The organism is Kitasatospora sp. NPDC093679, assembly GCF_040683455.1.
GTDB lineage: Bacteria > Actinomycetota > Actinomycetes > Streptomycetales > Streptomycetaceae > Kitasatospora > Kitasatospora arboriphila.
The window spans coordinates 91,999-193,184 of record NZ_JBFBDW010000010.1; the positions used below are offsets into that span (position 1 = coordinate 91,999).

At 74.2% G+C, this 101,186-nt stretch carries 88 protein-coding genes, 3 tRNA genes and 1 riboswitch; of the genes, 30 read left to right on the forward strand and 61 right to left on the reverse strand.

From position 1 onward, the window contains the following. Window positions 1-359: 359 nt before the first annotated feature. Complete coding sequence (locus AB0O09_RS11385) at window positions 360-1,274, forward strand: hypothetical protein (RefSeq protein ID WP_363541349.1); 915 nt, start codon at window positions 360-362, stop codon at window positions 1,272-1,274. An 80-nt stretch (window positions 1,275-1,354) separates the two neighbouring features. On the opposite strand, the gene AB0O09_RS11390 is transcribed toward AB0O09_RS11385, so the two are convergent. The 3 genes from AB0O09_RS11390 to AB0O09_RS11400 all read right to left on the reverse strand — a co-directional run bounded on the left by AB0O09_RS11390 (window position 1,355) and on the right by AB0O09_RS11400 (window position 2,932). Next, the gene (locus AB0O09_RS11390; RefSeq protein WP_363541351.1) at window positions 1,355-1,693 is read right to left on the reverse strand and encodes a hypothetical protein; all 339 of its coding nucleotides are present in this window, start codon (window positions 1,691-1,693) and stop codon (window positions 1,355-1,357) included. Window positions 1,694-1,803: 110 nt separating this feature from the next. After that, on the reverse strand, window positions 1,804-2,676 hold the full coding sequence (locus AB0O09_RS11395; RefSeq protein WP_363541352.1) for a Bax inhibitor-1/YccA family protein: 873 nt from the start codon (window positions 2,674-2,676) through the stop codon (window positions 1,804-1,806). Window positions 2,677-2,847: 171 nt separating this feature from the next. Continuing rightward, window positions 2,848-2,932 (reverse strand) — tRNA-Leu (locus AB0O09_RS11400). Window positions 2,933-3,240: 308 nt separating this feature from the next. On the opposite strand from AB0O09_RS11400, the gene AB0O09_RS11405 reads away from it, so the two are divergent. Beyond that, window positions 3,241-4,014 (forward strand): ABC transporter ATP-binding protein, encoded by a 774-nt coding sequence (locus AB0O09_RS11405; RefSeq protein ID WP_363541353.1) that lies wholly within the window; start codon window positions 3,241-3,243, stop codon window positions 4,012-4,014. A 50-nt stretch (window positions 4,015-4,064) separates the two neighbouring features. Next, the gene (locus AB0O09_RS11410) at window positions 4,065-6,623 is read left to right on the forward strand and encodes an FtsX-like permease family protein (RefSeq protein WP_363541355.1); all 2,559 of its coding nucleotides are present in this window, start codon (window positions 4,065-4,067) and stop codon (window positions 6,621-6,623) included. A 274-nt stretch (window positions 6,624-6,897) separates the two neighbouring features. Here AB0O09_RS11410 and AB0O09_RS11415 read toward each other — a convergent pair whose 3' ends face one another. The 7 genes from AB0O09_RS11415 to AB0O09_RS11445 form a co-directional block, all read right to left on the reverse strand. Further along, on the reverse strand, window positions 6,898-8,271 hold the full coding sequence (locus AB0O09_RS11415; protein ID WP_363541356.1) for an FAD-dependent oxidoreductase: 1,374 nt from the start codon (window positions 8,269-8,271) through the stop codon (window positions 6,898-6,900). 439 nt (window positions 8,272-8,710) lie between these two features. Continuing rightward, window positions 8,711-9,652 (reverse strand): Ppx/GppA phosphatase family protein, encoded by a 942-nt coding sequence (locus tag AB0O09_RS11420; protein ID WP_363541357.1) that lies wholly within the window; start codon window positions 9,650-9,652, stop codon window positions 8,711-8,713. Continuing rightward, entirely contained in the window at window positions 9,649-10,299 is a 651-nt protein-coding gene (locus AB0O09_RS11425; protein WP_363541358.1) for a DUF501 domain-containing protein, read from the reverse strand. Before AB0O09_RS11425 ends, AB0O09_RS11420 begins: the two co-directional genes overlap by 4 nt. Then, a complete protein-coding gene (locus tag AB0O09_RS11430) occupies window positions 10,296-10,730 on the reverse strand; it encodes a septum formation initiator family protein (RefSeq protein ID WP_363541359.1) in 435 nt (144 codons plus the stop codon). The genes AB0O09_RS11425 and AB0O09_RS11430 overlap by 4 nt, the downstream gene beginning before the upstream one ends. A 124-nt stretch (window positions 10,731-10,854) precedes the next feature. Continuing rightward, entirely contained in the window at window positions 10,855-12,144 is a 1,290-nt protein-coding gene (gene eno, locus AB0O09_RS11435) for a phosphopyruvate hydratase (protein WP_363541360.1), read from the reverse strand. A 204-nt stretch (window positions 12,145-12,348) separates the two neighbouring features. After that, a complete protein-coding gene (locus AB0O09_RS11440; RefSeq protein WP_363541361.1) occupies window positions 12,349-13,155 on the reverse strand; it encodes a transglycosylase family protein in 807 nt (268 codons plus the stop codon). 4 nt (window positions 13,156-13,159) lie between these two features. Further along, window positions 13,160-13,325: riboswitch (cyclic di-AMP (ydaO/yuaA leader) on the reverse strand. Window positions 13,326-13,537: 212 nt separating this feature from the next. Further along, on the reverse strand, window positions 13,538-14,827 hold the full coding sequence (locus AB0O09_RS11445) for a cytochrome P450 (RefSeq protein WP_363541362.1): 1,290 nt from the start codon (window positions 14,825-14,827) through the stop codon (window positions 13,538-13,540). 271 nt (window positions 14,828-15,098) lie between these two features. Here AB0O09_RS11445 and AB0O09_RS11450 point away from each other — a divergent pair, with 271 nt between their 5' ends. Next, a complete protein-coding gene (locus AB0O09_RS11450) occupies window positions 15,099-15,527 on the forward strand; it encodes an SDR family NAD(P)-dependent oxidoreductase (RefSeq protein ID WP_263103896.1) in 429 nt (142 codons plus the stop codon). On the opposite strand, the gene AB0O09_RS11455 is transcribed toward AB0O09_RS11450, so the two are convergent. The 5 genes from AB0O09_RS11455 to AB0O09_RS11475 form a co-directional block, all read right to left on the reverse strand. Continuing rightward, the gene (locus tag AB0O09_RS11455; RefSeq protein WP_363541364.1) at window positions 15,485-16,477 is read right to left on the reverse strand and encodes a MazG family protein; all 993 of its coding nucleotides are present in this window, start codon (window positions 16,475-16,477) and stop codon (window positions 15,485-15,487) included. The two genes, AB0O09_RS11450 and AB0O09_RS11455, sit on opposite strands and share 43 nt — an antisense overlap. A gap of 66 nt (window positions 16,478-16,543) precedes the next feature. Beyond that, window positions 16,544-17,188 carry a SurA N-terminal domain-containing protein gene (locus tag AB0O09_RS11460; RefSeq protein ID WP_363541365.1) on the reverse strand — a complete coding sequence of 215 codons (645 nt, stop codon included), beginning with the start codon at window positions 17,186-17,188 and terminating at the stop codon, window positions 16,544-16,546. 153 nt (window positions 17,189-17,341) lie between these two features. Continuing rightward, the gene (locus tag AB0O09_RS11465; protein ID WP_363541366.1) at window positions 17,342-19,093 is read right to left on the reverse strand and encodes a protein kinase; all 1,752 of its coding nucleotides are present in this window, start codon (window positions 19,091-19,093) and stop codon (window positions 17,342-17,344) included. After that, window positions 19,090-19,710: a hypothetical protein gene (locus AB0O09_RS11470; RefSeq protein ID WP_363541367.1), complete on the reverse strand. Its 621-nt coding sequence runs from the start codon at window positions 19,708-19,710 to the stop codon at window positions 19,090-19,092. The genes AB0O09_RS11465 and AB0O09_RS11470 overlap by 4 nt, the downstream gene beginning before the upstream one ends. Window positions 19,711-19,839: 129 nt before the next feature. Further along, window positions 19,840-21,963: an N-6 DNA methylase gene (locus AB0O09_RS11475; RefSeq protein ID WP_363541368.1), complete on the reverse strand. Its 2,124-nt coding sequence runs from the start codon at window positions 21,961-21,963 to the stop codon at window positions 19,840-19,842. Between the two features lie 231 nt (window positions 21,964-22,194). Here AB0O09_RS11475 and AB0O09_RS11480 point away from each other — a divergent pair, with 231 nt between their 5' ends. From AB0O09_RS11480 to AB0O09_RS11500, 5 genes are all read left to right on the forward strand, one after another. Next, on the forward strand, window positions 22,195-22,779 hold the full coding sequence (locus tag AB0O09_RS11480; RefSeq protein WP_363541369.1) for a DUF4352 domain-containing protein: 585 nt from the start codon (window positions 22,195-22,197) through the stop codon (window positions 22,777-22,779). 131 nt (window positions 22,780-22,910) lie between these two features. Further along, window positions 22,911-23,234 carry a type VII secretion target gene (locus AB0O09_RS11485; RefSeq protein WP_363541370.1) on the forward strand — a complete coding sequence of 108 codons (324 nt, stop codon included), beginning with the start codon at window positions 22,911-22,913 and terminating at the stop codon, window positions 23,232-23,234. A gap of 2 nt (window positions 23,235-23,236) precedes the next feature. Beyond that, on the forward strand, window positions 23,237-24,475 hold the full coding sequence (locus AB0O09_RS11490; RefSeq protein ID WP_363541371.1) for an amidase domain-containing protein: 1,239 nt from the start codon (window positions 23,237-23,239) through the stop codon (window positions 24,473-24,475). Window positions 24,476-24,477: 2 nt separating this feature from the next. After that, a complete protein-coding gene (locus tag AB0O09_RS11495; protein WP_363541372.1) occupies window positions 24,478-24,876 on the forward strand; it encodes a hypothetical protein in 399 nt (132 codons plus the stop codon). Beyond that, on the forward strand, window positions 24,873-25,289 hold the full coding sequence (locus tag AB0O09_RS11500) for a hypothetical protein (RefSeq protein WP_363541373.1): 417 nt from the start codon (window positions 24,873-24,875) through the stop codon (window positions 25,287-25,289). Before AB0O09_RS11495 ends, AB0O09_RS11500 begins: the two co-directional genes overlap by 4 nt. 55 nt (window positions 25,290-25,344) lie before the next feature. Here AB0O09_RS11500 and mfd read toward each other — a convergent pair whose 3' ends face one another. Continuing rightward, window positions 25,345-28,959, reverse strand: a complete 3,615-nt coding sequence (gene mfd / locus AB0O09_RS11505; RefSeq protein ID WP_363541374.1) for a transcription-repair coupling factor — start codon at window positions 28,957-28,959, stop codon at window positions 25,345-25,347. Between the two features lie 671 nt (window positions 28,960-29,630). Here mfd and AB0O09_RS11510 point away from each other — a divergent pair. Then, window positions 29,631-31,607 carry a hypothetical protein gene (locus tag AB0O09_RS11510; protein ID WP_363541375.1) on the forward strand — a complete coding sequence of 659 codons (1,977 nt, stop codon included), beginning with the start codon at window positions 29,631-29,633 and terminating at the stop codon, window positions 31,605-31,607. Window positions 31,608-31,736: 129 nt separating this feature from the next. On the opposite strand, the gene AB0O09_RS11515 is transcribed toward AB0O09_RS11510, so the two are convergent. Next, window positions 31,737-32,081: a hypothetical protein gene (locus AB0O09_RS11515; protein ID WP_363541376.1), complete on the reverse strand. Its 345-nt coding sequence runs from the start codon at window positions 32,079-32,081 to the stop codon at window positions 31,737-31,739. A 188-nt stretch (window positions 32,082-32,269) separates the two neighbouring features. Here AB0O09_RS11515 and AB0O09_RS11520 point away from each other — a divergent pair, with 188 nt between their 5' ends. Continuing rightward, window positions 32,270-33,583, forward strand: a complete 1,314-nt coding sequence (locus AB0O09_RS11520) for a nucleotide sugar dehydrogenase (protein ID WP_363541377.1) — start codon at window positions 32,270-32,272, stop codon at window positions 33,581-33,583. A 13-nt stretch (window positions 33,584-33,596) separates the two neighbouring features. Here AB0O09_RS11520 and AB0O09_RS11525 read toward each other — a convergent pair whose 3' ends face one another. The 8 genes from AB0O09_RS11525 to AB0O09_RS11560 all read right to left on the reverse strand — a co-directional run bounded on the left by AB0O09_RS11525 (window position 33,597) and on the right by AB0O09_RS11560 (window position 44,585). Continuing rightward, entirely contained in the window at window positions 33,597-34,787 is a 1,191-nt protein-coding gene (locus tag AB0O09_RS11525; RefSeq protein ID WP_363541378.1) for a hypothetical protein, read from the reverse strand. Between the two features lie 142 nt (window positions 34,788-34,929). Continuing rightward, entirely contained in the window at window positions 34,930-37,422 is a 2,493-nt protein-coding gene (locus tag AB0O09_RS11530) for an SUKH-4 family immunity protein (protein WP_363541379.1), read from the reverse strand. 22 nt (window positions 37,423-37,444) lie between these two features. Next, on the reverse strand, window positions 37,445-38,446 hold the full coding sequence (locus tag AB0O09_RS11535) for an SMI1/KNR4 family protein (protein ID WP_344628083.1): 1,002 nt from the start codon (window positions 38,444-38,446) through the stop codon (window positions 37,445-37,447). Between the two features lie 101 nt (window positions 38,447-38,547). After that, window positions 38,548-39,651: a DegT/DnrJ/EryC1/StrS family aminotransferase gene (locus AB0O09_RS11540; RefSeq protein WP_363541380.1), complete on the reverse strand. Its 1,104-nt coding sequence runs from the start codon at window positions 39,649-39,651 to the stop codon at window positions 38,548-38,550. Beyond that, window positions 39,648-41,207: a Rieske 2Fe-2S domain-containing protein gene (locus tag AB0O09_RS11545; protein ID WP_363541381.1), complete on the reverse strand. Its 1,560-nt coding sequence runs from the start codon at window positions 41,205-41,207 to the stop codon at window positions 39,648-39,650. The genes AB0O09_RS11540 and AB0O09_RS11545 overlap by 4 nt, the downstream gene beginning before the upstream one ends. Next, window positions 41,204-42,349, reverse strand: coding sequence for a DegT/DnrJ/EryC1/StrS family aminotransferase (locus tag AB0O09_RS11550; RefSeq protein WP_363541382.1), 1,146 nt, complete (start codon window positions 42,347-42,349; stop codon window positions 41,204-41,206). Before AB0O09_RS11550 ends, AB0O09_RS11545 begins: the two co-directional genes overlap by 4 nt. Before the next feature lie 35 nt (window positions 42,350-42,384). Then, window positions 42,385-43,365 carry an NAD-dependent epimerase/dehydratase family protein gene (locus tag AB0O09_RS11555; RefSeq protein ID WP_363541383.1) on the reverse strand — a complete coding sequence of 327 codons (981 nt, stop codon included), beginning with the start codon at window positions 43,363-43,365 and terminating at the stop codon, window positions 42,385-42,387. Continuing rightward, window positions 43,362-44,585: a Gfo/Idh/MocA family oxidoreductase gene (locus AB0O09_RS11560; RefSeq protein ID WP_363541384.1), complete on the reverse strand. Its 1,224-nt coding sequence runs from the start codon at window positions 44,583-44,585 to the stop codon at window positions 43,362-43,364. The genes AB0O09_RS11555 and AB0O09_RS11560 overlap by 4 nt, the downstream gene beginning before the upstream one ends. A 367-nt stretch (window positions 44,586-44,952) precedes the next feature. On the opposite strand from AB0O09_RS11560, the gene AB0O09_RS11565 reads away from it, so the two are divergent. The 3 genes from AB0O09_RS11565 to AB0O09_RS11575 all read left to right on the forward strand — a co-directional run bounded on the left by AB0O09_RS11565 (window position 44,953) and on the right by AB0O09_RS11575 (window position 47,364). Further along, the gene (locus AB0O09_RS11565) at window positions 44,953-45,453 is read left to right on the forward strand and encodes a YwqJ-related putative deaminase (RefSeq protein WP_344628077.1); all 501 of its coding nucleotides are present in this window, start codon (window positions 44,953-44,955) and stop codon (window positions 45,451-45,453) included. Between the two features lie 82 nt (window positions 45,454-45,535). Beyond that, on the forward strand, window positions 45,536-45,985 hold the full coding sequence (locus AB0O09_RS11570; protein WP_363541385.1) for an SUKH-3 domain-containing protein: 450 nt from the start codon (window positions 45,536-45,538) through the stop codon (window positions 45,983-45,985). Window positions 45,986-46,158: 173 nt separating this feature from the next. After that, window positions 46,159-47,364 carry a hypothetical protein gene (locus tag AB0O09_RS11575; protein ID WP_363541386.1) on the forward strand — a complete coding sequence of 402 codons (1,206 nt, stop codon included), beginning with the start codon at window positions 46,159-46,161 and terminating at the stop codon, window positions 47,362-47,364. A 13-nt stretch (window positions 47,365-47,377) separates the two neighbouring features. Here AB0O09_RS11575 and AB0O09_RS11580 read toward each other — a convergent pair whose 3' ends face one another. Beyond that, entirely contained in the window at window positions 47,378-48,655 is a 1,278-nt protein-coding gene (locus tag AB0O09_RS11580; RefSeq protein WP_363541387.1) for a histidine kinase, read from the reverse strand. Window positions 48,656-48,939: 284 nt separating this feature from the next. Between AB0O09_RS11580 and ppc the strand changes: the two genes are divergently transcribed. Then, window positions 48,940-51,675, forward strand: coding sequence for a phosphoenolpyruvate carboxylase (gene ppc / locus AB0O09_RS11585; protein WP_363541441.1), 2,736 nt, complete (start codon window positions 48,940-48,942; stop codon window positions 51,673-51,675). Between the two features lie 60 nt (window positions 51,676-51,735). Here ppc and AB0O09_RS11590 read toward each other — a convergent pair whose 3' ends face one another. The 3 genes from AB0O09_RS11590 to AB0O09_RS11600 all read right to left on the reverse strand — a co-directional run bounded on the left by AB0O09_RS11590 (window position 51,736) and on the right by AB0O09_RS11600 (window position 53,340). Then, window positions 51,736-52,473 (reverse strand): hypothetical protein, encoded by a 738-nt coding sequence (locus AB0O09_RS11590; protein ID WP_363541389.1) that lies wholly within the window; start codon window positions 52,471-52,473, stop codon window positions 51,736-51,738. Continuing rightward, window positions 52,466-52,960: a SigE family RNA polymerase sigma factor gene (locus AB0O09_RS11595; protein WP_363541390.1), complete on the reverse strand. Its 495-nt coding sequence runs from the start codon at window positions 52,958-52,960 to the stop codon at window positions 52,466-52,468. The genes AB0O09_RS11590 and AB0O09_RS11595 overlap by 8 nt, the downstream gene beginning before the upstream one ends. Window positions 52,961-53,070: 110 nt before the next feature. Further along, the gene (locus AB0O09_RS11600) at window positions 53,071-53,340 is read right to left on the reverse strand and encodes a hypothetical protein (protein ID WP_363541391.1); all 270 of its coding nucleotides are present in this window, start codon (window positions 53,338-53,340) and stop codon (window positions 53,071-53,073) included. Between the two features lie 362 nt (window positions 53,341-53,702). Between AB0O09_RS11600 and AB0O09_RS11605 the strand changes: the two genes are divergently transcribed. After that, on the forward strand, window positions 53,703-55,301 hold the full coding sequence (locus AB0O09_RS11605) for a PKD domain-containing protein (RefSeq protein ID WP_363541392.1): 1,599 nt from the start codon (window positions 53,703-53,705) through the stop codon (window positions 55,299-55,301). A 69-nt stretch (window positions 55,302-55,370) separates the two neighbouring features. Here AB0O09_RS11605 and pth read toward each other — a convergent pair whose 3' ends face one another. Continuing rightward, entirely contained in the window at window positions 55,371-55,958 is a 588-nt protein-coding gene (gene pth, locus AB0O09_RS11610) for an aminoacyl-tRNA hydrolase (RefSeq protein ID WP_363541393.1), read from the reverse strand. A 141-nt stretch (window positions 55,959-56,099) separates the two neighbouring features. On the opposite strand from pth, the gene AB0O09_RS11615 reads away from it, so the two are divergent. Continuing rightward, window positions 56,100-56,834, forward strand: a complete 735-nt coding sequence (locus AB0O09_RS11615; RefSeq protein WP_363541394.1) for a DNA alkylation repair protein — start codon at window positions 56,100-56,102, stop codon at window positions 56,832-56,834. An 84-nt stretch (window positions 56,835-56,918) separates the two neighbouring features. Here AB0O09_RS11615 and AB0O09_RS11620 read toward each other — a convergent pair whose 3' ends face one another. From AB0O09_RS11620 to AB0O09_RS11635, 4 genes are all read right to left on the reverse strand, one after another. After that, on the reverse strand, window positions 56,919-57,509 hold the full coding sequence (locus AB0O09_RS11620) for a 50S ribosomal protein L25/general stress protein Ctc (RefSeq protein ID WP_363541395.1): 591 nt from the start codon (window positions 57,507-57,509) through the stop codon (window positions 56,919-56,921). A 256-nt stretch (window positions 57,510-57,765) separates the two neighbouring features. Further along, window positions 57,766-58,743, reverse strand: coding sequence for a ribose-phosphate diphosphokinase (locus tag AB0O09_RS11625; RefSeq protein WP_363541396.1), 978 nt, complete (start codon window positions 58,741-58,743; stop codon window positions 57,766-57,768). Window positions 58,744-58,948: 205 nt separating this feature from the next. Then, window positions 58,949-60,406: a bifunctional UDP-N-acetylglucosamine diphosphorylase/glucosamine-1-phosphate N-acetyltransferase GlmU gene (glmU, locus tag AB0O09_RS11630; RefSeq protein WP_363541398.1), complete on the reverse strand. Its 1,458-nt coding sequence runs from the start codon at window positions 60,404-60,406 to the stop codon at window positions 58,949-58,951. A gap of 71 nt (window positions 60,407-60,477) precedes the next feature. Next, a tRNA-Gln gene (locus AB0O09_RS11635) sits at window positions 60,478-60,548 on the reverse strand. A 201-nt stretch (window positions 60,549-60,749) separates the two neighbouring features. Here AB0O09_RS11635 and AB0O09_RS11640 point away from each other — a divergent pair. From AB0O09_RS11640 to AB0O09_RS11650, 3 genes are all read left to right on the forward strand, one after another. Continuing rightward, window positions 60,750-61,706, forward strand: a complete 957-nt coding sequence (locus AB0O09_RS11640) for a fatty acid desaturase (RefSeq protein ID WP_363541442.1) — start codon at window positions 60,750-60,752, stop codon at window positions 61,704-61,706. Window positions 61,707-61,798: 92 nt separating this feature from the next. Beyond that, a complete protein-coding gene (locus AB0O09_RS11645) occupies window positions 61,799-62,461 on the forward strand; it encodes a TetR/AcrR family transcriptional regulator (protein ID WP_344628222.1) in 663 nt (220 codons plus the stop codon). A gap of 18 nt (window positions 62,462-62,479) precedes the next feature. Continuing rightward, window positions 62,480-63,343: a DMT family transporter gene (locus tag AB0O09_RS11650; RefSeq protein ID WP_344628217.1), complete on the forward strand. Its 864-nt coding sequence runs from the start codon at window positions 62,480-62,482 to the stop codon at window positions 63,341-63,343. A gap of 30 nt (window positions 63,344-63,373) precedes the next feature. On the opposite strand, the gene AB0O09_RS11655 is transcribed toward AB0O09_RS11650, so the two are convergent. Next, entirely contained in the window at window positions 63,374-64,180 is an 807-nt protein-coding gene (locus tag AB0O09_RS11655) for a methyltransferase domain-containing protein (RefSeq protein WP_363541399.1), read from the reverse strand. A 111-nt stretch (window positions 64,181-64,291) separates the two neighbouring features. On the opposite strand from AB0O09_RS11655, the gene AB0O09_RS11660 reads away from it, so the two are divergent. Further along, complete coding sequence (locus AB0O09_RS11660) at window positions 64,292-64,786, forward strand: MarR family transcriptional regulator (protein ID WP_363541401.1); 495 nt, start codon at window positions 64,292-64,294, stop codon at window positions 64,784-64,786. Window positions 64,787-64,825: 39 nt separating this feature from the next. Here AB0O09_RS11660 and AB0O09_RS11665 read toward each other — a convergent pair whose 3' ends face one another. From AB0O09_RS11665 to AB0O09_RS11700, 8 genes are all read right to left on the reverse strand, one after another. Continuing rightward, window positions 64,826-66,367: a nucleoside-diphosphate sugar epimerase/dehydratase gene (locus AB0O09_RS11665; protein ID WP_363541402.1), complete on the reverse strand. Its 1,542-nt coding sequence runs from the start codon at window positions 66,365-66,367 to the stop codon at window positions 64,826-64,828. Between the two features lie 91 nt (window positions 66,368-66,458). Then, window positions 66,459-67,295 carry a response regulator transcription factor gene (locus AB0O09_RS11670; RefSeq protein WP_363541403.1) on the reverse strand — a complete coding sequence of 279 codons (837 nt, stop codon included), beginning with the start codon at window positions 67,293-67,295 and terminating at the stop codon, window positions 66,459-66,461. A 197-nt stretch (window positions 67,296-67,492) separates the two neighbouring features. After that, window positions 67,493-68,626, reverse strand: coding sequence for a galactokinase (galK, locus tag AB0O09_RS11675; RefSeq protein WP_363541404.1), 1,134 nt, complete (start codon window positions 68,624-68,626; stop codon window positions 67,493-67,495). Then, window positions 68,623-69,585 (reverse strand): UDP-glucose 4-epimerase GalE, encoded by a 963-nt coding sequence (gene galE / locus AB0O09_RS11680; RefSeq protein WP_363541405.1) that lies wholly within the window; start codon window positions 69,583-69,585, stop codon window positions 68,623-68,625. The genes galK and galE overlap by 4 nt, the downstream gene beginning before the upstream one ends. Then, entirely contained in the window at window positions 69,582-70,685 is a 1,104-nt protein-coding gene (galT, locus tag AB0O09_RS11685; RefSeq protein WP_363541406.1) for a galactose-1-phosphate uridylyltransferase, read from the reverse strand. The genes galE and galT overlap by 4 nt, the downstream gene beginning before the upstream one ends. Before the next feature lie 84 nt (window positions 70,686-70,769). Further along, on the reverse strand, window positions 70,770-71,444 hold the full coding sequence (locus AB0O09_RS11690) for a LuxR C-terminal-related transcriptional regulator (protein ID WP_363541407.1): 675 nt from the start codon (window positions 71,442-71,444) through the stop codon (window positions 70,770-70,772). A 228-nt stretch (window positions 71,445-71,672) separates the two neighbouring features. Continuing rightward, window positions 71,673-71,748 (reverse strand) — tRNA-Thr (locus AB0O09_RS11695). 104 nt (window positions 71,749-71,852) lie between these two features. Further along, window positions 71,853-72,302 carry a helix-turn-helix domain-containing protein gene (locus AB0O09_RS11700; RefSeq protein WP_363541408.1) on the reverse strand — a complete coding sequence of 150 codons (450 nt, stop codon included), beginning with the start codon at window positions 72,300-72,302 and terminating at the stop codon, window positions 71,853-71,855. 143 nt (window positions 72,303-72,445) lie between these two features. Between AB0O09_RS11700 and AB0O09_RS11705 the strand changes: the two genes are divergently transcribed. Continuing rightward, window positions 72,446-73,045: a flavodoxin family protein gene (locus AB0O09_RS11705; protein WP_363541409.1), complete on the forward strand. Its 600-nt coding sequence runs from the start codon at window positions 72,446-72,448 to the stop codon at window positions 73,043-73,045. 23 nt (window positions 73,046-73,068) lie between these two features. On the opposite strand, the gene AB0O09_RS11710 is transcribed toward AB0O09_RS11705, so the two are convergent. Next, window positions 73,069-74,406 (reverse strand): MFS transporter, encoded by a 1,338-nt coding sequence (locus tag AB0O09_RS11710; RefSeq protein ID WP_363541410.1) that lies wholly within the window; start codon window positions 74,404-74,406, stop codon window positions 73,069-73,071. A 111-nt stretch (window positions 74,407-74,517) separates the two neighbouring features. On the opposite strand from AB0O09_RS11710, the gene AB0O09_RS11715 reads away from it, so the two are divergent. Then, the gene (locus tag AB0O09_RS11715; RefSeq protein WP_359978701.1) at window positions 74,518-74,748 is read left to right on the forward strand and encodes a hypothetical protein; all 231 of its coding nucleotides are present in this window, start codon (window positions 74,518-74,520) and stop codon (window positions 74,746-74,748) included. Between the two features lie 52 nt (window positions 74,749-74,800). Here the strand turns inward: AB0O09_RS11715 and AB0O09_RS11720 are convergent, their stop codons facing one another. The 7 genes from AB0O09_RS11720 to rsmI all read right to left on the reverse strand — a co-directional run bounded on the left by AB0O09_RS11720 (window position 74,801) and on the right by rsmI (window position 82,673). Beyond that, on the reverse strand, window positions 74,801-76,600 hold the full coding sequence (locus AB0O09_RS11720) for an ABC-F family ATP-binding cassette domain-containing protein (protein ID WP_363541411.1): 1,800 nt from the start codon (window positions 76,598-76,600) through the stop codon (window positions 74,801-74,803). Between the two features lie 113 nt (window positions 76,601-76,713). Then, window positions 76,714-77,649: a 4-(cytidine 5'-diphospho)-2-C-methyl-D-erythritol kinase gene (locus AB0O09_RS11725; RefSeq protein ID WP_363541412.1), complete on the reverse strand. Its 936-nt coding sequence runs from the start codon at window positions 77,647-77,649 to the stop codon at window positions 76,714-76,716. After that, a complete protein-coding gene (gene rsmA, locus AB0O09_RS11730) occupies window positions 77,646-78,530 on the reverse strand; it encodes a 16S rRNA (adenine(1518)-N(6)/adenine(1519)-N(6))-dimethyltransferase RsmA (protein WP_344622021.1) in 885 nt (294 codons plus the stop codon). Before rsmA ends, AB0O09_RS11725 begins: the two co-directional genes overlap by 4 nt. Before the next feature lie 57 nt (window positions 78,531-78,587). Then, entirely contained in the window at window positions 78,588-79,466 is an 879-nt protein-coding gene (locus AB0O09_RS11735) for a TatD family hydrolase (RefSeq protein ID WP_363541413.1), read from the reverse strand. Further along, window positions 79,466-81,085, reverse strand: coding sequence for a methionine--tRNA ligase (metG, locus tag AB0O09_RS11740; protein WP_363541414.1), 1,620 nt, complete (start codon window positions 81,083-81,085; stop codon window positions 79,466-79,468). The genes AB0O09_RS11735 and metG overlap by 1 nt, the downstream gene beginning before the upstream one ends. 98 nt (window positions 81,086-81,183) lie before the next feature. Then, window positions 81,184-81,627: a hypothetical protein gene (locus tag AB0O09_RS11745; protein ID WP_344622025.1), complete on the reverse strand. Its 444-nt coding sequence runs from the start codon at window positions 81,625-81,627 to the stop codon at window positions 81,184-81,186. Window positions 81,628-81,827: 200 nt separating this feature from the next. Beyond that, window positions 81,828-82,673 (reverse strand): 16S rRNA (cytidine(1402)-2'-O)-methyltransferase, encoded by an 846-nt coding sequence (gene rsmI / locus AB0O09_RS11750; protein WP_363541415.1) that lies wholly within the window; start codon window positions 82,671-82,673, stop codon window positions 81,828-81,830. A 132-nt stretch (window positions 82,674-82,805) separates the two neighbouring features. Here rsmI and AB0O09_RS11755 point away from each other — a divergent pair, with 132 nt between their 5' ends. Together AB0O09_RS11755 and AB0O09_RS11760 are read left to right on the forward strand one after the other, a co-directional pair. Further along, a complete protein-coding gene (locus tag AB0O09_RS11755) occupies window positions 82,806-84,683 on the forward strand; it encodes a phospholipid carrier-dependent glycosyltransferase (protein WP_363541416.1) in 1,878 nt (625 codons plus the stop codon). Window positions 84,684-84,801: 118 nt separating this feature from the next. Continuing rightward, window positions 84,802-86,463, forward strand: coding sequence for a penicillin-binding transpeptidase domain-containing protein (locus tag AB0O09_RS11760; protein WP_363541417.1), 1,662 nt, complete (start codon window positions 84,802-84,804; stop codon window positions 86,461-86,463). Between the two features lie 100 nt (window positions 86,464-86,563). On the opposite strand, the gene AB0O09_RS11765 is transcribed toward AB0O09_RS11760, so the two are convergent. The 7 genes from AB0O09_RS11765 to AB0O09_RS11795 all read right to left on the reverse strand — a co-directional run bounded on the left by AB0O09_RS11765 (window position 86,564) and on the right by AB0O09_RS11795 (window position 94,887). Further along, entirely contained in the window at window positions 86,564-88,132 is a 1,569-nt protein-coding gene (locus tag AB0O09_RS11765) for a N,N-dimethylformamidase beta subunit family domain-containing protein (protein ID WP_363541418.1), read from the reverse strand. 113 nt (window positions 88,133-88,245) lie between these two features. Continuing rightward, on the reverse strand, window positions 88,246-89,583 hold the full coding sequence (locus tag AB0O09_RS11770; RefSeq protein ID WP_363541419.1) for a hypothetical protein: 1,338 nt from the start codon (window positions 89,581-89,583) through the stop codon (window positions 88,246-88,248). Between the two features lie 180 nt (window positions 89,584-89,763). After that, complete coding sequence (locus tag AB0O09_RS11775; protein ID WP_363541420.1) at window positions 89,764-91,260, reverse strand: penicillin-binding transpeptidase domain-containing protein; 1,497 nt, start codon at window positions 91,258-91,260, stop codon at window positions 89,764-89,766. Next, window positions 91,260-92,612 (reverse strand): FtsW/RodA/SpoVE family cell cycle protein, encoded by a 1,353-nt coding sequence (locus tag AB0O09_RS11780; RefSeq protein ID WP_363541421.1) that lies wholly within the window; start codon window positions 92,610-92,612, stop codon window positions 91,260-91,262. Before AB0O09_RS11780 ends, AB0O09_RS11775 begins: the two co-directional genes overlap by 1 nt. Window positions 92,613-92,667: 55 nt before the next feature. After that, a complete protein-coding gene (locus tag AB0O09_RS11785; RefSeq protein WP_363541422.1) occupies window positions 92,668-93,171 on the reverse strand; it encodes a DUF1269 domain-containing protein in 504 nt (167 codons plus the stop codon). Between the two features lie 142 nt (window positions 93,172-93,313). Further along, entirely contained in the window at window positions 93,314-93,976 is a 663-nt protein-coding gene (locus AB0O09_RS11790; protein WP_363541423.1) for an ABC transporter, read from the reverse strand. Beyond that, window positions 93,973-94,887, reverse strand: coding sequence for an ATP-binding cassette domain-containing protein (locus AB0O09_RS11795; RefSeq protein ID WP_363541424.1), 915 nt, complete (start codon window positions 94,885-94,887; stop codon window positions 93,973-93,975). Before AB0O09_RS11795 ends, AB0O09_RS11790 begins: the two co-directional genes overlap by 4 nt. A 136-nt stretch (window positions 94,888-95,023) precedes the next feature. Between AB0O09_RS11795 and AB0O09_RS11800 the strand changes: the two genes are divergently transcribed. Then, window positions 95,024-96,343, forward strand: coding sequence for a VWA domain-containing protein (locus AB0O09_RS11800; RefSeq protein WP_363541425.1), 1,320 nt, complete (start codon window positions 95,024-95,026; stop codon window positions 96,341-96,343). A gap of 14 nt (window positions 96,344-96,357) precedes the next feature. Beyond that, a complete protein-coding gene (locus AB0O09_RS11805) occupies window positions 96,358-97,311 on the forward strand; it encodes a peptidase (RefSeq protein WP_363541426.1) in 954 nt (317 codons plus the stop codon). Window positions 97,312-97,404: 93 nt separating this feature from the next. Here the strand turns inward: AB0O09_RS11805 and AB0O09_RS11810 are convergent, their stop codons facing one another. Beyond that, window positions 97,405-97,932 (reverse strand): MarR family transcriptional regulator, encoded by a 528-nt coding sequence (locus AB0O09_RS11810; RefSeq protein WP_363541427.1) that lies wholly within the window; start codon window positions 97,930-97,932, stop codon window positions 97,405-97,407. Between the two features lie 139 nt (window positions 97,933-98,071). Between AB0O09_RS11810 and AB0O09_RS11815 the strand changes: the two genes are divergently transcribed. After that, window positions 98,072-99,301 carry an MFS transporter gene (locus AB0O09_RS11815; protein ID WP_363541428.1) on the forward strand — a complete coding sequence of 410 codons (1,230 nt, stop codon included), beginning with the start codon at window positions 98,072-98,074 and terminating at the stop codon, window positions 99,299-99,301. Between the two features lie 74 nt (window positions 99,302-99,375). After that, on the forward strand, window positions 99,376-99,786 hold the full coding sequence (locus AB0O09_RS11820; protein ID WP_363541429.1) for a heme-binding protein: 411 nt from the start codon (window positions 99,376-99,378) through the stop codon (window positions 99,784-99,786). 358 nt (window positions 99,787-100,144) lie between these two features. Here the strand turns inward: AB0O09_RS11820 and AB0O09_RS11825 are convergent, their stop codons facing one another. Together AB0O09_RS11825 and AB0O09_RS11830 are read right to left on the reverse strand one after the other, a co-directional pair. Continuing rightward, complete coding sequence (locus tag AB0O09_RS11825; RefSeq protein WP_363541430.1) at window positions 100,145-100,651, reverse strand: SUKH-3 domain-containing protein; 507 nt, start codon at window positions 100,649-100,651, stop codon at window positions 100,145-100,147. Further along, window positions 100,648-100,791 (reverse strand): hypothetical protein, encoded by a 144-nt coding sequence (locus AB0O09_RS11830; protein ID WP_363541431.1) that lies wholly within the window; start codon window positions 100,789-100,791, stop codon window positions 100,648-100,650. Before AB0O09_RS11830 ends, AB0O09_RS11825 begins: the two co-directional genes overlap by 4 nt. A gap of 135 nt (window positions 100,792-100,926) precedes the next feature. On the opposite strand from AB0O09_RS11830, the gene AB0O09_RS11835 reads away from it, so the two are divergent. Then, complete coding sequence (locus AB0O09_RS11835) at window positions 100,927-101,106, forward strand: hypothetical protein (RefSeq protein ID WP_363541432.1); 180 nt, start codon at window positions 100,927-100,929, stop codon at window positions 101,104-101,106. Window positions 101,107-101,186: the final 80 nt, after the last annotated feature.

Here is a 101,186-nt window from a genome sequence, read left to right on the forward strand (position 1 = left end):
CGACCACAAGCACGAGCGGCTGAGCTGAGCCGCAGCGCGGCTGCGGACACCAGCGGCTGAGCCGATCACGGGCGACACGCCGCACGAGGGGTGGGGAACCACCCGTTCGGAGTGACACTCCGTAATTGAGGGCCGGATCACACGCGAAACGTGGTCCGGCCCTCGATTTTGCATTTCCGGGGCGTTTCGTCGACGGAGCGGAATGGCTCGACTCCGCTCCGTCGATAGGTAGTACCTAACAATTTGGGGACAAGAGCGGAAGTTCCTCATTAATGGGACATCCACCACTGCAGTAACCGCCCCTCATACGGCAGTGTGGACGTGCAACCCCGTTCCGCTCCTCGCAAGGAGTACATTCCGTGAGCGTCGTCTACATCTCTCTGCTGCTGATCCTGATCGTCGTCGCCACTGTCGTGCTGCTCCAGGTCCGGGCGCTCTCACGGCGGTTGGAGGAGCGGCAGGCCGCACCGGCCGGCACCGCCCTCGACGAGGCGTCGATACGCCGCGCGGTCACCGAGGCACTCGCGGCGGACCGGGAGCGGGAGATCACCGAGGCCCGGGCGTTCTGGGCCGAGCAGGAGGCGCGCGCCGCGGAGGACGCCCCGATGTTCGAGGGCCCGTTCCTGAGCGTCGGCGAGGAATGGCCGCTGTTCTTCCCCCGGCCGACCGGCCCGGAGACCGCGGCGGACAACGGGACGATGGACCCGGGGTTCGGCGAGGCGCTGCGCAGCGCGCTCGAGGACATCATCAACGAGGGCGGCCCCGAGGGCGGCGTGCACCCCGGCCACCCCTCGCAGGGCGGCTCCCCGGTGCCGGCCGAGGCCGGCGCCGACGCCCGCGCCCGCCGCGAGGCCGACCTGATCGCGACCGGTCTGGAGGCCGGCCTGCTGGACGCCGAGGCGGAGGCCGAGCCGGCCGTCGCGCCGGACCCGCGCCGCCACCCCTCGCACCCCGACTTCGTGCCGAGCCAGACCCCGTCCCGCGAGTGGACGGACACCCGGCTTGCCGTGCTGGCCGACGAGAAGATCGCCCTCACCGACGTCCGCCCCGGCCCGCTGGGCACGCTGGACGTGTACGCCTTCGCCGACGGCACCACCCTCTGCGTGGCGCCCGGCGACCGCGAGGCGGCCTACCGGCTGATCGACGCCGTCCAGGCCGGCGAGGACGTCCGGCTGCTCGGCGGCTCCCGGTTCTCCGGCTCGTACTCGCTGACCTTCTCCACCGACGACGACGCGGTGTACGTGCTGGCCGACCGGGTGGTCGCGAGCATCTGAACCACCGACGACGGACACCGGCCGAGGGCCGGTCGGGCAGCACCCGGGCTGCCCGACCGGCCCTCGCCGTTCCCCGTGCCTCAGGCGGTGAGCCGCTCGGTCTCCCGGACGGCGGTCAGCGCGGCGGCGACGGCCTCCGGCCGGGCCTGCGCGGCGATCACCAGGTCGTGCCCGGCCACGGCGAGCTGGTCGCCGACCGCGAACGGGCCCGCGTCCGGGACCTCGCGCGGCGGCTCGCCCTCCAGTTCCAGGGCGGCCGCGGCCAGGCCGCGGGCCAGCTCCAGGCCGGCCGCCGCACGGGACGGGTGGCCGGGCACCGCGGCGAGCAGCCGGCTCTGCGGCATCGAACGGAACCGGTCCGCGAGGCGGTCGACGGCCTCGACCAGGGCGGCGGCGGACAGCGGGGGTGCGTCGGACATGCAGCGAGGGTATCGGGCACGCCCGCCGGTGCGTCCGGCCCGGCCCGGACGTGCCGCAGCCCCCGGGGGCGGTGCTCCCGGGGGCTGCGGCGGCGTGCAGGGGCGAGGGGTCAGTCGTCGCCGCGGAGGATGGCGATCAGGCGCAGCATCTCCAGGTAGATCCAGACCAGCGAGAGGGTGAGGCCGAAGGCGGCGCGCCAGGCCTCGCGCTCGGGGGCGCCGTTCTGGATCGCGTGCTCGATCTCGGCGAAGTCCAGCGAGAGGAAGAACGCGCCGAGGGCGATGCCGATCAGGCCGACCACGATGCCGAGCGGGCCGGAGCGCAGACCGAGGTCGGCGCCGAACATCGAGGCGATCATGTTGACCAGCAGCAGGCCGACGAAGCCCATCGCGATGGCGAGGCCGATCCGGGTGTACCGGGGGGTGACCCGGATCCGGCCGCTCTTGTAGGCGATCAGCATCGCGCCGAAGACCACCGCGGTGCCGAGCACGGCCTGGACGGCGATGCCGGGCCAGATCGTGTTGAAGACCTTGGTGATCGCGCCGAGGAAGAAGCCCTCCAGGGCGGCGTAGGCGAGGATCAGCGGCGGGCTGACGCTGCGCTTGAAGGTGATGACCAGGCCGACCACGAAGGCGGCGAAGGCGGCGCCGGCGGCGAAGGCGTAGCCCTCGTCCGGCAGCGCGAACCAGGCGACGGCGCCGGCGCCGACCAGGGCGAGCAGGGTGAGCGTCGTCCGGGCGACCACGTCGTCCATGGTCATCCGGCCGGTCTGCATCGGGCCCGCGGAGGGGGCCCGGTACATCTCGGCCAGCTGGTCGTCCGTCAGCTGGGCGCCCTCGGGACGCGCGTACGGGTTGGCGCCGTAGGGGTTGGCCGCGTAGGGGTTGTTGGCGTGGGGCTGCCGGGTGGCGTCGAACCCCGCGTATCCGGTGTCGCGGGTGAAGGACCCCTCCCGCGAGAAGACCGGGTTGCTGCTTCTCATCTCATTCCCTCCGGGGCGGCACGGCGCTGCCCACCGGACCAGGGTAATGGTTTGGCAAAGGCATGCGCGTACGCCGCGAGGAGGATCTCCGGCGGAGGACCGGGCGGGCCGCGCGGGGGGCGGCGGCGCCGCGTGCCCGGTCAGGGGTGGTGCGGGATGTGGTGCGGGATGTGGTGCCCGGGGCCGGACTCGAACCGGCACGGCCTCGCGGCCAAGCAGTTTTAAGCTGCCCGTGTCTGCGTTCCACCACCCGGGCGTGAACCGCGCGCCCGTGTGCGGGCTGCCCCCGAGCCTAGTCGCCAAGGTCCCCGTTTCGCATGTTCCGGCCACCGGAAGTTGTCATGTTTCCTTGCCATCTGACGAACAGTCCGTGATTCGGCCACCGACCGGGCGATATCCGGCCATCCCGCCCTCAGGGTCGGTGTCATACCGCAGGAGGAGAAGGGCGGCCTCCGGATACGCCTGGCGGTGGTCGGCGCAACCGTTCGGCGGATCGACGGATTCCATGATCACGTACGGGAGGATCAGAAGGACGATCCCGCACCCTCCCGACAGGAGTCCCCCGTGACCACGACGACCGCACCCGCCGCCCGCACCGGCCAGGCGGCCGCCCGCGCCACCGGTCTGAGCAAGGTCTACGGGGAGGGCGAGACCCGCGTGGTCGCCCTCGACGACGTGAGCGTGGCCTTCGGGCAGGGCGAGTTCACCGCGATCATGGGCCCGTCCGGCTCCGGCAAGTCGACCCTGATGCACTGCATGGCCGGCCTGGACACGGTCTCCTCGGGCTCCGCCACGATCGGCGGGACGGAGCTCGTCGGGCTGCGCGACAAGCAGCTGACCAAGCTCCGCCGGGACAAGATCGGCTTCATCTTCCAGGCGTTCAACCTGCTGCCCACGCTGACCGCGCTGGAGAACATCACCCTGCCGATGGACATCGCCGGCACCAAGGCGGACCGGCAGTGGCTGGACCGCGTGGTCGACACCGTCGGCCTCTCCGGCCGGCTCTCGCACCGCCCCTCCCAGCTCTCCGGCGGCCAGCAGCAGCGCGTGGCCTGCGCCCGCGCCCTGGCCTCCAAGCCGGAGATCATCTTCGCCGACGAGCCGACCGGCAACCTCGACTCCCGCTCCGGCGCGGAGATCCTCTCCTTCCTGCGCAACTCGGTGCGCGAGCTCGGCCAGACGGTCGTGATGGTGACGCACGACCCGGTCGCGGCCTCGTACGCCGACCGCGTGGTGTTCCTCGCCGACGGCCGGATCGTCGACGAGCTCACCGCCCCGACCGCCGACTCCGTCCTGGACCGCATGCGCCGCTTCGACGCCAAGGGCCGCACCAGCTGACACGGCGCCCGCCGCCCGCCCGCACCCACACCTCCAGGACACACACAGCCATGTACCGCACCGCACTGCGCAACGTGCTGGCCCACAAGGGCCGACTGCTGATGACGGCGCTCGCCGTCCTGCTGGGCACGGCCTTCGTGGCCGGCACCATGGTCTTCTCCGACACGCTCGGCGAGGCCATGAAGAACAGCCTCTCCAAGAGCTACTCGGACATCTCCGTCCTGGTCACCGACCCGGTGGCGGACTCGCCCTTCCGCGCCAAGGACCGGAGCGGCCCGAACCGGGGCAAGCTGACCGACGACACCGTCGCGAAGATCGCCGCGCTGCCCGGCACCGAGCGCGCCCGCGGCAACGTCAGCGGCTTCGTCGGCGTGGCCGACCGCAAGGGCGACCTGATAGGCCAGGGCTGGAGCTCCCGCGGCAGCAACTACGCCCCGGACGCCTCCGGCAAGGACACCCGCTACCCGATGGCCGAGGGCCGCGGCCCGCAGGCCGAGCGGGAGATCGCGCTCGACCGCCGCACCGCCGAGAAGGGCGGCTACCACGTCGGCGACACCGTCCGGATCGCCTCCGACGGCCCGGCCACCGAGCGCACCCTGGTCGGCGTCTTCACCACCGACGACCCGGAGGTGGAGTCAGGCGGCACGCTGACCCTCTTCGACCGGGCCACCGCGCAGAAGCTGCTGCTCGCCCCCGGCCAGTACAGCACCGTCGCGGTCACCGCGAAGCCCGGCACCTCGCAGGACGAGCTGCTGCGGAGCATCACCGCCGTGCTGCCCGGCGAGGGCCAGATGCAGGCCGAGACCGGTCAGGAGCTGACCGACCGCCAGACCCGGATGATCGCCGACGGCACCACCGGCATGAAGACGGCGCTGCTCGCCTTCGCCGGCATCTCGCTCTTCGTCGGCATCTTCATCATCGCCAACACCTTCACCATGCTGGTCGCCCAGCGCACCCGTGAGCTGGCGCTGCTGCGCGCGGTCGGCGCCGGCCGCGGCCAGGTTACCCGCTCGGTGCTGATCGAGGCGCTGCTGATCGGCGTCATCGCCTCGGCGGCCGGCCTCGCCACCGGCATCGGGATCGGCGCCGGCATGCGGGCGCTGCTCGACGCGCTGGACGCGGGCCTGCCGGCCGGCCCCCTGGTGGTCGCGCCCGCGACGGTGGCGGTCTCGCTGGTGGTCGGCGTCGTCGTGACGACGCTCTCCGCGCTGCTGCCCGCCGTCCGCGCCTCGCGGATCGCCCCGGTCGCCGCGATGAGCAGCGGCGACCAGCCCGCCCCTCAGAAGAGCCTGATCGTCCGGAACGTCATCGGCGGTCTGATCGCGGCCGGCGGCCTCGGCCTGGTGGCGCTCGGCGCCGCGTCCGGCGACTCCTCCGGCCGGGTGCCGGTGGCGGCCGGCGCGGGCCTCGCCCTGATCGGCATCTTCATCCTGCTGCCGCTGCTGTCCCGCCCGGTGATCGCGCTGGTCGGCCCGCTGCTGCGGGCCTCCGCGGGCACCGCCGGCCGGCTGGCCCAGCAGAACGCGGTGCGCAACCCGCGCCGCACCGCGGCCACCGCGGCCGCGCTCACCATCGGCCTCGCCCTGGTCAGCTCGCTGACGGTGCTGGGTGCCTCGGTCGGCGACGCCGTCGACCGGTCGGTCACCAGCAGCATGACGGCGGACTACAGCATCAAGACCGCCAACGGCATCTCGCCGGACCCGAAGCTGGCCGCCGCGGTCGCCGAGGTCCCCGGGGTGGCCGCGGTCAGCCCGATGTCGGACGTCTACTGGAAGCTGGGCGGTTCGGAGCGGGCGATCAGCGGCGTCGACGCCGGCGCGGTCGACAAGGTCGTCGCGCTCACCCTGGACAGCGGCTCCGCGGCCTCGTTGAAGGAGGGGCAGGTCCTCGTCCAGGCCGAGACGGCGAAGGGCAACGGCTGGGCGGTCGGCACGGTCCTGCCGGTCGAGTACCCGGACGGCAGCACCGCCCGGGTCACCGTCGGCGGCGTCTTCCGGAAGAACGAGCTGCTCTCCCCGGTCGTGATGGCCAACACCGAGGTCTTCAAGCACAGCGAGGACCCGTACGTCACCCAGATTCTGGTGAAGGCCGCCGACGGCCCGAGCGACGGCCTGCGCAAGGCCATCAAGGACGCCACCGGCAGCAACCCGGTGATCGACGTGAAGACCAAGCAGGACATCCGGGACGAGTTCAGCAAGATCATCACCTTCATGCTGAACCTGATGTACGGCCTGCTGGCGATGTCGGTGCTGGTGGCGGTGCTCGGCGTGGTGAACACGCTGGCGATGTCGGTCTTCGAGCGCAAGCGGGAGATCGGCATGCTGCGGGCGATCGGCCTGGACCGCCGGGGCGTCAAGCGGATGGTCCGCCTGGAGTCCGTGGTGATCTCGATGTTCGGCGCGGTGATCGGCGTCCTGCTCGGCTGCTTCCTGGCCTGGGCGGTCAACGGCACCCTGGAGTCGAGCCTGCCGGGCCTCGCCACCGTCCTCCCCTACGGCAAGCTGTTGCTCTTCCTGGCGCTGGCCGGGCTGGTCGGCATGGTGGCGGCCATCTGGCCGGCCCGCCGGGCCGCCCGCCTGGACATCCTGGGCGCCATCAAGACGGACTGACGCACCGTCCGCAGGGCCCCGGCACCGAGGAGGTGCCGGGGCCCTGCGGCGTTCCCGGGCCTGCCGCGGCCCCGCGCCCCGGTGCGGTCGCCCCGCGGAGGGACCCGGGCACACCGAAGGCCCCCGCCCGGTTACGGCGGGGGCCTTCGGTCACTTCTGTACTCCGCCCGGCTCGCACGGCCGGCTGAGCACCACGGAGGTCGTGGTCCGGCCACGTTGCCGGGCGGAGGGCCTCCGACTCATCCCCGGCCTTGCTCGGCCGGGGCCACAGTCGCTACTTGCTGGCGGCCAGCTCCTTCTCGGCGGCGGGCTTCGCCTGGGCCGGGATCGCCTTGGCGGGCCCCGCGGCCTCCTGGAACGCCTCGAACGGCTTCTCCATCTCGGCGAGGCCGACGGTCTCGCGCTTGAGGAACATCGCCAGCGTCCAGTCGGTGAAGACCCGGATCTTGCGGTTCATGGTCGGCACCCGGCTGCCGTGGTACAGGCGGTGGAACCACCAGGCCGGACGGCCCTTCAGCTTGTACTTGCCGAAGAGGATCGCCACGCCCTTGTGCAGGCCGAGACCGGCGACCGCACCGAGGTTCTTGTGCTTGTACTCCTTCTGCGGGAAGCCCCGCATGCCGGAGACCACGTTGTCGGCCAGGACGAGCGCCTGACGGACCGCGTGCTGGGCGTTCGGCGGGCACCAGGCGCCCTCGCCGACGGCGAGGTCCGGCACCTGGGCGTTGTCGCCGGCGGCCCAGACGTAGTCGAAGCCCTGGACCTGCAGGGTCGGCGCGGTGTCCACGTGGCCGCGGGGGCCGAGCGGGAGGCCGAAGTTCGACAGCACCGGGTTCGGCTTGACGCCGGCCGTCCAGACGATGGTGGAGGCGTCGGCCTCGACACCGTTCTTCAGGACGACGTGCTGGTCGACGCAGGAGTCCATCGAGGTCTCGATGTAGATCTCGATGTTGCGCTCTTCGAGCTTCTCCTTGGTCCACAGACCGAGGTCCGGGCCCATCTCCGGGAGGATGCGGTTGGCCGCCTCCACCAGGATGAAGCGCATGTCGTCGCGGCTGACGGTCTTGTAGATCTTCGCCGCGTCGCGGGCCATGTCCTCGATCTCGGCGATCGTCTCGACACCCGCGAAACCGCCGCCGACGACCACGAAGGTCAGGGCCTTGCGGCGGACGTCCGCGTCCGCGGTGGACTCGGCCTTGTCGAGCTGCGCCATGACGTGGTTGCGGAGGCTGATCGCCTCCTCGACCGTCTTCATGCCGATGCCGTGCTCGGCGAGGCCGGGGATCGGGAAGGTGCGGGAGACCGAGCCGGTGGCCACGACCAGGTAGTCGAAGGGCAGCTCGTACGAGTCGCCGGCCGCGGGCTGGATGGTGGCGACCTTTCGGGCGTGGTCCACACCGGTGACAGCACCGGTGAGCACCTCCGCCTTCTTGAGGGCGCTGCGCAGCGGCGCGACGAGGTTGCGGGGCGCGACGTTGCCGCCGGCCGCCTCGGGAAGGAAGGGCAGGTACGTCATGTAGGACCGCGGGTCGACGACCGTGACGGTCGCCTCCCCGTAGCGCATCTTCTTGAGGATGCGCATCGCGGCATACAGGCCGACGTAACCACCGCCGACAATGAGGATGCGAGGACGCTCCGTGGTGCTCATATCGGAAAGTATCCACCCCCATCTGACGGGCACTTCGTGAGGCCCGTCACAAGCCCCTGGACACCCCCTGCTACACTGCGCGCCCGCATTTCGGGGGTGTGGCGGCCCGCTCACGGCGGCGGCGGGCGCGGAGTGATGCCGCGGGGGGTCGCGGCCCTGCTGAGCAGCAACGATCCCGGTGGCGCCCGAGTTCCCGGGCGGAATTTCGAATCCATCGGCCATCGGCGAGCCCTGCCTGCGATCCGCTGGCCGAACACGGAGGGCGACCTTCGGTCCCACATAACGGACGGAGCGGACACCGGAGTGCGTCGAAAGGCTGGTCGGCCATGTGAAGAAATTCACGAAGGTTCTGGCGACACACCGCGCAGCAGGCGGCCCCGGGCGCCTGCCGGGTGGCATCTCGGCGCTCCGGGGCCGTTCGGGTAAGCCCCCGCAGTGGTCAGCGGGCGATGCTCCAGGCGATGCCGTCGAGGATGTCGTGCTCGCTGACGACCACCTCGGCGGCGCCGGTGCGCTCCATGATCTCCAGCAGCACGAGGGCGCCGGCGGCGATCACGTCGGCCCGGCCCGGGTGCATCACCGGGATGGCCGTCCGCTCGGCGTGGGTGGAGTGCAGCAGCCGGGTCGCCGTCGCGCGGACCTGCTCGACGTCCAGCCTGGCGTGGTGGATCTTCGCGGAGTCGTACTCCGGGAGGCCCAGGACGATGCCGGCCACGGTGGTGACGGTGCCGGCCAGGCCGACCAGGGTGGCCGCCTCGGTGAGCGGCACCGTCTCGGCGGCGGTGTCCAGCGCGGCGAGGATGTCGGCCTTGGCCCGGGCGATCTGATCCTCCGTCGGCAGCTCGGCGCCGCCGAAGTGCCGCTCGGTCATCCGGACGCAGCCGATGTCGACCGAGCGGGCGGCCTGCACCTCGTCGCCGCCGAGCACGAACTCGGTGGAGCCGCCGCCGAGGTCGAAGACCAGGTACGGGGGCTTGAGGGAGCCGCCGGTGAGCTCCTTGGTGGCACCGGTGAAGGAGAGCCGGGCCTCCTCGTCGCCGCTGACCACCTCGGGGACGACTCCGAGGATGCCGCGCACGCCCTCGGTGAACTCCGCGGCGTTCTCGGCGTCGCGGGAGGCGCTGGTGGCGACGAAGCGGATCCGCTCCGGGCCCACCCCGTGCGCCGCGATGATCTCCGCGTACTCGCGGCAGGCGGCGAAGGTGCGCTCCAGGGCGTCCGGGTGGAGCCGGCCGGTGGAGTCGACGCCCTGGCCGAGCCGGTTGATGATCATCCGACGGTCGAGGTCGGCGATCTCCCCGGTCGCCGGGTCGAGGTCGGCGATCAGCAGCCGGATCGAGTTGGTGCCGCAGTCGATCGCGGCGACCCGGGTGGCGGTCACTGGTCCTCCTCCTCGGCGCGGGCGCGCTTGGCCGCGCGCTCGGCGGTCTTCTGCTCCTTGGCCGCGATGACCGCGGCGTGGTCCTGCTCCTTGGCCCGGTTGCGCAGGACCCGCTCGCCGGCCGCCTCGACCTCGGCCGGGGAGACGCAGGGGCCCTTGGCCCACCAGTCCTCCAGCATGCCGATGGCCTCGTCGCCGAGCGGGTTGACGCCCTCGCCGGCCGCCAGCGAGTGGCCGACCAGCACGTGCAGGCACTTGACCCGGTCGGGCATGCCGCCGGCGCTGGGGAAGCCCTCCAGCACCTCGATGGCGTCGCGGCGGGCGATGTAGTCCTCGTGGGCCGCGCGGTAGGCGGCGGCGAGCTCCGGGTCCTCGGCGAGGCGGGCGCTCTGGTCCTTCATCACGCCGTCGGCCTCCAGGGTGCCGATCAGCGAGGCCGCCTTGGGGCAGGTCAGGTAGTAGAGCGTCGGGAACGGCGTGCCGTCGGGCAGCCGGGGTGCCGTCTCGACCACGTCGGGGTTGCCGCAGGGGCAGCGGTGGGCCACCCCGCGCAGCCCGCGCGGGACCCGGCCGAGCTGGGCGGCGATGGCGGCGACGTCGGCGTCCGACACGGTGCCGTCGGTGGCGGGGTGCTGTTCAGAGGTCATGGCGTGCTGTCTTCGTGAGGAGCGGGCGTCGAGTCGGCCAGGTCGACCGACTCGAGGACGGTGGTGTACCAGGGCTTGGCCGCCCTGACCGGACCGGTGGGCAGTGCGTCGGCGGAGGCCGGGCCGGGGGGCGCGGAGGGGTCGACCGAGACGAACGGGGTCTCGCCGGGCATCGCGAAGTGCAGCCGCTCGCGGGCCTGCGCCTTCACGTACTCCGGGTCCTGCCAGCGGGCCTTCGCCCGCCGGAGCTCGTCGACCTGCTGCCGGGCGTGCTCCGCCCTGGCCCGCTGGTCGGCGATCTCCGAGCGCTGCGTCAGGAACTGCCGGGCGGGGTAGGCGAGTATCGCCACCAGCGAGCACAGGACGAGCACGAGCACGGTCGCGCGGCTGGTGAAGCGCGGACGCCCCGCCAGTCCCGGGATCTTCCACATCGCTCGTACCCCTCCTGCTCACGCCGGTGCCCCGGCCCCCACCCTACGGGGTGGTTGCCGGGGCACCGGTCCAGCGGCCGCGTCAGCGCGCGGGTGTCAGCCTCAGCCCTCGTACTTGCCGCGCTTACTTGTCCGCGGAGCGGAACCGGGGGAACGCGCCCCGGCCGGCGTACTCGGCGGCGTCGTCGAGGATCTCCTCGATGCGCAGCAGCTGGTTGTACTTGGCGACGCGCTCGGAGCGGGCCGGGGCGCCGGTCTTGATCTGGCCGCAGTTGGTGGCGACGGCGAGGTCGGCGATGGTGACGTCCTCGGTCTCGCCGGAGCGGTGCGACATCATGCAGCGGTAGCCGTTGCGCTGGGCCAGCTCGACGGCGTCCAGGGTCTCGGTGAGCGAGCCGATCTGGTTGACCTTCACCAGCAGCGCGTTGGCGGTGCCGGTCTCGATGCCGCGGCGCAGGCGCTCCGGGTTGGTGACGAACAGGTCGTCGCCGACCAGCTGGACCTTGTCGCCCAGCTTGTCGGTCATGGCCTTCCAGCCGTCCCAGTCCGACTCGTCCAGCGGGTCCTCGATGGAGACCAGCGGGTACGCGGCGACCAGCTCGGCGTAGTAGTCGATGAGCTCGGCGGAGGAGATCGCCTTGCCCTCGAAGGTGTAGGCGCCGTCGTTGTGGAACTCGGAGGAGGCGACGTCCAGGGCGAGCGCGACGTCCTTGCCCGGGGTGTAGCCGGCCTTCTTGATGGCCTCGACGATCAGGTCGAGCGCCTCGCGGTTGGAGTCCAGGTTCGGCGCGAAGCCGCCCTCGTCGCCGAGGCCGGTGGACAGGCCGCGCTCCTTCAGCACGCCCTTGAGGGTGTGGTAGACCTCGACGCCCCAGCGGACGGCCTCGGAGAAGGACTCCGCGCCGATCGGGGCGATCATGAACTCCTGGATGTCGACGTTGGAGTCCGCGTGCGAGCCGCCGTTGAGGATGTTCATCATCGGGACGGGCAGCACGTGGGCGTTGGGGCCGCCCAGGTAGCGGAACAGCGGCAGGTCGCTGGCCTCGGAGGCGGCGTGCGCCACGGCGAGGGAGACGCCGAGGATCGCGTTGGCGCCGAGCGAGGACTTGTCGGGGGTGGCGTCCAGGTCGAGCATGGCCTGGTCGATCAGGCGCTGCTCGGTGGCGTCGTAGCCGACCAGCTCCGGGCCGATCTGCTCGATGACGGCGAGGACGGCCTTCTCCACGCCCTTGCCGAAGTAGCGGTTCTTGTCGCCGTCGCGAAGCTCCAGGGCCTCGAAGGCACCGGTGGAGGCACCGGACGGGACAGCGGCACGACCGGTGCTGCCGTCGTCGAGGCCGACCTCGACCTCGACCGTGGGGTTACCGCGGGAGTCGAGGATTTCGCGGGCTACGACGACATCAATGGACGGCACGAGGCATCTCCTAGCGGAAGCGGATGAGGGTCGTTACGACCAGAGCCTAACCGCACGGGCCCACCGGGCCGTGCCGCGCATGGCCCTGTCTCACCGTGTGGCCGGTCTACTCGCCGGTAGTTCACCTGAAGGACCACAAAACCGGCCGTCCGCCCGCGGGTGCCGCCCCGCGGGCGGACGGACCGTTCGTACCGTGCCGGACCGTCAGGCCAGGCGCAGCTGCTGGCCGGGCAGGATCAGGTCCGGATCGGCGCCGACGGCCTCGCGGTTGTTCGCGTACAGCTGCTCCCAGCCGCCGGGCAGCCCGTGCGCGGCGGCGATGCCGGACAGCGTGTCGCCCTCCTGCACGGTGTACTGCTCGCGGCCGAGGGAGGGCACCGGAACGGCCTGCAGGGTGCGGGCGCCCTCGTCGGCGCCGCCGTCGGCCGGGTCGGCCGGCCCGGTGGGCGCCGGCGGCAGGTGGCGCTCGTAGACCTCCTGGTGCGCCGTCCAGTACCACTGGTCGTCCTTCTGGTACCAGTACACGCCGGAGTCGGCGTCGAAGCCGCCGCGGCCGGGGAACTGCGGCGACGCCGGGGCCGCCGGGGCCTGCGTCTGTCCGGTGCCGCTGCGCGTCCCGCCGCTCCCGGCGGACGCGCGGGTCAGGCCGGCGCGTTTGGAACACACCGGCCACGCGCCGGGCCCCTGGGAGGCCAGCACCTTCTCGGCGACGGCGATCTGTTCGCTCTTGCTCGCCTGGTGGGCGAGCGGGGCGTACCGGGCGCCGCCGAACCCCTTCCAGGTCCGGGCGGTGAACTGCAGCCCGCCGTAGAAGCCGTTGCCGGTGTTGATCCTCCAGTTGCCGCCGCTCTCGCACTGGGCGACCTTGTCCCAGATCGAGACGGGGGCGGCATGGGCTCCGCCCGCGGTGAGCAGCGGCAGGGCGAGGCCGACACCCGTGACACCCGCGACGGCGACCGCCTTCTCGGCGGACGTCCTGCGGCGGTGGCGGCCAGGTCCGGTGAAGAGCATGGGTTGTCCCTCTCCGAACGCCTGCGAGGTGAGCTGTCGGGTTCGGACCGGGAGGCTGGCCCGGCCGCGGCCGCAGGAGGGGCCCTGCTGACGCGGCTTCACCCCTAGCCGTGGGGACGGCGACGAACGTGGTTCCCCCGCCCCTGTCCTGGGTCTCGGTCGTGAGGCCCGGGCACGGCGGACAGGATTCGGCGTTGCCGTGCCGGGGTCCGCGGCTGCGGACTGTTCGGGAGAGTAAGCAGATCGAACGACCGATCACAAGCCCATATCGCGGGTATCACGGAGCAATTACGGAGACCTGATTATCGCCCACGAACGATGCAGGTGTTTCCTGATTGACGAGTGTTCAGTTCCGACCGGATCCGACCGGTGCGACACACCGTCAGACCGGGTCGCGCCGCCCGGACGGCCCCACCGGGGTGAAGGCGACCGGCAGCTCGCGCAGGCCCCGCATGATGAGGCCGCCGCGCCAGCGCAGGTCCGCCGGGTCGGCGTCCAGGGCGAGGTCCGGCAGTCGGGTCAGCAGCGTCGCCAGGGCGGCCCGGCCCTCCAGGCGGGCCAGCGGGGCGCCGATGCAGTAGTGGATGCCGTGGCCGAAGCCCAGGTGCGGGTTGTCGGCGCGGGCGAGGTCCAGGGTGTTCTCGCCGGAGAACCGGGCCGGGTCGCGGTCGGCCGCCGCCAGCACCACCAGCACCGGGTCGCCGACCGGGATCTCCACCCCGCCGATCGTCAGCGGCCGGGTCGCGAACCGCCAGGTGGCCAGCTCCACCGGCCCGTCGTAGCGCAGCAGCTCCTCGATCCCGGTCTCCAGCAGGCCGCTCTCGCCGCGTGCCACCGACTCCTGCAGCAGCGCCCGCTGCCCGGGGTTGCGCAGCAGGGCGTGCAGGCCGTTGCCGATCAGGTTGACGGTGGTCTCGAAGCCGGCGAACAGCAGGATGAAGGCCATCGCCGCGGCCTCGTTCTCGGTCAGGTGCTCGCCGTGGTCGCTGGCCCGGATCAGGCCGGAGATCAGGTCGTCGCCGAGGTCGGCCCGCTTGCGGTGGATCAGCTCCGCCAGGTACGTGCGGATCCGCTTCACGGCCCGGCCGACGCCGCCGCGCTGCCCGCCGGGCTGGCCCGGCTTCGTGTGTCGCAGCATCATGCCGGCCCAGTCCCGGAAGTCGTCCTGGTCCTCCGGCGGCACGCCGAGCAGGTCGCAGATCGCGTAGATCGGCAGCGGGAAGGCGAACTCGTGGATCAGGTCGGCCGTGCCACGCCCGGCGAAGGAGTCGATCAGCCGGTCGGTGAGCTGCTGCACCCGCGGCTCGAACTCCGCCACCCGGCGCGGCGTGAACGCCTTGGAGACCAACCGGCGCAGCCGGGTGTGGTCCGGCGGGTCGATGTTCAGCAGGTGGGTCATCAGATCGGCCTGCCGCTCGCCCGGGATGCCGACCCGGCCGGAGCGGTGCGCCTGCCCGCTGTGGTGCACCGGGTTCTTGGAGAGCCGGGCGTCCGCGAGCGCCTGCCGGGCGTCCGCGTACCGGGTCACCAGCCAGGCGTCCACCCCGCTGGGCAGCGTGGTGCGGTGCACCGGCGCGTGCTCGCGCAGCCAGGCGTACGCGGGGTAGGGGTCGGCGGCGAACTCCCAGGTGAAGAGTTCGGGTCGGTCGTCGGGTCGGGGGGTCTCCGGCATGCCCCGACCGTATCCGCTGCCGGGCGCCCCTCCCGACGGCGCCCGCCCGGCCCGCCCGGTCCGGCCGGCCCGCGCGGGCGGCGTCGGGAGGGGCTGCCCGGGGGCCCGTGCGGGACGGCCGGATCCGATCGGCCCGGACGGGCGTGAGCCTGGTCACCTGGGGGGTAATCCCTGTTGCGGAGGGTCGCGAGGTGCCTACGATCCTCCGATAACCGTGAGGGCGGACGTGCGGAGCCGCCCGCGGGGTGTCGTGCTCAGAGAGGAGCAGGCCGTGCGAGTAGCCGGGGCAGTGGTCGTCATCGCCGTACTGAGCGGGGGCGAGGGGGCCGACCTGGCCCGCCGCTTCGCCGCCGCGGGCGCCGCGGGCATGCTCGTCGCCGATCTGCGCCCGGGCGTCGCGGAGGACCTCGCCACCGAGCTCGACCGCCCCGGCTGCCCGGTCGTCGGCGTCAGCGGCGACGTCCACCAGCCCAGCGACGTCGCCGCCCTGGTCGACACCGCGAGCAAGCACCTCGGCCGGATCGACCTCTTCGCCGTCGCCGGCCCGCACGGCGAGCGGATCGTCTCCTTCGCCGACCTGGACGACAACCTCGCCCCGCTGGCCGAGCTGCTCGCCCTGGTCGGCGAGGCGATCAGCGAGGTCGTCCCGCCGCAGCGTCAGTCCGACAGCCCCTCGGCCGTCCGCACCGCCGTCCGGTAGCGCCGCGCGGCACCGCGCAGCGCCGCGTCGACGTCCACGCCGGCGTCGTAGGCGCGCTGCGCCACGGCCAGCAGCAGCTCGCCGGCGCTCTCCGCGGTCAGCTCCCGCGGCAGCTCGTACGGGGCGTCCGGCACGGCGGTGAAGCCGGCCCGGCGCACCCGGGACACCAGCTTGGCCGCGTACGCCAGCGCGGGCAGGCCCGACGGGACGCCGTCCAGCACCGACTCCCGCTGCTTCTCGGCGGCCTTCAGCTGCTCCCAGTTGGCCTCGACCTGGGCGGAGCCGGTGGCCTCCACGTCGCCGAAGACGTGCGGGTGGCGGTACATCAGCTTCTCGACGATGTCGCCGGCCACGTCGTCGACGGAGAACGGGTCCTCCGGGTGCTCCTCGGCGATCCGCGCGTGGAAGAAGACCTGCAGCAGGACGTCGCCGAGCTCCTCGCGCAGCGTCTCCCGGTCGCCCTCCTCGATCGCCTCGACGAGCTCGTACGCCTCCTCGACCAGGTACTTCACCAGCGACTCGTGGGTCTGCTCGGCGTCCCAGGGGCAGCCGCCGGGTGAGCGCAGCCGGTCCATCACCGAGGCGAGGTCGAGCAGCCGCGCGCCCGGCAGGTCGTAGGAGCCGGGCAGCAGCTCGATCTCGGGGACGCCGCCCGCCTCCTCCACCGCGAGCCGGGCCAGGGCGTCGGTGAGGCCCGGGTCGCCGTCCGGGCTGCCCAGCCAGACCACCGGGGCGGCCTCGGCCAGCATCCGGGCGAGCGCCGGAGCGGACGTCCGCTCGACGGTCTCCACCTCGACGCCGGCCTGCCGCAGCGCGGGCAGCTGCGGGTGCTCCGGGTCGGCGGCCAGCACCCGGCCGGCCGACCGCAGGGCCTCCCAGGCGGGCCAGGACAGCAGGCCGGGGGCGACCCGGTGGGTGGTGGTCAGCAGGATCAGCTTCGGAGTCTCCACACCCCCGAACCTACCGTCCCCCGGCGGCGTCCCGACGCGTCCCGCCGGGCGCCGCGGGCGGACCGGTCAGGCGGACGGCGCGCGCTGCGGCAGCCAGTCGGTGGTGCTGTCGACCAGGGCGATCTGCTGCGGGTCCCAGCGGCCGTAGCGGGGGTTGACCTCGACCCGGAGCTCCCGGCCGGCGTCGGCGAGGGCCTTGCGGACCACGGCGTCGCCCTGTTCGGTCCGGGCGTCCTGGCCGGCCGCCGAGGCGATCTTCTTGATGCCGATCTGCTGCCGGTAGAAGCCGGGGACGTCGGCGGGGGCGACGCCCTGGCGGAGCAGCAGCTGGCGCTGCAGGGCCGCGTCGCCGCCGAGCAGCTGGGCGTCGGTCTGCCGGGCCTGCGCGATCTCGCCCTCGGAGACGGTGAGGCCGCGGTCGGCGAGGGCGCGGGCGATCACCCGGTCGAGGACGAGTTCGGCGACCGTCCGCCGGACCAGGCCGGCCTGCTCGGTGCCGGTGCCGCTGCCGCCCGGGGAGGCCGCGGCCGCCGCGTCCCGCAGTTCGGTGACCTTGGCCTGCACGGCCGCGATCGGGATCCGCTCGTCGCCGACCACCGCCGCCGCGCCCTGGTGGGCCGGCGAGCCTCCGCACGCGGTCAGCACGGCTGCCGCGAGCAGGATCCCGGCGGCCGTCCGGGCCGGGCGGGGGACGGAGCGGGTGCGGATCACGTGGGGCCTCCCGTGCGGTGGGTGGGGCTGTGTGGGTCCGTGCGCGGGGCGCGACGGGCGCCCGGTGGTTCTCCTGACTGGAGTGAACAATAGGCAGCCGTCCGCGTGTTGCCCAGACCCCCGCCGCGGGGGCGGAGGGCGGGCCGTCCGGGGTCAGCCGCCCGAGGCGTACGGGTTGCCGGGCACCGGGGTCGGCGGCGGCGTGGCCGGGCCGAACAGCCGCGGGTCGGGCCGTCCGGCGCCCGGCGGCCCGGCGGGCAAGGAGGGGGCGGGCGGCGCGGGGGCCGCCCGCGGGGTCGCGCCGGGCAGCGGGGTGGCGGTGCGCAGGGCGCCGATCCGGTCGAGCAGCGCCCGCAGCCGGCGGACGTCGGCGTGGTGCGGGCCGCGGCGGCGCTCGGTGTCCAGCAGGAGTTCGAGCAGGGTGTGCCAGGCCCCGTCGTGGTCCCCGGCGGCGGTGAGCAGCCGGCCGGCGCGCTCGCGGACCTCCAGCGCCCGGTCGGAGTCGGGCTGCAGGGCCGCGGTGAGCGCCCGGTACTCGGCGAGCGCCTCGCCGGCACGGCCGAGGCGTTCCAGGCAGTCGGCGGCGCGCTGCCGGTGGTCGAGCGCCGCCGGGTCGTAGGGGCCGCGCTCGGCGGCGGTGGCGGCGGCGAGCAGCCGGTACTCGGCGAGCGCCTCCTCGGCGCGCCCCTCCTCCAGCAGGGTGCGGGCGCGGATGGTCCGGACGGTGTGCAGCAGCGGGGCGCCGTCGCCCTGGGCGGCGGCGATCCGGGGCAGCAGTCCGGCGGCGAGGTCGACGACCTCGGTGTGGCGCCGGGCGGCGACCAGGTCGGAGAGCCTGGCGCAGTCGGCGGCGAGGTCCTCGTCCGGCTCGGCGGCCTGCGGCGGGACGGCCGCCATCAGCACGGGGACCGGGTCGGCCGGGGTCGCCGGGGCCGGCAGTGTCAGCCGTGCGGGGGCGGGGGCGGCGGTGCGGGCGGGGGCCGGGTGGTGCGGGTGGCGGAAGGGGCGGGCCGGGTCGGGCAGCGGGCCGTAGGGCGGCTGCGGTCCGGCGGACGGCCCGGGGAGCAGCGGCAGCAGCACCGCGTGGACCTGCTGGGCGTCGGCGGGACGGTCGGCGGGCTGCTTGGCGAGCAGCGCGAGGACGAGGTGCTCCAGGGCGGCCGGGACGTCGGGGCGCAGCTCGCGCAGCGGGGGCGGCGGCTCGTCCACGTGCCGGCGCAGCACGCCGAGGGCGGTGGGGGCGGTGAACGGGGCGTCGCCGGTGAGCATCTCGTGCAGCAGGCAGCCGAGCGCGTAGAGGTCGCTGCGGGGGTCGACGCCGGCGGCGAGTGCCTGCTCGGGGGCCATGTAGGCGGGGCTGCCGATCGGGGTGCCGGTGAGGGTGAGCCGGGTGGCGTCCGGGTCGAGGGCGGTGGCGATGCCCAGGTCCAGCAGGACGGTCCGGCCCTCCGGACGGACCATCACGTTGCTGGGCTTCAGGTCGCGGTGGACGACCGGGACGGCGTGCACGGCGGCGAGCGCGGAGCAGAGCTGGGCGGCGGTGGCGACGGCGCGGTCGACGGTCAGCGGGCCGTCCTCGGCGAGCAGGTCGGCGAGGCTGACGCCGGGCACCTGCTGCATGACGAGGTAGAGCTCGCCGCCGTCGGTGCCGGCGTCGAAGACGGTGACCAGCCCGGGGTGGTCGAGGGCCGCGCTGATCCGGCTCTCCCGCAGGAAGCGGCGGCGCAGTTCGTCGCCGCGGCTGCGGGTGGCGTCCTCGGGGCCGAGCAGGTCGGTGCGGAGCAGCTTGACGGCGACCCTGCGGTCGAGCCGCTGGTCGTGGCCGGCCCAGACCTGGCCCATGCCGCCGTGGCCGATCTTCTCGGTGAGCCGGTAGCGGCCGTCGACGACCCGCGCTCCGGTCACGGCCGGCCGTCCCCGGCCTGCCGGCGCAGCAGTTCACCGAGCTGCTGCAGGTCGTCGCTGCCGGGGGCGGCCCGGACGGTGGGCGGGTGCGGGGCGGGCGCGGTCTGCTGCGGCTGGTAGGGCGGCTGGTGCTGTTGCGGCTGGTGCTGCTGCGGCTGCGGCTGGTAGTACGCCGGGGCCTGCTGGACCGGCCCCGTCCGGGTGGGCGCGCCGGGCGGGTACGGGCTCGGCAGCAGGAGTCCCTGCGGCGGCCACGGAGCGGGGACGGCGTCCTTCCCACGGCCCCAGATCGCCGCGCTGTCCATGATCAGGAAGTGGGCGGGAGCGCCGATCCAGAGCACGATCGCGGTCAGCCCGGTCACGTCGGCGTACCAGGTGCCGGTGGTCTCCTTCGGCGAGAGGCCGAGGACGACGTACATGGTCAGCTGGACGAGCCCGAAGAACACCGCGCCGAGCACGTCCACGGTCCGGCGGCGGCGCGCGGCGAGCAGGACCGACGGCGTCATGCCGAGCAGACCGAAGGTCAGCAGCGGCACCAGGCAGACGAGGATCCTGTGGAGCAGGCTGAACGGGCCGCCGGCGCTGGGCGCCGGCTGCCCGTACAGGGGACCGGACATGGGCGCTCCTGTGCGGGGTCGAGGGTGTGTCGCACACCGTACCGTCACACCGCCCGACCCAGCAGGGCCTTTCCGCCCCGTGGCGCGCCCGCCCCGCCCGACGTGCGGTCAGGTCCGCCCGGCCGGGTGCTACCGCTCCGTCAGACCGCCCGCGGTCAGACCGTCGGTGAGCCCCTGGGCGAGGCTGCGGCCGAGGGCGGCGGCCCGGTCGAGGGCGGCCTCGAAGTCGGCGATCCGGCGGAAGGCCGCGCCGAGTGCGCGCTGGCGCTCGGGCGGGACCCTCGGCAGCTCCACCCGGCGGACGTCCAGCCGGGTGGTGGTGGAGGCGTAGCTGCTGGCCCGGCGGGCGCTGCCGGTGGCCCGTAGCACGCCCGCCAGGAAGTCCGGGTCGAGCTGGGCCGGATCGGGGCGCAGCAGGTGCAGGCGGGGCCCGAGGGCGACGCCGTCCAGCGGGTCGCCGGCCCGCACCACCCGGGCGGTGCCGCCGCCGAGGGCGGGGACGAGGACGTCGCCGGGGCGGGTGGTGAGCGGGGTGCCGCCGGCCGGGGCGGTGGCGGTGGGGGCGGCGCCGGTGAGCAGGTCCTGGTCGGTGAGGACGGGGATGCCGGGCGGGCCGTCGCCGGACGCGGCCGGCAGCACGCCCTGGCCGCTGGAGTGCACCTCCAGGGCGCCGGCACGGGCGAGTTCGCCGACGGTCACCAGCGGCGCGGCGGCGGGTGACGGGGTGTCGGAGACGGCGGGCAGGGCGGCCGCCGGGTCGGCCGGGCCGGCCAGCAGCTCCGCGAGCCTGGCCTGCAGGTGGTGCAGGGCGGCCGCGCCGCCGTCCGGGGCCGCGGCGGGCAGGTGGCGGGCCGGCGAGAGGTCGGTCTCGTCGTCGAGCAGGTCGAGGGCGGGCGCCGCGCGGTGGACACCGGGCCGGTCGGCGGGCAGCGGTGCGCCGGTGCGGGCGGCGGCGTCGAAGGCCCGCCAGGTGTCGAGGACGGTGCGGTGCAGGGCGGGCCAGTCGACCCGGTCGCGGCCGCCCTCGGCCGCGGGGTGGGCCGCGGCGGCGTCGAGCAGCAGGACGCGGCGGAAGTCGTCGCCCGGGCGGGGGCCGCGCAGCAGCCACAGGTGCAGCGGGACGCCGTACGGCGGGGCGGTGCCGGCGGGCAGGGCGACGACGGCGCGCAGCGCGCCGGAACGGACGAGTTCGGCGCGGATCCGGCGGCCGGCCCGGCGGGAGGCGACGGTGGGCGGCAGCAGCAGGGCGGCGAGTCCGCCGGGGCGGGTGTGCGCGAGGCAGTGCAGCACCCAGGCGAGTTCGGACTCGCCGCGCGGCGGGACGAGCCCGCCGGGCCAGCGGGAGTCGTACTGGAGCTCGTCGTGGCCCCAGTCGCGCTCGTTGTAGGGCGGCTGGCAGAGCACGGCGTCGGCGGCGAGGCCGGGGTGGGCGTCGGCCCGGAGCGAGTCGCCGGGGCGGAGGTCGAGGGCGAGCGGGCCCGGCGTGCCGGGCGGGGTGTGGAGGGCGAGCCGCAGCAGGGCGAGGGCGGTGTGCACCGGGTCGAGGTCCTGGCCGCGGCGGTCGGCGCCGGGGCCGGCGGCGAGCAGCAGGGCGCCGAGTCCGCAGGCCGGGTCGAGGACGGTGTGCGGGGCGCCGCCCGCGTCGGCCGGGGCGGCCAGCTCGGCCAGCAGCGCGGCGGCCTCGGGCGGGGTGGCGGCGCTCGGCCGGGCGGCGGCCTCGACGTGCCGGGCGAGCAGGTGCTCGTACGCGCCGGTGGGGCCGTGCTCGGCGGCGAGCCGTTCGAGCATCCGGACGAGGTCGAGGTAGGTGGCGCCGGCCAGCCGGGGCAGGGCGAGCAGGGCGGCGCCGTCCGGGCCGAGCGCGGTCTGCGCGGTGTGCTGCAGCAGGCGGGGCAGGGCGGTGGCGAGCCGGGTGTCGGGCTCCTCGCGCAGGGCCTGCCAGCCGGCGGGGTCGCGGTGCAGTTGCAGCAGCAGGGCGCCGGCGGCGATCAGGGGCGCGGCCGGGTGGCCGTCCGGGTCGCGGAGGGTCTCCAGCTGCTGCCGGACGCGTTCCAGCAGGGGCAGTTCGGCGATCTTGCCCTGGCTGCGGAGCCAGTGCTCCACCTCGTCGAGGCGGAAGGTCGGGCTGGTGTCGGTGCCGCCGGCGGGCTGCGGGAAGTCGGGGTGGCGGCGGCGCCAGTTGCTCACGGCGGCCCGCCCGACCCCGGCCAGGCGGGCGATCTCGACGGCGGTCACCTCGGGACGGTCCGGCATCGGGGCTCCTCGGTCGGGCGGCGGCGGGGCCGGAGGAGGCGGTGCTGCCGTCCACGGCGCGTGTGTGACCGCCCAGCATAGCCATGCGTGAACCCGCCACCGTTCACACGTGAACAGAGGCGTTTCGTTAATCGTCGTTGACAGCGTTCACAGTCCATGGTGTGATCTGGTCATCGCCGAAACGGCTCGCAGCCGCGGCGAATCAACCCGCCACCGTTGGGAGTTCACGCCATGAACCGCAGCACCGCCCGCCGCTCCGCCGCCGCCCTGCTCGCCGCCTCGCTGGTCGCGCTGGGCGCCACCGCCTGCAACACCGGCGACTCCTCGGTCTCCACCGAGGCCAAGAAGCCCGCCGCCGGCGCACCGGCCTCCGCCGGCGGCGTCAAGCCCGCCGCCGCGGCGCCCGCCAAGGTCGGCGACACCATCGCGCTCAAGGGCTTCGAGAAGACCACCACCGCCGACGTCACCGTGGTCAAGGTGGTCGACAACGCCGAGGGCGAGGACGAGTTCAGCAAGCCCGCCGACGGCAAGCGCTTCGTCTCCGTCCAGTTCCGGATCAAGCCCACCGGCAAGGCCTACAGCGACGCCCCCGCCAACAGCGCCAAGCTGCTGGACGCCCAGGGCCAGTCCTTCACCACCAGCCTCTACGACACCAAGGCCGGCCAGGGCTTCTCCGGCTCGGTGAACATCGCCCCCGGCGAGAGCGGCCTCGGCTTCCTGACCTTCGAGGTGCCCAAGGACGCCGTCCTCGACAAGGTCCAGTTCACCCTGGACAGCGGCATGGCCGACCAGACCGGCCAGTGGAAGCTCGCCTGACCGGGTAACGGTCCCGTCCTGATCGCGCGACAGTTCGACGACGGGGCGATGCCCCGACCCCGGAATGTCACCGCCCCCCGTCAGGATCGGGACCGCACGTGCCGTCGTCGGCACAGCGGCAAGGGGGAACTGTGAACGACATCCACGTCCGCACGGAGACGCTGCGGACATCGGCGGCCGGCCTGCAGAACACGGCAGAACGGATCGGCCCGGCCGCCGGCCACTGGCTGGACGACAGCTTCACCGCCGCCGCCACCCTGTCCGGCTGGAAGTCCGGCCCGGCCCTGCGGGCCTGCGCCGAGGCCTGGCAGACCCACATGACGGCCGTGGTCGGTCAGTTGCACACCTACGCCGACCAACTCCGGGACTCGGCGCACTCCTACGACACGGCCGAACAGGAGTCCGTCCGCCGGCTCGGCGCGGCCCTCGCCGACCTGCACTCTGCGGAGCGGTGACCGTGGACATCGCAACGCTCAGGGCTGCCCGCAGCATCGACGTGGAAGCCGCCGCCAAGGGATGGACCGAACTGTTCCGGGAGTCCTGGCAGGCCGTCAACGACATCCACGCCAACGGGGCCGACCCGCTCAAGGCGGACTGGAAGGATCGGGTCGGCGAGGCGGCCGGTCAGAAACTCGAGGAACAGGCCCGGATCCTGGAGGCCGGCGCGGACACCATGCGCAGTGTCACCATGGTCCTCGACGGCCTCGGGACGGCCATCACCCGGGCGAAGCTCACCCTGGCCGCGGCGTTCGACCTCGCCGGCACCCACGGTCTGGTGGTGGACGAGGCCACCGGCCGGATCGTGCCGGGCAACGGGGACGCATCGGTCGTCCAGGAGGTCGACGCACTCATCGGCGAGGCACTCCGGGAGGCCGACCAGGCAGATCGCCGGGCCGCCGAAGAACTCCGTCGGCTCGGCGGCGCCACCTGCGTCACCGACCCCGACTCCGCGCTCGCCGAGCAGTACCGCGCCTCCCGCGTCGAACTCGCGATGTACACGGGTGGCATACCCGACGGGCGCGACCCCCGGCTCGTCGCCGACTGGTGGGCCGCACTGCCCGAGAACCAGCAGCGGCAACTGATGCTGTCCGACCCGGTGACGATCGCCGGCCTTCCGGGCATCCCGGAGGACGTGAAGCTCCGCCTGCGCGGCGGGCCCGGCGCCAAGTACGACCCGGTCAAGGCCGTCCAGTGGGCCACCGAGCACTGGAGCGACGGGAGCGGCGACGATGCGGACGACGCGGACAACTGCACCAACTTCGTCTCCGAGGCGCTACACGTCGCGGGCGTGCAGTACTACGGGAGCAGCACGTACGACCACGACAACTGGGTGCGCGGAGGCGACGGTTCATGGCTCGACCTCGTGTCGCCCAACCACTCCTACGCCTGGGGTGGGGCCCAGAACCAGCACGACTTCATGCTGCAGCACGGCGGTCGGGAGGTCGGACCCGACGAGGTGCGGCCGGGTGACATCGTCTACTACGAGGAGGACTCCGACCAGGACCCGTCGGAGCCGAAGGGCCGGATCTTCCACACCGCCCTCGTCACGGCGGTGACGCCCGAAGGGGACGTCCGCTACACCTCGCACAACAGCAACAAGCTCAACGCCGACGTGGCGGGCCGTCTGCCGTCCTTCGAGGAGAGCCACGGCAACCTCAAGGTGCACTACGTGCGCGTCGCCCCGGATTGGTACTGATCATGGAGAACACCGCAACCGCCGAGCGCTCCCGAAGGTGGAACCGCCTGGCGGTCCTGCTCACCGTCGCCGTCCTGCTGGGGCTCGCCTGCTCGCTCTGCGCCGAGGCCGCGGACGGCCGGTTCGTGACTGCGCCACTGGCGGCGTGCCTCGACAGCCCCGGGCTGCCCGCTGCCGCACTGGCGGCGGCCTGGGCCGGGGTGGCGCTCGGCGGCGGGGCCGTCGCAGTCATCCCGGTCCTGCTGTGGACGGGCACCCGGGGGCTGCCGGGCGAACATCCCCTGTTGGTACCGCTGTTGAAGACGATGGTCACCGTCGGGGTGCTGTGCCTCGTTGTCGAGGCGATGACGCTGCACGCCCTCCTCCCCCACACCGGCCCGCACCAGGCGAGGTGCCTGTGACCGCGACCGACCTCACCACGAGCCTGCCCGACGGCCGGAACGGACAGCGCCGGACACTGCGGGCGGCCCTCGCCCTGGGGGCGGCCGGGCTCGTCTGCTCCCTGTACCTCGCCGCTCAGCGTGTCGGCCACCGCGCGGTGGCGGCGTGCGCCCCCGACCCCGGAATCCCCGTCACGGCCCGGGTCGTGGGCCTGGCCAGCCTGTTGGCGGGCGCCGCCGCCCTCGCACTGTGCCACCGCCTAGTGGCGGCCGGGAAGCTGCCGGAGGCAGCGCGGAGCCGACGCGCGGCGATCGGGCTGCGGGTCCTGCTCGGCCTCGCCGTGGTGTGCGTCGCGGTCGAGGTGGTGCAGCTCCACCTGGCCGCTCCGCACTTCCTCTCGCGACCGCCGCTCGGCCCGTGCGACCTGCCGTGACCGTGGGCGGCCCGGCCCGCCGAGCGGCCGGCCGGGTCCCGCCCTCGGCGGGGCGTCAGCGCTTCGCGCCCGCCAGGTCGTCGAACATGGTGGTGAGGAACTCCGTGCTCCAGGCGAGGAGTTCACGGCCGAGCAGCGGCTTGCCGCCGATCCGGCCGCCGCTCACCGGCCGCGGCACCAGCAGCTGCGAGGTGGCCGCCTTGATCTGGGTGCGCGGGTAGAGCCGGTTCAGCCGCAGCTGCTGCGATTCGCGCAGTTCCACCGGTCCGAAGCGGACGAAGTTGCCCTGCAGGGTGATGTCGGCGATGCCGCACCGCCGGGCGTACAACCTGAGGCCCGCCACCATCAGCAGGTTCTCCACCGGCTCCGGCAGCTTGCCGTAGCGGTCGGTGAGCTCCTCCCGGACGTGGACGATGTCCTCCTCCGAGTTGACCGCCGCGATCGAGCGGTACGCCTGCAGCCGCAGGCGCTCGCCGGGGGCGTAGTCGTGCGGCACGTGGGCGTCGACCGGCAGCTCGATCTTCACCTCCAGCGGTTCCTCCTCCGGCTCGCCGCCGCTCTCCAGCGACTCCCGGAACTCCGCCACCGCCTCGCCGACCATCCGCATGTAGAGGTCGAAGCCGACGCCGGCGATGTGGCCGGACTGCTCGCCGCCGAGCAGGTTGCCGGCGCCGCGGATCTCCAGGTCCTTCATGGCGACGTACATGCCGGCGCCCATCTCGGTGTGCTGGGCGATGGTGGCGAGCCGCTCGTGGGCGGTCTCGGTGAGCGGCTTCTCCGGCGGGTACAGCATGTAGGCGTAGCCGCGCTCCCGGCCGCGGCCGACGCGGCCGCGCAGCTGGTGCAGCTGGGAGAGGCCGAAGGTGTCGCCGCGCTCCACGATCAGGGTGTTGGCGTTGGAGATGTCGATGCCGGACTCGACGATCGTCGTCGACACCAGGACGTCGAACTCCTTCTCCCAGAAGTCGACGACGACCTTCTCCAGCTGGGTCTCGCCCATCTGTCCGTGCGCGGTGGCGACCCGCGCCTCGGGGACGAGGTCCTTCAGCCGGGCGGCCGCCTTGTCGATCGACTCGACCCGGTTGTGGATGTAGAACACCTGGCCCTCGCGCAGTAGTTCACGGCGGACGGCGGCGGCGATCTGCTTCTCGTCGTACGGGCCGACGAAGGTCAGCACCGGGTGCCGCTCCTCCGGCGGGGTGGTGATGGTGGACATCTCGCGGATGCCGGTGACGGCCATCTCCAGGGTGCGCGGGATCGGCGTCGCCGACATGGTCAGCACGTCGACGTTGGCCCGGAGCTTCTTCAGCTGCTCCTTGTGCTCGACGCCGAAGCGCTGCTCCTCGTCGACGATGACCAGGCCGAGGTCCTTGAAGCGGGTCTCCGAGGAGAACAGCCGGTGGGTGCCGATGACCACGTCCACCGAGCCCTCGAAGAGGCCCTCCAGGACGGCCTTCGCCTCGCTGTCGGTCTGGAACCGGGAGAGCGCCTTCACGTTCACCGGGAAGTTGGCGTACCGCTCCGCGAAGGTCGAGAAGTGCTGCTGGACGAGCAGGGTGGTCGGCACCAGCACCGCGACCTGCTTGCCGTCCTGCACCGCCTTGAAGGCCGCGCGCACCGCGATCTCGGTCTTGCCGTAGCCGACGTCGCCGCAGATCAGCCGGTCCATCGGGACGGACTTCTCCATGTCGGCCTTGACCTCGCCGATGGTGGTCAGCTGGTCCGGGGTCTCCGCGTACGGGAAGGCGTCCTCCAGTTCGCGCTGCCACGGGGTGTCCGGGCCGAAGGCGTGGCCGGGAGCCGCCATCCGGGCCGAGTACAGCTTGATCAGGTCGGCGGCGATCTCCTTGACCGCCTTCTTGGCGCGCTGCTTGGTCTTCGCCCAGTCCGCGCCGCCGAGCCGGTGCAGGGTCGGCGCCTCGCCGCCGACGTACTTGGTGACCTGGTCGAGCTGGTCGGACGGCACGAACAGCCGGTCGCCGGGGTGGCCGCGCTTGGCGGGCGCGTACTCCAGCACCAGGTACTCGCGGGTGGCGCCCTGCACGGTGCGCTGCACCATCTCCACGTACTTGCCGACGCCGTGCTGCTCGTGCACCACGAAGTCGCCGGCGGTCAGCGCGAGCGGGTCGATGGCGTTGCGGCGCCGGGACGGCATCCGGCGCATGTCCTTGGTGGAGGAGCGCTGCCCGGACAGGTCGGTCTCGGTGACGACGGTGAGCTTCAGCGCCTCGTCGACGAAGCCGTGCTCGATCGAGCCGCAGGAGACGTACACGACGTCGCGGGTCGGCACCTCGGCGAGGTCGGCGACCAGCCGGGCCGGGATGCCCTCGCCGGAGAGCACCTCGGCGAGCCGGGAGGCCGGACCGTGCCCCTCCGTCACCATGACGACCCGCCAGTCGGCGTTCAGCCGCTCCTTGGCGTCGGCGATGGCCCGGGCGGTGTCGCCGCGGTACGCCTCGACGGCGTGCATGCCCAGCGTCAGGGTGTCCGCGTCGAATTCCAGGATTTCACTGACCGTGGAGTCGCTGGTGGCGAACGGGCTGACCGACCACCACGGCAGCCCGATCTCCGCGGCGTGCTCGCGGACGTCCGCCAGCGACCACAGCGAGGCCGCCGAGACGTCGATCTCCTCGACGTCGATCGGCCGGTCGCCGCCGGCCGCCGCGGCCACCCAGGACGCCTGCAGGAACTCGTGGCTGGTCGCGACCAGGTCGGCCGCCCGGGTGCGGACCCGCTCCGGGTCGCAGACCACCGCGATCGAGCCCTTGGGCAGCACGTCCAGCAGCAGTTCCATGTCGTCCACCAGGACGGGCGCGAGCGACTCCATGCCCTCGACCGCGATGCCCTCGGCGATCTTGTCCAGGATCTCCGCCAGCCCCGGTTGCCGGACGGCCAGCTCGGCGGCCCGCGCCCGCACCTCGTCGGTCAGCAGCAGCTCGCGGCAGGGCGGGGCCCACAGCCCGTGCTCGGCGATCTCCAGCGAGCGCTGGTCGGCCACCTTGAAGTAGCGGATCTCCTCGACGTCGTCGCCCCAGAACTCCACCCGCAGCGGGTGTTCCTCGGTCGGCGGGAAGACGTCCAGGATGCCGCCGCGCACCGCGAACTCGCCGCGCTTCTCGACCAGTTCCACCCGGGCGTAGGCGGCCGCGGCCAGCCGGTGCGCGACGGCGTCCAGGTCGTGCTGCTCGCCGCGCTGCAGCGCCACCGGCTCCAGCTCGGCCAGCCCCTTCACCTGCGGCTGCAGCACCGAGCGGACGGGCGCCACGATCACCTGCACCGGCCCGGCCGCCGCGTCGTCGGCCCGCGGGTGGACGATCCGGCGCAGCACCGCGAGGCGGCGGCCGACGGTGTCCGAGCGCGGGGAGAGCCGCTCGTGCGGCAGGGTCTCCCAGGCCGGGAACTCGGCGACGGCGTCGGCGGACAGCAGCGAGCGCAGGCTGGCCGCGAGGTCCTCGGCCTCCCGGCCGGTGGCGGTGACGGCGAGCACCGGACGGCCGCTCTCGCCGGCCTTCGCGGCCAGCGAGCGGGCCAGCGCGGCGACGGCGAACGGCCGCGCGGCCGGCGGGCCGACGAGGTCGAGGTGCTGCCTGTGGCCCGTGGCCGCCGCTTCGATCGCCTCGGCGAGGGCGGCGTCCCGTACGACGACATCGAGCAGTCCGGACAGGCTCATGCTTGTTGGCTCCACGGCTGGAGGGCCCGGCGCCGAGCGGTCGGCCGGGCAACGCGAACGGCCCGGCACGCGGAACGCCCCGGGGGTGTCCAGCCTACGCCGCGCCGCCCCCGGACACCCCGTGCGCCGGGCGGGGCGGACGGCACACAGCAGGGCAGAACGTCAAGAACTCGACATACTCCTGTCACTGCCCGTCCATGGACGGCGCGCAGGATGGTTCACGTGCCCGCCGCACCCAACCGTGGGGGATGGCTGCAGCGGCGCCGTCGCAGCCCGATGGGGGTCGGGAGTGCGAAGGCCGGACGGCCCTGGGTGGGGGCGGCCGGCAGATGTGGAGGCCCGGGCGGCCCCTTCGCGGGGGCGCCCGGGCCTCGCCCTTTCCCGTGGTTGCGCGCCCTGCCCGTCCGGGCCCGGTCCGCGCCCCTTCCTGCCCACCCCTTCCTGCCCGCCCCTTCCTGCCCGGCCCGCCCGGAGAGGCGCACGGCAATGTTCCGAATGCTCCCTTTGCGCCCCTTTTTTCACGATATGAGCATGACAGCGGCGGGAACCCTCCCGGCGTCGGCAGGGCGCCCGTACTCCCGGAGCGAGCCCCCAGTTCTCCGGTGACGGCACGGCGTCCGGCCGGCCTCTCTGCACGAAACCCACCCGAACATGCGAACAGGAGCCACGCCATGGCCGGCGACCTGAACATCCACGAACTCGCCGTGATGGACGCCCGTGAGGCGCCCCCGGCACCCCCCGACCCGCAGAGCGCCCTCCCCGGGGCGACCCCGGTGCTGCACCGCTACGGCCGCGTCAACGTCGTCCAGCCCACGGGCGGGAGCAACGGCGCCACCGAGGTCCCGGACGACGAGCTGCCGCTGATGACCCAGGTGGAGGCGCTGGGCGTCAAGGCGCTGAGACTGCGCGAGACCCCGACCTACCGCGCGGTGAAGCGGGCCCGCCCGCGCGACGGCGAGCTCTGGACCTCCCTCGGATCCTGCACCACCGTCGTCCCCACCCCCGAGGTCGACCTCGGCGCCCCGGGCTTCGCCGGCGCCCCGGCACCCGCCCCCACCAGCTCCTACCTGGAGGGCAGCGTCGCCGTCGGCATCGTGATCGTCGAGGGGCCGACGGCCGACCTGCAGTTCACCGAGGCCGAGCGCACCAAGGTGGTGGCCGAGGTCCAGAACGGCCTCAGCTGGTACTCGACCACCAACCCGGCCGCCGGGATCACCTTCACCTACGACATCCAGATCGTGCGGATCGACACCGCCGCCGACCCGGGCGCCGCCGACCTGGAGGCGCTGTGGCGCGACCCCGCCATGGGGGCGCTCGGCTACAGCGCCGACTGGAACGGCGTGGTGTCCTACGTCAACGACATCCGCAACCGCTTCGGCACGCGGTGGACCTACTGCGGCTTCTTCACCAAGTACCCGCTGGTGCACTTCGCGTACGCGTCCATCGGCGGTCCGCGGATCGTCATGGACTACGCCAACGACGGCTGGGGCCCGGACAACATCGACCGGGTGTTCGCCCACGAGACCGGGCACATCTTCGGCTGCCCCGACGAGTACGCCGCCAGCGGGTGCGACTGCGGCGGCAGCTGGGGCCGGTTCGGCACCCCCAACAGCAACTGCGAGAACTGCGCGGCGGACGGCGTCGACTGCCTCATGCGGGCCAACACCTTCGCGCTCTGCTCGCGGACGCCGAGCCACCTCGGCTGGGCCACCAACGTGGCGGGCAACCCCGCGCTGCTCCAGGGCCGGTTCGGCCTCAACGGCAACTTCGAGCTCACCGTGCCCTCGGCCTACGACGGCATCGACTTCCTGTGGCGCAACAACGACGACCCGAACCTGCCCTGGGGCGAGCCGACCCAGTTCGGCCAGGAGCTGGGCCGGGTCGACGCCCTCACCATGATCCAGAGCAACTACGGGTCCCCGGGCAACCTCGAACTCATCGCCCGCGCCCGCGACACCCTGCAGTTCTTCTGGCGCGACTCCGGACCCGACTTCCACTGGAACGGCCCGTACCAGATCGCCACCGGCGCCGCCGGCAACCCCGCCCTCATCCAGAGCCGCTTCGGCCAGCAGGGCAACTTCGAACTCGTCTTCCCCGCGGCCGGCGGCGGCATCACCTTCATGTGGCGCAACAACGACGACCCCGCCATGCCCTGGAGCGCCCCCTTCACCTTCGCCCAGGACCTCGGCCAGGTCGACGCCCTCACCATGATCCAGAGCAACTACGGGTCCCCGGGCAACCTCGAACTCATCGCCCGCGCCCGCGACACCCTGCAGTTCTTCTGGCGCGACTCCGGACTCGACTTCCACTGGAACGGCCCGTACCAGATCGCCACCGGCGCCGCCGGCAACCCCGCCCTCATCCAGAGCCGCTTCGGCCAGCAGGGCAACTTCGAACTCGTCTTCCCCGCGGCCGGCGGCGGCATCACCTTCATGTGGCGCAACAACGACGACCCCGCCATGCCCTGGAGCGCCCCCTTCACCTTCGCCCAGGACCTCGGCCAGGTCGACGCCCTCACCATGATCCAGAGCAACTTCGGATCCCCGGGCAACCTCGAACTCATCGCCCGCGCCCGCGACACCCTGCAGTTCTTCTGGCGCGACTCCGGACCCGACTTCCACTGGAACGGCCCGTGGCGGCTCCTGTGACCCGGCACCCCGGGTGACCGGCGGCTGCCGGTGACCGTGCCCGCGGGCGGCCCGTCCCAGGACGGGCCGCCCGTCGTCCGGGCCGCGCGGTGTCAGCAGCAGCCGGAGGTAGTCAGCAGCCGGAGGTCGTCAGGTCGGCCCGCCCGTCGGCCGGTCCGGCGGCCGGAAGCCGGGGTCGTCCCAGGCCAGCCCGTCGCCGGGCCGCTCCTTGGGCCGGGCCCGCGCCTCCCAGGCCGAGACGAACAGCTGTTCCCCCGGCGAGAAGACCCGGCGGGCGGTGTCCGGCACGGCGTCGGTGTAGACCCCGAGGACTCCGGGCAGTGCGAGGACCTTCTCCCGCTGCCCCTCCCCGACCACGGCCAGGACCACCCGCTGCGAGCCCAGCTGGGTCACCGCCACCAGCTCCCGCAGGCGGTCGAGCACCCCCTCGACGGGGGCGAGCAGGACCAGTGCCTCGTGCGGCGGCTCGTTCATACGTCCATCCCATGACCGTCGGCACGCCCTGTCAACCGCTGGGCCGGAAGGCCCGGTTGTGCCGGACGCACGCGTTTGCCCGAAGCCGCCCGCGCACCGGCACGCCCTCCGTACCCTCGTGTGAAGAAGGTGTGGGGCCCGCCCCGCAGAGGGTGTGCGCACCGTCGCGATGGAGGGGGTACTTCGTCATGCGCGTGGTCATCGCAGGGCAGGGCTACGTCGGGCTGCCGCTGGCCGTCCGGGCCGCCGAGGTCGGGCACACCGTGGTCGGGTACGACGTCGACGAGCGGCGCATCAAGCGGCTCGCGGTCGGCGAGTCCTACGTCGAGGACATCCCCGGCAGCCGGCTGCAGCCGCTCCTCGACAGCGGCGCCTACCTGCCCTCGGCCGACCCCTCGGACGTGGCCGGCTTCGACATCGCGGTGATCACCGTGCCCACCCCGCTGCGCGACGGCGCCCCCGACCTGTCGTACATCGAGGCCTCCGCGCACCTGCTCGCCCGCCACCTGCGGCCCGGCGCGACCGTCGTCCTGGAGTCCACCACCTACCCGGGCACCACCGAGGAGCTGCTCGCCCCGCTGCTGGAGGAGGGCTCCGGGCTGCGGGCAGGCGACGACTTCCACCTCGGCTACTCCCCCGAGCGGATCGACCCGGGCAACCCGCGGTGGCGGCTGGAGAACACCCCGAAGGTCGTCTCCGGCACGACGGCGGAGGGGCTGGCCGCGGTCGAGGGCTTCTACGGGCAGCTGGTGGAACGGACCGTGCCGGTCTCCTCCTGCAAGGAGGCCGAGCTGACCAAGCTGCTGGAGAACACCTTCCGGCACGTGAACATCGCCCTGGTCAACGAGCTGGCGATGTTCGCCCACGACCTCGGCATCGACGTGTGGGAGGCCATCGACGCGGCCTCCACCAAGCCCTTCGGCTACCTCCGCTTCACCCCCGGGCCGGGCGTCGGCGGGCACTGCCTGCCGATCGACCCGTCCTACCTGTCCTGGCGGGTGGAGCGGACCCTCGGCCGGTCCTTCCGCTTCGTGGAACTGGCCAACGACGTCAACAGCCACATGCCGGACTACGTGGTGCAGCGGCTCACCGAGGCGCTCAACGAGCGGCGCCGCTCGGTCAACGGCTCCCGGGTCCTCGTCCTGGGCCTCGCCTACAAGAAGAACACCGGCGACGCCCGGGAGACCCCGGCCGCCCGGGTGGTCGAGCTGCTGACCAGGATGGGCGCCGAGGTCCGCGCCGCCGACCCGCACGTGGTGTCCGGCGTCCACGTCGCCGAACCCACCGTCCCCGGCCGGCGCCCCGCCTCCCCCGACCACGAGGGCGACCCCCTGGCCACCGTCCACCGCGTCGAGGCCACCCCGGAGGAGCTGGCCGCCGCCGACGCGGTGGTGCTGCTCGCCGACCACGACGAGTTCGACTACCCGGGCATCACCGAGCACGCGCAGTACGTGCTGGACTGTCGGCGAAGGTTGGCGGGGGCTTCGGTCGAGGTGCTGTGAGCCGGGCGGCCGCTCAGCCGCGGCGGGTGACCCGGTTGGGGCGGGTGTCGTGGTCGATGCCGTCGTCCACGATGACGATCTTGGGGACGATCTTCGGCTCGGCCCCGGGCTCCTCGGCGGCGCTCTCCACCGGGGCGGGCCGCTCGGCGGCCCCGGTGCGCTCCTCGGCCGCAGGCTCCTCGGGGACGGCCGTCGGCTCGGCCTCGACGGCCGGCGCCTCCGCGGCCGGCAGCGGCTTCTTCAGCAGCAGGTCGAGGGTCAGCTCGGGCTCGTTCGCCTCCTTGGCCGCGGCCTCCAGGGCGGCCGGGCGGCTGCCGGGCTCGATGCTGCCGAGGGCGGCGCCGGTCAGCTCCGCGAGGGTCTGCTTGACGGTGTCGAGGCGCTCCTGCATCTCGGCGTGCCGCGCGGCGAAGTCGGACTGGTCCGACTCGCTGTTGGAGCGGATGTTCTCGGCCTTGCGGCGGGCGGCGGCGAGCAGGTCCTCGGCGCGCTTCTGGGCGGCGCCCTCGATGGCGCGGATCTCCGCGAGGATGTCCTCGCGGTGCTGCTCGGCCTCCCTCAGGCGGCGCTCCGCACCGGCGGTGATCTTGGCCTCCTCGGCGTCGGCCTGGGCCTCCGCCTCGGCGAACATCTCGTCGGAGCGGCGCCGCAGCTCGGCCAGCTTGTCCTCGGCGCGCTCCTCGGCCTCGGCGGCGGCGACCCGGGTGCGGGCGGCGTCGGCGGTGGCGGTGTCGTGGGTGGTCCGGGCGTCCTGCTCGGCCTGGTCGAGGATCGACTCGGCCTCGGCGCGGCTGCGGTCCTCGGTGGCCCGGGCGGCCTGCTCGGCCTCGCCGCGGACGGTCGCGGAGTACGTCTCGGCCGCGCGGGCGGCGGACCGGCCGGCCTGCTCGGCGTCGGCCCGGGCCTGCTCGGCGTCGCGGGCCGCGTTGTCGCGGACGGCCGCGGCCTCGTTCTCGGCGATCAGCATGAGCGCGCCGGCCTGGGCGCTGAGCCGTCCGTAGTCGGGCTCGGGCGCGTCCTCCTTGGCCCGGAGGATCTCGCCGAGGCGCTTCTCCATCTCCCGCAGGCCGGCCCCGAGCACGCTGAGCCGCTCCCAGGCCTCGTCGCGGTCGGCGGTCAGCGCCCGGAGGGTCGCGTCGACCTGCTCCATGGCGTAGCCGCGGCGGGCCACCGTGAAGCCGTGCTGGGAGACGGCGTCGCTCATCGGCTCTTCCCCTTGTGCTGTGGGTGTGCATCTGTTCGCGGGCGTCCCAGGGGGCGCCCACTTGACCTATTTTGCGCAGATACGGTCGAAAGCCCAACAAGGCGAGGCCGGGGGCGGGACCGTACGGCCCGCCCCCGGGCTGCTACATCAGACCGTCCCAGAGCTGCTCCAGGAGCACCGCCCACCAGCCCTCGGGCGTGTGCAGCGCCGCCGGGTCGACCGCCAGCAGCTGGGCCTGCAGGTCGGTCGTCCAGCGACCGGCCTGCTCCGGCGTCAGGCCGTACCGGAGCCGCCACATCCGGCCGAGGACGGCGAGGCTGCGGACGAACTCCGGCACGCCGGTGTTGACGAAGCGGGGCGGCTCACCGGTTCCCTCCAGGTCGACGGCGACCACCGCGGCGGTGCCGTACTGGACGCACAGCTGCCGTCCGTAGTCGTTGCCGAGCACCAGGTAGCCGCCGAAGTCCGGGCCGGCCGGGCGGCCGCGCTCGGCGGCCAGCTCGGCCAGCGTCGGGATCGGCCGGCCCTCCTGGGCCTGCGCCCAGAAGAACGGCGGGAACTCGCGCGGCAGACCGGCCCACATCAGCGTCTGGGCGACCGCCTCGGGCACGCCCTGCCGGGAGACGGCACGCTGCTCGAAGCGGAACACCGCACCGCCGAACGCCTGCCCGAGCTCCGCCCCGAGCTGCTGCGGGGGGATCGGCGGCAGCTGCGGGACGGCACCGGGCGGCGGCAGCGGCGCCTGCACCGGCCGGGGCCGCTGCGGGGCGGCGGCCAGCTGGTGCAGCTGGTCCAGGTGGTCCAGCAGCATCGCCATGCCGGCCTGCCGGGCCTGCCGGTCGCGGCCGTACGGGACGGTGTGGGTGATCCGCACGTTCGGCCAGGAGGACTTCACCATCCGGGCGCAGTAGCCGCCGGGCAGGTCGCACAGCTCCAGCTCGGTGTGGAACTCCAGCACCTGGTCCGGCGGCACGCCGAGGCGGCGCATCTCCTGCAGCGCCTTCCACTCCGGGTGCGGGGTGCCGGGCTCGCTGGCCATCACCAGCGACTGCTCGGAGCCGTCCGGACGGCGGTAGCTGATCACGGCCTGGGTGCCGGGGCCGATGGTCGGCACCCCGGCGGCGGGCGGCGGCACCGGGGCGGCCTGCGGCGCGGGGGCGGGCGGCGCGGGCACGGCCGGCGGGGCGCCCACCGGACCGGCGCCGGGGTAGCCGTAGCCGGGCGGCGGCGGTCCCGGGACGGGGGCCATGCCGGCCGGCGGCGGGGGCATCGCGGGGCCTGGCGCGGGCGCACCGGGTCCGGCCGTACCGGGGCCGCCGGGCAGGTCGATGGCGTGCGCCAGCTGGGTGGCGGCGTGCGCCACCCCGGCGGCGTCCGGCGCGGGCCGGGCGGGGGTGGCCTGGCCGCCCTGGGCGAGCGAGGCCGGGGCGGGCGGCGGCGGGGCGGACGGCGCCGAGCGGCCCGCCCCCGCACCGGCCGGACCGGCACCGCCGCGCAGCTCCGCGGGCGGGGGCGGCGGCGGGGCGGACGGCGCGGAACGGCCCGCCCCCGCACCGGCCGGACCGGCACCGCCGCGCAGCTCGCCCGGCGGGGGCGGCGGCGGGGTGGACGGGCCGGAGCGGCCGAGCTGGACGCCGGCCGGCGGGGTGCCGGGGGCGCCGGGCAGGCCCATCAGTCCGGGCGGGCCGTCGGTGGCGAGCACGGTCGGTGCGTACGCCACGCCCGGGCCTGCGGCACCGGGGCCGGGCGGGACCGGCGGCAGCTGGTCCGGCGTGGCGAGCACGGTCGGCGCGTGCTCGACCGCGACCGGGGGCACCGGGGTGCCGGCCGAGGGCGTGCCCGGCCCGGGGAACGGCGGCGGGGCGGTCGGCGGTACGGCGGGCGGCGCCGGCGGCGCGGCGGGCGGCACGTCGAACCCGAAGCCCTCGGGCATCGCGACGGTGGCGGCCGGCGGGGCGGCGGCGGGCATCGCGGTGGCCGGCATGGGCACGGTGAGCCCCTCCGAGCCGGGCGGCGGCGGGACGGGCATCGGCACGGTCAGGCCCTCCGAGCCGGGCGGCGGCGCCTCGGCGGACCGCTCCCGCAGCCCGTCCAGCTGCGAGGGCGGGGCCAGCATGGTCGGCGCGTCGCCGGCCGGCCGGTCGGAGGCGGGCGGCATGGTCTGCACGGCCGGGGCCGCCGGGACGGGCTCCGGCACGGCCGCCGCGGCGGGTGCCGCGGGCGGCTCGGCGGCGGGCGTGCCCAGCCGCTCGTTCTCGGCGGCGATCGCGGCCGCCCCGGCCTCCTGCAGCCACTGCGGCGGGCTGAGCAGGAACGAGGTCGCCTCGACCGCGCCCGGCACCGGCCGGGCGGCGCCGGCCGGGTTGGGCTCCGTCCGGCCGCCGTACGTCTCCTCGAACTGGCGGACCACCTCGTTGACCGGCAGCGGCGGCCAGAGGGTGCTCGCCCCGCTGTCCCGGGCGATCACCAGCCGCACCTCGCCGCCCTCCGGGGGCTCGCCCTCGGCCCCCTCCACCGCCCAGCAGACGAAGCCCAGGTCGAACTCCCGCACCCGTACCTCGCGCTGCCGGGAGCGCGGCACGCCGGCGTTGATCCAGTCCTCGGCGATCTCCTGCGCCTGCGCGTACGTCACCACGCCCGGCTCACCCCTCCGTTGCTCAGTTCACCGGGACGGCCCGGGCGAACCCGCCGTCCACCATCAGCTCCGCGACCGTCTCCAGCTCCGGCGGACTGCCCGCCAGCCGGAGCAGGAACGCGTCGAAGCTCTCCCCGCAGGGCAGCAGCAGCCGCGCCACCCTCTCCTCCGGCGGTTCCGTGCCGCCGCCGTCGCGCGCGTCGTCGTACGGGCAGAACCAGACCGAACCGGTCCGTTCGCCCCGCACCTTGAGCGCGAGCAGACCGCCTTGGACGTAGGCGATGCCCAGGTAGTCCTTGGTGAGGTGGTCGCGCAGGCACTTATTGGCGTACACCAGGTCGTGCACGCCGTACTCCTCGCTCAGCGTCAGGAACGGCTGGTCGAGGAGGACTCCGTAGTCGGCGTCCAGGGCGACGCCGGCCGGGGCGCGGCCGCCGGCGATCTTCAGGAAGCTGCGGTAGGCGCCGGGCAGCGGGTGCCCGAGCCGCTGCTCGGCGCGCTGCACCAGGTCCTCGGACACCGCGACCGGGTCCCCACCGTCCATGGCCAGCGGGAAGTGCACCGGCCGGCGCTCCTGGAGCGGGCGGGTGCCGCGGCGGGCGTGGTCGGCGGAGGAGCGGGCGAGGCCGCCGTGGTGCCGCAGGAGCGCCTTGACCTCGACGGGGACGAGCTCCATCCGGCGCCAGCCGGGCGCGGCCCGGCCGACGGCGTGGTGCCAGGTCCAGCCGGGCGGGGTGGCGACGGCGGTCGTCAGGTCGGCCCACAGCTCGTGGCCCTGGGTGAACAGCGCGGCGTTGGCGGACACGTAGTCGGTGAGCCGCAGCTCGTCCACGCCGAAGCCCTCCGGCGGGTCGGCCACCTCGGCGGCCGCGGCGGCGTACGGACCGAAGTCCGGGAAGCCGTACTCGTCCACGCGGACACCGGCCGGGTGCTTCTCGGCCCGGATCGGGTCCGGGAACTGCACCACCTGGCCCGCGTACGCCGAGTTGGGCGCGGCGGCGGCGCCGGGCCGACCTGTCGTCATCAGGGCTCCCCCACTGGCTCTGCACTGTTGCGGGCACCAGCGTAGGGGAAGGGACACCCCTGGAGACCAGGGGCGTCACTCCCGTTCCGGGCGGCACCGCGTCAGCGGCGCACCGCCTTCGCCAGCACCTCCGCCACCCGGCCCTGCTGGTCCTCGGTGATCTGCGGGAAGAGCGGCAGGGTGAGCAGTTCGGCGGCGGCCCGCTCGGCCACCGGGAAGGCCCCCTCGGCGTGGCCGAGGCCGCGGAAGGCGGGCTGCAGGTGGACGGGCACCGGGTAGTGCACCCCGGCGCCGATCCCGGCGGCCTGCAGGTCGGCGAGGACGGCGTCGCGGCCGCGTGCCACCCGGACGGCGTACAGGTGCCAGACGTGCTCGTTGCCGGGCAGGGTGCGCGGCAGGGTGAGGCCCTCGACGCCGGCGAGCAGCGCGTCGTAGCGGGCGGCGGCGGCCCGGCGGGCCTCGTTCCAGGTGGGCAGCCGGCGCAGCTTGGCGCGCAGCACGACGGCCTGCAGGGTGTCCATCCGGGAGTTGAAGCCGAACCGCTCGTGCACGTACTTGCGGCCGGAGCCGTGGTCTCCGATCAGCCGGACGGCGGCGGCGAGGCCCTCGTCGTCGGTGACCACCGCGCCGGCGTCGCCGTAGGCGCCGAGGTTCTTGCCGGGGTAGAAGCTGGTGGCGGCGATCCGGCCCCAGGAGCCGGAGACCCGGCCGTCCTGCCGGGCGCCCTGGGACTGTGCGCCGTCCTCGACCACGGGCAGCCCGCCGGCGACCTCCAGCAGCGGCGCCATCGGGGCGAGCTGGCCGTTGAGGTGGACGGGCAGCAGCACCGCGGCGCCGGGCAGCGCGTCGGCGACGGCCGCCGGGTCGATCAAGAGGTGCTCGGGGTCGACGTCGACCAGGACGGGCCGCAGCCCGGCCCGGACGACCGCCTCGGCGGTGGCGACGAAGGTGTTGGCGGGCAGCACCGCGCCGGAGCCGGGCGGCAGGTCGAGGGCGCGCAGGGCGAGTTCGAGGGCGTCGGTGCCGTTGGCGGCGCCGACCGCGTGCCGCACCCCGGAGAAGGCGGCGTACTCGGCCTCGAAGGCGGCCACGTCGGGGCCCTTGATGTAGGCGCCGCTCGCCAGGACGGCGTCGAAGCCCGCGCGCACCTCCTCGGCGACCTCGGCGTGGGCGGCGTGCAGGTCGACGAGCGGGATGTCGGTCATGGGATTCGCCCCTCGGCGGGTTCGGTGGACAGTGCGGGCACGGGCACGGCTTCGGGCTCGGGCTCGGCGGGCTCGGGCTCCACGCGCAGCGGGAGGCTGCCGCCGGAGAGGCAGGCGCCGGTCGCGGCGTCCCACCGCCAGTGGTGGCGGGGGCACTCGACGACGCCGTCGGCGATCACGGCGTGGGCGAGGTCCTCGCCGGCGTGCGGGCACCAGCGCTGCAGCCGCAGGCCGGCGCGCCGGACGGTCTCGTCGGAGGCGGTGCGCTCGTGCACCAGCCGGCGGGTCTGGGCGGGCTGGTGGCCGTACCGCAGCAGCGAGAGCAGGGTGAGGTCGAAGACGTCCGGGTCGCGGTGCAGGGCGAGGCGCATGGAGAGCAGGGCCTCCTCCCAGCCGGCCCGGCCGTCGAGGACGGCGCGCAGGGCGCGCGGCGGGACGCGGATGGTGTAGCCGGGGTCGACCGGTTCGTCCTCCAGGTCGACCCGGGCGGCGAGGTCGCCGAGGGCGATCCGCCAGGCCACGCCGCCGGCCTCCACGGCGAGCTGGCCGCGGTAGTCGGCGAGCAGCGGGCGGTTGAGCCGGCGGAGCCGGTCGAAGTGGGCGTCGACCTCCTCGGCGGTGGGCGGCGCGGGCTCGCCGCGGTGGTACGCCTGCCACTCCTCGCGGCGGCGTTCGCGGTAGTCGGCGAGATAGCCGGCCGGGTCGGTGAGCCAGCGGCCGGGCGGGGCCGGGGGCACCTGCCGGCCGTCGGGCCCGGGGAGCGCGCCGACGGTGTCGCCGGGGGCCGTCCGGACGACCTCGACCCCGGGACAGGCGGCGGCGAAGTCGGCGGCGACGTCCTCCCAGTGCGGGAAGATCGTCCGTTCGCGGTCGTTGAACCGGTCGAGCTCCGGGTCGAGGAAGCAGGCCGGGCCGGCCGAGGGCAGGTAGCGGCGGGCGCCGGTGAGCCGGACCTTGCGGACCAGACTGTCCATCAGGTCGGCGCGGACGGCGGCGGTCTTGGCGGCCATCCGCGCGGGCGGGTAGTCGTAGGCGTTGGGGTACCACATGGCGCCGGAGTACTGGGCGGCCAGCAGGTCGACGCCGCCGGGCAGGTCGGACAGCGGCGGGTTGCAGTCGTTGAGGTCGAGGAAGCGAAAGCCCCCGAGGTCCAGCAGCAGGCCGCTGTCCTCCTTGTGGCTGGTGTCCAGCAGCATGGTGGCGGTGGCGTCCGGGCCGAGCCGGTGGGTCTCCCGGTGGCCGAGCGGCACCTGCCGGGTGAAGCCGAGTGCGGCGAGCCGGCGCTGCAGCGACCGGGTCCGGTAACGGGGCACCAGGACGGCGGTGTCCCGGGAGAGCCGGTCGAGCAGCCGCTCGTCGAGGTGGTCCTCGTGGGTGTGCGAGACGTAGAGGTAGTCCCAGCGGCCGGCCACCACCTCGGGCAGCAGCGGCCGGTTGTCCGGGTACGGGAACCAGGCGCCCAGGAACGCGGGGTGGAACCACGGGTCGATCAGCAGCCGCAGGCCGGCGTGCTCGACCGCGAAGCCGGCGTGCCCGAGGTGCCTGATCGAGGTCACCCGACGGCCTCCCGGAGGGCCGCGACGACGCGGTCCTGCTGCTCCTCGGTGAGGGTGTGGAACAGCGGCAGGATCAGCGAGCGGTGGGTGATCAGCTCGGTGGCGGGCAGCGGCACCCGGGCGGTGCCCTTGTACGGGGCCTCCAGGTGGGCGGCCATGATGCCGCGCCGGGCGGAGACTCCGGCGGCGGCGAGCCGGGCGAGCACCTCGGTGCGGTCGGGGGCGCCTTCCGGCAGCAGCAGCCAGCAGGCCTGGTAGTTGCCGGTGCCGTGGGCGGGGTCGGCGACCAGCCGTGCGGCGAGCGGGCCGAGCAGGCTGCGGTAGCGCTCGGCGAGTTCGCGCCGCCGGGCGACCATGGCGGGCAGCTTGCCCAGCTGGACCAGGCCGACGGCGGCCTGGATGTCGGTCATCCGGTGGTTGAAGCCGATCTCGTCGTAGGTCTCGACGACGGCGGCGCCGCCGGAGGCACTGTGCCGGTCGGAAGCGGAGACGCTCATCCCGTGCTCGCGCAGCCGGCGCAGCCGGGCGGCGAGGTCGGCGTCGTGGCAGGTGACCATGCCGCCCTCGCCGGTGGTGAGCAGCTTGCGCGGGTGGAAGGAGTAGGCGGCGATCGCGGCGGCGGCGCCGACCGGGCGGCCCCGGTAGACGGAGCCGGCGCCGCAGGCGGCGTCCTCGACGACGGTGGCGCCGCGGGGTTCGGCCAGGGCCCGGATCGCGTCGAGGTCGACCGGGACGCCGCCCTGGTCGACGGCGATCACGGCCCTGGTGCGGTCGGTGAGCACGGCGGCGACCGTGTCGGCGGTGAGGTTGCCGGTGGCGGGGTCGACGTCCGCGAAGACCGGGACGGCGCCGACGTAGGTGACGGCGTTGGCGGTGGCGACGAACGAGAGCGAGGGCACCACCACCTCGTCGCCGGGCCCGACCCCGGCGCCGATCATGGCGAGGTGCAGCGCGGTGGTGCAGGAGGAGACGGCGACCGCGTGCGGGACGCCGAGGTGCTCGGCGAAGGCCCGCTCGAAGGCGGCGACCCGCGGGCCCTGGGCGACCCACCCGGAGCGGACGGCCTCGGCGGCGGCCTCGGCCTCCTCCTCGCCGAGCCACGGCACCATGACGGGGATGACGGCCGCGGGGGTACTGGACACGGGGGTGCTCCGAACTGCTCGCGGGTCGGTCGTGGTCACTGCGCGCGCCACCAGGCGACGAGCCGGCGCAGGCCCTCGTCGAGGCCGAGGTCGGGCTTCCAGCCGAGGTCGCGTTCGGCGGCGGAGATGTCGGCGAGCCGGCGGACCACGCCGCCCGCGGTGCCGCGGGCCGGGCCGTGCTCGACGTCGAGGTCGCTGCGGTCCATCGCGGCGAGCAGCGCGTCGGCGAGGCCGCGCAGCGAGACCTCGCTCGCGGAGGCGATGTTGTAGACCCGGTCGGTGACGGGGGCCGCGGCGGCGAGCAGGTTCGCCCGGGCGATGTCCTCGGTGTAGACGAAGTCCATGGTCTGGGTGCCGTCGCCGAAGATCAGCGGGGGTTCGCCGGAGGCGATCCGCTCCATCCAGCGGATGAACACCTCGGTGTACCGGCCGTGGACGTCCATCCGGGGCCCATACACGTTGAAGTAGCGCAGCGCGACGTAGTCCAGGCCGGTCATGGCGTGGAAGCTGCGCAGCATGCCCTCGTTGAACGCCTTGGCGGCGCCGTAGAAGGTGTCGTTGTTGTAGGGGTGCTGGGTCTCCGGCGTCGGGAAGGTGTCGGCGAGGCCGTAGACGGAGGCGGTGGAGGAGGCGATCAGCTTGCGGACGCCCTTCTCGGCGGCGGCCTCGACGACGTCGAAGGTGCCGTCGACCATGATCTCCAGGGCGAGCCGGGGTTCGGCGGCGCACTGGGTGATCCGGATCGCGGCGAGGTGGAAGAGCAGGTCGGTGTCGTCGCCGAGGAGTTCGCGCAGCAGTGCGCGGTCGCGGATGTCGCCGTCGACGACCCGCAGTTGGCCGGGGGCGGCGAGCTCCCGGGCGCGGGCGAGGTTCTCCGTGCGTCCGCGGACGAAGTTGTCGAGCACGACGACCTCGCGGGCACCGGCCTCGATCAGCTGGTCGACGACGGTGGAGCCGATGGTGCCGGCGCCTCCGGTGACCAGGCAGCGGGAGCCGGGGACGGGGACTGCGTTCATCGGGCGGCGGCCCTCTCCTGTGCGGTGGACGACGGTGCGGGGCTCGGCAGTGCGGGGCCCGGCGGTGCGGTGACGGTGCCGGCGGCCGGGCCGACGGGCACGGTGGCGCCGCCGAGTTCGAGGCTGCGGGAGGCGGCGTGCAGCAGGCGCAGCACCCGCAGGCCGGAGCGGCCGTCGGTGAGCGGGGCCCGGCCCTCGGTGACGGCGGCGGCGAACTCGGCCATCACGTTGCGCAGCGCCTCCTGTTCGACCAGGGCGGGGGCGACCATGTCGCCGACCCGGTACGAGATCATGGCGCGGTGCCGGATGGCGTCGGTGAGCTCGTCGGGCGGGGTGAGGTCGACGCCGCGGTCGTGGACCGCCAGCCGGGCCTGCGGGTTGAGGTCGTCCCAGACGAGGGTCCGCCGGGAGCCGCCGATCAGGGTGGTGCGGACCTTGGTCGGCGAGAGCCAGTTGACGTGGCAGTGGGCGAGCGCGCCGTTGCTGAGCCGGACGGTGAGGTAGGCGACGCAGGCGCGGCCGGCCCCGATCGGGTCGGCGCCCTGGGCGCTGACGCCGACCGGTTCGACGCCGGGCGGCAGCACGAAGTCGAGGATCGACAGGTCGTGCGGGGCGAGGTCCCAGAGCACGTCCACGTCGGGCTGGACGAGGCCGAGGTTGATCCGCACCGAGTCGAAGAACTGGACGTCGCCGATCTCGCCGCCGTGCACGAGCTCGCGGATCCGGCGGACCACCGGCGTGTAGCAGAAGGTGTGGTCGCACATCAGCACCAGTCCGCGTTCTTCAGCGAGTTCGCACAATTCCGCGGCCTCGTCGGCGGTGGTGGTGATGGGCTTCTCGACGAGCACGTGACGGCCGGCCTCCAGGGCGGCGCGCACCAGCTTGTAGTGGGCGGCGGCGGGGGTGGCGACGGCGACGGCCTCGACCCGGTCGTCGGCGAGGACTTCGTCGAAGGAGGTGGTGGTGCGGACGGTGCTGTACTCGCCGAGCACCCGGCGGGAGCGTTCCTCGTCCAGGTCGCACAGCCAGTGCAGCCGCAGGGCGGGCGTCTGCTGGGCGTTGCGGACGAGGTTGGGTCCCCAGTACCCGGCGCCGACCACGGCGAGGCCGATCCGGCGCCCGGGCGCGGACCCGGTCGCACCCGGCGTGGGGACGTGCTCGCCGGGCGCTTCGTGCGCCTCCTGCGCCGGCGCGTGCCCCTGCCCGTGCTGCGTCGACATCGACAAGACCCCCCTTGTCCGGTGCCGGAGCGTCACCGCCCCGGAGCACCCCGCGTCCGTGCGGCCCCCGGATCGGATCACCGCCGCCGGCCCAGCGGCCGGCGGCGCCCCACGGTGCTGCCCAGGTGGCCCCGCCGCTGGAACGGTACCGGCCGCCGTACGCCCCCGGGGGCCGAATCCGCAAACCCGCGGCGCGCCGTGACGGCCTTCGCAACGCTCCGTACACCCCGGGTCCGCGGCGCTGCGAAGGGTTTGACAGTCTTGAGGCCCACAATGAGGGAGCAGGTCGGCGTCCACCGACCGTCAGCACCCCGGCAGACTGCCGACCGGGGCCGGAGACCCGCGCGGAAAGCGATCGAGGAGAACCATGTCAGCGAGCCCGACGGCCGACCGGGAGGCCGGCACCGCCGAGCAGCCGGCGGCCCCGGCCGTGCCGCGCCTGCTGCACGTGCGGGACAGCGTGCTGCCCGCGGTCGCGGCGGCGCTCTCGCTGAAGAACGGCGAGGTGCACACCCTGGCCGGCGACAAGGCCGACCTCGCTCCGCTGCTCCACCCGCTGGTCGGGGACTTCCTCGCCGGCCTGCCGATCGAGCACCGCGAGCGGTTCACCGGGCGGTGCCCGGAGGCGGTGCTGCTCTCCCAGTACCTCACCACGGTGGACGGGGCGCGGTCCAAGCGCGCCTCGCGCAAGCCGCTGGGCCTGCACGACGCCCGCAAGGCGTTGCGGGGCGCCCGGCTGACCACCCTGCGCATCCGCGAGGAGGGGGACCCGGCGCACGGCACGCACGCGCCGCCGTGCCGCTCCTGCGCGGCCCTGCTGGACCACATGAACGTCGCGAGCGTCGCCGTCGGGCCCACCACCCGCTGACGCGCGCCGTCCCTGTCCCCGAACCACGGAGCAGACCCTGAACGCGACCGCCGTACGAACCCAACCGCGCTTCCCCGCCGACGTGGCCGCCGCCCTCAAGCAGGCCGGCTGGCACCCCGGACGCTGGGAGATCCGCCAGGCCGAGGCCTGGGCGGACGTGCTCGCCGTGCACGGCGGGCCCCTGGACACCCCGCACTCCGTCTTCCCCGCCGCCGTGGAGGCCTGGGCCGAGTTCGGCGGGCTGGCCTTCGACCTGGACGGCGCCGGCCGGGCACTGGCCCGCACCCCCTTCCTGCTCGACCCGCGCTGCGGCCTGCACCAGCCGCGCACCCTGGCCGACCTCGGCCGCGCGCTCGGCACCCGCCTCGCCCCGCTCGGCGAGGAGCGGTACGGCCAGGCGCTCCTGGCGATCGACGAACTCGGCCGGGTCTTCAGCCTGGACCACACCGGCGAGTGGTACCTCGGTGCCACGGTCGACCAGGCGCTCGCCACCCTGGTCATGGGGCTCACCCCGGAGCGGCTGCGCGCCTGACGCGTCGGCACCGACCGTTTCCCCCGCACCGGCTGACGGATCGTCGGCCGGTGCACCCCCGTCCGCCACCCTTCGTGCGCGGGCGCACCGCTTTCGCCCGAACCCCTCCCGTCCTGCCCGCCCCGGGTCCACACTGTGTGGAAATTCCGAGGAGAGGACCGGGAGGAATCGCGATGAGCGCCCCCGCCGCCGCCGCCGCGGACCGCACCGAGACCCCCGACACCGGCGCCGGCCCCGACACCGCAGAGGCCCCCGGGCGGCAGCCGCTCTTCGACAACGCCAAGTTCGCGGCGGTCGCGCTGGTGGTGTGCGCGCACACCTGGATGCCGCTGGCCGGCGCCGACCGGACGGTCGCCGCCGCGGTGCTGACCGTCGCGGCCTTCGCGATGCCAGTGTTCGTGACGCTGTGCGGCCGGTTCGCGCAGCCCCGGCCGGGCCGTCCGGCGGTGGACGGCCGTCGCCTGGTGACCGGCGTCGCCGTGCCGTACCTGGTCTTCCAGGTGCTGTACAACCTGGTCGGCATGGTGCTGGAGGGCCGGTTCGCGCCGTTCTCGCTGCTGGAGCCGCGCTGGCTGACCTGGTTCCTGCTCTCGCTGTTCGTCTGGCGGCTGACCGTGCCGCTGTGGACGGCGCTGCGGCATCCGCTGGCGGTGGCCGTGCTGGTCGCGGCCGCCTCGGGCGCCGCCCGGGCGCTGCCGGAGGAGCTCGCGCTCAGCCGCACCCTCGCCTTCCTGCCGTGGTTCGTGCTCGGGCTGGTGCTGCGCCCGCACCACGTCGCCCTGCTGCGGCGGCCGGTCGTCCGGCGCTGGGCCCCGGCGGTGCTGGCCGCGGTCTTCGCGGTGCTGTGGCTCGCCGCCCCCGAACTGCTGAACCCGGGCTGGGTGGAGTACACCGGCAGCGGCGCACAGTTGCACGTCCCGTACCCGGTGTGGCTGGCCGTCAGGGCCTCGCTCGGCCTGCTGTCCCTGGTCGCCGGGGCGGCGTTCCTGGCCCTGCTGCCGGAGGGCCGGACCCGCTGGACGGCGCTGGGCGCGGCCTCGCTCCACGTCTACCTGCTGCACGGGCTGCCGCTGAAGCTCGTCCAGGCCTCCGGCGTCTACCACGCCCGGGTCCTGCACCACGCCTGGACGGCGCTGCCCCTGTTCGGCACCTTCGCCCTGACCCTCGCGGTGGGCCTCGCCCTCCCGCCGGCCGTCCGCCTCTTCAGCCCGTTGGTCGGCCCGGGGCTCGCCGACCGCCTGCTGAAAGCGCCCCCGGAGGGCGAACCACGAGGGGCGCGGGGAGCCGCGCAACCAGGGAGCGGGTCGCCTGACGGCCACGGCCGACCGGAGTTCACCCGGCGACCCGCATCCGGATCGCGCGGTTCCCCGCGCCCCTGAGGTGCTCGTCCGTTCAGATCAGCCGTTCCGAGGGCACCGCCAGCCGGGAGGGCAGCACCGCCTCGACGCGGAAGCCCCCGTCCGGCTCCGGGCCGGCGTCGAAGCTGCCGCCGAGGGAGACGACCCGTTCGCGCATGCCGACCAGCCCGTTGCCGCCGCTCGGCAGGCGGACGGGCTCGGCGCCGCCCGGGCAGTCGTTGACCACGGCCACCCGCACCCCGTTCGGCACGAAGGCCAGCAGGACGGACACCCGGGCCCCGCCGGCGTGCTTGTGGGCGTTGGTCAGCCCTTCCTGGACGACCCGGTAGGCGGTCTGCTCGGCGTCCCCGCGGTAGGGGCGGCGCTCGCCGCTGACGGTCAGCGAGACCGCCATCCCGGCGGCCCGGGACTGTTCGACGAGTCCGGTGACCTCGGTGAGGCCGCCCGTGCCCTCGGCGGCGGCCGCGGTCGGCTCGGCCATCCGCAGCACGCCGAGGATCTCCCGCAGCTCGTCCAGGGCCTGCCGGCCGACCTCTCCCATCAGTTTGGCGCTGGCCTGCGCCTTCTCCGGGTCCTTGGTGATGATCCGCTCCAGTGCTCCTGCGTGCACCACCATCAGGCTGACCCGGTGGGCGACCACGTCGTGCATCTCGCGGGCGATCCGGGTGCGCTCCTCCAGCCGGGCCCGCCGGGCCCGTTCGCTGGCCTGTTCGGCGAGCAGGTCGAGTTCGGCCTCCAGGCCGAGCGCCCGGTCCGTGAGCGATTCGACGAGCCGGCGGCGGGCGCCGACGTAGAGGCCGGTGACCACCGGCGGCACGGTCAGGCCGACCGAGACGAGGGCGGCCAGCAGGACGAACACCCAGGTCGGCGGGGTCTCCTCGGCGGGCACCTGGGTGGGGGCGAGCATGTAGACGAGGGCCATGCCGAAGGTCTCGGCGAGGGCGATCGCGGAGAGCGCGACGACCCGGCGGCGGCGCGAGGGCCACTCCCAGGTGGCGGCCAGCGTGTAGAGCGAGACGACCAGCAGCACCATGCCGAACAGGCCGGGCACGAAGACCAGTCCGACCAGGACGGGTACGGCCGGCCAGCGCCGCCGCACGACCAGCGTCGCCCCGGCCAGTGCCCCCAGGACCGCCGACACGACCGCGGCCGGCGCACCGAGGTGCAGCCGGTCCCCCACCATGCCGTACGCCCCCGCGGCGCACTCCAGTCCGGCCAGTCCGGCCAGCCCCACGTCCAGCAGCGCACTGCGGCGCCGGGGCCACCACCCCAGGGTGTGGACCGGCCCGCCCCCCTCCGGCGACTTGCTCATGGGGGACAGCGTAAGGCCGCCCCTCGGGCCCTCCCCAGCGAGTTCCGCGGGACCCGGCGCGAGCGGCGCCCTGTCCGCCATCCGGCCAATCTCGGACGCGGCACCCGGTGCCACCTATGCTGTGCGGGTCGGACAGCGCGGTCCGCACGCATCACCGTTACAAAGGTGATGAGAGCCGTTGCCGAACCCCCCACCACCACAGGGAGACAGCCGTGACCGCTCCGGTCCCCGCCTCGTCGGACGCCTCGTCCGCGACCGCCGGCCCCGACGCCGACAACGCCGCCCTGCGCGCGGACATCCGACGCCTCGGCGACCTGCTCGGCGAGACGCTGGTCCGGCAGGAGGGCCCCGAGCTGCTCGGCCTGGTGGAGCAGGTCCGCCTGCTCAGCCGCACCGACGGCGAGGCCACCGCCGAACTGCTCGCCGGCATCGACCTGGAGACCGCGGGCAAGCTCGTCCGTGCCTTCTCCACCTACTTCCACCTCGCCAACGTCACCGAGCAGGTGCACCGCGGCCGCGAGTTCGCCACCCGCCGGGCCCGCGAGGGCTCGCTGCTCGCGCAGACCGCGGACCAGCTCGCCGAGGCGGACCCGAAGCACCTCCAGGACACCCTGGCCCACCTGGCCGTCCGGCCGGTGTTCACCGCGCACCCGACGGAGGCCGCCCGCCGCAGCGTGCTCAACAAGCTGCGCCGGATCGGCGAGCTGCTGGAGCGCATCCACCGCGAGCACCTCGCCTCGGGCCTGTCCGAGGCCGACCCCGTGCGGCACTCCTCGGCGAAGCGCCAGGCCGACCGCCGGCTCGCCGAGGTCATCGACCTGCTGTGGCAGACCGACGAGCTGCGGATCGCCCGCCCCGAGCCGACGGACGAGGCCCGCAACGCCGTCTACTACCTGGACGAGCTGTACCGCGAGGCCGTCCCCGCCGTCCTGGAGGAGCTGCACGAGGAGCTCGCCCGGGTCGGCCTGGCGCTGCCCGACGGGGTGCGCCCGCTGACCTTCGGCACCTGGATCGGCGGCGACCGCGACGGCAACCCCAACGTGACCCCGCAGGTCACCTGGGACGTGCTCAACCTGCAGCACGAGTACGGCATCAAGGACGCCCTCGCCACCGTCGACGACCTGCGCAACTCGCTCTCCACCTCGGTGCGCCTGGCCGGGGCGAGCGAGGAGCTGCTGGCCTCGCTGGACGCCGACCTCAAGGCGCTGCCGGAGCTCAGCCCCCGCTACAGGCGGATGAACGCCGAGGAGCCGTACCGGCTCAAGGCCACCTGCGTCCGCCTCAAGCTGGAGAACACCCGGGACCGGCTGGCCGCGGGCACCCCGCACGTCGAGGGCCGCGACTACGTCGGCACCCGCGAGCTGGTCGCCGACCTGCGCCTGATCCAGGACTCGCTGCGCGCCCACCGCGGCGGGCTGATCGCCGACGGCCGCCTGGCCCGCGCGATCCGCACCGTCGAGGCGTTCGGCCTGCAGCTCGCGACCATGGACGTCCGCGAGCACGCCGAGGCCCACCACCACGCGCTCGGCCAGCTCTTCGACCGGCTCGGCGAGGAGGCCTGGCGCTACGCGGACATGCCGCGCGAGTACCGGCAGCGGCTGCTCGCCAAGGAGCTCCGCTCCCGCCGTCCGCTCGCGCCCGTCCCGGCCCCGCTGGACGCGGCCGGCGCGAAGACCCTCGGCGTGTTCAGCACGATCCGCGAGGGCTTCGAGCGGTTCGGCGACGAGATCGTCGAGTCGTACATCATCTCGATGTGCCAGGGCGCGGACGACGTGTTCGCGGCGGCGGTGCTGGCCCGCGAGGCCGGTCTGATCGACCTGCACGCCGGCATCGCCAAGATCGGCATCGTGCCGCTGCTGGAGACCACCGACGAGCTGCAGCAGGCCGACCGGATCCTCGACGAGATGCTCTCCGACCCGTCGTACCGCCTGCTGGTGTCGCTGCGCGGCGACATCCAGGAGGTCATGCTCGGCTACTCGGACTCCTCCAAGTTCGGCGGCATCACCACCTCGCAGTGGGAGATCCACCGCGCCCAGCGCCGGCTGCGCGACGTCGCCCACCGCTACGGCATCCGGCTGCGGCTCTTCCACGGCCGCGGCGGCACCGTCGGCCGCGGCGGCGGCCCCTCGCACGAGGCGATCCTCGCCCAGCCCTGGGGCACCCTGGAGGGCGAGATCAAGGTGACCGAGCAGGGCGAGGTCATCTCCGACAAGTACCTGCTGCCGTCGCTGGCCCGGGAGAACCTCGAACTCACCGTCTCCGCGACGCTCGCCGCCTCGGCGCTGCACACCGCGCCGCGGCAGGCCCCGGAGGAGCTGGCCCGCTGGGACGCCGCGATGGACCAGGTCTCCGAGGCCGCGCACACCGCCTACCGCGGCCTGGTCGAGCAGGAGGACCTGCCGAAGTACTTCTTCGCGGCCACCCCGGTCGACCAGCTCGCCTCGCTGCACCTGGGCTCCCGCCCGTCCCGCCGCCCCGACTCCGGCGCCGGGCTGGACGGCCTGCGGGCCATCCCGTGGGTCTTCGGCTGGACGCAGTCCCGGCAGATCGTCCCCGGCTGGTACGGCGTCGGCGCGGGCCTCGCCGCCGCCCGCGAGGCCGGCCTCGGCGACGTGCTGGACGAGATGTACGGCCAGTGGCACTTCTTCCGCAACTTCCTGTCCAACGTCGCCATGACGCTGGCCAAGACCGACCTGCGGATCGCCCGCCACTACGTCGAGCAGCTGGTGCCGGCCGACCTGCACCACGTCTTCGACCAGATCACCGAGGAGCACGAGCGCACCCTGCGCGAGGTGCTCCGGCTCACCGGCGAGACCGAACTGCTCGACCACAACCCGGTGCTGAAGCAGACCTTCGCCGTCCGCGACGCCTACCTCGACCCGATCTCGTACCTCCAGGTGGCGCTGCTGCGCCGGCAGCGCGACGAGGCCGCCAAGGGGCTGAGCGAGGACCCGCTGCGGGCCCGCGCCCTGCTGCTGACCGTCAACGGCATCGCCGCCGGTCTGCGCAACACCGGCTGACGCCGCATCCGCCCGGCCCGAGGGGCGGTCCCGCACACCGCGGGGCCGCCCCTCGGCGCGTCACCCCGTCGCCGAGGGCTGCTCCACCACCTCCACCGCGTACGGCCGGTAGCGCGCCACGAGGTCGGCCCGGGCGGTGTCCGCCTGCGGCGTGCCGAGGGCGATCCCGGTGCCGTCCACCAGCTCGCCCATGCCGGTGATCTCCACCCCGCGGTCCCGCCAGTACCTGGTGTCCCCCACGACCGTGTTGAGCACCCGGCCCAGGTCGAACTGCGAGTAGGGCGCGTCGCGGAAGCGCAGGGTGCCCGCAGCCCCGCCGAGAGCCGCCGAGAGCCGGGCGTCCAGGTCGCTGCCGGGCACCCGGAAGACCAGCACCTGCCCGGCGCCGCGGTCCACGCAGACCCCGGAGATGTGGAAGCGGTCCTCCCGCAGGGCGAACCTCCAGGCCCGCTCGGCCGTTTCGTCCGGCCCGCTGTCCCCGATCGGGGCGGTGCCGGGCGCCCCGCTCCGCAGCCGGGCCGGGCAGGTCGGGTCGGGCAGCTCCGTGACGTCCGGCGCGGGCGCCGGGGCGGTGGCCGCCGGCGCCGGCGCACCCTCCGGGCCGCCGTGCAGCAGCGGCAGCAGGCCGGCCAGCACCACGGCCGCGGCGGCGGCCGCCTGCGCCCCGCGGCGGCGGAGCACCCGGCGCCGGCCCAGGGCGCGGAGCCCGGCCAGCGGCACCTCCGCCGCGCCCACCCGGGCGTCCGCGGCCGCCTCCAGGCGGCCGGCCAGTGCGCGTCCGAATTCCTCGTCATCCATGTCGGCTCACCTCCCGCTCGGGCGCGAGGTCGCGCCGGAGCGTGGTCATCGCCCGTCCGAGATGTGTCTTCGCCGTCGCGAGCGTGCAGCCCATCTCCTCGGCCACCGCGGAGACCGGCAGGTCGGCCCAGTAGCGGAGCACGACCGCGGCGCGCTGCCGCGGCGGCAGCGCGCGCAGGGCCGTGGCCAGTTGCTCGTCCCCCGCCGTCGTCTCCGGCCCGGCGACGTCCGGCAGGCGGTCGGTGAGGACCTCGCGCCTGGTGCGGCGCCAGCGGGAGACGTGCGTGCGCACCATGGTGCGGCGCACGTAGGCCTCGGTCGCCGACTCCTCGCGGATCGACCGGCGCCGGACGTACACCCGGGCGAGGGCGTCGTGCAGCAGGTCCCGGGCGTCGTGGAGGTCGCCGGTGATCAGGAACGCCGCGCGGAGCAGCGCCTGGTACCGCGCTCCGACGAAGGCGTCGAACGGGTCACCCTTCATCGTCATGCCCACCTGACGCACCGGCGGGCCGGAACGGACGACAGACCGGGAGGAAATCTTCCGCCGGGAACGCGAGGGGCCGACCCCGGCTGGGGTCGGCCCTGTGCCTGCGGCGGTCAGCCCTCGCGGTCGGCCCGGCGGCGGCGCACCCAGGTCGCCGCTCCGCCCGCCACCACGACCAGTCCGCCGGCCACCGCGTAGAGTCCGGCCGAGCCGCCGACCGAGCCGCTGACCGGCGGCACCATCTGGGCCGCGGCCGGCTCGGGGGACGGCTCCGGGCCCGCCGTCGCACCGGCGGCTTCCGCGGCCGGGGCGGCGATCCCGGTGGCCGCCAGGCACAATGCCGCGCCGCCGACCATCCGCGCCGCCCGGTAGGAGCGAATCACGTTCCTTACCCCCAGATCGAGCCCCTCAACCCCTTCGTACGGGTCAGACCGTATCCGATGGAACGGTTCGATCTGACCGGGATTCAGGCCCCAGCGGGCAAGCGTTGCAGGACCGTTGTGTACCCTCCGTCACCACCGGGGGTCGGCGGCCGCGTAGTCCGGCCCCGAACGAGGGCCGTACGCCCCCCCGGTCGCGAACGATCGATTCGTAAGCGAATCGACGTTGTTGGGCCTGCCGCGAATCTGTAATCTGTGCACGCTTTCTCTCCTGACCGTTCAACGGAAGTGGGGGGCCGGTGTCCTACCGCCGCCTCGTTGCGAGCGCGGCCGCCATTGCGGCCGGCGTCGCGTTCATACCTACTGTGGCCTTTGCGGCCGATTCGTCTCCTGCTGCGCCCACCGCGCACGGAGTCCACACCGTCGACCCGACCAAGGCCGGTGCCTCGACCTTCAGCACCTTCACCAGCCCTGCGACCAAGTCGGTCCGCACGGCGTCGGGCTCGAAGCAGAGCCTGACCGCGGGCGAGACCGCGGGCCTCGCGGCCGGCCTCACCGCCAAGCACACCAGCGCGTACGGCATTTCGCTCGCCGTCAACGTGACGGGCGTCAACACGACGGCCAACGCCACCATCAACTGGGGTGACGGTTCGGCCCCGCAGAGCACGGGCTACCTGCCTGCGGGCCAGACCACCCTGGCGCACACCTACGCGAAGCTCGGTGCGTACACCATCACGGTGAACGTCGCCGACAGCGACGGCGTCACCACGGCGACCAACACCCTGGTGGTCACCACCGCGGGTTCGGCGTACACCGCGTACGGCCCGACCCGTCTGCTGGACACCCGTGACGGCACCGGCGCCCCCAAGGGCCAGATCCAGCCGTTCACCAGCACCCGCGTGCAGATCGCCGGCAACGGCGGCATCCCCGCCGGTGTGACCGCGGTGGTCCTCAACCTCACCGTCACCAACGCCGCCGGACCGGGCTACATCACGGCCTACGGCGAGGGCGACCAGCGGCCGATCACCTCGAACGTCAACTTCGTGGCGGGCCAGACGGTGCCGAACCTGTCGATCGTCCCGGTCGGCGCGAACGGCTACGTCGACCTGTACAACGGCAGCGGCAAGCCCACCGACCTGATCGCCGACGTGGCCGGGTACTTCACCCAGTCCGACTCCAGCGGCTTCACCCCGACCGGCCCCACCCGCCTGGTGGACACCCGTGAGGGCCTGGGCACCGCCAAGGGCCAGGTCGCCGGCGGCAGCTCCTTCGCCGTGCAGATCAACGGCAACGGCACGGCGGGCCTGCCGGGCTCCGGGATCACCGCGGTCGCGCTCAACGTGACCGTCACCAACCCGAAGAACGCGGGCTTCCTGAACGTCTACCCGGACGGCCAGTCGGTGCCCACCGCGTCGAACCTGAACTTCACCGCGGGTCAGACGATCGCCAACTCCGTCGTCGTGCCGGTCGGTTCCGACGGCAAGATCCGGGTCCGCAACGGCGCCGGTCTGCCGACCGACGTCATCGTCGACATCGTGGGCTACTACAGCCCCGCGGCCAAGGGCGCCTACCTGCCGATCGCGCCGGAGCGGCTGCTCGACACCCGTGACCCGGCGACCTGGAGCTACGGTCCGCTGAGCAGCGGCTCCTACGCCTACATGCCGCTGTCCTACGACGAGCCGGCCATCTCCGGCTTCGTGTTCAACGCCACGGTGACGAACACCGCGACGGCCGGCTTCCTGAGCGTCGGTCCGGACCCGAACAGCGTGGACGCCTACAAGAACGGCACCGAGGTCTGGCCGGCCCGGCCGACCGCGTCGGCGCTGAACTGGGTGAAGGGGCAGACCGTTCCGAACCTGGTCCAGGCGAACACCGGTGCCAACGGCATCATCGACTTCTGGAACGCCAGCGGCGGAAACACCGACCTGATCGTCGACATGTTCGGCTACTACGACACCCACTGAGCAGCGGCCGACTGCTCGGCACCGGGCCCCGGGAAGGCGATCACCGCCTTCCCGGGGCCCGGGCGCGTGTCAGGAGTTGTAGGTGCTCTGGGCCCGCTCCAGCCCCTCGGAGAGCAGCGCCTCCACGGCGTCCGCCGACCGGTCCACGAACCAGTCGAGGTCCTTGCGCTCGGCGGAGGAGAAGTCCTTCAGCACGAAGTCCGCGACCTCCATCCGGCCCGGCGGGCGGCCGATGCCGCAGCGGATCCGGTGGTAGTCGGCGCCGAGCGACTTGGTGATGGACTTCAGCCCGTTGTGGCCGTTGTCGCCGCCGCCGCACTTCAGCCGCAGGGCCGCGTAGTCGATGTCCAGCTCGTCGTGGATCGCGACGATCGCCCCGTTGGGGACCTTGTAGAAGTCGCGCAGCGCCGTGGTCGGCCCGCCGGAGAGGTTCATGAACGTCATCGGCTTGGCCAGCACCACGCGCCGGCCGGCCAGCCGGCCCTCGGCGACCTGGGCGCGGCTCTTGTGCGCCTTGAACTTCGCGCCCATCCGCTCCGCGAGCAGGTCCGCCACCATGAAGCCGATGTTGTGCCGGTTGCGGGCGTAGCCCTCGCCGGGGTTGCCCAGGCCCACGACCAGCCAGGGTCCCGTGTACTCGTCCGCCACCGCGCTCATCACCGATCTCCGCTCGCCTCGTTCCTGCGGGTCCATTATCCGCAGCGGCGCCGCGCCCGGCCGTGGCAGGGGCGTCCGCGGCGGCGGCCCGGGGCGGCGTACCGTCGTGACGACGACCGCCGCCGGACCGGAGGACCGCCCGTGACCGCACCGACCGCCGTACTGGCCGCCGAGCTCGACGCCCAGTTGCAGGGCTCCGTGGTACCCGGCCGCGCCGAGCAGGAGAAGGCGTACCTGAAGAGTTCGCTGCGCCATCTCGGGGTCCCGGTGCCGGGGATGCGCGCCGCGGTGCGCGGTCTGCTCCGGCGCCACCCGGAGCTGGACCGGGCGGCGGTGCTGGCGCTGGTCGAGGAGTTGTGGGCGCGGCCGGTGCACGAGTCGCGCAGCTGCGCCGGGTTCCTGCTGGAGGCGCGCGAACGGATGCTGGTGCCGGCCGATCTGGCGCTGCTGGAGCGGATGCTGGAGCAGTGCGACACCTGGGCGCACGTCGACGTGATCGCGCCGAAGGCGGCCGGTCCGCTGCTGCTGCGGTACCCGGGGACGGCGGAGGTGCTGCTGCGCTGGAGCCGCCGGGAGGAGCTGTGGGTGCGCCGGGGCGGGGTGCTGGGCCACCTCCCGGCGCTCCGCTCGCCGGAGCGGTTCCCGCTCTTCTTCGGGGAGTTCGGGGCGCTCGCGGACCCGTTGCTGACGGATCCCCGGTTCTTCGTGCGCAAGGCGCTGGGCTGGTCGCTGCGCGAGGGCGCCAAGCACCACCCGGAGGAGGTCTGCGACTGGCTGGCCGGGCGGCTGCCGCGGGTCTCCGGGCTGACGCTGCGGGAGGCGCTGAAGCCGGTGCCGCAGGAGGTCCGGCTGCGGCTGCTGCCGGGGCACGGCTGAGCGGCGGCCGGGCGAACGCCGCCGCCCCCGGCCGCTCCTGGGGTCAGGAGCGGCCGGGGGCGGCGGAAGCGGATCCGGCGGGGATCAGGCCTCGACGGCCTCGCCCTCGGCGGCCTCCTCCTCGGTGGCCTCGGGGGCCTGGGCGCCGATGACCTGCAGCACGACGGCGTCGGCCTCGACGGCCAGGGTCGCGCCCTTCGGCAGGGCGATGTCACCGGCGGTGATGGAGGCGCCGGCCTCCAGGCCCTCGACGGAGACGGTGACCGACTCGGGCAGGTGGGTGGCCTCGGCCTCGATCGGGAGGGCGTTCAGCACGTTCTCGATCAGGTTGCCGCCGGGGGCCAGCTCGCCCTCGGTGTGGACCGGGATCTCGACGGTGACCTTCTCGCCGCGCTTCACGAGGAGCAGGTCGACGTGCTCGATGCTGCGCTTGATGGCCTCGCGCTGGACGGCCTTCGGCAGGACGTACTCGTCCTTGCCCTCGATCGGGACGACCAGCAGGGCGTTCGGGGTCTTGAGGGCCATCATCAGGTCGTGGCCGGGCAGGTTCAGGTGGACCGGCGCGTGGCCGTGGCCGTAGACGACACCGGGGACGAAGCCGGCGCGGCGGGCGCGACGGGCGGCACCCTTGCCGAACTCGGTGCGGGTCTCGGCGGCAAGGCGGATCTCGGACACGACTGCACTCCTCGGGAGAAAGACTGGCGCGGGTGCAGGAACGACAAAAACCGCCGGGCCACACCCTCAAGTTCCTTGGGGGTCGCTCGGCGGCGGACGACTACTGGAAGCAGCGCGTCGATCACGGTTGCGGTACCCGTACGGGCACACGGCATCCCTCGCCGAGCAGTTCCACGAGTCTAACCGGTGGTGGCGTCAACGTGAAATCGGCCCCCGCACGCGCGGCGTGCGGGGGCCGGACGTCCGGGGCGGACGGTCAGTGCACGCCCTCGAAGAGGCTGGTCACCGAGCCGTCCTCGAAGACCTCCTTGATCGCGGCGGCGATCGAGGGGGCGATCGAGAGGGTGGTCACCTTGTCCAGCTGCAGCTGCTGTGGGGTGGGCAGGGTGTTGGTGAAGACGAACTCGCTGACGCGGGAGTTCTTCAGGCGGTCCGCGGCCGGGCCGGAGAGCACGCCGTGGGTGGCCGCGACGATCACGTCGGCGGCGCCGTTGTCGTAGAGCGCGTCGGCGGCGGCGCAGATGGTGCCGGCGGTGTCGATCATGTCGTCGACCAGGACGCAGACCCGGCCCTTGACGTCGCCGACGACCTCGGCGGACAGGATGGTGTTGGCCTGCGTCATGTCGCGGCGCTTGTGGATGATCGCGAGCGGGGCGCCCAGGCGGTCGCACCACTGGTCGGCGACCTTCACCCGGCCGGCGTCCGGCGAGACGATGGTGAGCTTGGAGCGGTCGACCCGCTCGCCCACGTAGTCGGCCAGCATCGGCAGCGCGAACAGGTGGTCCACCGGGCCGTCGAAGAAGCCCTGGATCTGCGCGGTGTGCAGGTCCACGGCCATCAGGCGGTCGGCGCCGGCCTGGCGGAGCAGGTCGGCGACCAGACGGGCCGAGATGGGCTCGCGGCCGAGGTGCTTCTTGTCCTGCCGGGCGTAGCCGTAGAACGGCAGGATCGCCGTGATGCTGTGCGCCGAGGCCCGCTTCAGCGCGTCGATCATGATCAGCTGTTCCATGATCCACTGGTTGATCGGAGCCGTGTGGCTCTGGATCACGAAGCAGTCCGCGCCGCGGGCCGACTCCAGGAAGCGGACGTAGATCTCACCGTTCGCGAAGTCCAGGGCCTTGGTGGGAACCAGTTCGGTGTCGAGCGCCCGGGCCACCTCCTCCGCCAGCTCGGGGTGGGCACGGCCGGAGAAGAGCTTGAGCTTCTTCTCACCCGACGTCGTGATCCCGCTCACTGCACCGTCTCCTCGCGTTGCTGCCGCACATGGACCCGCCGCGGCGCACCCGGGCAGCAGCGCTCGGGGACGTCGGTCGGCGGGGGATTTGGGGTACGCCGGGACGAGTACGGTCAGCCCAGTGGCGCACGTATGTACTCCAGGTTACGCGGTGCGCAGGGAACCGTCCGCCCCGGGACCGCTTCCCAAGATCCCCCGCAGCCGCTCAGGCCTCGGGCGTCCCGGACGCCTCGGCCTTGGCGGCCGCCTCGGCGGCGGCCGTGCCGGGGCGCTTGCGGGCCACCCAGCCGGCGATGTTCCGCTGCTGCGCCCGGGCGACGCCCAGCGAACCGGCCGGGACGTCCTGGTAGATCACCGAGCCGGCCGCCGTGTAGGCGCCGTCGCCGACGGTCACCGGGGCGATGAACATGTTGTCCGAGCCGGTGCGGCAGTGCGCCCCGATCACGGTGCGGTGCTTGTTGACGCCGTCGTAGTTGACGGTGACGGAGGCCGCGCCGACGTTGCTGCCCTCGCCGATCGTCGCGTCGCCGATGTACGAGAGGTGCGGCACCTTGGCGCCCTCGCCGAGCTCGGAGTTCTTGATCTCGACGTAGGTGCCGGCCTTGGCCTTGCGGGCGAGCTTGGCGCCCGGGCGGAGGTAGGCGTAGGGGCCCACCGAGGCGGACTCGCCGACCTCGGCCTCGATCACCGTGGCGTTGCTCACAGTGGCGCCGGCGCCGATGGTGCTGTCGGTCACGGTGGAGTTCGGGCCCACGGTGCAGCCCTCGCCCAGGTGGGTGGCGCCCTGCAGCTGGGTGCCGGGCAGCACGACCGCGTCCGGCTCGTAGCTCACCTGGACGTCGAACCAGGTGGTGGCCGGGTCGACGACGGTGACGCCGGCCCGCATGGCCTGCTCCAGCAGCCGGTCGTTGAGCATCCGGCGGGCCTCGGCGAGCTGCACCCGGTCGTTGATGCCGAGGATGTCGCGGAAGTCGTCGGCGACCACGGCGCCGACCCGGTGGCCGCCGGTGCGCAGGATCTCCAGGGTGTCGGTGAGGTACTCCTCGCCCTGGACGTTGTCGGTGGTGAGCCGGCCGAGCGCCTCGGCGAGCAGCTTCGCGTCGAAGGCGAACACACCGGAGTTGATCTCGGAGACGGCGCGCTGCTCGTCGGTGGCGTCCTTGTGCTCGACGATCGCGGCGACCGCGCCGTGGTCGTCGCGCAGGATCCGGCCGTAGCCGTTCGCATCCGGCACCACGGCGGTCAGCACGGTGACGCCGTTGCCCTGCTCGGCGTGCGCCTCCGCGAGGGCCCGCAGGGTGGCGCCGGTGAGCAGCGGGGCGTCGCCGGTGGTGACGAGCACGGTGCCGTCGAGGGCGGTGCCGTCGGCGGTCAGCGCGTCGAGGGCGGTGCGGACGGCGTGGCCGGTGCCGTTCTGCTGCTCCTGGACGGCGGTGCGCACGCCCGCGTAGTGCTGCTCCAGGTGGGCGGCGACGAGCTCGCGCAGGTGGCCGACGACCACGACGAGGTGCTCGGGCTCCAGCTCCCGGGCGGCGGCGACGGCGTGGCCGACGAGGGACCGGCCGCAGATCTCGTGCAGCACCTTCGGCAGCCGGTTGGACTTCATCCGGGTGCCGCCGCCGGCGGCGAGCACGATCACGGCAGCGGTCTTCTTGGCAGTCACGCGGAGGGCTCCTCGGTTGTTCTGAGGGAGGGTCGGGCGCGCCTGCCGGACGGTCGGGGCTGTGTGCGGAGCTCCCGGAGGAGGATTCGAACCCCCATAAGCTGGACCAAAACCAGCTGTCCTGCCCTTAGACGATCCGGGACGGATGCCGTGCACGGGTGACGCGCCGACGGACGTCGGCGGGCAATGCAGGGCTAAGAGTACGGGGTGCGCCGCTCCGCATCCACCACCCTCCGAAGTCCCGCCGGTGCGACACGTCTTCCCATCGGATGCCCGGGAACCTACGATGCCGTAGGTTACGCATACGTAGGTTCCGCTCCCTCCCGAGGACGCCCCCATGACCATGCAGGCCGGTGCAGCACCCACCATGGCGGCGCAGAAGCCACCCGCCCAGGTCTCCGCGACCCTCGGCGGGGAGAAACAGGGAATGGCCGAGCGGATCACCCTGGGCCTGTTCATCGCCGTCCCCTTCCTGGCCCTGCTGGCCGCCGTCCCGGTGGCCTGGGGGTGGGGCCTCGGCTGGACGGACGTCGCGATCGCGACCGTCATGTACTTCGTGACCTGCCACGGCATCACCGTCGGCTACCACCGCTACTTCACGCACGGCTCCTTCAAGGCCGCCCACCCGCTGCGCATCGCCATGGCGGTGGCCGGCAGCCTCGCCGTGGAGGGGCCGCTGGTGCGCTGGGTGGCCGACCACCGCAAGCACCACCGGTTCAGCGACAAGGAGGGCGACCCGCACTCCCCGTGGCGGTACGGCGAGAGCGTGCCGGCCCTGGTGAAGGGACTGTTCTGGGCGCACATGGGCTGGCTCTTCGACGAGGAGCAGACCCCGCAGCACAAGTACGCCCCGGACCTGATCGCCGACCCGGCCATAAGGCGGGTCTCCCGGCTGTTCTGGCTCTGGACGGCCCTGTCGCTGCTGATCCCGCCGGTGGTCGGCGGACTGGTCGCGATGTCGTGGCAGGGGGCGCTGTCCGCCTTCTTCTGGGGTTCGCTGGTGCGGATCGCCCTGCTGCACCACGTGACCTGGTCGATCAACTCGATCTGCCACGCCGTCGGCGAGCGGCCGTTCAAGTCCCGCGACCGGTCCGGCAACGTCTGGTGGCTGGCGGTGCTCTCCTGCGGCGAGTCCTGGCACAACCTGCACCACGCCGACCCGACCAGCGCCCGGCACGGTGTGCTGCGCGGCCAGGTCGACTCCTCGGCCCGCCTGATCCGCTGGTTCGAGCGTGCGGGCTGGGCGACCGACGTCCGCTGGCCGGGGGCCGAGCGGATCGACGCCCGCCGCGCCGTATGACCCGCCCGCTGCAGCATGATGTAGGGGTGAACGGGAGCAACGCAGACACCGCGGACGGCCACCAGCACGCGACCGGCGGGGACGGCGCCGCGGTGGGCCGCACCCGCTCCGCACCGGCCGCGCGCGGCGGCCGGGCGGGCGGCCGGGTCCGGATGACCGGCAAGCAGCGGCGCGAGCAGCTGCTGGAGATCGGCCGGTCGGTCTTCGCGGAGCGCGGCTACGACGGCACCTCGGTCGAGGAGATCGCCGAGCGCGCCGGGGTCTCCAAGCCCGTCGTCTACGAGCACTTCGGCGGCAAGGAGGGGCTGTACGCCGTCGTGGTCGACCGGGAGATGCAGCTGCTGCTGGACATGGTGACCGGGGCCCTGACCGGCGGGCACTCCCGCGAGCTGCTGGAGCAGGCGGCCTTCGCGCTGATGGACTACATCGACACCTCGACCGACGGTTTCAAGATTCTCGTCCGGGACTCGCCGGTCGCGCAGTCGACCGGCAGCTTCGCCTCGCTGATCAGTGACATCGCCACCCAGGTCGAGGACATCCTGGGACTGGAGTTCAAGTCCCGGGGATTCGATCCCCGGCTGGCACCGATGTACTCGCAGATGCTGGTCGGAATGGTCGCGCTCACCGGCCAGTGGTGGCTGGAGGTGCGCAAGCCGCAGAAGGCCGAAGTGGCCGCCCATCTGGTGAATCTGGCGTGGCACGGCCTGGAGGGCCTGGAGCGGCATCCGAAGCTGGTGGGCGAACGACGGGTGTGACGGCACCGAGGTGGTCGCGTGGCGGTCTTCATTCTGGCAGTGGGGGCGGCCTGCTGCCTGGGCCTGGGCTTCGTGCTGCAGCAGCACGCCGCCCAGCGTGCCCCCAAGAGCGACCTGCTGCACTGGCGGTTGCTCCTCGACCTGGCGAGGATGCCGGACTGGCTGATCGGCCTCGGCTTCATGATCGCCGGCCTGGTGCTCAGCGCGGTCGCGCTGAGCCAGGGCGAGGTGGCACTCGTCGAGCCGCTGCTCGCCACCAACCTGGTGTTCGCCATGCTGATGGCCCGCAGGCTCACCGGGACACGACTGGGCCGCTCCGGCTGGGCCGGAGTGGCGCTGATCGCCCTGGGGGTGACCTCCTTCATCGTGGCGGGCCGCCCGCAGGGCGGCGGCACCGAGGCCGGCCACCTGCGCTTCTGGCTGGTGGTCGGCATCGTCTCGGGGCTGGCCGTGCTGCTGGTGCTCGTCGCCAAGCACATGCCGCTCTTCGAGGAGGCCACCCTGCTCGCGCTCGCCGCGGGACTGCTCTACGGGCTGCAGGACGCCCTGACCCGGATGACCACCGAGCGGCTGGACGAGCACGGCATCGGCGCGGTGGTGCACAGCTGGCAGCCGTACGCGGTGGTGGTGATCGGCGTGGTCGGCCTGCTGCTCGTGCAGTCGGCCTTCGAGGCGGCGCCGCTGCGGATGTCGCTGCCCGCGCTGACCGCGGCCCAGCCGCTGACCGGGATCGCCTGCGCGGTCGGCTTCCTCGGCGACCGCCTGCGGGTGACCCCGGTCGCGGTGGCCTTCCAGGTGGTGGGGCTGCTGGCGGTGGTGGGCGGCGTCGTCCTCCTCGGCCGCCACCCGGCCATGCCGGGCCACCACCACTTCCACAAGTAGGCCCCCGCGCGCGCCCCTGGGGTGCTCCCCCTACCGGCGTTGTGCGACGGCGAAGACGCGGCGGAAGGGGAAGACGGTGCCGTGCTCCCCGGCCGGGTAGGCCTCGCGCAGGAGGGCGCCGTAGGCGGCGAGGAACTCCTCCCGGTCGGCCGGGTCGGTGAGCCGGGAGAGGACGGGCCGCAGGGCGGTGCCCTTGACCCACTGCAGCACCGGGTCGGGGCCGGTGAGCAGGGTCAGGTAGGTGGTCTCCCAGACGTCCGCGGTGCAGTCGGCCCCGAGCAGGGTCTGCAGGTACTCGGCGCTGTCGTGCACGCCGGCCCGTTCGGCCCCCTCGCCGAGGGCGTCCCGCCAGCGGGCGCTGCCGCGGAGCCCGGCGAGCAGGGTGTGGCTGGGCGCGTCGAAGTTGCCGGGCACCTGGAAGGCGAGCACCCCGCCGGGCCGCAGGGCGGCCGCCCAGCGGGCGACCAGGGGCAGGTGGTCGGCGCGGTCGGCGCCGTCGGGGTTGAGCCACTGCAGGGTGGCGTTGGAGACGATCGCGTCGGGGGCGGCACCGGCCGGGTCCCAGGTGCGGGCGTCGGCCAGGAGGTAGGCGGCACGCGGTTCGCCGTCGGTGCGGGCGGTGGCGAGCATGTCCGCGGAGTTGTCGACGCCGGTGAGGTGGGCGTCGGGCCAGCGTTCGCGCAGGACGACGGTGGAGTTGCCGGGACCGCAGCCGAGGTCGAGGACGACGGGGGCGGCCGGCAGGGCGGGCATCCGGGCGACGAGTTCGTGCAGCGGGCGGGTGCGTTCGTCGGCGAAGCGGAGGTACTGGGCGGGGTCCCAGGCGGTGGCGGGCATGGCGGTCTCCCAAGTATCTCGACATCAAGATATCCAGTCGAGAGGGTGCGCGCGAAAACTCTCGATGTCAAGAGACTTCACATCGACACAACCCCCGATACACTGATCGTCATGGAGGACGAGGTCGACCGCCTGGTCGCAGCATGGCGCCGAGAGCGCCCCGACCTCGACGTGGAACCGCTCGAGGTGCTCAGCCGGGTCAGCCGACTCGCCCGGCACCTGGACCGTGCCCGCCGCACCGCGTTCGCCGAGCACGGCCTGGAGCCGTGGGAGTTCGACGTGCTGACGGCGCTGCGCCGGGCCGGTTCCCCCTACCAGCTCTCCCCCGGCCAGCTGCTCACCCAGACCCTGGTCACCTCCGGCACCATGACCAATCGGATCGACCGGCTCACCGGCAAGAACCTCGTCCGCCGGCTGCCCGACCCGGACGACCGGCGCGGCGTGCTCGTCCGGCTCACCGACGACGGCCGCGACAAGGCCGACCAGGCGCTCGCCGGCCTGCTCGCGCACGAGCGCGAACTCCTCGCCCAGCTCAGCTCCGACCAGCAGGGCGAGCTCGCGGCGCTGCTGCGCTGCCTGGTCGCGCCCTTCGACCAGGCCGGCTGACCGCGCCCCGTCGCCGACCCGCCCGGGGCCGCCCGCGCCTCAGAAGCCGTCCGGGTACGGGGTGGTCAGGGCCGGCACCGGGACGGCCTCCGGCGTCCGGTAGCCCGGCAGCAGCTCCGCGAGCCGGTCGCGCACCTCGGCGTCCGCGTTGACCTTCGCCGCCGCGTACAGCCCGGTCAGGCCGCCCGCCAGGTCCTCCGGGCCGCCGTCGCCGGCCACCGTCGCGAAGATCCGGCCGTGCTCGGTCGGCAGCCGCTCCTCGCCCTCCGAGAACAGCGCCTCGTTGAGCTTCTCGCCCGCCCGCAGGCCGGTGTAGCGGATCTCCACGTCCTCCGCGCCGAACTGCACCTGCCGGGCGAAGTTGTGCACCAGGTCGACGATCCGCACCGGCTCGCCCATGTCGAGCACGAAGACCTCGCCGCCCTCCGCCATCCGGCCGGCCTCCAGCACCAGGCCGACGGCCTCCTCGATGGTCATGAAGAAGCGGGTCACGTCGGGGTGGGTGACGGTCACCGGGCCGCCGCTGCGCAGCTGCTCCTCCAGCACCGACAGCAGCGAGCCGCGCGAGCCCAGCACGTTGCCGAACCGGACGGCCGAGAACACCCCGGTGCCCAGGTTCCGGGCGTCGCGGGCGTTCGCCCGGACGATCAGCTCGGCCAGCCGCTTGCTCGCCCCGAGCACGGAGGTCGGATCGGCCGCCTTGTCGGTGGAGATCAGCACGAACCGTTCCACGCCGGTGGCCAGCGCCGCCTCCACCAGGTGGTCGGTACCGAGGACGTTGGACTTCACCGCCTCGCTCGGGTGCCGCTCCAGCAGCGGCAGGTGCTTGTGCGCCGCCGCGTGGAACACGACCTCCGGCCGCAGGTCGCGGAAGATCTGCTGGATCCGCGGCCGGTCCCGGATGTCCGCGATCACCAGCGAGTCGTCGGTGAGCAGCGCCTCGCCCCAGATCTCCAGCTGGAGCCGGTGCAGGTTGGACTCGTCGTGGTCGAGCATGTACAGCTCGGACGGGTTGAAGGCGTGCACCTGGCGGCAGAGCTCGCTGCCGATCGACCCGCCCGCACCCGTCACCAGCACCCGGCGGCCCTCGATCACCGCCCGGACGTCCGGCGAGACCACGTGCACCTCGTGCCGGCCGATCAGCTTGTTGACGTCCAGGCTGCGCAGGTCCGAGCCGACCACCTCGCGGCGGAGCGCCGACAGGAAGGACGGCAGGTAGCGGACGGCCGCCCCGGCCGCGGCCGCCGCCGTCGCCAGCGCCCGTACCTGCTGGTGCGGCAGCCCCGGGATCGCCAGCACCACCACCTGCGCGCCGTGCGCCACCGCCAGCGGCGTCAGTTGGGCCAGCGGGCCCAGCACCGGAACGCCGTCCACGGCCGTGCCCGCCTTGGCGGGGTCGTCGTCGAGGACGCCGACCGGGGCGAGGCCGAACTCCGGGGTCCGGATCAGGTCGCGGACCAGCGCCGACCCCGCGGCGCCACCGCCGATCACCAGGGTGCGCAGGCCAGGCGGGCCGGCGGCCGCCCCGGCGACCGGGACGGGCTGTGCATCGGGACGGGCGGCGGTGCTGTTGGGCGACATCTGTCCTCCGGTCTCCCTGACCTGACGGAGTCGGTACCTGGGTGTGGCGTCCGGCCGCTCCCCCGCCCGGCGCGGGCGCGAGGAAAACGATTCAGCCGGCGCCCGGGCCTGCGTTCGAGGCGACGGTCGGCGGGTGCGGCGGCTGAGCCGGGGCGGGCGGGGGCAGCGGCTCGGAGGGCGTGATGCCCGCCCGGCGGGCCACCGCGACGGCGGCGAGGGTGGAGTGCACCCCGAGCTTGCCGAGGACGTTCTGCATGTGGGTGCGGACGGTGTGCGGCGAGAGGTACAGCCGTTCGGCGACGGCCTGCCGGCCGAGGCCGGCCACCATGCACCGCAGCACCTCCTCCTCACGGGGGGTCAGCGTGCCGACCAGCCGCTCGCTCTCCGTCCGGTCGCGCCGGGCGCTGGTCAACTCCCGCACCACGCCCGTCAGCAGAGCCGGCGGCAGGTGTGTCTCGTCGCGCAGCACCCCGCGGACGACGGTCAGCAGCCGCCCCAGCGAGCTCTCCTTGGCGACCCAGCCCGACGCCCCCGCCTGCAGCGCGCGCACGGCGCGGCGCGGGTCGTCGTCGGTGGCGAGCACCACGGCGCGGAGCGCCGGATGGGTGCGGCAGATCCGGGCCACCAGGGCGATGCCGTCGCCGGGCGCCGGCGAGGACTCGCGGCGCGGCAGCGGTACGACCGCGACGGGGAACCTGTCGCGGGAGCGGGCCTGGCCGGGACGGCCGACCGCGGGGGGCAGGTCGGCGTCCACCAGGACGATGTCGTACGGGCGTCCCTCGGCGGCGGCGCGCTCCAGCGCGCGTTCGGCGGCGGCGGCGGTGCCGGCCGCGCCGACCTCGATCTCGGGCTCGGCGGCGAGCGCCGTGGCCAGCGCCTCGGCGAAGATGCGGTGGTCGTCGACCACCAGGACGCGAGTACGTCCCATCGTTCGTCCCCCCTGCTCCGGCGCCGACCCCCCACCGGTACCGGACTCAGCGTACGGGAGGGGCGCGTGAAGGGTGGGGGATTGGTGAAGTTTCTTCATTCCCTGGGGATTTGACCTTCGCGCAGCAACCACGAACCGGGGCCGCGCGGACGGCGCGGGGCGCACCGCGAACGGCGCCCCCCACGCTCCGGTGCCCGTCAGCCGATGCGGTGCGCGCCCCGGGCCGGGACGGCGGTGAAGGTGCGGGGGGCCTCGTAGCCGGCGTCGGTGAAGGCGGTGGTGACGGCGGCGGCGACCGCGTCGAGGGTGTCGGCGGCGGTCAGGGCGATCACGGAGCCGCCGAAGCCGCCGCCGGTCATCCGGGCGCCGAGGGCGCCGGCCGCGACGGCGGTGTCGACCGCGAGGTCGGTCTCGGGGCAGGAGACCTCGTAGTCGTCGCGGAGCGAGGCGTGCCCGGCGGTGAGGATCGGCCCGAGCGCGGCGAGGTCGCCGAGGTCGAGGTGGGCGATCGCCTCCCGGACGCGGGCGTTCTCGGTGACCACGTGCCGCACCAGCGGCCGCAGTTCCGCGGGCAGCCGCTCCAGCGCGGCGGCCAGGGCGGCGGGGTCGAGGTCCCGCAGGGCGGGCAGGCCGAGCAGCGCGGCGGCGCGTTCACAGCCTGCCCTCAGTTCGGCGTAGGCGCCGTCGGCGAGGTCGTGCTTGACCCGGGTGTCGATCACCAGGAGCCGCAGGCCGGCCCCGGCGAGGTCGAGCGGGACCTGCCGCTGGGCGAGGTCGCGGGTGTCCAGGAAGAGCGCGTTGCCCTCGGTGCAGCAGACCGAGGCCATCTGGTCCATGATCCCGCAGGGCACGCCGACGAACTCGTTCTCGGCGCGCTGGGCGAGCCGGGCGAGGGCCGGGCCGTCGAGGCCGAGGCCGTGCAGGTCGTTGTAGGCGGTGGCGACCACGCACTCGATGGCGGCCGAGGAGGACAGGCCCGCCCCGGTCGGCACCGAGCTGTCGATGCGGACGTCGGCGCCGCCGACCCCGTACCCGGCCGCCCGCAGCGTCCACACCACGGCGGCCGGGTACTTGGCCCAGCCGTCCACGCCGCCGGGGACGAGATCGGCCACCGCGAGCTCCACCGGACCGCCCCCGGCCTGCTCGCTGTGCAGGCGGAGCAGGCCGTCGGTGCGGAGCCGGACGTCGGCGCGGGCGGCCTGCGGCAGGGCCACGGGCAGCACGAAGCCGTCGTTGTAGTCGGTGTGTTCGCCGATCAGGTTGACCCGGCCGGGCGCCGCCCAGACCCCTGCCGGGGCGGCGCCGTCGCGGACGGACTGGGCATCTGTCATCGGGCTCGCTTCTCCAGGGTGAAGGCCCAGGCGTCGGCGACGATGTCGTCGAGCTCGGGGCGGCGGGGCCGCCAGCCGAGCGCCTCGTGGGCGCGGGCGGCGGAGGCGACCAGGACGGCCGGGTCGCCGGGGCGGCGCTCGGCGGTGACGACGGGGATCTCGCGGCCGGTCACCCGCTTGACGGACTCGATGACCTCGCGGACGGAGAAGCCGTTGCCGTTGCCGAGGTTGCAGATCAGGTGCTCGCCGGGCCGGGCGGCGTCGAGGGCGAGCAGGTGGGCCTCGGCGAGGTCCGCGACGTGGATGTAGTCGCGGATGCAGGTGCCGTCCGGGGTCGGGTAGTCGTCGCCGTAGACGGCGATGTGCGGGCGCTGGCCGAGGGCGGCCTGGAAGACCAGCGGGATGAGGTGCGACTCGGGGTCGTGGCGCTCGCCGTACCCGCCGTGGGCGCCGGCCACGTTGAAGTAGCGCAGCGAGACGGCGGCGAGGCCGTGGGCGACGGCCTCGCCGGTGATCAGGTGGTCGACGGCGAGCTTGGTGGCGCCGTAGGTGTTGGTGGGCGCGGTGCGGGCGGTCTCCGCGATCGGGACGGCCTCGGGCTCGCCGTAGACGGCGGCGGTGGAGGAGAAGACGAGCTTGCGCACACCGGCCTTGCGCATCGCGGAGATCAGCTCCAGGGAGCCGGCCACGTTGTTGCGCCAGTACTTCTCCGGGTCGGCGACGGACTCGCCGACCTGCGAGGAGGCGGCGAAGTGCAGGACGCCGTCGTAGGAGCCGTCGAGCACCTCGGCGGCGTCCTGGATCCGGCCGCGGACGAACTCGGCACCGGCCGGGACGCCCTCGGCGAAGCCGGTCGAGAGGTCATCGAGCACGGTGACCTGGTGTCCGGCCTCCAGCAGGTGGGCGGCGACCACGCTGCCCACATACCCGGCACCACCCGTGACCAGGTACTTACTCATGATGCGACCTCCCGCAGGCGCTGTGCCGCCGTCTCGGGCGACACGTCGTTGACGAACGCGTCCATGCCGGACTCGACGCCGGCGAGGAACTTGAGCTTGCCCACCGTACGACGGATCGTGAACAGCTCCAGGTGCAGTGCCAGCTCCTCTCCTCCGAGGGCGGGCGCCTGGTGCCAGGCCGCGATGTACGGCGTCGGTTGGGCCTGCTCATTCTGCCCGGGCTCGATGAACAGTCGGTCGAAGCGGCGCAGCAGTTCCAGGAGGACGGCGGGGAGCTCGGCACGTTCGGCCTCGGTGAGGCCGGTCAGGTCGGGCACCCGGCGGTTCGGGTGGAGGTGCACCTCGTAGGGCCAGCGGGCGGCGAACGGGACGAAGGCCGTCCAGTGCTCGCCGGCCAGCACCACCCGGACGGGGTCGGCGCGTTCGGCGGCGAGCAGGTCCTCGAAGAGGTTGCGGCCGGTGCGGGCCCGGTGGTCGGCGGCGCGCGCCACGGCGCGGGCCGTCCGCGGGGTGACGAAGGGGAAGGCGTAGATCTGCCCGTGCGGGTGGGCGAGGGTGACGCCGATCTCCGCGCCGCGGTTCTCGAAGCAGTACACCTGGCGCACGCCCGGCAGGGCCGACAGCTCGGCCGTCCGGTCCGTCCAGGCGTCGAGGACGAGGCGGGCGTGCCGCTCGTCGAGGTCGGCGAAGGACTTTGCGTGGTCGGCGGTGAAGCAGACCACCTCGCAGCGGCCGGTGCCGGCGGCGGACTCGGCGACCGGGTGGTGGTGGTCGGCCGCGTGCACGGCGGCGTCGGCGGCCAGGGACGGGAAGCGGTTCTCGAAGACCGCGACCTGGTAGTCGGCGGCGGGGATCTCGCTGAGCCGGCCGTCGCGGGACGGGCAGAGCGGGCACTCGTCGGCCGGCGGGTGGTAGGTGCGGGCCTGCCGGTGGGCGGCGACGGTCACCCAGTCGCCGCTGACCGGGTCCCGGCGGATCTCGGAGAGGCTCGCCGCGGGCTCCAGCGGGCGCAGGTCGGCGGAGTCCCGCAGCACGGAGCCGTCCGTGTCGAAGTAGATGAGCTCGCGGCCGTCCGCGAGCTTGGTGACGGTCTTCTTCACGATGGACTGCTCCGATCTCCTCGCCCTCCAACATATTCGAACATCAACGACCACGAGTCAACATTCGAGGGGGTTCGCGAAGGGTCAGGCGGACCGGTCCACCCGGTCCAGCAGTCCGGTCCTGGCGGCCACCGCCGCCGCCTCCAGCCGGGAGCGGGCGCCCAGCTTCACCAGCACCCGCTGGACGTGGGTGCGCGCGGTGCTGGAGGCGATGCCCATCCCCGCGGCGATCGCCGCGGTGTCCTCGCCCTCGGCGATCCGCGCCAGCACCTGGGCCTCGCGCCGGGTGAGCAGCCGCAGCAGCCGTACGGCGTCGTCGTCCGGCTCGGCGGCCGGGCGCAGCAGCGCCTCGAAGGCACCCCGCAGCACGTCGACGGCGACCGCGGCCTCGCCCGCCCGGACCCGGGCGACGGCACGCTCGACGACCTCGATCCGCTCGTCGCTGCGCACGTAGCCGGCCGCGCCGGCGGCGAAGGCCGCCGCCACCCGCCCGGGGTCGCCGACCGGGCCGAGCACCACGACGGCCAGCTCGGGCCGCTCCGCCCGCAGTTGTCGCAGCGGGCCGAACGGGTCGGCGTCCTCGGCCGGCTCGGCGATCCCCAGCAGGCAGACCTCGGGCCGCCGCCCGGCGACCAGGCCGACGACGGCGGTGGCGGGCGCCCCCACGGCGAGGACGCGGTGCCCGCGCAGCCGCAGGGCGGCCGCCAGGGCCTCGGCCAGCAGGCGGTGGTCGTCGACGATCACGAGCCGAACGCCCACGGCGCCCTCCCCCAGTCCCCCGCGCCGTTCCGCCGGGGACCTCCGCACCCGGCCCGGTGCGTGACGCACCATCACAGCGCATCCCCGGCGGGTCCGCCAGGCCGCCTGGCGGCCGAGCGGCCGGGAACGGGGCTCGGGGCCGGCCGGGGAAGATCCGGGGAAGGCCCGGGGAACACATGCGGGAAACGCCGAAGGCCCCCGCCTTTCGGCGAGGGCCTTCGAGCTCCGTGGAGCCCCCATGCGGAATCGAACCGCAGACCTTCTCCTTACCATGGAGACGCTCTACCGACTGAGCTATAGGGGCTTGTTCTCGGCGTGTTCCCGGTGTTCCCCGCGAACGAGGAAGACATTACAGGGTGGGCGGCCGGAAAGGGAAATCGGTCGCGGGCGCTTCGATCGGGCCCCGGATCAGTCCTGCGGGGCGCAGGCCCCGTCGTGCGCCCGGTCGAAACGCTCGCGCGCCGCCACCACCTGGCCGGCGTAGGACTCGACCCAGTCGCCGAGCGGGGCGATCCGCTCCGCGAGGGTGCGGCCCAGCGGCAGCAGCCCGTAGACGACCCTCGGCGGGGTCTCCGGGTGGACGGTGCGCAGCACCAGCCCGTCCCGCTCCAGGGCGCGCAGCGACTGGGTGAGCATCTTGCGGCTGACCCCGCCGACCGCGCGCTGGAGCTCGGAGAACCGCTGCTCGCCACAGCTGTGCAGGCTCAGCAGGAGCAGCAGCGACCACTTGTCGGCGAGCTCGGCGAACACGTCCCGACTGGGGCAGACGGCGGCGAAGATGTCGAACCCCTGGTCGCCGCCGGGACAGGTGTCCGGGGTCTCGGGGCGCGGGTCGGCGATCTGCTGGGGGGTGGCCATACCGCAAGGGTAGCGCCGGCGGTCTCCAATCGGGAGTTGGTAACCATCGGAGACCTGGTCTACATTGGAGACCGTCAAGCCCCGGCCGGCCCGTCCGTCCGGCCACCGGGCATCCGTCCGCCCTCTTCGAGGAGTCATCCCGCATGACGACCGCCATCCGTCCCACCGTCGCCATCGCCTACCACTCCGGCTACGGCCACACCGCCGTGCTGGCCGAGGCCGTCGCCCGCGGTGCCGCCGCGGCCGGCGCCGACGCGGTGCAGATCGCCGTGGACGCCATCACCGAGGAGCAGTGGGCGCAGCTCGACGCCGCCGACGCGATCGTCTTCGGCTCGCCGACCTACATGGGCACCGCCTCCGGCGCCTTCCACGCCTTCGCCGAGGCCAGCTCCAAGCGCTGGTTCGGCCAGACCTGGAAGGACAAGCTGGCCGCCGGCTTCACCAACTCCGCCTCGAAGAGCGGCGACAAGCTGCACACCCTGCAGTTCTTCACGGTGCTCGCCGCCCAGCACGGCATGCACTGGGTGAACCTGGGCCTGCACCCGGGCTGGAACTCCACCACCGCCTCGGAGAACGACCTCAACCGCCTCGGCCTGTTCCTCGGCGCCGGCGCCCAGACCAACAACGACCAGGGCCCGGAGGGCGTCCACAAGGCCGACATCGCCACCGCCGAGCACCTCGGCGAGCGGGTCGCCAACCAGGCCGCGATCACCCTGGCCGGCCGGGCCGCCCTGGCCGCCTGACGTATCATCACCCTGACGCGCAGTCACCGCCCGGCCGCCGCACCCCCGTCCAGCACGGGGGTCCGGCGGCCGGCCGCGTCCAGCTCCGCCCCGCGGGTCTCCGGCAGGCCGAGCACGCACAGCACCGACACCCCGCCGAGCGCCGCCAGGTACCAGCCGACCGGCACGGCCGTCCCGTATGCGGCGGTCAGCCGGGTCGCCACCAGGGGCGCCGTCGCCCCTCCCACCACGCCCGCCAGGTTGTAGGCCAGCGCCGCCCCCGTGTAGCGCACCCGGGTCGGGAAGAGCTCCGGCAGGTACGAGGCGACCGGCCCGAGCATCGCGCCGAGCAGCGCCATCGCCCCGAGCAGGGCGAGCGCGATCCACGCCGTCCGGCCGGTCTCCAGCAGCGGGAAGAGCACCGCCGACCAGAGCGCCGCCAGGGCCGTCGCGGTGGCCAGCGTCCGCCGCCGGCCGAACCGGTCGCTCGCCCGCGAGGCGAGCACCACCGTGCCGCCCTTCAGCACCGCGCCCGCCATCAGCAGGCCGAGCACCGGGGTCCTGGCCACCCCCAGGTCCGCCGTCAGGTGCGCCAGCGCGTAGGTGGTCGTCAGGTAGAACAGCGCGTACCCGGACATCACCGCTCCCGCGCCGAGCAGCACCGGGCGGCCGTGCCGGGCCAGCACCTCCGCCACCGGCACCCGCGAGCGCGCCCGCTCCGCGCGGAACACCGGGCTCTCCGCCACCCGTAGCCGGACGAACAGGCCGATCGCCACCAGCACCAGGGACGCCAGGAACGGCACCCGCCAGCCCCAGGCGAGGAAGGCCGCCTCGTCCAGCACCGCGCCCAGCACCAGGAAGACCCCCGTCGCCAGGAAGAACCCGGCGCACGGCCCGAGTTGCAGCAGGCCGCCGTACCGGCCGCGGCGGCCCGCCGGGGCGTGCTCCGCGAGCAGCAGGGCCGCCCCGCCCCATTCGCCGCCCAGCCCCAGCCCCTGGCAGAAGCGCAGCACCGTGAGCAGCACCGGCGCCCAGCCGCCCCACCGGCCGTAGTCGGGCAGCAGGCCCACCGCCGCGGTGGACAGGCCCATCAGCAGCAGCGACACCACCAGGGTCGCCCGCCGGCCGAGCCGGTCGCCGAAGTGCCCGAACAGCACCGCGCCCAGCGGGCGGGCCACGAAGGCCACCGCGTAGACGGAGAAGGCGGCGAGCAGCGAGCCGACCGCCCCCAGCCCGGGGAAGAAGACCCGGCCGAAGACCAGGGCGGCGGCCGTGCCGTAGATGAAGAAGTCGTAGAACTCGACGGCGGTGCCGAGGAGGGCCGCGGCGGCCACCCGGCGCAGCGCCGCCTGATCGCCCACTGATGTGGTGTCATGCGTCATGACGCCCACCCTGGCAAGGCGCTGAGCTGCGAGGACAGCAGGCACACGGGTGATTCGGGAGCGAACGGCCGGACGGGAGCCGGGGTGGTGCGCCGCCCGGGGAGCGGCGGTATGGTGGCCGCCTCCGCCTCCGAAAGGCCGCACGTGAACAACGTGTTCGACGACAACGGCGTGTTCGACAAGCTCTTCGCCGTGCTCTGCCTCGCGCTCACCCTGCTGCTGCTCGACCTGGGCGTCGCCCAGTACCGCCACGGGGGTTCGGCCGCCTGGGCGCTCCTCGCCGCGGCCCTGCTGCCCGCCGCCGGCTGGGAGACCGTCCGCCGGTTCCGCCCCCGGCGCTGAGCGCCGCGGAACGCCGAAGGGCGCCCCGGCGGGGCGCCCTTCGGCGTGGACGTCAGACCTGTTCGGCCAGCTCCAGCCAGGCCATCTCCAGCTCCTCCTTCTCGTCACGGACCTTCCGCAGTTCGGCGTCCAGTTCCGCGACCTTGGAGAAGTCGGCGGCGTGCTCGGCGAGCCGGGCGTGCAGCTTGGACTCCTGGTCGTCCAGCTTGGCGATCTGCCGCTCCAGCTTCTGCATCTCCTTCTTCACCGCCCGGGTGTCCGCGGCGGGCTTCGCCGGTGCGGCCGGGGCCGCGGCGGCGGCCGGCGCGGCCGACTCGGCCATCCGGGCCCGCCGCTCCAGGTACTCGTCGACGCCGTTCGGCAGCATCCGCATCCGCCGGTCGCCGAGCAGCGCGTAGACGGTGTCGGTGGTGCGCTCGATGAAGAAGCGGTCGTGGCTGATCACGATCATCGAGCCGGGCCAGCCGTCGAGGAGGTCCTCCAACTGGTTGAGCGTCTCGATGTCGAGGTCGTTGGTGGGCTCGTCGAGGAAGAGCACGTTGGGCTCGTCCATCAGCAGCCGCAGCAGCTGGAGGCGGCGGCGCTCGCCGCCGGACAGGTCGCCCACCGGCGTCCACTGCTTGTCCTTGCCGAAGCCGAACTGCTCGCAGAGCTGACCCGCGCTCATCTCCCGGCCCTTGCCGAGGTCGACGCGGCCGCGGACCTGCTCGACGGCCTGCAGCACCCGGGTCGCCGGGTCCAGCTCGGCGACCTCCTGCGAGAGGTACGCCAGGCGCACGGTCTTGCCGACCTTGATCACGCCGCCGGCCGGCTGCACGTCGCCCTCGGTCGCGTACGCGGCCTGCATGGCCCGCAGCAGCGAGGTCTTGCCGGCGCCGTTGACGCCGAGCAGGCCGATCCGGTCGCCGGGGCCGAGCTGCCAGGTCAGATGGTCCAGCAGGTGCTTGGGGCCGGCCTTGATGCTCACGCCCTCCAGGTCGAACACCGTCCGGCCGAGGCGGGCGTTGGCGAACTTCATCAGCTCGGACTTGTCACGCGGCTCCGGCACGTCGGCGATCAGCGCGTTGGCCGCCTCGATCCGGTAACGCGGCTTGGAGGTGCGGGCGGGGGCGCCGCGGCGCAGCCACGCCAGCTCCTTGCGGGCCAGGTTCTGCCGCTTCTGCTCCTCGGTCGCCTCGATCCGGGAGCGCTCGGCGCGGGCGAAGACGTAGTCGGAGTAGCCGCCCTCGTACTCGCGGACCTCGCCGCGCTGGACGTCCCACATCCGGGTGCAGACCTGGTCGAGGAACCAGCGGTCGTGGGTGACGCAGACCAGCGCCGAGCGGCGGGCCTGCAGGTGGCGGGCGAGCCAGGCGATGCCCTCCACGTCGAGGTGGTTGGTGGGCTCGTCCAGGACGATCAGGTCGGGCTCGCCGAGCAGCAACTTGGCCAGCGCGATCCGGCGGCGCTCGCCGCCGGAGAGCGGGCCGATCACGGTGTCCAGGCCGTCGGCGAAGCCCGGCAGGTCGAGGCCGCCGAACAGGCCCTCGATGATGTCGCGGATCCGGGAGTCGCCGAGCCACTCGTGGTCGGCCCGGTCGGCGATCACCTCGTGCCGGATGGTGGCCTCGGGGTCGAGGGAGTCGTGCTGGGTGAGGACGGCCATCTGCAGGCCGCCGGAGTGGGTGATCCGCCCGCTGTCCGGCTCCTCCAGCTTGGCGAGCATCCGGATCAGGGTGGTCTTGCCGTCGCCGTTGCGCCCGACGACGCCGATCCGGTCCCCCTCGCTGACGCCGAGGCTCACCCCGTCCATCAGGGCACGGGTGCCGTACACCTTGGTGACGGACTCGATGGTGGCGAGGTTGACGGCCACTGCAGCTGCGCTCCTGGGAGGGGGTCGGGAGGGATCTCCGACCACCCAGCCTAGTGGGAGGCGGCGACGTCCCGGCCCGCTCCGTCCGCCGGCCGCCCCGGACGGCCTGCGGTTCAGGCCGTGGGGGCGCCGACCTCCGCGCCCGGGACGGGGCCGTGGGTGGCGTGGGCGGTGCGGCAGGTGCCGGAGGTCCGCAGGGCGGCGGCGATCGCCTCGGCGGACTCGGCGTCCTTGGCGAGGAAGGCGCAGGTCGGGCCGGAGCCGGAGACCAGGGCGCCGATCGCGCCGGCCTCGGTGCCCGCGTGCAGGGTGTCGGCGAGCGAGGGCCGCAGCGAGAGGGCGGCGGCCTGCAGGTCGTTGGTGAGCGCGGCCGCCAGTGCGACCGGGTCGCCGGAGGCGAGGGCGGCGAGCAGCGCCGGGTCGGCGTCCGGGGTGGGGACGTCGGCCTCCGAGGAGCCGGTGCCGGCCTCCTCGCGGAGCCGGTCGCACTCGCGGAAGACGGCCGGGGTGGAGAGCCCGCCGTCGGCGACCGCGAACACCCAGTGGAAGGTGCCGGCGACCGGCAGCGCGTCCAGGATCTCGCCGCGGCCGCGGCCCAGCGCGACCCCGCCGAGCAGGGCGAACGGCACGTCGGAGCCGAGCTCGGCGGCGAGCTCCAGCAGGGTCCCGATCGGGGTGGCCAGGCCCCAGAGCGCGTCGCAGGCGACCAGGGCGGCGGCGCCGTCCGCGCTGCCGCCGGCCATCCCGCCGGCCACCGGGATGGCCTTGGCGATGTGCAGGTGGACGCCCGGGTCGGCGAGGCCGTGGTGGGCGGCGAGCAGCCGGGCCGCGCGGGCGGCGAGGTTGCTGTCGTCCAGCGGGACGGACGCCGCGTCGGGGCCGGTGCAGGAGAGCGTGACGCCCTCGCCGGGGCCCACGGGCTCCGCGGTGACCTCGTCGAAGAGGCCGACGGCGAAGAAGACGTTGGCCAGGTCGTGGAAGCCGTCGGCGCGCAGGCCGCCGACGCCGAGCTGGACGTTGACCTTGGCGGGGACGCGAACCGTGATCATTTCTGGGCCTCGGGCTTGTGCTCGGCGATGGCGGCGAACTGTTCGACCGTCAGCATCTCGCCGCGCAGCTTGTGGTCGATTCCGGCGGCGGCGAGCGCCTGTTCGGCGCCGGCGGGCGAGCCGGCCCAGCCGGCCAGGGCGGCCCGCAGGGTCTTGCGGCGCTGGGCGAACGCGGCGTCGACCACGGCGAACACCTCGGCGCGGGAGGCGGAGGTCTTCGGCGGGTCGCGGCGGATCAGCGACACCAGCCCGGAGTCGACGTTCGGCGCGGGCCAGAACACGTTGCGGCCGATCGCACCGGCCCGCTTGACCTCGGCGTACCAGTTGGCCTTCACCGAGGGCACGCCGTACACCTTGTTGCCGGGCTTGGCGGCGAGCCGGTCGGCGACCTCGCTCTGCACCATCACCAGGGTGCGCTCGATGCTCGGGAAGGTCTGCAGCATGTGCAGCAGCACCGGGACCGCCACGTTGTAGGGCAGGTTGGCGACCAGCGCGGTGGGCGCCGGGCCGGGCAGCTCGGTGACCTCCATGGCGTCGCTCAGCACCAGGTCGAAGTCCTTCGCCTTCTCCGGCATCCGGGAGGCGACGGTGGTCGGCAGGTGTCGGGCGAGCAGCGGGTCGATCTCGACGGCGGTGACGTGCGCGGCCACCTCCAGCAGCGCCAGGGTCAGCGAGCCGAGCCCGGGGCCGACCTCGACCACGCTGTCCTCGGCGGTCACCCCGCCGGCGCGGACGATCCGCCGCACGGTGTTGCCGTCGATGACGAAGTTCTGCCCGCGCTGCTTGGTCGGCTTCACGCCGAAGGCGGCCGCCAGCTCGCGGATGTCGGCCGCGCCGAGCAGGTGGTGGTCGGCGGCGGGTGCGGGATCGGTGCTGCTCACCCCGCAAGGATACGGGCGCCGCGGCGCCCCCGGCTTCGACGGTCTCTCGGTGGGGGCTCAGTAGCCGAAGGCGCGGGCGGTGTTCGCGGCGATCGCGGTGGCCATCTCGTCCTCGCCGATGCCGCGGTGGGCCGCCATGGCGCGGAGGGTGACCGGGATCAGGTAGGGGGCGTTGGGGCGGCCGCGGAAGGGGTGCGGGGTGAGGAAGGGCGCGTCCGTCTCGATCAGGACGCGGTCGAGCGGGGTCACCGCGAGGGCCTCGCGCAGGGCGTGGTTGGCCTTGTAGGTGACCGGGCCGGCGAAGGAGAGGTACCAGCCGTGCTCGGCGCAGACCTTGGCCATCGCGGCGTCGCCGGAGTAGCAGTGGAAGACGGTGCGCTCGGGCGCGCCCTCCTCCAGGAGCAGGGCGATGACGTCCTCGTGGGCGTCCCGGTCGTGGATGACCAGGGCCTTGCCGTGCCGCTTGGCGATCTCGATGTGGCGGCGGAAGGACTCCTTCTGGATGTCCGCGCCCTCGGGGCCGGTGCGGAAGTAGTCGAGGCCGGTCTCGCCGACCGCCTTGACCTGCGGCAGGGCGGCGAGTGCGTCGATCTCGGCGAGCGCCTCGTCGAGGGCGGCGGCCCCGCCGGGGGCCCGGTGCTGCCCGGACCAGCCGTCGGGGTCGCCGAGGAAGATCCGCGGCGCCTCGTTGGGGTGCAGGGCGACGGCCGCGTGCACGGCCTCGAACTCGGCGGCGAGCTCCGCCGCCCAGCGCGAGCCGCGCACGTCGCAGCCGACCTGGACGACCGTGGTCACCCCGACCGAGGCGGCCCTGGCGAGGCCCTCGGCGGGGGTGCCGTCCTGCATGTCCAGGTGGGTGTGCGAGTCGGCCACCGCCACGGCCAGGGGTTCCGGCAGCGGCGGCGGGGTCGACCGGTCGTCGTCCTTCTTGGCCATCAGGAGGCGGGCTTCTCTTCCAGGCGGGGGAACAGGATGTCGCCCTTGGTGACGGTGGCGCCGACGGGCAGCCGGCCCCAGTCGGCGACGGTGGCGATCGTCTGGTCGGCGAGGGCGCCGAGGCCCTCCTCCGCGCCGAGCGAGTCCCACAGCTTGGCGGAGGTCGCCGGCATCAGCGGGTTGAGCAGCACGGCGGTGGCGCGCAGCGCCTCGGCCGCGGTGTAGAGGATCGTGGCGAGGCGGGCCCGCCCCTCCTCCGAGGTGTCTTTGGCGACCTTCCACGGCTCCTGCTCGGTGAGGTAGCCGTTGACCAGCTTGACGAACTCGAAGATCGCCGCGATGCCTCCGGCGAAGTCCAGCTCCTCGCCGATCTTCGCGTCGGCCTCGGCCGCGGCCTTGGCCAGGCCGTCGACGACGGCCTGCTCGGCGGCGCCGGCGGCGGTGGCCGCGGGCAGCTTGCCCCCGTGGTACTTGCCGACCATGGCGGCCACGCGGGAGGCGAGGTTGCCGAAGTCGTTGGCGAGCTCGGAGGTGTACCGGGCGGTGAAGTCCTCCCAGGAGAACGAGCCGTCGGTGCCGAACGGGATCGCCCGCAGGAAGTAGTAGCGGTAGGCGTCCACGCCGAAGTGCGAGGTGAGGTCGGTGGGCGCGATGCCGGTCAGGTTGGACTTGGACATCTTCTCGCCGCCGACCATCAGCCAGCCGTTGGCGACGACCCGCTTGGGCAGCGGCAGGCCCGCGGCCATCAGCATGGCCGGCCAGATGACCGCGTGGAAGCGGAGGATGTCCTTGCCGACCAGGTGGACGGAGGCCGGCCACAGCTCGGCGAAGCGCTCCGGGTCGGCGCCGTAGCCGGCGGCGGTGATGTAGTTCTGCAGCGCGTCGACCCACACGTAGAGGACGTGCTTCTCGTCCCAGGGCAGCGGCACGCCCCAGTTGAAGGTGGAGCGGGAGATCGAGAGGTCCTGCAGGCCCTGCTCGACGAAGCGCAGCACCTCGTTGCGGGCGGAGGCGGGCGCGATGAAGTCCGGGTTGGCCGCGTAGAACTCCAGCAGCTTCGGACCGTAGGCGGAGAGGCGGAAGAAGTAGTTCTCCTCCTCCAGCCACTCGACCGGGCGCTTGTGGATCGGGCAGAGCTTCTCGTCCTCGGTGGCGCCGGGGAGCAGCTCACCCGGAAGCTTGTACTCCTCGCAGCCGACGCAGTACGGGCCGGAGTAGCCGCCCTTGTAGATCTCGCCCTTGTCGTGGAGGTCCTGGACGAACTCCTGCACGCGGTCGGTGTGCCGCTGCTGGGTGGTGCGGATGAAGTCGTCGTTGGCGATGTCCAGGTGCTGCCAGAGCGGCTTCCACGCCTCCTCGACCAGCTTGTCGCACCACTCCTGCGGGGTGACGCCGTTGGCCTCGGCGGTCCGCATGATCTTCTGACCGTGCTCGTCGGTACCCGTGAGATACCAGACGTCCTCGCCGCGCTGGCGGTGCCAGCGGGTGAGGACGTCGCCCGCGACCGTGGTGTACGCGTGGCCCAGGTGCGGGCGGTCGTTCACGTAGTAGATCGGGGTCGTGACGTAGTACGCCGAGCGCGGGGCGTCGGTGGTGCTGTGGTCTTCAGTGGCCGCCATGCCACCGAATCTTAGTCGCGCGAAGGAACCGCCCTCGACCGATTACCGGCCCGGGCCCGGCCCCTCCGGCGTCGGCGGGGCCGGGCGGGCGGGCCGGATCAGTCGGCCCGGTGCCCGAAGAAGCCGAACCAGCGGCGGCGCTGCCCGGCGGGCACCGGGTGCTGCTCCTCGGCCGCGGCGCGCCGCGGCTCCTCGGGTTCGGGGTGGCTCTGGTAGCCGGGCGCGTGGTGCACCTGGCCCTCGGCACCGGCCACCCGGCCCTCGCGCATGATCCGGACCTTGTGGCCGCCGCAGCCCGGGCAGGTGGGCTCGCGCAGCGGCGAGGGGACCCGGACGCCGTTCGCCTTGTACTCGAAGACGATGCGGCCCTCCCGGTCCACGTGGTGCTCGATGTCGTACGCCTGCTCCCAGCCGTAGCCGCAGCTCAGGCACGCGAAGGAGTACGCCTCCCGAACGGTTTCGACCTTCGGGGGCCGCCGGGTGGTCAGTCCGACGCCGCTGGGCGTTTCGCCAGTCAGAGGGCTACCGATCGTCTCGCTCATAGCCGTCTCCCAGGTGCCCGCCGGACGGTCGTCCGGCTCGGGTCTTCATCCCGGACGATTCCCGCACGGGCGGGTTTCCCACCCGACTTGTCAAGTCTTGGACGTGCGTTGGGAAGACCTGTACGCAGCCGGTGGAACGCGGGCACTGCCGGGGTGCTTCCCTCCACGGTACGACCGGCACCCGCGGGGAGCACGCCTGGTCAGCCCGCGTTCTTCGCGGCCACCACGGCGTCGAAGACCTCGCGCTTGGGCAGGCCGAGATCCGCGGCGACGGCGGCGATGGCCTCCTTGCGGCGCTCCCCGGCCTCCTCGCGGACGGCGACCCGGCGGGCGAGCTCGGCGGGGCCGACCTCCTCCGGCGCGGCGGGCGGGGCGCCGGCCACCACGACGGTGATCTCGCCCTTGACGCCGTCGGCGGCCCAGGCGGCCAGCTCGGCCAGCGGGCCGCGACGGACCTCCTCGTAGGTCTTGGTGAGTTCGCGGCAGACCGCGCCGGGGCGGTCGCCGCCGAAGGCCTCGGCCATCGCGGCGAGCGTCTCGGCGATCCGGTGCGGGGCCTCGAAGAAGACCATGGTGCGCGGTTCGGCGGCGACGGTGGCGAGCTGGCGGGCCCGGTCGCCGGCCTTGCGGGGCAGGAAGCCCTCGAAGGTGAAGCGGTCGACCGGCAGGCCGGAGAGGGCGAGCGCGGTGAGCACCGCGGACGGGCCGGGCACGGCGGTGACCCGGATGCCGGCCGCGACGGCCGCGTCGACCAGCCGGTAGCCGGGGTCGGAGACCGAGGGCATGCCGGCGTCGGTGACCAGCAGCACCCGGGCGCCGCCGCGCAGCGCCTCGACGAGTTCGGGGGTGCGGGCGACCTCGTTGCCCTCGAAGTACGACACCACCCGGCCGGTCGGGGCGACGCCGAGCGCCTGGGTCAGCCGGCGCAGCCGCCGGGTGTCCTCGGCGGCGACGACGTCGGCCCCGGCGAGCTCGGTGAGCAGCCTGGGCGGGGCGTCGCCCACGTCGCCGATGGGGGTTCCTGCGAGCACGAGTACACCTGTCACGGACACCATCCTCCCAGGGCCGGGCGAGTGCCGGGCCGGGCACCGGGACAGCGGGGCGAACGGTGACGAACCGGGCGGGTTGGCGGGGGAGGTCCCCGGGGGCCCTCCTGCTTCCGGGGGAGCGCCCCTACGATGTGGCGCGTGAGCGGCGACACGGCATCCGAGGCGCCTGGGGGCGCGGACCACACCGACCAGGGCGGCGTGGCGCTGCTGAGCGCGTCCACGGCGGCGCCCGGCGGCGCACCCGCGGTTCCGGGCCTGCCCGGGCCGCGCGGCCCGGAACCGGAGCCGGAGCGGCCGTTCTGGCGGCGGCGGCTGGAGCGCGCGGGGTACCGCGCGGCGGAGCCGCTGCCGGTGGCGCGGCGACTGGTGCCGCCGATGCCGGACGGCCCGGGGGTGACCCCGGCGGTGGTGCCGCCCTCACCGGTGCTGCTGCAGCTGGGGCTGCGCCTGCCGGACGGGCTGTGGTCGTGGCTGTGCCGCTGGTCGGGCTGGATCGGCCCGGTGGCGGTGGCGGTCTTCGGCGGTCTGCTGCGGTTCTGGCACCTGGGCACGCCGAAGGCGCTGATCTTCGACGAGACGTACTACGCCAAGGACGCGTACTCGCTCTGGCGGGGCGGCTACGAGACCAGCTGGGCGGACGACGCCAACAACCTGATCACCGCGGGGCACCCGACGGTGCCGTACCGGGCGGACCCGGCGTACATCGTCCATCCGCCGGTCGGCAAGTGGATCATCGGCCTGGGCGAGCAGGTTTTCGGGATGAACCCGCTGGGCTGGCGGTTCATGACGGCGGTGCTCGGCACGCTGTCGATCCTGATGATCGCCCGGATCGGGCGGCGGCTGTTCCGCTCGACGCTGCTGGGCTGCGTGGCGGGGCTGCTGCTCGCGGTCGACGGCCTGCACTTCGTGATGAGCCGGACGGCGCTGCTCGACCTGGTGGTGATGTTCTGGTTCGTGGCGGCGTTCGGCTTCCTGCTGCTGGACCGGGACCGGACGCGGGGCGTCGTCGCACGGCGGCTGGAGGCCGGTGCGGGCCCGGACTGGGTGTTCCTCGGCTGGCGGCCGTACCGGCTGGCGGCGGGCGTCTCGCTGGGCCTGATGACCGCGACCAAGTGGAGCGGCCTGTACGCGCTGCTGGCGTTCGCGGTGATGGGCGTGCTCTGGGACGCCTCGACCCGCCGGGCGGCGGGCAGCCACCGGTGGCTGCTGTGGGGCCTGTTCGACGCGGTGGTGGCGCTGCCGCTGCTGTTCGCGGTCACCGTCGGCGTGTACCTGGCCTCCTGGACGGGCTGGTTCCTCAGCAGCGCGGTGCCCGGCAAGGGCGGCTACGGCCGCGACTGGGCGGAGCACCGGGCCGGCCTGTCGCCGGACCACCTGATGGGCCTGCCGCTGCCGCAGTTCGACGTGAGCTGGGTCCCGGCGGGCCTGCGCAGCCTGTGGCACTACCACGCCACCATGTACGACTTCCACGTCCACCTGACCAGCCCGCACACCTACCAGTCGAACCCGTGGAGCTGGCTGCTGCTCGGCCGGCCGGTCTCCTTCTTCTACGAGTCGCCGAAGGCCGGCCAGGCGGGCTGCACGGCGACCGAGTGCGCCCGCGAGGTGCTGGGCATCGGCACCCCGGTGCTGTGGTGGGCCGGCATCGCGGCGCTGGCGTACTGCCTGTACCGCTGGGCGGTGCGGCGCGACTGGCGGGCCGGGGCCGTCCTGTGCGGGGTGGCCGCGGGCTACCTGCCGTGGTTCGGCTACCAGCAGCGCACGATCTTCCTGTTCTACGCGGTCGCCTTCGTGCCGTTCCTGGTGCTGGCGGTGACCATGATGATCGGCGCCCTGCTCGGCCCGGCGGGGGCCGGCCGGGACCGCCGGCTGATCGGCGGTGCGGCGGCCGGACTGCTCGTTTTCGCGGTCATGTGGAACTTTCTGTACTTCCACCCCCTGTATACGGGGGAGACGATCCCGATGGACGACTGGCGGGCCAGGATGTGGTTCACCAGCTGGATCTGACCGCCGCCCGCGGACGACGGGTGTCACGAGTGACCGAAGTGTCGTGGGTGCACACACGTTCCGTGTTCTACCGTGGGTGCGATCGGCCACTGTCGGGGCTACACCGTGGGGGGACACCGTGCACAAGGGCGTGAAGATCGGCATCGGCGGGGTGTGCGTGGCGATGCTGGGGGTCGGCGGGTACGGCGCCTACAACCTCGCCACCGCGCTGACCGGCGACGGCGACAAGCCGAAGGGGCCGCGCACGGTCGTCGCGGGTTCGCCGACCCAGGAGCAGGCCGCCGAGGCCGCCAAGGCCTTCCTGGCCGCCTGGTCCAAGGGCGACCTGGAGGCGGCGGGCAAGGAGACCGACCGGCCGGACGCCGCCGACGCCGCCCTGGCCGCGTTCCGCAGCAAACTCAAGCCGACGGCCCTCACCATGACGCCGGGCGGCCCGACCGCGGCCCCGGCGGGCGCCCCCGTCCAGAGCTCGGCCAACGCGGCCCAGGCGGTGAACCTGTCGTTCTCCGCCAAGGTCGAGTTCGCCGGCTCCGGCAAGCCGTGGACGTACAGCGGCGTGCTGCCGATGGTGAAGATGAGCGACGGCAGGGCCGCCGTGCAGTGGGGCCCCGCGGTCGTGCACCCGCACCTGGCGGTGGGCAAGACGCTCGACGTCAAGCCGGTCTTCGCGCAGGCCGCGCAGGTGACCGACCGCAAGGGCCGCCAGCTGACCGGCTTCCCCTCGCTGCTCGGGCTGCTGGACGTCTTCAAGCAGGGCGCCGCCGGCGACCCCGCCGACGCCGGCAGCGGCGTGGTGATCTCGGACGACGCCGGCAAGGCCAAGCCCGAGCAGCTCTTCGTGATCACCGAGCCCAAGCCGGTGCCCTCGCTGAAGCTCACCCTCGACGCCACCCTGCAGAAGGCCGCCGAGGACGCGGTGAAGGAGCAGGCCAAGGCCGGCACCCACAAGGCCTCGCTGGTCGCGATCGAGCCCAGCACCGGCAACGTCCTGGCCTTCGCCAACGCCCCCGCCGACGGGCAGAACCGGGCCTTCGTCGGCGGCACCGCGCCCGGCTCCACCATGAAGGTGGTCACCGGTGCGGCCCTGCTGGAGGCCGGGGTCACCCCGCAGACCCCGATCGCCTGCCCGGCCAGCACCACGGCCGGCGGTCAGCAGGTCTCCAACGACTTCCCCGAGGCCCACCCGGAGTTCACCTTCCGGCAGGACTTCGCGCAGTCCTGCAACACCGCCTTCATCAACACCGGCCACGACAAGCTGCAGGCCGACAGCCTGCCGAAGATCGCCAAGGAGGTCTTCGGCCTCGGCCTCGTCTGGCACACCGGCCTGCCGGCCTTCGACACCGACATCCCGGTGCCGTCCAACATCAACGGCGCACTGCCGGAGTTCATCGGCCAGGGCGCGATCCGCACCAACCCTCTGGCGATGGCCTCCGTCTCGGCGACCGTGCAGAGCGGCACCTTCCGCCAGCCCGTCCTGGTGGCGGGCAAGACGGACGTGGCCAAGGCCTCCCGCACCCTCGACCCGAAGGTGCTGGCCGACCTGCGCTCGCTGATGCGGGCCGTGGTGACCGAGGGCACCGCCCGCGAGCCCATGGCCGGGATCAGCGACGTCTACGCCAAGACCGGCACCGCCGAGGTCGACGGCAAGGGGACGAACAGCTGGTTCACCGCCTACCGCGGCAACCTCGCGGTGTCCGCCGAGGTCGAGGGCGGCGGCCACGGCTCCCAGGCCGCCGCACCGGCCGCCGCCAAGCTGCTCCGCATCGGCAACGGCGGCTGACCTCCCGGGGGACCGGGTGCACCACCGCGGGTTGCACAGTTCCCCGCGCCCCGGGTGGTGCACCCACTGGTGGTGCACCTTCCGGGGGCGCGGCTTCGGTCTAGCCGTAAACGGTGGCGACGTTGTCCACGGCCGGGTGGGTCCGGGCGGCCGGGCCGGCGGCGAAGGCGGTGAGGACGTTCTCGGTGACCCGGCGCACCAGGTCGCCCGTCCGGCCGTCCATGCCGTGGTTGCCGTGCCCGCCGGGGCCCTGGGCGTCCAGGGCCTCGACCCAGCGCATGGTGCCGCTGGCGAACACCCCGGCCCCGCCCGGGACCGTCCAGTAGGCGGTGTCGGCGAAGGACCGCCGGCCGTCGCAGACCACCGGGGAGTGCGCGACGACCTCGATCGGCCGCGGGGTGGGGAAGGCGGTGTTCACCCGGTCGTACTCGACGCCGACCAGGTGCGCGAAGGAGTCGCCGGCCTTCGTCCCCGTCCCGGCGAACACCCAGTGGCCGGGTTCGGTGACCACGTAGGGGGCGTCCACCGGGTAGCCGTCGTAGATCACCCCGAGCAGCGAGCTCTCCGGGTCGGCGTCCGGCGCGGCCCGGAAGTCGTTGGTCGCGGGGTGCCCGGCCCTGCGGCCCGGGTCCTCCTGCCAGGCGCCCTTGTAGCAGACCACCGTGCGGTCCGGGCCGAGCGCGGAGGGCTCGTAGCGGACCCGGCGGAAGCAGCAGTTCGCACCGAGCACCGCCAGGTTGGTGCCGGCGTCCCGGGCCGCGGCGACGTGGGCGCGCTGTTCGGGCGACCAGTACTCGTCGTGGCCGAGCGAGAGCACCGCGGTCGCGCCGTGCAGCAGGTCGGCGTCGCGGGCCAGGTCGACGGTGGTGGTGTACGCCAGCGGCAGGCCGAGCCGCTCGGCGAGGGCGATCAGCGGCGCCTCGTACACCAGGAAGAGTCCGGCGCCGTCGGCGTAGCGGTAGGGCCGGTCGAAGGTGACCTGCAGCGACCGGGTGGCCAGGCCGCCGGTGGGGCCGTTGTAGAGGTTGTGGCCGCCCCACTCGTTGTAGGCCTGCCAGGTGGTGACGGCGTTGACCACCACCGTCCGGCCGGCGGCGGCCCGGGAGCGGACGGTGATCGGCACGTACCGCTGGGCGGAGCCGTCCTCGGCGTCCAGCCGCAGCAGGTAGCTGCCCTCGGGCCAGCCGCGGGTCTGCACGGTGGCGGTGCGGCGCCAGCCGGCGCGGACCTGCCGGGTGGCCGCGTCCACCTCCGGGTCCGGCTGGCGGGTGCCGGGCAGCGCGTCCGAGTGCCAGACCAGCCGGGCGCGGGTGCCGCCGTACCAGCCCATCCGGTAGGCGCGGATCCGGAACCCGGGCACCGTGGTGGAGACGTACAGGCCGAAGGGCTCGCCGGGCAGCACGCTCACCCGGTCGGCGAAGCCCTCGATCGCCTCGGCGGAGCCCGGCCGGGTGATCCGCCAGTCCGGGTCGCCAGGCAGTGCGTTCTCGGCCGCGGTGGCGGAGGGCGCGGGGCGGGCCGCGGAGGACCTCCCGGTGGCGGCGGGGGGCGTGGGGCCGGCCGTGGAGGCGCAGCCCGCGGTGGCGGCGGCGCCGGCCGCCGCGGCGCCGACCGCGAGTCCGAGGAAGCGCCGGCGGTCGGTGCCCGCCGGTCCGTCGCTGTGCGCCATCCGCCGTCCTCCCTGCGGTGCCGGCCGTCCCGGCACGAGTGTTCTGGATCATCGTGGCGCAGAGCGCGGGACGCGCCGGACGGGGGGTCCTGGCTGTCGTCCGGGCCCGGGGGTCAGACCTGGACGAGTCCGGTGCGCGGCGGCAGCGCGGCCCGCTCCGACGTCCGCCAGGAGAGCGTCCGGGAGGCCAGTCGGGGCCAGATCACCAGGACGGCCGGCAGCGCCAGGTAGCCGAACCGCCCGGCCGGGGCGAGCACGAACGCTATCGCCAGGCCGGCCGCCAGCAGGTCGCAGGCGGCGACCGCCGAGGTCGGCGGGTAGGCCAGCAGCCAGAGCGCCACGGCGAGGCCGCCCAGGCAGAGCAGGGTGAGAGAGATGGTGTGGCCGGTCGGGCCGAGGCCGGCCAGCACCTTGCCGGGCAGCGGGCTGCCGGCCGGGGTCTGCACGGCGGCCAGGCCGAGCGGGAAGCGGACGACCTGCTCGCGCATCTCCTGCCCGTCGAGCAGCGCGAACGGCAGCACCACCGCCACCGAGGCGCCGACCGCGATCAGTGCGGCCCGGGCAGCCGGCAGCCGGCCGTACAGCCGCCAGATCAGCAGGGCGGCCACCGGCAGCGCCGGCCAGGCCGTCCACTTGAGGGTGCAGGCGAGGGCGAGCACCACCCCGGCGGCGGTGGCGCGGCCGCGGGCGGCAAGGGCCATCGCCAGGCAGCAGACGCCGATCAGCGGCAGGTCGACGCCGCCGACCGCGAGGGCCAGCCCGATCAGCGGGGAGGCGGTGAGCACGGCGAGCGGCAGCAGCGGGGCGCGGTCGTGGGCGGGGCGCAGCAGCCACCAGCTGCCCAGCATGCAGCCGAGGAAGGTCAGCGCGAACCAGATCCGGGCGTCGCCGAGCAGCATCGCCGCCGGCCCGGCGCTGCCGAGCACCGCCCGCGGCAGGCCGAAGAGGACCATCGTGGGCAGGTACGGGTTGTAGTCGGCGGCCCGGACGGGTGCGGCCAGGTACGGGTCGCCGGAGAGCAGCATCAGGTGGGCGGAGCGTTCGACCACCATCACCTCGGACTGGTGGCGGCCGTGCACGGCGAGCAGCACCAGCGGCAGCAGCACCGCACCGACCAGCGCCACCGCGGCGGCGGCGCGCGGGGCGATCCGCCGGGGCAGCACCAGGCAGAGCAGTCCGGCGATGCCGTAGGCGGGGCCGGCCAGGGTGCCCCAGAAGACCTGGTTGGGCAGGTCCGAGACGAGCGGGAAGGCGGCGGCCCAGCCGGCCGCGATCGCGCAGCCGAGCAACTGGACGCCGCGGTGGCCGGCCAGCCGTCGGGCGGCCGGGCGGCGGACGGACCGGGGGCGGGGCACCCGGGCGGCGGGCGCCGTCCCGGTGCCGGGGACGGCGGGGCGCCCGCGCGCACGGCGCCGGGGCACGGGCCGGTCGGGCATCCGGGGGCTCACCATGGCAGAGAGGTTAGGGGCTGGGCGGGTCCGTGTCCCGGTGCCTCGACGGTTGGTGGTGTGCGTCCTGCCACAGCGGGGGCGGCCTGCGGGCGGGGCGGGGACGCCGGGCTCGGCGCCGTGCGGGCCGGTCGGAGCGCGTGTCGGCGGGGCGCGGCGGCCCCGCCCGGTGCGGGCGGCAGGTCAGCCGCCGTCCAGCACGGCCCGCAGGACCGAACGGGCGATGGGGGCGGCCAGGGTGCCGCCGGTGACGTCGGTCGCCTCGCTGTCGGCGACCACCACGGCCACCGCGACCGGCGGCACTCCGCCGGAGTCCGCCGGGCGGGCCCAGGCGATGAACCAGGCGTACGGGGTGCCGCCGTTGCCGGTGCCGTGCTGGGCGGTACCGGTCTTGCCGCCGACCACGGCGCCGGGGATCCGCGCCCTGCTGCCGGTGCCCTCCTCGACGACGTCGACCATCAGCTGCTGGACCTGCGCGGCGACGGCCGGGCTGACCGCCTGCCGGTACGTCTGCGGGTGCATGAGCTGGACGACGGTGCCGTCGCTGCGGGTGAGCTTGTCCACCAGCTGGGGGCGCATGACGGTGCCGTTGTCGGCGATCCCGGCGGCGACCATCGCCATGACCAGCGGGGTGGCCGCGGTGTCGTACTGGCCGATGGAGGAGAGCGCCACCTGCGAGGTGTTCATCCTGGTGTCGAAGTTGGAGCGGGCGGCCCGCACCGGGACGTCGAGGGCGGCGTCGTTGAACCCGAAGGACTGGGCGGTGGACACCATCTTCTGCAGTCCGACCTGGGTGCCGAGCCAGCCCATGGTGCTGTTGCAGGAGCCGATCATCGCCTCGTCGAGCGACAGGCCGGCCTCGTCGCAGGCCCGGCTGTCGTTGACCAGTTCGGTGGTGGTGCCCTGCATGACGTACGGGTAGGGCGCGCCGGTCGGGGCGTGGATGTCCGTGACCGTGCGGGAGGCGAGCGCGGCGGCCGCGGTGACCACCTTGAAGGTGGAGCCGGGCGGGTAGATCTGGCGCAGCGCCCGGTTGAGCATCGGCTGGTCGGTGTCGGCGCGCAGCTTCGTCCAAGCCTCGCGGTCGGCGGCGGAGGAGCCGGCGAAGCTTCCCGGGTCGTACGAGGGGGTGCTGGCGAGGGCGAGGATGCGGCCGGTGGCGGGTTCGATCGCGACGACGGCGCCCTGCTGGCGGCCGAGGCCGCGCAGGGCGGCCCGCTGGGCGGCCGGGTCGAGGGTGGTGTGGACGTCGCCGCCGGGGTTCTGCCCGCGGGCGACGGCGTCCCACACCGCCCAGCCGGAGAGGCGGTCGTCGGCGCCGGAGAGCAGGTCGTCGTAGACGCCCTCCAGCTGGGTGGTGCCGAAGACCTGGGAGGCGTAGCCGGTGACGGCGGCCCAGGCGGGGCCGTCGGTGTAGGTCCGCTTGTAGTCGTAGCGGCCGCCGGTCGGCGTGGAGCCGGTGACCGGTTCGCCGGCCACCAGGATGTTGCCGCGCGGCTGGTCGTAGCGTTCGACGGTGAGCCGCTGGTTGGCCTTGTTGTGGTTGTAGGCGTCGGCCTGGAAGACCTGGACCCGGGTGGCCTGGGCGGCGAGGGCGACGATCAGCAGCAGGCAGAAGGTGCCGGCCCGGCGGCCGGTGGTGGAGATGCCGGGCCGGGCGGCGGAGTCGCCGCGGGTCATCACGGGCGGGCCCCGGGACGGGGGCGCCGGGCGGTGTCGCTCATCCGCACCAGCAGGGCGACGATGATCCAGTTGGTGACGACGGAGGACCCGCCCTGGGCGACGAAGGGCAGCGTCATCCCGGTCAGCGGGATCAGCGCGAGGACGCCGCCGGCCACCACGAAGACCTGCAGGCCGACGATGGCGGCCAGGCCGATCGCCAGCAGCCGCCCAAACGGGTCGCGCAGGGCGAGGCCGGTGGCGAAGCCGCGCGAGACCAGCAGCGCGTAGAGCAGCAGGACGGCGGTCAGCCCGGTCAGGCCGAGCTCCTCGCCGATCGTGGCGAGGATGAAGTCGGACTTGGCGGCGAACCCGATGAGGATCGAGTGGCCGAGGCCGAGGCCGGCGCCGAGCAGACCGCCCCAGGCGAACGCGAACAGCGACTGGGCGATCTGGTTGGGCCCCTGGCCGGCGGCGATCGTGCCGAGCGGGTCCAGCCAGTCGGTGACCCGGCTGTGCACGTGCGGGGAGAGCCGGCCGACGCCCGCCGCCCCGACCGCGGCGAGGAACAGCCCGATGGCGATCCAGCCGCTGCGGGCGGTCGCCACGTACAGCATGATCACGAAAAGGCCGAAGAACAGCAGCGAGGTGCCGAGGTCGGTCTCCAGCACCAGGACGCCGACGAAGGCCGCCCAGACCACCAGCACCGGGCCGAGCACCCGGCCGCGGGGCAGCTGGAACCACCAGATCCGGCGGCCGGTCAGGGCGAGGGCGTCGCGGTGCGCGGCCAGGTAGGCGGCGAAGAACACCGCGAGCAGGACCTTGGCGAACTCGCCGGGCTGGATCGAGAACGCGCCGACGGTGATCCAGATCCGGGAGCCGTAGACCGGCGGGAAGAACACCGGCAGCACCAGCAGCACCAGGGCGGCCAGCGCGCAGATGTAGGCGTACCGCTGGAGCACCCGGTGGTCGCGCAGCACGACGACCACGGCGAGGAAGAGCGCCACCCCGAAGGCGGACCAGAGCAGCTGTGCGGGGGCGGCGGCCGAGCCGGGTGTGGCCCGGTCCAGCCGGTAGATGACGACCAGTCCGATGCCGTTGAGCAACACGGCGATCGGCAGCAGCAGCGGGTCCGCGTACCGGGCCCGCCAGCGCACCGCGACGTGCGCGACCAGGGCCAGCGCGCCGAGCGCCGCCCCGTAGGAGGCGGCGTCGGGCGGTGGCCGGCCGTCGATGTTGGCGCCGACCTCGATGTAGCCGAACACCGCGATCAGCACAGCGCCGACGACCAGCAGCAGCTCGGTGGTGCGGCGGGTCGGCGGTGCCGGGGGCGCGGTGGTCGGGGCGGCCGCCGGGGTGGTGGGTGTGGCCACGGCCGGTCCTTGGGCGGGCGGAGCGCGGCCGCCCGGGCGGGCGGCCGCGACGGGGTCAGACGCCGCTGGGCGCCTTCGCCGCCTTGAGCGCCTCGACGAGGTGCTCCTCCTGGTCCGCGCTGAGCGAGGTCTGCAGGATCTCGCCGCCGTACTGGGCGAACTGCGGGACGACCTTGTCCGCGGTGGCGGAGCGGACGAGCATGAAGAGGGCGGCGGAGCCCGGCTCCATCTTCTGGCCGACCTGGCGCATGAAGTTGTCGTCGACGCCGGTGTCGGTCGCGGCGCCGACCGCCGCGCCCGTGGCGCCGCCGACGGCCGCGCCGAGGAACGGCATGAAGAAGAGCAGGCCGATGACGCCGCCCCACAGGGCGCCGGAGGCGGCGCCGATGCCGGTGGTGTTGACGGCCTGGTGCAGTTTGACCTTGCCGTCGAGCCGGCGCTCGACGACGACGATGTCCTCCAGGTCCATCAGCTTCTGCTTCTGCAGGCCGATGGCGGTGTCCCGGACCTGCTGGGCGGTCGCCACATCGGGGTAGGAGATCGCGAAGAGGTTGCTCACGCGCGGGTTCCTTCCAGTCCTCGAGCGTGCGGGACCGGTGCCGCACCGCTGCTGGTGGTCGCAGCCTAACGAGGATTTGCCATATTTATGGCGGATCGTGGCGGTGTGTCCGATTTTCGGTGCCGGAACGGGGCCGGCCCGGTCACTCCCCCCGCCGCGCCGCCAGCTCCGCCGCCGCGGCCACCGCCCCGGCGGCGAACACCGCGGCGGCCAGCAGCGCCGGCAGCACGGAACCCGTCAGGTCGAGCTCGCCGTGCTCGGCCGCCCGGACGAGCGCCCGCACCACCACGTGGGCGGGCGCGAAGGGCACCATCAGCACCAGCACCGCCGCGCCGAGCGCCGCCAGGATCCCGAACGGCCCGGAGGACATCACCGGTCGGTTGCACAGCGCGCCGACCGCCAGCCCCAGCAGCACGCAGACCGCCGTGGCCGCCAGGCCGCCCAGCAGGGCCGGCCCGGGGCCGGCCGCGGAGCGGCCTCCGGTGGCGATCACCGCCGCCGCCCCGGCCGCCGCGAGCACCGCGGCGGCCAGCAGTGCGGCCAGCAGGTCGGCCCGGTGCACCCGGCGGGCGTCCGCCGCGGCCACCCGGCAGGCCCGGGCGGCCGCGGGCTCGGCGGTCACCGCGCAGCGCACCAGCCAGGCGGTGACCGGCAGCAGCAGACCGGCGCTCCAGGCGTGGCCGCCGAGCGGGTCGTCCCCGCCGGACAGCCCGAGCACCATCAGCACCCCGTAGCAGAGCGCGGGCGGCATCAGGCGGTGGGAGCGCAGCAGCAGCTCCAGCTGATAGCGGATCAGGGCGGTCACCGGGCCTCCTCGGGAACGGCCTGCGCGTCCTCGGCGTCCCGTCCGGCACCGCCCCGCGCGTCGTGGGCGTGCCCGTCGGCGGCCGGCCCGGGGACGGCCACCAGACTGCGCACGTGCACGCCGCGGTCGCCCGAGAGCAGGGCGCGCAGCAGGGCGTCCGAGTGCGCCCCGGCCACCTCCAGCCGGACGGCCCCGCCGGGCAGGCCGGTGCGGCGGGGTGCGCCGGGCAGCCGCTCGGGCAGCGGGCCCGGACCGGCCGTCTCCACCTCGATCAGCACGGTCGCACCACCGGCCGGCCCGGTGCCGACGGGCCGCAGGGCGCCGTCGTCGAGTTCGTACGCGGCGGTGGTGAGCCCGGCGAGCCGGGCCGGGTCGTGGTCCACGAAGAGCACCCGTCCGCCGCGGGCGGCCCGGTCGGCGGCCGCCTCGTCGAGCCGGGCGCGGGCGGCGGGGTCGAGTCCCGTCCAGGCTTCGTCGAGCACCAGCAGGTCGGCGTCGGCGAGCAGGGCCTGGGCGACGGCGACCTTCTGGCAGGTGCCCTTGGAGAGTTCGGCGAGCGGGGTGCCGGCCCGGTCCGCGATGCCGAAGGCCTCCAGCCAGTGCTCGGCCCTGCGGTCGGCCTCCGCCGCGTCCAGCCCGCGGACGCGGCCGAGGTGCCGCAGGTAGCCGCGGGCGTCGAAGGGCAGTGCGGGCGGGAAGCGTTCGGGCACGTAGGCCCGTCGGGCGGGCAGCTCGGCGGTGCCCTCCGTGGGGCGCTCCACCCCGGCCGCGATCCGCAGCAGGGTGGACTTGCCGCTGCCGTTCGGACCGCCGATCCGCACCAGCGCGCCCGCCTCCACGGCGAGCGCCACCCCGCGCAGGATCCACGGCCCGCGCCTGCCGTACCGCCGTCCAACCCCGTCGAGCCGCATGCGCCCCCTCCCTCCGCGGAAGCCTAGACGGTGCTCCGACCCGGTGGGCCGCGGTGCTCCGATCCGCACAATCCGCTTGGTTCGCACAGGCCCTGCACATTGGGAGAACCGAATTGATGATCCATAGGATGCGCGCGTGACGACTACCCGACGACGAACGGCGACCCGCGCGGCGGGGCTGCTGTCAGCACTGGCGATATCCGCCGGCATGCTGCTCGGCACCCTCCCGGCGTACGCCGACGAACCCGGCGGCACCACGGCCGCCACCACCGAGGCACCCAAGGTCGACCTCGTCCTCGACGTCAGCGGCTCCATGCGGGCCGCCGACATCGAGGGCCGGAGCCGGATCTCGGTCGCCCAGCAGTCCATCGGCGAGGTGATCGACGCCCTGCCCGCGGAGACCGAGTTCGGCATCCGCACGCTGGGCGCCACCTACCCGGGCAACGACAAGGCGGAGGGCTGCAAGGACACCAAGCAGCTCTACCCGGTCGGGAAGACGAACAAGGTGGAGGCCAAGACGGCCGTCGCCACCCTGCGTCCGACCGGCTGGACGCCGATCGGCCTGGCGCTGCGCGGCGCGGCCCAGGACCTCGGCAACGGCCCGACCACCCGCCGGGTGGTGCTGATCACCGACGGTGAGGACTCCTGCGCCCCGCCGGACCCGTGCGAGGTGGCCCGCGAACTGGCCTCGCAGGGCATCAACCTGGTGGTCGACACGCTGGGCCTCGCCCACGACGACAAGACCCGCCAGCAGCTGCTGTGCATCGCCAACGCCACCGGCGGTACCTACACCGACGTGCGGACGAAGGAACAGCTGACCGACAAGGTCAAGCAGTTGGTCACCCGGGCCGGCGAGACCTACCGGGTGACGCCCGCCAAGGTGGCCGGCGCCGACGCCTGCCCGAACGCGCCGGTGCTGCGGCCCGGCGTCTACAGCGACCGCGAGAAGTTCTCCGAGCACCGCGTCTACCGGGTGCCGGTGAAGGCGGGCGAGGAGCTGCGCGCCTCGGTCAGCGTCACCCCGGACCGGGCGGTCGCCCGTGACTACGGCGTGCTGCTGCTGGCCACCGACGTTCGCGGCCAGGAGCTGGTGCGCGGCACGGACGCGGGCAGCGGCCGCACCGACGTCGCCTCCACCGGTCTGCGCTGGTCCGCCCCGGCGGCGGACGAGGACGCCACGCCCTCGCCGTCCGGCAAGGGTGCGGCCACCGACGGCGTCGTCTGCCTGGTCGTCAGCAACTCCTTCGCCGCCCAGGCCGGCGTGCAGGCCGAACCCGGTCTGCCGGTCGAGCTGACGGTGGACGTCGCCAAGGCCTCGCCGTCGCCGGACGGCCCGGCCATGGGTCTCGGCCGCGGCTGGATCCTGCTGCTGGTGCTGACCCTCGCGGGCCTGCTGGCCGGCCTGCTCTTCGGCTGGGTCGCGCGCTGGCGGATCGCTGTCTGGCGGGAGAACTGACGATGCGTGCACCGATGATGCGTTCCCTGACGCTGCGTTCGCGGGCCGTCCGCGCCGCGGCCGTGCTGCCGATCGGGCTCGGCGCCCTGCTGGCGGCCGCGCCGTCCGCCGCCGCGGCCTCCCCGTCGCCGGCGCCGTCCGGCTCGGCCGACACCGCCCCGGTGACGACCGCGGGGACGACCTTCCTGACCGCGACGCCGCTGCCCGCCGGGCGGACGGCCGCGGTGTCCGCCTCCACCGGCGACTACCTGTACTGGGCGTTCGCCGCCTCCGAGGGCCAGACCGACACCGTGCACGTCACGGTGGCGCTGCCGCCGTCCGGTGACCGGCACGGCGCGCAGACCTGGTCGGTGGAGCTGTTCGACGGCCTGCGCCGCCGGCAGTCCTGCACCGCCGGTCCGCAGAACGCCACCGCGGACACCGGCACCGCCTCGGTGTCGATGAGCTGCGCGCTGCGGCAGATCCGCTCCTGGGCCGAGCCGTGGTCGGGCGACCCGCTGCCGGGCACCTACTACGTCCGGCTCTCCGTGGCGGACGTGCCGCAGCAGGACCTCGGCCTCGCGGCCCAGGTGAAGCTGCAGGTCTCCGCCAAGGGCGGGGCGGACGACGCCCAGCCGGAGGGCGGCGAGCTGAAGGCCCCGCTGGTGCCGCCGGTCAACGCGGGCTCCACCGCGGCGCCCGACGCGACCGCGGCCACCCCGAGTGCCAAACCCTCGGCCTCCGCCCCGGCGGCGCCGGGCACGGTCGAGGTGGCGGCGCCGGCCGAGCCGGAGTCGCACTGGTACAGCGGCCTGTTCTCCGGCTGGAACACCCGCTGGTACTGGACGGTCGCGGGCGGCGCCCTGGCCGCCCTGGCCGGCGTGTGGGGCTACACCCTCACCCGCCACCCGCGCGGGCGCCGGCCCGCCGGACCGGCCCCGGTGCCTCCGCAGGCGCCCGCACCGCAGCACCCGCAGTACCGCAGCTGACCCTCCCGGTCGGCAGCACCGCGCAGGGCCCGGCCCCGGCGACACCCCGTCGCCGCGGCCGGGCCCTGCGCCGCTCCCGGGCCGTCCGCCCGGTCAGCCGACCGCGACCGGGACGGGCGCCGCGGCCCCGTCCTCCTGCACCGTCTGCGCCGGCTGCACGGCCTGCGCTGCCGCCTGGGCCTGCTCCAGGCCTCGGACGGCGGCGACCAGCGGCGCGAGCTCGGGGCGGCGCCCGGCCGCGTCCAGGGCCTCGCGCAGCGCGTGGTCGTTGGTGGGCCTGGCCTGCTCCAGCAGGGCGAGCCCGGCCTCGGTGACGTCGGTGTAGATGCCCCGGCGGTCGGTCGGGCAGAGGTAGCGGGCGAGCAGGCCGCGGTCCTCCAGGCGGGTGACCAGCCGGGTGGTGGCGCTCTGGCTGAGCACGACGGCGTCCGCGAGCTGGGCCATCCGGAAGTGGCCGCCCTCGCCGTCGTGCTGCTCGCTGAGCACGTCCAGGACGGAGAACTCGCGCACGCTCAGTGCGTGCTCCGCCTGCAGGGCGCGCTCGATGTGCGTCTCGATCCGGCCGTGCAGGGCCGAGAGGGCGCACCAGCCGTGGGCCAGGCCCGGTTCGGGTCGCGTCATGGGGGACCACTGCTCCCTTCGCTGCGGTGTCCGTTCCAGGGTAGTCCAACTCCGAAAAAGCCCGCGTTTGCAACTATCAGCGTCTGCAATTAATGTCGAAGCCCGTAAGACCTGCACGCAACCATTCGGAGGGCCACCCATGCCTCTCGCACTCCTGGCGCTCGCCATCGGCGCCTTCGGCATCGGCACCACGGAATTCGTGGTCATGGGGCTGCTGCCGCAGGTGGCCCAGGACTTCGGCGTCTCCGTCCCCACCGCCGGGCTCCTCACCACCGGCTACGCCCTCGGCGTGGTGGTCGGCGCCCCGCTGCTCGCCGTCCTCGGCACCCGGATCAGCCGCAAGCGGATGCTCATGCTGCTGATGGGGCTGTTCGTCGCCGGCAACCTGCTCACCGCCCTCGCCCCCACCTTCGGCCTGGTGCTCGCCGGCCGGATCACCGCCTCGCTCGCCCACGGCGCCTTCTTCGGCATCGGGTCGATCGTCGCGGCGGGCCTGGTGGCCCCGGCGCGCCGGGCCGGGGCGATCGCGATGATGTTCACCGGCCTGACCGTCGCCAACGTGGTCGGCGTCCCGCTCGGCACCCTGGTCGGCCAGCAGGTCGGCTGGCGGGCCACCTTCGCCCTGGTCGCCGCGCTCGGGGTGGCCGGCCTGGCCGGCATCGCCGCCCTCGTCCCGGCCGACCCGCGGCCCGGCACGGACGGCGCGCACCGGCCGGGGATCCGCCGCGAGCTGGCCGCCTTCCGCAACGTCCAGGTCGTGCTGGCGATGCTGATGACCGTGCTGGGCTTCGGCGGGGTCTTCGCCGCGATCACCTACATCGCGCCGATGATGACCGGCGCCGCCGGCTACGCGGAGTCCTCCGTCACCTGGCTGCTGGTCCTGTTCGGGCTCGGCATGGTCGCCGGCAACCTGATCGGCGGCCGGTACGCGGACCGCCGGCTGATGCCGATGCTGATGACCGCCCTCGGCGCACTCGCCGTCGTGCTCGCGCTGTTCGCCTTCACCGCGCACGACAAGGTGCTGGCCGCCCTGACCGTGCCGCTGATCGGCGCGCTCGGCTTCGCCACCGTCCCGCCGCTGCAGAAGCGCGTCCTGGACCGGACGGCCGACGCCCCGACCCTCGCCTCCGCCGTCAACATCGGCGCCTTCAACCTCGGCAACGCCCTCGCCGCCTGGCTCGGCGGCGCCGTCCTCTCGGCCGGCTTCGGCGCCACCGCCCCCAACTGGGTCGGTGCGCTGATGGCCGCGGCCGCCCTCGGCCTCGCCGTCCTCTCCACCGCGCTGGACCGCCGGTCCGCCGCGGTCCCGAACGCGGCCCCGGACACCGTGGCCGCACCCGCCGACCCGCGGGTGCCGGTCCACCACTGACCGACCGTCCGCCCCTCCCCGCCCGCACCGGGCGCACAATCCACCCGCACCACCGAACCGAACCGGAGCACCCGATGAACCCGCTGACCACCGCCGACGCCGACCGCCTGATCACCGCCGCCCACCGGGCCGCCGGGGCCGAGGGCGTCCGGATCTCCGCCACCGTGCTGGACGCCGGCGGCCACCTGCTGGCCTTCCGCCGCGACGACCGGGCCGTGCTGATCGCCGGCGAGACCAGCACCCGCAAGGCCTACACGGCCCTCCAGCTGGACGCCCCCACCGCCGACCTCATCGAGGCGGTGCAGCCGGGCGGCGTCTTCCACACCCTGCCGACCGCCCTGGACCGCCCGCTGCTCTTCCTCGCCGGCGGCATCCCTCTGCACCGCGACGGACGGCTCGTCGGCGCCCTCGGCATCGGCGGCGGCGCTCCCGCCCAGGACCACGGCTTCGCCCTCGTCGCCGCGGCCGAGACCGGCCTCGGCTGACCCCCGCCCAGTTCGGGCCCGGCCACCGAAAACAGAGATCCCGTCCGGTCGACGACCGGACGGGATTCCGCCACCGGAGCCGAGGGATTCGCTCCCCGCTGCGCACCCACCTCCGGGACTCCCCCCGCCGCACGAACGCTCAAAGGCCCTCCCGGGCAGTCCCGGAAGGGCCTTTGACAGCGGGTCGGGTTTCGCGGGTAAAGCCTGCCCCTGCTGCGGTCGTCCCGCCTTCGACATCGAGGGCGAGGGTCCGGTTCGAACGCCACCTGTCCGGCCCGGCCGGGTTGCAGCTCGGACGCCGGCAGTCGAGGGCCTGCCGGCAGCCTTCTGCACGTCCGGTACTACGTCATGCGTCGCCTCACGGCGTGTCGCCCGGGTCGTCGGGGGCCTTCGGCGGGTCGGGCCAGAAGAAGGTGGTGTCGTAGTCGGCTGCGACGAGGCGGCGGATCGCCTCGTCGAAGCCGTTGGCCACCCGCTGGAACCCGACATCGCCAACGAGCAGGATGTCGCCGTTCTCCGCCAGGAGGACGGCTTCCTCGGTGACGAAGGCGGTGCCGACGAGGGCGACCTCCTGGCCGAGGCGTCTGGCGAAGATGCCCAGGTTCCTCGGTGTCGCGTGGGCGGATTCCAGGGTCGGCTCGACCGCGGTGGTGAGGACCACGTCCCGCTCCCGGAACTTCCGGGTCACGGTGAGCTCGCCCCAGGCCGCGAGGAATTCCCGGAGCCGGTCGGTGACCTCGTAGCCGTCCTCGTCGTACTGCCGGCAGGCGTCCGCCACATCGAGCGGGTGGATCTCGATCCGTGCCGTGTCGGCAAGAGCCGCCCGAAGCGCTGGAACGCCCGCGCGCTCGTGGGTGTTGGTCATCCGGTCAGGACCTCGCCTCCGAAGCCGGGCACCCGGCTTCCGCAGTTCTCGCACATCTTGAACTTCTTGCCCTTGGGGTTGACTGTCACCAGGTCGATGTTCTTCGGGTCCGCGCCGTCCTTGATCGCGTTGGTGAACATCCGCGGCTCGCCGCACACACCGGGCGGCCGCTTGTCCTCCCGCTGCGACTCGGAAGGCAGCGCCTCGTTCAGCAGCTCTCCTCACGGACCGTTCGGGATGCCCGCAACACTCTCCGGTCGGCGTTGACCAACGCGATGGCCGAGGAGCTGATCACGAAGAATCTCGCTGCTCCGGTGAAGCTCCGGGCCCCTCGACGGACCGCTCGTAAGCCGTGGTCCGTCGAGGAGGCCAAGACCTTCCTGGAGTCCGCTCGCCGCGACGGCGACCCGCTCTACCCGGCGTACGTGCTCATCCTGGTGCTAGGGCTTGTGTGATGTTGTGATCAGTTGGGCGGTCGTACGAGGTCGTCTATCCAGATCATCGAGGCGCGAAGATGGAGGCCGGCGAGGTAGCT

What these genes read in the sequence shown, in the direction of transcription:
- AB0O09_RS11835 (WP_363541432.1), top strand. Translation starts at nt 100,927, where the DNA reads ATGGCCGAGGAGCTGATCACGAAGAATCTCGCTGCTCCGGTGAAGCTC.
- AB0O09_RS11755 (WP_363541416.1), top strand. Translation starts at nt 82,806, where the DNA reads ATGTGGCGCGTGAGCGGCGACACGGCATCCGAGGCGCCTGGGGGCGCG.
- AB0O09_RS11830 (WP_363541431.1), bottom strand. Translation starts at nt 100,791, where the DNA reads ATGTTCACCAACGCGATCAAGGACGGCGCGGACCCGAAGAACATCGAC.
- AB0O09_RS11705 (WP_363541409.1), top strand. Translation starts at nt 72,446, where the DNA reads ATGACGACCGCCATCCGTCCCACCGTCGCCATCGCCTACCACTCCGGC.
- AB0O09_RS11775 (WP_363541420.1), bottom strand. Translation starts at nt 91,260, where the DNA reads ATGACCCGCGGCGACTCCGCCGCCCGGCCCGGCATCTCCACCACCGGC.
- AB0O09_RS11700 (WP_363541408.1), bottom strand. Translation starts at nt 72,302, where the DNA reads ATGGCCACCCCCCAGCAGATCGCCGACCCGCGCCCCGAGACCCCGGAC.
- AB0O09_RS11670 (WP_363541403.1), bottom strand. Translation starts at nt 67,295, where the DNA reads ATGGGACGTACTCGCGTCCTGGTGGTCGACGACCACCGCATCTTCGCC.
- AB0O09_RS11765 (WP_363541418.1), bottom strand. Translation starts at nt 88,132, where the DNA reads ATGGCGCACAGCGACGGACCGGCGGGCACCGACCGCCGGCGCTTCCTC.
- AB0O09_RS11665 (WP_363541402.1), bottom strand. Translation starts at nt 66,367, where the DNA reads ATGTCGCCCAACAGCACCGCCGCCCGTCCCGATGCACAGCCCGTCCCG.
- AB0O09_RS11655 (WP_363541399.1), bottom strand. Translation starts at nt 64,180, where the DNA reads ATGCCCGCCACCGCCTGGGACCCCGCCCAGTACCTCCGCTTCGCCGAC.
- AB0O09_RS11810 (WP_363541427.1), bottom strand. Translation starts at nt 97,932, where the DNA reads ATGACGCGACCCGAACCGGGCCTGGCCCACGGCTGGTGCGCCCTCTCG.
- AB0O09_RS11390 (WP_363541351.1), bottom strand. Translation starts at nt 1,693, where the DNA reads ATGTCCGACGCACCCCCGCTGTCCGCCGCCGCCCTGGTCGAGGCCGTC.
- AB0O09_RS11715 (WP_359978701.1), top strand. Translation starts at nt 74,518, where the DNA reads ATGGTGGCCGCCTCCGCCTCCGAAAGGCCGCACGTGAACAACGTGTTC.
- AB0O09_RS11395 (WP_363541352.1), bottom strand. Translation starts at nt 2,676, where the DNA reads ATGAGAAGCAGCAACCCGGTCTTCTCGCGGGAGGGGTCCTTCACCCGC.
- AB0O09_RS11520 (WP_363541377.1), top strand. Translation starts at nt 32,270, where the DNA reads ATGCGCGTGGTCATCGCAGGGCAGGGCTACGTCGGGCTGCCGCTGGCC.
- mfd (WP_363541374.1), bottom strand. Translation starts at nt 28,959, where the DNA reads ATGAGCCTGTCCGGACTGCTCGATGTCGTCGTACGGGACGCCGCCCTC.
- AB0O09_RS11480 (WP_363541369.1), top strand. Translation starts at nt 22,195, where the DNA reads ATGAACCGCAGCACCGCCCGCCGCTCCGCCGCCGCCCTGCTCGCCGCC.
- metG (WP_363541414.1), bottom strand. Translation starts at nt 81,085, where the DNA reads ATGGCGGCCACTGAAGACCACAGCACCACCGACGCCCCGCGCTCGGCG.
- AB0O09_RS11770 (WP_363541419.1), bottom strand. Translation starts at nt 89,583, where the DNA reads ATGGTGAGCCCCCGGATGCCCGACCGGCCCGTGCCCCGGCGCCGTGCG.
- AB0O09_RS11440 (WP_363541361.1), bottom strand. Translation starts at nt 13,155, where the DNA reads ATGCTCTTCACCGGACCTGGCCGCCACCGCCGCAGGACGTCCGCCGAG.
- AB0O09_RS11590 (WP_363541389.1), bottom strand. Translation starts at nt 52,473, where the DNA reads ATGGATGACGAGGAATTCGGACGCGCACTGGCCGGCCGCCTGGAGGCG.
- galE (WP_363541405.1), bottom strand. Translation starts at nt 69,585, where the DNA reads ATGAGTAAGTACCTGGTCACGGGTGGTGCCGGGTATGTGGGCAGCGTG.
- AB0O09_RS11805 (WP_363541426.1), top strand. Translation starts at nt 96,358, where the DNA reads ATGATGCGTTCCCTGACGCTGCGTTCGCGGGCCGTCCGCGCCGCGGCC.
- AB0O09_RS11825 (WP_363541430.1), bottom strand. Translation starts at nt 100,651, where the DNA reads ATGACCAACACCCACGAGCGCGCGGGCGTTCCAGCGCTTCGGGCGGCT.
- AB0O09_RS11595 (WP_363541390.1), bottom strand. Translation starts at nt 52,960, where the DNA reads ATGACGATGAAGGGTGACCCGTTCGACGCCTTCGTCGGAGCGCGGTAC.
- AB0O09_RS11735 (WP_363541413.1), bottom strand. Translation starts at nt 79,466, where the DNA reads ATGGCCAAGAAGGACGACGACCGGTCGACCCCGCCGCCGCTGCCGGAA.
- AB0O09_RS11515 (WP_363541376.1), bottom strand. Translation starts at nt 32,081, where the DNA reads ATGAACGAGCCGCCGCACGAGGCACTGGTCCTGCTCGCCCCCGTCGAG.
- pth (WP_363541393.1), bottom strand. Translation starts at nt 55,958, where the DNA reads ATGAGCGCGGTGGCGGACGAGTACACGGGACCCTGGCTGGTCGTGGGC.
- AB0O09_RS11560 (WP_363541384.1), bottom strand. Translation starts at nt 44,585, where the DNA reads ATGTCGACGCAGCACGGGCAGGGGCACGCGCCGGCGCAGGAGGCGCAC.
- AB0O09_RS11535 (WP_344628083.1), bottom strand. Translation starts at nt 38,446, where the DNA reads ATGACGACAGGTCGGCCCGGCGCCGCCGCCGCGCCCAACTCGGCGTAC.
- AB0O09_RS11710 (WP_363541410.1), bottom strand. Translation starts at nt 74,406, where the DNA reads ATGACGCATGACACCACATCAGTGGGCGATCAGGCGGCGCTGCGCCGG.
- AB0O09_RS11660 (WP_363541401.1), top strand. Translation starts at nt 64,292, where the DNA reads ATGGAGGACGAGGTCGACCGCCTGGTCGCAGCATGGCGCCGAGAGCGC.
- AB0O09_RS11745 (WP_344622025.1), bottom strand. Translation starts at nt 81,627, where the DNA reads ATGAGCGAGACGATCGGTAGCCCTCTGACTGGCGAAACGCCCAGCGGC.
- AB0O09_RS11470 (WP_363541367.1), bottom strand. Translation starts at nt 19,710, where the DNA reads ATGTCCGGTCCCCTGTACGGGCAGCCGGCGCCCAGCGCCGGCGGCCCG.
- AB0O09_RS11410 (WP_363541355.1), top strand. Translation starts at nt 4,065, where the DNA reads ATGTACCGCACCGCACTGCGCAACGTGCTGGCCCACAAGGGCCGACTG.
- AB0O09_RS11555 (WP_363541383.1), bottom strand. Translation starts at nt 43,365, where the DNA reads ATGAACGCAGTCCCCGTCCCCGGCTCCCGCTGCCTGGTCACCGGAGGC.
- AB0O09_RS11580 (WP_363541387.1), bottom strand. Translation starts at nt 48,655, where the DNA reads ATGAGCAAGTCGCCGGAGGGGGGCGGGCCGGTCCACACCCTGGGGTGG.
- AB0O09_RS11430 (WP_363541359.1), bottom strand. Translation starts at nt 10,730, where the DNA reads ATGTGGAAGATCCCGGGACTGGCGGGGCGTCCGCGCTTCACCAGCCGC.
- AB0O09_RS11640 (WP_363541442.1), top strand. Translation starts at nt 60,750, where the DNA reads ATGCAGGCCGGTGCAGCACCCACCATGGCGGCGCAGAAGCCACCCGCC.
- AB0O09_RS11425 (WP_363541358.1), bottom strand. Translation starts at nt 10,299, where the DNA reads ATGACCTCTGAACAGCACCCCGCCACCGACGGCACCGTGTCGGACGCC.
- AB0O09_RS11565 (WP_344628077.1), top strand. Translation starts at nt 44,953, where the DNA reads ATGTCAGCGAGCCCGACGGCCGACCGGGAGGCCGGCACCGCCGAGCAG.
- AB0O09_RS11415 (WP_363541356.1), bottom strand. Translation starts at nt 8,271, where the DNA reads ATGAGCACCACGGAGCGTCCTCGCATCCTCATTGTCGGCGGTGGTTAC.
- AB0O09_RS11795 (WP_363541424.1), bottom strand. Translation starts at nt 94,887, where the DNA reads ATGCGGCTCGACGGGGTTGGACGGCGGTACGGCAGGCGCGGGCCGTGG.
- AB0O09_RS11525 (WP_363541378.1), bottom strand. Translation starts at nt 34,787, where the DNA reads ATGAGCGACGCCGTCTCCCAGCACGGCTTCACGGTGGCCCGCCGCGGC.
- galK (WP_363541404.1), bottom strand. Translation starts at nt 68,626, where the DNA reads ATGACAGATGCCCAGTCCGTCCGCGACGGCGCCGCCCCGGCAGGGGTC.
- AB0O09_RS11495 (WP_363541372.1), top strand. Translation starts at nt 24,478, where the DNA reads ATGGAGAACACCGCAACCGCCGAGCGCTCCCGAAGGTGGAACCGCCTG.
- AB0O09_RS11475 (WP_363541368.1), bottom strand. Translation starts at nt 21,963, where the DNA reads ATGCCGGACCGTCCCGAGGTGACCGCCGTCGAGATCGCCCGCCTGGCC.
- AB0O09_RS11725 (WP_363541412.1), bottom strand. Translation starts at nt 77,649, where the DNA reads ATGATCACGGTTCGCGTCCCCGCCAAGGTCAACGTCCAGCTCGGCGTC.
- AB0O09_RS11510 (WP_363541375.1), top strand. Translation starts at nt 29,631, where the DNA reads ATGGCCGGCGACCTGAACATCCACGAACTCGCCGTGATGGACGCCCGT.
- AB0O09_RS11575 (WP_363541386.1), top strand. Translation starts at nt 46,159, where the DNA reads ATGAGCGCCCCCGCCGCCGCCGCCGCGGACCGCACCGAGACCCCCGAC.
- AB0O09_RS11820 (WP_363541429.1), top strand. Translation starts at nt 99,376, where the DNA reads ATGAACCCGCTGACCACCGCCGACGCCGACCGCCTGATCACCGCCGCC.
- AB0O09_RS11815 (WP_363541428.1), top strand. Translation starts at nt 98,072, where the DNA reads ATGCCTCTCGCACTCCTGGCGCTCGCCATCGGCGCCTTCGGCATCGGC.
- AB0O09_RS11445 (WP_363541362.1), bottom strand. Translation starts at nt 14,827, where the DNA reads ATGCCGGAGACCCCCCGACCCGACGACCGACCCGAACTCTTCACCTGG.
- AB0O09_RS11540 (WP_363541380.1), bottom strand. Translation starts at nt 39,651, where the DNA reads ATGACCGACATCCCGCTCGTCGACCTGCACGCCGCCCACGCCGAGGTC.